An 81,773-nucleotide genomic window follows, 5' to 3' on the forward strand; every position below is an offset into this window, starting at 1 on the left:
CAATTGGTTACGGAGATATCATTCCAACAACGCCTATTGCACAAAAAGCGGTCGTTTTAATTGGTTTAATAGGTCAGTTTTATATTGTAATTATCACTTCGGTAGTTGTTGCAAAATATGTAAATGTTGCCATCATAAAAAAAAGAGATTAAAAATATTTGTCTTTTGAAAATTAGATTATTTTTGCACAAACAACACAACATGTACCAATTTCTTGTAAAACCAATTCTTTTTCTATTCGATCCAGAAAAAGTACATCACTTTACCTTTTCACTAATTCGAACACTTTGTAAAATTCCTTTAATGTCAAGCATTTTCAGAGGAATATATGCTGTAAATGATAAACGCTTAGAACGAACTGTTTTTGGTTTAAAATTTAAAAATCCTGTGGGTTTAGCTGCCGGATTTGACAAAGATGCCAAATTATACAATGAACTATCGAACTTCGGATTTGGTTTTGTAGAAATAGGAACCTTAACACCAAAACCACAAATTGGAAATCCTAAAAAGCGTTTATTTCGTTTAAAGCAAGACGAAGCAATTATCAATCGTATGGGATTCAATAATGGCGGCGTACATGAAGCTGTAGAACGCTTAAAAAAGAACAATGGTGTCTTAATTGGTGGAAACATCGGGAAAAACAAAGTAACGCCAAATGAAGAAGCTGTAGAAGATTACAAAATATGTTTCGAAGCATTATTTCCACATGTAGATTACTTTGTAGTAAATGTAAGTTCGCCAAACACGCCAGGCTTACGTGAATTGCAAGACAAAGAACCGTTAACTAAACTGTTAGCGACTTTACAAGTAATGAATAAGAAGAAAGATGCACCAAAGCCAATTCTACTAAAAATTGCTCCAGACTTAACAAACGAACAATTAGAAGACATCATTGAAATTGTAGCAGAAACAAAAATTGCAGGTGTCATTGCAACCAACACAACAATCTCGCGTGAAGGTTTACAATCAGAAGACAAAGGTGAAATGGGCGGATTAAGTGGTAAACCATTAACCAATCGTTCAACAGAAGTCATTCGTTTCTTAGCTGAAAAAAGTAACAAAGCATTTCCAATTATTGGAGTAGGAGGAATTCATTCTGCGGAAGATGCATTAGAAAAGTTAGAAGCTGGTGCAGATTTAGTACAACTTTACACAGGATTCATATACGAAGGTCCAAAACTAATCAAAGACATCAACAAGCGAATTCTACAAAAAATGTAGTTTTCTATTGCGCCTTTTTTAAAATACTTATAAAACTGAAAAAAGGAAGTTTGATAGTATTTGTCAGATAAAAGAATATAGACACACACTAATTAAAACGATATGAAATTAGTAAAAATAACAACTCCTATACTATTAATACTGTGTTGCCTTATTTCTGTTTCAGCCTATGCGCATGGTGTAGATGAAGAAACACAATCATTCTTAACATCAAACAAAGGCATTGCTTTTGGCCCTTTTCTATATATAGGCGCAAAACACATGATTACAGGGTACGACCATTTACTTTTTTTGGTGGGAGTTATCTTTTTCTTATATCGAACCAAAGAAATCATCACCTATGTAACCTACTTTACTATTGGACATAGCGCCACACTTTTATTTGGAGTAATGGCAGATATAAATGTAAATGCCTATTTAATCGATGCTATCATTGGTTTATCCATAGTTTATAAAGGTTTTGACAATCTCGGCGGATTAAAAAAAATATTCGGGAAACAACCCAATACCAAAATAGCCGTGCTAATTTTTGGATTATTTCATGGCTTTGGACTCGCAACGAAATTACAAGAATTTGAATTTGACCAAGAAGGACTTTTTGTAAATCTACTAGGCTTTAACTTGGGTGTAGAAATTGGTCAATTTTTAGCATTAGGACTTGTACTCTTACTAATTTCATTTTGGCGACAGTATGCTAGTTATATCAAATTCTCCAAAATTACGAACATATTGCTAATTGCAGCAGGATTTGTGTTGCTTGGTTATCAATTAACAGGATACTTTATTTCTTAATAACACTATAATTATGACAACAAATAATCAGCTTAACTTAAGTAAAGGTCAATTATTAAAATCACTACTCATTGCATTCATAATTGCTGTTATAGTACTACTAACTGCAGTATTACCTGCGGAATATGGTATAGATCCATTAGGAACAGGTAAATTGTTTGGTTTTTCTAAATTATATCAAGGAAATGAACAAATAGAAAATAATGAAACTTCTTCTAGTTTAAATTTCAAAAAAATAATAATGGAAAAATTAGGTTCTTCCATAGATGTGCCTAAACCGATTGAAGCTAACAATCCTCCTCCAGAAAATCAATATCCAGAAAGAGAAGATTCTATAGAAGTAATTGTACCAGCTGAAAAAGGAATAGAATATAAATTTAAAAGCCTAAAATACGGTAGCATCAAATACGAATGGACTACCGATAAAGGAATTGTTTATATAGATTTTCATGGAGAGGTAAAAGAAGAAAATCCACCAGAAAATGTGTTCTATGAAAGTTATACGCTTGCATACTCTAACAATATGGCAGGAACACTAACGGCTCCTTTTGAAGGAAAACATGGTTGGTATTTTAGAAATGAAACCAAAGAAGATATTGTCGTTACGATTAGACTAAGTGGACAATATGAGCTATTTAAATAATAGTACTATTAAATATCTAAAATTAGTACTTAGGTAAAGAGTTACAATAGCTTTATTTCTTAAATTTAGTTTTTAAACCATGTAACTAGTGTTTTACAAAAACATTAGCGGTGATTAATTCACTTAAATCTCAAAGATAAAATGGGAATATTTGATTTCTTTAAGAAAAAAAAGGTTGAACACAAACCACAAGAACAAAAACAGATAATTGAAGAAAATTATACGTTATCATACTTCGAACAGATAACGATAAACAATCTAGAAGAATATTATAGCTCTGAATTTAAGTTAAATAACAATACTATTCGAACAGATTTAAATTTTGAAAACAAAAAGATTGAAAATTACAGCATTGAACAAGTTGAATCATTTCTAAAGAACATTGAAAACTTCGATAAAAAGAATAAAGTCTACATTGAAAATGATTTTAAAGAAGGAATTGGAGAAACAGCTGCCTATATTAATTTTTATCTTGATGAGCTAGACGAAATCGAGTTAAATGGAATAATAGACACAGAGAACGTAAATACTTCTAAAAGCACACAGCTTCTAAATAAATTAAAACTGATTAGAGTTGGACTTTATCCTGATGGTAAATATGGAATAAATTACTTTGCGACATTTGATTATTCAATTGATATTGATGGAGAACCTTGTAATCAGCTTTTGGTTGTGAATACAGACGAAAATGGAAACTTAGACCACATAACGTGGGAAAGCTAAAAATGTTTCCAGAATAATATTCAACATAAAACTTACATCAACACTTTTTTGGTAATACTACCATTTTCTGATTGTAACTTAACAAAATACAATCCGCTATTTGCTGTTGGAAATGTAAGTGTTCTTATAGCTTCATTTGTCGGATTTGGATAACGTTTCACAAGGTTTCCAAATGCATTATATATTTCAATCTGTTGAATTGTTTTTTTACTCGAATTGTAAATTTGAATTGATTTAGTAGCAGAATTCGTGCTAATGTAAATTGGTGTTTTGGCACTTACTTCTTCTGTGCTCAATGAAACTAAAGAAATTGTCAAGGTGCCAACTTTCGCATTTGAAAAAGGAGCAACATTCTGTACACTATGAATCAATTCTTGCGGATCGCTCTCAGGATTAATAAATTCGTACGTATCTCCATCTTCAGTCCCTGCATCATACGGAAACAAATCCATTACAATAGAAGGAATCCAGTTTCCATTGGTATCAAGTAACGACAAGCTATTCACTTGAATCATCCAATCTGGACTTGGCGCTATCATAGAAGCCAAGGAAAGCAACGGAAAATCTTTATTAGCAACAATATCCACAGAAGCACTACTTGTTGGTGAAAACGCATCAAATGGCTGATTTATAAAAAGATGTGCACTACCAGCAGTAATTGCGCTCTGTACTTCTAGGTCAAATTCAGCACTCAAACCTCTTTCGGCAACATCTTCAATACCAGTTGTTGCTAGCGTACCTGGACTTACAAAAACAATCGTATTATTATGAGTTGCACCAACCAAATCAGACCAATGCGCATTTGTTGGGAAATTAGGATATGGATGTGTTGTATCGCTCCAAGTTCCTTGAAATGTAATTGTATAATTAGCATTATCGGTTTGAGCTATTACATTAATCGCAAAAAATAAAATAAAAATACCTGTGCTTAGATATGCTTTTATCGTTTTCATAAGTCTGAATACATATTGTTTTATATAATTGAGTCGTTTAAAGAACATACTTCATTACAAAAGCAATCTGTTAAAATAAAAAAACATATTTTTATAAGCTCAAAAAATTACTTCATTGAACATAGAAATACTCATAGGATTTATCACTGCAACATCACTCTTGGCAATTTCGCCAGGACCAGATAACATCTATGTGCTTATGCAAAGTATTGTAAACGGGCGCAAATACGGAATTGCTACGGTAGTAGGACTCATAACAGGTTGTATAATTCATACTACGGTCGTTGCATTTGGCGCTGCCACTATATTAAAAGAAAACAAAGATATTTTCTTTGTCATAAAACTACTTGGAGCTTTATATTTAGTGTACTTAGCGTATACGGTATTTAAAAGTTCTGGAGATATTGAATTGGGAAGTGATGCGGTTCCTAAAAAATCCGTTTTTCAACTCTTTAAACAAGGATTTATCATGAATGTGCTAAATCCGAAAGTAACCATTTTCTTCTTGTCATTCTTTCCAGGATTTCTCTTTAGTGATACCATGAGTGAAGTTGTACAATTTTACATTTTGGGAGGACTTTTTATGCTGGTTTCATTTATTATTTTTAGTTCATTTGCTTTACTTGCAGGAACAATTTCTGAAACCATCAAAAAAAATAAAAATATAGGAACATACATGAAATGGTTGCAAATTGTCGTTTTTGTGGGAATTGCAGTGTATATAATGCTTACAGACTAAAAAAGGCGAACCGAAATTCGCCCTTATAAAAATTTAATTAGTCTTTGTCACAACCTAACTTCGTTACGCAGATTAATACGCATGATAAAGTGGTAGGTTTTTGACAAAAAGGAATAATAGTAGTAAGATCACCTATGATAATAGTAGTTCCATCTTCTCCTGCTTTTATTTGATCAAGGTTCGCAATAGATTTTTTGTTCAGCTTCAAGTTTTTTAAATTCTTTTTTTTCATAATCTTTGTTTTAATGAAGTTAATATGACTTAAGTTCTAAAAAAATGAAATACTTTCACAATAGTACTACTCGTATTTTTATAAATACGACTTCATTTTTTAAAGAAGAAAAATGTGTTAAGTATTTTTTAGTTAGTTAATTATGAGTTTTTTTAAACTTTACTGGAAATGGTTTGGGGTGTTTTCGTTAGGATTTCTTCTTGCAACGATTATTGGCACGCAAACGCATGAATTAGGTCATATCGCTGTGGCGGAAAGTCTAGGGTACAAAAGCACGCTTAGTTATGGAAGCATGACCTATAATGTTGAAGGGTTTTATGTGGATGAAGATGTGATTACTTGGCGAAAAATGTTTGAAGAAAACAATGATTACAGTGAGTTTAGTGAAGCTGAAAAATCAAAACTATATACTTTACGTAAAAGGATAGAAGCAAAATTTCCTTTAAATGATAAGCATAGTTTGTATGTAACAATTGGCGGACCTGCACAAACAATTTTAACCTGCTTTATTGGACTATTTATTTTAACATATAGAAGTTCAAACCAACAAGAAAATTTCAAATTTATAGATTGGTTAGCGGTATTTATGTCGCTCTTTATCTTACGGGAAGTATTCAATACTGTGATGGCAACAGGAAGTTACCTAATCAATGGAACTACTAGCTTTAGTGGAGATGAGTTTGATATTTCAAGAATTCTAGGTTTCAACCAATGGACAATTCCGATCATGACAGCTATTCTTGGAGCAATCATAGCAAGTTTTGTCATTTTTATGATTGTTCCCAAAAAATATAGATTCACCTTTATTTTGGCTGGTTTCATGGGAAGTATTAGTGGGTTTGTTTTGTGGTTTTATTATTTAGGACCTTGGTTATTCCTCTAAGAAAAAACCTTGTTTTATTCGAAAAATGATTATTATAAAATGATACTGATTAAAAGAAGCGAATCGAAATTCGCCTCTTTAAAAACTTTTTTTTACTTATCGCAACCTAACTTCGTTACGCAGATTAGTACACATGATAAAGTAGTGAAACAAAAAGGAATAATCGTAGCAGATCCTGCTTCAACTTTTCCACCTTTCATTGAATCCAAGTTAGAAATTGATTCCTTGTTAAGCTTTAAATTTTTTAAATTTCTTTTTTTCATAATAAATTAAGGTTTAATGTTTATAATTATAGTGTTGAAGGTATTAATTAAACATGGGAAATGTAAACAAAGTAACTTATGATTCTTAAATCACGAGTGCTTTTAGAATGCTATATTTGTCTGTATATTGGTGCTTTATGTTTGTTTATGAAAGAATAATTACAGAACTAATTCCTTTCATGTTTTTTTGCAAAATTCAATAAAGAAAAATATTTCCTAAAACGTTTTCGTTGTGTATCTTTGACAATCTATGGAAAACATTAAAATAATAGAATGCCCACGTGATGCCATGCAAGGTATCAAGATGTTTATTCCAACAGAAAAAAAAGTACAATACATTCAGTCATTACTACGTGTTGGCTTTGATACGATCGATTTCGGAAGTTTTGTATCGCCAAAAGCCATTCCGCAAATGGTTGATACTGCCGAAGTATTATCAAAATTAGATTTGTCTACAACAGAAAGTAAACTGCTTGCAATAGTAGCAAACGTTCGTGGGGCAAACGACGCAAGCACGCATCCAGAAATTCAATACTTAGGCTATCCGTTTTCTATCTCAGAAAACTTTCAAATGCGTAATACACACAAAACCATTGCGCAGTCTATAGAAACATTGCAAGAAATCTTAAACATTGCCAATAAAACGAACAAAGAAGTTGTTGCATATCTCTCGATGGGATTTGGAAATCCGTACGGAGATCCTTGGAATGTAGAAATAGTAGGTGAGTGGACGGAAAAATTATCTAACATGGGCGTAAAAATTTTATCGCTTTCAGATACCATAGGTTCTTCTACACCAGAAGTGATAGAATATCTATACTCGAATCTCATTCCAAAATACCCAGAAATTGAGTTTGGTGCACATTTACACACAACGCCAAGTTCATGGCACGAAAAAATAGATGCTGCATACAAAGCAGGTTGCAGGCGTTTTGATGGTGCTATTCAAGGTTTTGGTGGGTGCCCAATGGCAAAAGATGAACTTACTGGGAACATGCCAACAGAAAAAATGGTGTCGTATTTCACAGCTGCAAAAGCAGACGCAAACATTCAAGCCATGAGTTTTGAATCTTCATACAACGAAGCTTCTAAAATCTTCAATTATTATCACTAGTAAATTATGAGCAATAAGTAGTGAGTATTGAGACGTTTCAAATGTCAATTTGAGCGCATTCAAGAACACTTTGATATCTTAGCGCATTCAATCATCACAATAAATTCATTAATTGACAAAAAACAAAACTTATTAGTTTAAGAGTTTTGACTTATAAATAAGTTGAGAGTAAGTGATTTAACCGATAAATTGCAACTCATAACGGTAACAAAGCGATTAAACTTAAAACATTAACAAATTGTTATCTAGTGTAACAAATGGCATTAATTGTGCAAAAAGTAGTATATTCGCGTGCAATTATACTTTAATTGCACCATGACAGCACACAACAACAAAATTCTAGGAGAAGGTTTAACTTATGACGATGTTCTATTAGTCCCAGCGTTTTCCGAAGTACTTCCAAGAGAAGTCAGTATTCAAACAAAATTTACAAGAAACATAACGATCAACGTTCCAATTATTTCGGCAGCGATGGATACGGTTACAGAATCTTCAATGGCAATTGCAATGGCTCGTGAAGGAGGAATCGGAGTTTTACATAAAAACATGACAATTGAGCGACAAGCACAAAAAGTTAGAAAAGTAAAACGTGCTGAGAGCGGAATGATTATCGATCCTGTTACCTTACCATTAACGGCAACTGTAGCCGATGCAAAAGCAAATATGAAAGAGCATAGCATTGGCGGAATTCCTATTGTAGACGAAAATGGAATGCTAAAAGGAATTGTAACAAACAGAGACTTGCGTTTTGAACATAACAATCAACGTCCAATAGTTGAGGTTATGACCAGTGAAAACCTAGTCACTTCTTCGGAAGGAACTTCGTTGAAAGATGCTGAGGCAATTCTACAAAAAAATAAAATTGAAAAGCTTTTAATTGTAGATGATAACTACAAATTAAAAGGACTAATTACATTTAGAGATATTACGAAAGTAACACAAAAACCAATTGCCAATAAAGATTCGTACGGACGTTTGCGTGTGGCAGCTGCTTTAGGAGTTACTGCTGATGCAGTAGATAGAGCAGCAGCTTTAGTAAATGCAGGTGTTGATGCTGTAGTAATTGACACAGCTCACGGACATACCAAAGGTGTTGTAAATGTACTAAAAGATGTAAAAGCAAAATTTCCAAACTTAGATGTAATTGTTGGAAACATTGCAACAGGCGCAGCAGCCAAGTATTTAGTAGAAGCTGGAGCAGATGCTGTAAAAGTAGGAATTGGTCCAGGATCAATCTGTACAACGAGAGTCGTAGCTGGTGTAGGATTTCCTCAATTTTCGGCAGTATTAGAAGTTTCTGCAGCTATAAAAGGTAGTGGAGTTCCTGTCATAGCAGATGGAGGAATTCGATATACAGGAGACATTCCAAAAGCAATTGCAGCAGGAGCAGACTCTGTAATGTTAGGTTCATTATTAGCAGGAACAAAAGAATCACCTGGAGAAACAATCATTTACGAAGGAAGAAAATTCAAATCGTATCGAGGAATGGGTTCTGTGGAAGCAATGAAACAAGGATCTAAAGATCGTTACTTTCAAGATGTAGAAGCAGATATCAAAAAATTAGTTCCAGAAGGAATTGTTGGGCGTGTACCATACAAAGGAAATCTAGACGAAAGCATTCACCAATTTATTGGCGGATTGCGTGCAGGAATGGGCTATTGTGGAGCAAAAGACATTGAAACACTAAAAGAAACAGGTCAATTTGTACGTATTACAGCAAGTGGAATCAATGAAAGTCACCCACATGATGTGGCAATTACAAAAGAAGCACCAAACTATTCAAGAAGATAAATAATAGTATATAAACACTGTAAAAAGGCTGTTAGACATTGAGCGAAGTCGAAATGCAACAGCCTTTTTTCTATACTAAGTATTTCTTAAACTGCTTTTTCAAAAAGCGAAGAAATTGTTATTTTCTTCATGATTAAAAAGTTTTAGTATTTAATTCTTTAAAATTGCGTACTAAACTTATTAGCAGTCCAAAATTTTGTTACACAGGAAGTGTTCCACTACAATTAACAGCGCATCCAATACCTTGGCTACTTATAGATCCGCCACCTTCACAAACTGTTGGGTGGTATGAAGGACATTCTATAGATCCCATACTTCCACCTTTAAGTTGATCACTTTTTAAATTTGAAATAAGTGTTTTTTCAAATTTGAGTGTTTTTACATTCTTTTTTTTCATAATTATATAGTTTTGATTTGAATTAAAGGTATCAAATTATGTACTTTAAAAGAAAAAAATATACTAAAGAAATGACAAAAGCTACCTCAAATTGAGAAATTTGACCTTGAGTTAATTCATAAAAAAAAGCCTTGCATCTATTTAAAATACAAGGCTTTCTAACTTAAAAAGTAAAAATTACTTCTTAGTTTCTATTTTAAGACCGAGTTTTGCTGCGGTTTTTAATGTAATATCGAATTGTGGATCAACATACGCCAATTCATTTCCGTCAAGTGTAAAAACTTGTGTATAATTTTCACTCTTAGAAACTGCTGCAACAGCATCACCTACTTTTTTATACAATGGACGCATCAATTCATCTTGACGTAACTGAACTAACTGTACAGCATTTTGTCTAAACTTCTGAATATCTGCTTCTAATTCGTAAATCTCTTGTTGTTTCTTCTTCTTGTTTTCTGGAGTCATTGTAGCAAAAGCTTTGTTTGCTTCTTCCACTTCCTTTCCGTATGCATCAAGTTTTGACTTCAAATCAGCTTGTAGCTCTTTTTCATACTTTTCCATTCCAGCCTTAACATTTGCAATTTCTGGTAATTTAGAAACAAGAATGTTAATATTTACTGTTCCAACTTTTGTTTGAGCAGTTGCTGTGTACGAACAAAATACAATAGCAATTGTGTAAAGTAAATGTTTAATTTTCATTAGATTAAATTTTTGTTTTTCAAAGTTGGCTAATGTAATGAAAACATCATACCAAAAAAACAAAGTTGTATAAAATTAACGTTTTTTTTGATAAAATTGGACTTAGAAAAGGTTTCACATTTTATAAAAACTACTCTTCAACACGCTGACCTCTATGTGGTTTCAGTTTTTCACGCATAAAAGGAACATCTTCTTCATTAATAATCATAATTGCGCTTGCATGCATTTCTGAAAACTCTATTACTTTAATTGATTCTCCATGAACATTTTCCATTTTAATAAAATCGTTCAAATGAATACAATGATGTTCTGCTGTGCGTTTTCCGGCTGGACCTCTAAAATCCCAAATCAATTTTACTTTTCCCATTCAACTAATTTTATGCAAAAATAATCATCTCACAGAAAAGAAAACACAAAAAAAGCGAATGAATTTCATTCGCTTTAATTAATATATGTTGTTACTAAAAATTACTTCGCTACAATCTTAAATGTTTTTGAAAATGAAGGAGAAGAAATTTTTACGATATAAATATTATTCTTTGGTAAATCTAAATATTTGCTGAATGCTCCGTTAATGACTACATTTTTTAAATCGACTACTTTACGACCAAGTAAATTATAAATCGCAATATTGGTAGTAGTATTGATTCCAGAAATTTCTAGTTTCCCACTATTATATCTTGTCTGTACTTTATTTTGATTACGATCGCCAACACTCAGTGTGGTACTTAAATTAGCATCAACTAAATCGATGTACAAGTCAACAGTTTGGTTATTACCACCGCCACCAAATTGGTTTTGAAATAATAAATTGATTCCTAAAATATTTTCACCTACTAAAGAGGTAAATAATACGGAAGGTATAAAACTAATTTCATACGTATTGCTGGGAGTTGCTGCATTACCGTCTGTTAAGTTCAATACTGGCTGCCAACTTAAATCACTAAAACTTCCAGGAACAGCCTGAAAACTTCCGCTGCTGGTTGTCAATCCTAAATACATATAAATAGAATTTTGATTTTCAGTATAAAAATTATTGATGATGTCTGAGTCTTCAAATCGAATTGTAATTTCATCATTAACAGTAGCTGTGATAGCCGTTTGCGTACTTCCTGCGCCATCATAACCTGTAAAACTTAGTACTTCTTGCGAAAAGCTTACAGTCGTTAGCAACATAAAAAAAAGTAAAAAGTAATTTTTCATCATAAGTTCCGGTTTTAATCAATACAAGTATACTTTAAAAAAAAGGAAAGTTCAAGCTGAAATCTCTTATTTTTTTTATAAAACTCCAATAATTGAGCCAAAAAGTGAAAAAGCATATAATAATAGACTTTGTAATTAGTTGTGTAATATTAACGAATTCTTATTTTTGTCTTTCTCAAAAATGACAGCATATAATTTATAATCATGGATGCTATGATTATAAGTCAAAAAATAAGACAGAAATAAAAATAAAATATAGATGAAAAAAAGTGTTCAATTACTTCTTATCCTTTTAGTAACTTTTACTGGTTTCGGACAATCTAAAAAAGACAAAGTGTTATTTACTATTGAAGGAGAGCCAACGTATGTTTCTGAATTTTCAAGGGTATACAAAAAGAATCTTGATATAATTGATAAGAAAGATCAAAAAGAAATAGAAGAATATTTTGATTTATTTCTTGAATATAAACTAAAGTTAAAAGAAGCGAGAAGTTTAAAGCTTAATGAAAAGGAAGCGTATAAAAAAGAATTGGCTGGGTATCGAAAGCAATTAGCTAGAAACTATTTAACCGACAACAATGCTACTGAGAAATTAGTAAAAGAAGCATATGACCGTTTGCACAAAGAAGTAAAAGCGAGCCATATCTTAATAAAAGTATCGCTTGATGCGGCACCACAAGATACGATTGTTGCGCACGAAAAAATAATGAAACTGCGTAAGTCAATTATGGATGGTGCTGATTTTGGAGAAGTAGCAATGAAAAATTCAGACGATCCATCTGCAAAAGGAAATAAAAACATTCCAGGTAATAAAGGAGATTTAGGATACTTTTCGGCATTCCGTATGGTATATCCTTTTGAATCGGCAGCATTCAATACGAAAGTAGGAGAAATTTCTATGCCAATTCGTACACAATTCGGATACCACATTATTAAAACAGTAGATATTCGTGACAATGTGGGAGAAGTAACAGTAGCACACATTTTATTATTAGATAAAAAAGAAGGAGAAAACAAAGAAGATCCTGCTCAAAAAATAAAAGACATTTATACACAAATTGAAGCTGGTGGCGATTTTGGAAAATTAGCAAAACGTTTTTCAGAAGACAGAAGTTCTGGAGTAAACAATGGAAAATTGCCAAAATTTGGACGTGGTCGTTTGCGTTCAAAAGTTTTTGAAGAAATGGCTTTCTCATTAAAAGAACCAAACGAAATTTCAAAACCATTCAAATCTGAATTCGGATGGCATATTGTTCAATTGGTTTCAAAACATGGAATGAAAAGTTATGAAGAAGAAAAGTCAAGCTTAGAACGTAAAATAAAAAATGACAAAAGAGCAAACGTAATCAATTCATCAATTCTCAAAAAAATAAAAAAACTATATAAAATTGAAGAAAGCGTTACTGCAAGAAAAGATTTTTATGATATAGCTGATGCAAATTTTTTCAGTAAAAACTGGAAAAAACCAACAGACGAAGTATTCCTTAACAAAACATTGTTTCAAGTAAAAGATACAAAAGTAACGTACAACGAATTTGCAACGTATTTACTAAAAACACGTGCACGTACAATGGTTAAAAACCCAGATGCAAAAGGTTTTATTAATCGTTATTATACGGAATTCATGAACGGAAGATTACTATCTTTTTATGAAAGTGATTTAGAAAACATCAATGAAGATTTTGCCGCAATTTATGGAGAATACCGTGATGGTTTATTACTTTTCGATTTAATGGAAACAGAAATTTGGGAAAAAGCAAAAACGGATACTATTGGTTTAGAAAAATTCTTCAATGCCAACAAAGAAAACTATAAATGGAAAGAACGCGTAGAAGCTGTTATTGCATCTTGTACACAAGAAGACGCCGCTAAAAAAACGCAACAACTTTTGAAAGAAGGAAAATCTTTAGATGAAATCAAAGAAGTAATAAACAAAGATAGTAAGGTAAATGTAATTTTTTCTCCAGGTGTATATGAAGAAGGGCACAGAAACTTACCGAAAGACTTCAAATTTGAAAAAGGAGTTTCTAAAATTTTCAATGATGGAAATACAGATTTTACCATTGTAAAGGTGAACGAAATCAATCCAGTGAGCTACAAAGAACTCTCTGAAATTAAAGGAAAAGTGATAAGTGACTACCAAGTATATCTTGAAAAAGAGTGGATAAAGACTTTAAAAGATACCTACAAAATAAAAATCAATAAGCGAACGCATCGTAGACTGAAGAAACTTGTAAAATAATCATATTGAAGAAAATAAGTGTTTTAATAGCAATCTTTTTATGTGTTTCGTGTGAATACTTTCAAACGACCAAAGTTAGCGATCCTATTGCCCGAGTTGGCGAAAGTTATTTGTACAAAAGTGATATAGAACCATTGCTGTCAGATAATATGACTGCTCAAGACAGTACAATTGTTGTCAACAATTATATTGATCGTTGGGCAATGCAAGAACTATTCATTCAACGTGCAAAAATCAATTTACCGCAAGAAAAGCAAGATGCTTATGAAGAATTGGTAGAAGAGTATCGCAACGATTTATACATTGAAGCTTATAAAGAAGCCATTGTAAAACAATCAATTGATACAACTGTAACAGGTTTTGATGAAGCAGCATATTATGCAACCAATAAAGAGAACTTTAAACTCAACGAAGAATTATTAAAACTTCGTTACATAAACATTGCCAAAGACAACTCAAATATTGAAGAAATAACTGAACGTTTTGAACGATTTGATACAGAAGACAAAACGGTATTAGACTCGTTGGCTATTCAATTTAATAACTACTCATTAAATGATTCTATTTGGGTAAAACAGACCCAGGTTTTCAATAAAATTCCTGTCATAACTAACGAAAACAAAGAGAAATACTTAAAAAAATCACAATTTTCTAAAATAGAAGATTCATTAGAAGTATATTTGGTGCGAATTGAAGATAAAATAGGTCGAAATGACATTGCCCCACTAGCGTATATTCGTCCTACTGTTCGACAAATCATTCTCAATAAGCGAAAGCTTGAATATATCAGAAAATTAGAAAAAGACATCACAAAAGATGCAATTAAGCAAAAACAGTTTGAAATCTATAAATAACATGAAGCGAAGTATATATGTACTTATGCTGCTTGTAGCATTTGGAATGCAAGCACAAGAAAAGGAAGATGCAACGATGGTTACTGAAACCATGATGGAAGCGAAAACGCAAGTAAATGACTCTACAAAATCAAATACACAGCGTGTAAAAATTGATGGTGTTTCTGCGGTAGTAGGTGATTTTGTCATCTTAGAATCTGATGTTGATAAATTCTTACTAGACTTAAAACAAAAAGGAGTTTCTTCTGCAGATTTAACAAAATGTGGTCTATTAGGAAAATTAATGGAAGACAAATTGTATGCACACCATGCAATTCAAGATAGTATTGAGGTTTCTCCTGGAGAAATTAGAGATCGTGTAAATCAATCCATAGAATACTTCAGCCAACAAACTGGCGGAATGAAAAACTTATTAAAGTTTTATGCTATGGAAGACGAAGCTGCACTTCGTAAGCGTTTAATGGAAATCACTAAAGTACAATTCTTAACGCAGCGCATGCAATCGAAAGTAGTACGTGATGTAGAAATTACACCAGAAGAAGTACGTCAGTTTTTTGAAGCAATTCCTGTAGATCAGCGCCCAGTAATTGGAGTTGAATTGGAAGTGTCTCAAATTATCATAGCTCCTAAGCCATCTAAAGAAGCAGTTGATAAAGTAATAAAAAAACTAAAAGACATCAAGTCAGAAGTAGAGGCTGGATCAAGTTTTGGAACCAAGGCCATTTTATATTCTAAAGATAGAGCTTCTGGTCGTCAAGGTGGTTTAATGCCTATCAACAAAAGAATGTCTTTAGCTAAAGAATTTAAAGATGTGGCTTTCTCATTGCAACAAGGAGAAATCTCTGATCCGTTTGAAACTGAATTTGGTTGGCATATTGTTATGATAGACAAAGTTCGTGGTCAAGAAAGAGATGTAAGGCATATTTTATTAATTCCTGAAGTATCATCAGATAAACTGGAAGAAGCACGTAAAGAAATAGATACCTTACGTACACGAATTCTTGCCAAAGAGCTAACGTTTGAAGAAGCAGCACGTTCATTCTCTGATGATAAAGAAACACGTAACAACGGTGGGAAATTAATCAACCCAGCTACATTTGACACACGTTTTGAATTAACAAAAATGGATCCTGAGCAATATTCGCAAATTGAACCATTAAAAGGAGATGAAATCTCAATTCCTTTAATTGATGAAACACGTACAGGTCAAAAAAGATTTAAACTACTAAGAGTAACCAATCGTTTCGAAGAACACGTAGCAGACTATTCTAAAGACTACATCAAAATCAAAAGTTTAGCACTCAAAGAAAAACAACTGAAAGAAGTTGGTGAGTGGATCAAAAAAAAGATAAAAGATACTTACATCAATGTAAATTCAGATGCTCGTAAATGTGAATTTCAAAATAATTGGTTAAAAAAATAATAACTCTATGTCAGACGTTGCTGCTATTGAAAACCTTGTAAAAAAGCACAAGGAACTCAAGAATGAAATCTCTAAAATAATTGTTGGTCAAGAAAAAGTAATAGATCAAATATTACTTTCTATATTTTCTGGAGGACATGCTTTATTGATTGGTGTTCCTGGATTAGCAAAAACGTTAATGGTAAACACCATTGCTACGACTTTAGGATTAGACTTTAAACGTATTCAGTTTACGCCAGATTTAATGCCAAGTGACATCTTGGGAAGTGAAATCTTAGATGAATCTCGAAACTTCAAATTCATCAAAGGACCAATCTTTGCAAACATTATTTTGGCAGATGAGATCAACCGTACACCACCAAAAACGCAAGCAGCTTTATTAGAAGCAATGCAAGAACGTGCTGTAACAGTTGCTGGTCACCACTACAAATTAGATTTACCATACTTTGTATTGGCAACACAAAACCCAATTGAGCAAGAAGGAACATATCCGTTACCAGAAGCACAATTAGACCGTTTTATGTTTGCTATTCATTTAACATATCCAACATTCGAAGAAGAAGTACAAGTAGTAAAAGCAACGACTACAGATGTAGAAGCTTCTGTAAAAGCATTATTCAACGCACAAGAAATCATTGCAATTCAAAAATTGATTCGTAAAATTCCTGTAGCAGATAATGTAGTTGAATATGCTGTACGATTGGTGTCTAAAACACGTCCAAAAGAAGCAAGTGCTATCGATATTGTAAAACAATATGTAGATTGGGGAGCAGGACCAAGAGCGTCACAAAACCTAATCTTAGCTGCAAAAGCACATGCAGCAATTAACGGAAAATTTTCTCCAGATATTGAAGATGTGCAAGCAGTAGCTATTGGAATCTTATCGCACAGAGTTATTAGAAATTACAAAGCTGAAGCTGAAGGAATCACGATTGAAAAAATCATTGAAAGTTTATTCTAAATAAAAATTTTAAAGAATATTTTTGTAGATAAATTCTTGTAAAAATATTAGTATCAAAAAAAATAATGCTTCAAATTATGAATTTCGTAATTTGAAGCTTTTTTTTTATTCAATTTTGAATTTAATTCAGTAAAATCGAATATTTGATAAAAATAATGAGCTCAAAATAATGTTATACTGTTGATTTTTAAAAATCAAGATAATTTCGTAATTTCGCTGGACTTTCAAAAACACTAAAAAACGAATATATGGCCTTTGATATTGACATGATAAAAAAGGTTTACGAAACAATAGTGGAACGTGTAGACAAAGCACGCGAAATTACTGGTAAACCATTAACTCTTTCAGAAAAAATACTATACTCACATTTATGGGATGGAACGGCAGACAAAGCGTTTGTTAGAGGAAAAGACTATGTAGATTTTGCTCCAGACCGTATTGCTTGTCAAGATGCAACTGCACAAATGGCATTATTGCAATTTATGCAAGCTGGAAAAAACAAAGTAGCAGTTCCTACAACAGTACACTGTGATCACTTAATTCAAGCAAAAGTTGGTGCAAGTAGCGATTTACAAGCTGCCATGAACAACAGTAGTGAAGTATTTAATTTCTTAGAGTCAGTATCAAACAAATATGGTATCGGATTCTGGAAACCAGGCGCAGGAATTATTCACCAAGTAGTATTAGAAAACTATGCCTTTCCAGGCGGAATGATGATCGGAACAGATTCACATACGGTAAACGCAGGTGGATTAGGAATGGTTGCCATTGGAGTTGGTGGAGCTGACGCTGTTGATGTAATGGCAGGAATGCCTTGGGAATTAAAATTTCCAAAACTAATAGGTGTAAAATTAACTGGAAAAGTATCTGGTTGGGCTGCACCAAAAGACGTAATCTTAAAAGTAGCTGGAATTGTTTCTGCAAAAGGAGGAACTGGAGCTATTGTTGAGTATTTCGGACCTGGAGCTGTATCAATGTCTTGTACAGGAAAAGGAACAATCTGTAACATGGGAGCTGAAATTGGAGCTACAACTTCAACTTTTGGATACGACGAATCTATGGAACGTTATTTACGCGCTACAGACAGAAGTGATGTTGCAGATGCAGCAAACGAAGTAAAAGATTATTTAACAGGAGATGCAGAAGTATATGCAAATCCAGAACAATATTTTGATCAAGTTATTGAAATTAACTTGTCAGAACTTGGCCCATTATTAAATGGACCATTTACGCCAGATTTATCTACGCCAGTTGGAACAGATATGACTGATAGAGCACAAGAAAAAGATTGGCCACTTCAAGTAGAATGGGGATTAATTGGTTCTTGTACAAACTCTTCTTATGAAGATTTATCAAGAGCATCTTCTGTTGCACAACAAGCACTAGACAAAGGATTAAAAATGAAATCTGAGTTAGGAATTAACCCAGGATCAGAACAAGTACGTTACACAGCTGAACGTGATGGAATCCTTGATATATTCGAAAAACTAGACGCAAAAATATTCACAAATGCTTGTGGACCTTGTATTGGACAATGGGCGCGTTACAGTGATCCTAAAAATGCTCCAAAAAACAGCATCGTTCACTCATTCAACAGAAACTTTGCAAAACGTGCGGATGGAAATCCAAATACACACGCATTCGTAGCTTCTCCTGAAATTACTGCAGCAATTGCAATTGCAGGACGTTTAGACTTCAATCCAATGAAAGATACATTGATCAACGAAAATGGAGAAGAAGTAATGTTAGACGAACCAACTGGATGGGAATTGCCTCCAAAAGGTTTTGATGTAAAAGACAATGGATACTTAGCACCAGAAGAAGATGGTTCTCATGTACAAATTAATGTAAGCCCAGATTCTGAGCGTTTAGAGTTACTAACTCCATTTACACCAATTGGTTCAGAAATCAACGGAGCAAAACTATTAATAAAAGCACATGGAAAATGTACAACTGACCATATTTCTATGGCTGGACCTTGGTTACGTTTCCGTGGACACTTAGACAATATCTCTAACAACTGTTTAATTGGAGCAGTAAATGCATACAACATGAAAACTAACTTTGTAAAAAGTCAGTTAGATGGTGAATATGATGCAGTTCCAAAAACAGCACGTGCGTACAAAGCAGCTGGAGTATATACAATTGTAGTTGGAGATCATAACTATGGCGAAGGTTCTTCACGTGAGCATGCAGCAATGGAGCCAAGACACTTAGGTGTTGCCGCTGTAATTGTAAAATCGTTTGCACGTATCCACGAAACAAACCTTAAAAAACAAGGAATGTTAGGGTTAACGTTTGCAACTGAAAGCGATTACGATTTAATTCAAGAAGATGATACATTCAACTTCTTAGACTTAAACGAATTTGCACCAGGAAAACCATTAACAATAGAAGCAGTTCATCCAGATGGAAGCAAAGATGTAATTGTAGCAAACCATACATACAACCAAAGTCAGATTGACTGGTATAATGAAGGTTCTGCCTTAAACTTAATTAAAAAAGAGAACAACGCTTAATTATAAAAAGCAGTTTTTTATCATACAAAAGCTCTAAACTTTAGTTTAGAGCTTTTTTTAAAAATAATTTTAAAGAAAAATATAGGTAGTCTATATACTAAATGACTTACAAGTAACGTTATTGTGTTATAGTATTGCTATTATTTCATTAGAAGAAGCCTTGAGTTGTATATATTCAAGGCTTTTTTATTTATACAGAGAATAAATCTTTTAAAGCGTTGTGTAAATGCTCAAGAATTAAGAAATTAGCAGCTTAAACTTGAATTCTTGAGAGTCACGTTAAAATTTTCCCTAGAAAGTCCACAAAACATTAAACAACAACTGTTGTTATGGAGTCAGCAATATCATGAAGTAGTCTGGCTCGATTCAAATGAGTATCAAACAAATCATAATAATTTTGATGCAATTTTAGCAGTAGACGCATTGACGCTTTTACAAACAGATGTTGTAAACGGTTTTCAAAAACTAGAGGAATATCAAAAAACAACCAACGATTGGATTTTTGGTTATCTATCTTATGATTTAAAAAATGACGTTGAGCACTTAATCTCGCAAAACCATGATGGTTTGGAATTTCCTGAACTATATTTCTTTCAACCTAAAAAAATATTCTTTCTAAAAGGAAATACCTTAGAAGTTCAATATTTACAAATGGTTGATGATGAATTACAAGAAGATGTTTGTGCGATTCTAACAACTAAAATAGATCAAGAAGTATTCACTCATGAAGGTTCAAACAAAGAACATCGTCCCAAAATAAAACTCCGAATTCACAAAGATGAATATCACGAAAAAGTAAACAAATTGCTTGCGCACATTCATCGAGGAGATATTTATGAAGCGAATTTTTGTCAAGAATTCTATGCAGAAAATGCAGAAATTGATCCACTTTCAACTTACACGCATTTAAATCACATCTCAAAACCACCTTTTGCAACCTATATGCGATTGGAAGATAAATACATTCTTTCGGCTTCGCCTGAGCGTTACATAAAAAAGAAAGGGACTAAAATCATTTCGCAGCCAATCAAAGGAACTGCAAAACGTTCTGAAGATGTTCTTGAAGATCAGCAATTAATAGAAAATCTTCAAAACGACGAAAAGGAACGTGCAGAAAATATCATGATTGTTGATTTGGTTCGAAACGATTTGTCAAAAACAGCCATCAAAGGAAGTGTGCAAGTAGAAGAACTGTGCAAAATTTATACGTTTGATCAAGTACATCAAATGATTTCCACAGTAGTTTCAGAAGTTGCAGAAGACCAAAATCCGATAGAAATACTAAAAACAACCTTTCCAATGGGAAGCATGACAGGTGCACCAAAAATTTCTGCCATGCAAATCATAGAAAACTTGGAAGAAACCAAACGCGGTATTTATTCTGGCGCCATAGGTTACTTTACACCACAAAGCGATTTTGATTTCAATGTTGTTATTCGTTCCATTCTCTACAATAGCACAAAAAAATACGTTTCCTATTCTGTTGGTGGCGCTATTACTGCAAAATCAATTCCTGAGAAAGAATATGAAGAATGTTTAATAAAGGCAAAAGCAATGCGTGAAGTGTTAGAGTAACTTCTTTTTTATTTTGCGATCTGTTTTTCTATACGTTCCAGTCGATCGTTGATCTCTTGAAGTTGGTTAAGAATAAGAATGTGAGTCTTTTTTGCGTCAATTCCTACTGGACTTTGATCACTATGAATCACTTTGGCAATTTCTTGATAGGTTGTAGGATCAATTTCTAACTTCATATTTTTTATTTTAATTAGTTGCGTGTTTAAGCACTTAATTTAGCACATAAAAACCGAATAGGAAATCTAGATGGTGACTGAATTTACCGAAGTGGAATTTTCGCAAGTAGATTGCTAGAACTAGGTAGTTATTTTTACGTATTATTGTGTGATGTCTTTTTATTTATAACTTCGGTTAGTAACATCAATACAAGAATTATTACAAGAGAGAAAATTGATGAAAATGAAAATGCGCCGGCGATATCTTCCTCAAATGGTTCTTTAAAAGACTCTAATAATGCAAATTCTCCAAATCCGTCAAAACCCCACAATGTCAATTCATAGATGAAGAATCCAGCAATTAAAGAGATCAGTTTATTTCGCAAACTGGTTATCCATTTTTTTAATAATAAAACGAGAGTGATCTCAATTCCGAAAACTATCAGTAAGACAATTCCAAGGAAAATGGGCGCCATTCCTATACTTCCGCCTGGCAATGTTGATTGACTAGTCCAAGCATTAAAAAAAATCATTGTCAAAATTGGGTAAATCAGACAATAAATTACCATTTCGTATTTTTTCAGATTGAATATTTCAAACATTGCATAACATACTACGTATAACTGGAATTCCTGTTATTTCTCTTAATAACTAAATCTTTTCTATTATTAAAAATTTAACTACTGATAAAACTATATAATTCTTACGAAAAATCAAAACCGTCAACTAGTTTAGCATCTACTTTATTCCATTTGCACGATTCAGAAAAGTCTTTTGAGGTTTAAATACTCAATTTCGACATTGAAATAATATGTAAAAAGAACATTTTTAGGTCGTTTTTATTGTTAATTCGGCTATTTAATTATCTTTGGGAACAGTAAGTATAATAAGGGTTGTACTCTGTTTAATCTATTCGTTTGCTAGGAAATATAGAAAAACATATTGCGGAGCATTTGCCATTTTTGAAGCACTCAAAAGTACTGATTGCTATTAGTGGAGGATTGGACAGTGTTGTATTAGCTAAACTGTTTCATTCGTTAGCATATTCGATTGGATTTGCGCACTGTAATTTTCAATTGCGTGGAGAAGAAAGTGATGAAGATGAAACTTTTGTAAACAACTTGGCAACCAAATTGAATGTAGAAGTATTTACAAAGAAATTTGACACAGAAAAATACGCAAACAAACAGAAACTATCCATTCAAATGGCAGCAAGAGACTTGCGTTACGAATGGTTTCAGGAAATTGCAACTACATTTCAATACGATTATATCTTAACAGCGCACCACAAAGATGATGCGTTGGAAACGTTCTTAATCAATCTATCACGTGGAACAGGAATTGAAGGTTTGACTGGAATTCCTGAACGAAACGGAATTATTGTTCGCCCATTATTACCTTTTACTAGAGATGAAATTTACGCTTTCGCGGGAACAAACAAACTGCAATGGCGAGAAGATAGTAGCAATGCTTCTACAAAGTACGTTCGCAATAAAATAAGACATGATATTGCACCGTTGTTAAAAGAATTGCATCCAACGTTTATGGACAATTTTGAACGCACGCAAGTCCATTTACGCGAAAGCAAAGACATTATTCATCAAAGCATTCAAAAACTTCGTGAAGAACTTGTAGAAACTGTTGCAAACAATCAATACAGAATTGAAATTGCAGCATTACAAAAACTAGCAAATCCGAAAGCGTATGCATACGAATTGCTCAAAGAATTTGGATTCAATGCTTGGAATGATATTTCAGACTTACTAACAGGACAAACGGGAAAACAATTGTTTTCAACAAATTACCGATTGATTAAAGACAGAGCGCATTTGTTAATTCAAAAGCGTACAAAAAAAGAAACTGCTTCCGAAGTAATTATAATTAACGATTCGGAATTGACAATAAAAACACCCATTCGATTGCAAATCGAAGAAGTAACAAGCGTAACTGATACAGGAAAAAACATCTTATATGTTGAAAAAGAGATGTTAAAGTTTCCTTTAACTGTAAGAAAATGGCAAAATGGAGACTATTTTTATCCATTTGGTATGAAAGGAAAGAAGAAGTTAAGCAAATACTTCAAAGATGAAAAGTACTCGTTGATTGATAAAGAAAATCAATGGTTGCTTTGCAACGAAAACGATATTGTATGGATTATCGGAAAACGTTCTGACAATCGATACAAATTAACTAAACCAACTAAAACTATTATTAAGCTAACAATTGCAATGAAATGAGTCATGAAAATAGGTTATAACTAACTAATACTAGATTGACAAATTTCATCTGACAATTGAAAAACAAGAATTATTACCAGATGAAAAAATTAATTACGCTCTTACTTTTATGTGTGTCCAGTTTTGCGGTACATGCACAAATAAACGATCCGGTTCAGTGGACTTCTGAGATTGAAAAAATTTCAGACACAGAATTTAATCTTATTTACAAAGCAGAAATTCAGACAAAATGGCGATTGTACTCTCAGTATTTAGGGGAAGGTAGCGGATATCCAACGGCATTTACATACGATTCTGTTCAACAAGCCAATAGCTTTAAATTGGTAGGAAAGAGTAAAGAAAGCAAAGGAATAACCAAATTTGATAAGGTTTTTCAAGCGGAACTTACTTATTTTATTGGAACAGCAACATTTACTCAAAAAGTAAAAATTACAGATCCAAATCTGACTTCTATTACTTCTGATGTACGATACCAAAGCTGTGATGATGAAAAGTGTGTGCTTGGAGATGAAATATTTACATTCAAAATTCCAGGCAGAAAAGCAACAACAGAAACTCCAGGCGATAAACAAGAAGCTGATGCAACGACTACAACTGGAAGTGCTTATCAAAACGAGCAGCCAAAGGTATTTGATCCTGTACAGTGGTCTAGTGTAATATATAAATTGCCAAATGATGAATATGAGCTTGTCATGAAAGCTACGGTTGAAGACAAATGGCACTTATATTCACAAAAAAGTTATGGAGATGATGGACCATTTCCAACCGAATTCACTTTTTTGGAAGAAGGAAAAAAATACTCAACTGTTGGAAAAGTAGAAGAATCAGAAACGAAAGAAGTATTTGATAAAGTATTCAATAAAAAAATATCTTTTTACGAAGGTAAAGCTACGTTTACACAAAAAATAAAAGTAACAGATACTGTTTTAAAAAATCTAAAAGCAGAAGTACTCTTTATGGTGTGTGACGATGAAAAATGTCTACCACCAACAGTAAAAGAGATAAGTTTTGACCTAACAAAAGCAAAAAAAGATAAACTGAATAGAAGTTTATGGTCAACATTTTTTATAGCATTTATATTAGGATTTGGAGTACTATTGACGCCATGTGTATTTCCAATGATTCCAATGACGGTAAGTTTCTTTACCAAACAAAGTAAAAACAGAGCAGCAGGAATCAAAAATGCATTACTGTACGGTTTATTCATCATTGTAATTTACACAGGATTAGGAACAGCAATGTCTGCATTATTTGGATCAAACTTTATGTATGATTTATCTACAGGAGTTACCTTTAACCTAATCATGTTTTTCGTATTGCTCATTTTTGCCTTTTCATTCATGGGAGCATTCGAAATTATGCTACCAAATTCATGGATGAACAAAGTAGATCAGCAATCGAATCGTGGAGGAATCATAGGAATCTTCTTCATGGCATTAGCATTGGCAGTAGTATCATTTTCATGTACATTTCCAATTGCAGGAACAGCATTGTTAGAAGCCGCAACAATTGGTGGAATAACACCTATTATAAGTATGCTTGGATTCTCAACAGCCATTGCAATTCCGTTTGCACTATTTGCTGTATTCCCAGGTTGGTTAAATTCGTTACCAAAATCTGGAGGTTGGTTAAACACGGTAAAAGTTGTTTTAGGATTCTTAGAATTGGCATTTGCATTCAAGTTCTTATCAATGGTAGATATTGTATTAGGTACACATTTCCTTGATAGAGAAGTATTCTTAGCAATTTGGATTGCTATCTTTGGAACACTAGCAATGTATTTATTTGGAAAAATTCAATTGCCGCATGATAGCCCATTGCAAAAAATATCAGTAGGAAGAGCTTCGTTAGGAATGCTTGTATTAGCATTTACATTATATATGTTACCAGGTTTATGGGGAGCGCCATTAAAAATAATCAGTGGTTTTCCACCGCCAATGATCGGATATAGTGAATCACCGTACGGAGTTGGTTACAAAAAGCAAGTACAAGCAAGTGTAAATTATTCGGATGCAAAACACCAAGAGCAACCAAAAATTGAACATGAAGTATCACATGAAGGACCACACGGAATTATTGCATTCTTAGATTATGAAAAAGGACTAGAATATGCTAAGAAAGTTAATAAGCCTGTTATGATTGACTTTACGGGAATAACCTGTGTCAATTGTCGTAAAATGGAAGAACAAGTGTGGACAGAAGGAAACATTCTTAGCATGATAAAAAATGATGTAGTTTTAATTTCTTTATATGCAGATGATAGAACTGAGCTCCCTAAAGAAGAACAGTATGAATCAAAAGCGACTGGAAACAGAATTAGAACCATAGGAGATAAGTGGAAGGAATTTCAACAAGTACGCTATAACACAAATGCTCAACCATTATATATCGTTCAAGATGTCAATGGAAAGGATTTAACAGAACCTGTAGCATATACGCCAGATCCTGTAGCATATGAAAAATGGTTAAAAGACGGAATTGACAAGTTCGACAAAAATAAATAAATCAATCCCAAAGATGATATGAAGAAAATCCTGAAGAGTATATTAGTTTTAGTGAGTGTAGCTGCTTTTACATCGTGTGGAAGTGTCAAACAAGTAACGCTAGAAGAATATATGAAAGCAGGATTTTCTCATGAAGGACCACATGGTATCATTGCATTTTTAGACTATGAAAAAGGATTGGAATATGCTAAACAAGTCAACAAACCTGTTATGCTTGATTTTACAGGACTAACCTGTGTTAATTGCCGTAAAATGGAAGAACAAGTGTGGACAGAAGGTAATATTCTCAACATGATAAAAAATGACGTGGTATTAATTTCTTTGTATGTTGACAACAGAAGAAATCTTCCAGCAGAAGAACAATATGTATCAACAGCAACAGGAGAAAATATTCGTACAATAGGAGATAAGTGGATAGAATTTCAACAAGTACGCTACAATGCAAACTCACAACCGTTATATGCAATACTAGATATAAATGGAAAAGATTTAACCATACCTATTAGATACACGCCAAACCCTGTGGAATATGAAAAATGGCTACAAAGTGGTATTGATGCATTCAAAAAAGAAAATAATTAACTCGAAAATTATATGAATAAAATCACGAAAAGTATATTGATATTAGTTGCCTTTGCAGCTTTTACAGCTTGTGAAAGTGAAAAAAAGGAAGTAGTAAAAACATATACAGAAGCGGAAGTTACTGAGCAATCGAAACGTTTAAATAATTGGTTTCAAGAACAATTTAAGCAAGACTTAAAAGATTCTCCAGAAATGCAAACACGTATTGGAGACAAAACTGATTATGGCAAATGGGACGATATTTCACCTGAAGCAGAAGAAAAACGATTGCAAGTAGCCAAAGATCGTGTAAAATGGCTGAATGAGAATATTGATGTTGCCGCTTTAGACGAATCTACAGCATTGAGTTTTAAGTTGTACAAGCAACAAATGGACAATCAAATAAACGATCATACCTACAGATTGTACAACTATCCATTGAATCAAATGCATGGAATGCAAGCAGAGATTCCTGCATTCTTAATCAATATGCATCAAATCAAAGACAAAGGAGATGCCAAAGCATATATTTCACGTTTAGTAGCTATGAATCATCTTTTTACGCAACTAGAAGGAAGCTTAAAAGATCGTGAAAAAGCAGGTATCATGCCACCAAAATTTGTGTTTGACCATGTAATTAGTGATTGTGAAAACATCATCAAGGGAAAACCGTTTGACAACAGTAATAAAAACAGTACACTTTGGAATGATTTCACCTCAAAAATAGCTGGTTTAGCATTAGAAGATGAAGATCGTAAAAAGCTAGAAACATTGGCTAAAGACGCAATGTTAAACTCAGTACGTCCTGCGTACGGTTCTTTAATTCTATTATTAGAAGAGCAGCGAAAACGTGCTACCGATGAAGATGGAGTTTGGAAGTTCCCTAATGGAGAAGACTTTTACAATATTGCATTAAAAAGAACGACGACAACTAACATGACCGCAGATGAAATTCACGAACTAGGATTGCAAGAAGTAGATCGTATTCATAGTGAAATGAAAAAAATCAAGAATCAGGTTGGTTTCAAAGGAAACTTAGATGAATTCTTTGTCTTCATGAAAAATGACAAACAGTTCTACTATCCAGCAACGACAGAAGGTCGTAAGGCGTATATGGACAAAGCTACGGACATGATAAACACAATGAAATCACGTTTAAATCAACTATTCATTACAAAACCAAAAGCAGACATTCAGGTAAAAGCAGTAGAGGCATTCCGTGAAAAATCGGCAGGAAAAGCATTCTATCAGCAACCAGCATTAGACGGTTCACGACCAGGAACGTACTATGCCAATATGTATACAATGGAAGCTATGCCAAGTTATCAAATGGAAGCATTGGCGTATCACGAAGGAATTCCAGGACATCACATGCAAATTGCCATTGCACAAGAACTAGAAAATGTACCAATGTTTCGAAAATTTGGTCGTTACACAGCCTATGTAGAAGGTTGGGGATTATATTCAGAGTTCATTCCAAAAGAAATGGGCTTCTATAGCGATCCGTATTCAGACTTTGGACGTTTGGCAATGGAATTATGGCGCGCATGTAGATTGGTTGTTGACACAGGAATTCACGCACGTAAATGGACACGTCAAGAAGGAATCAACTACTATACTTCAAACACGCCAAATGCGGAATCTGATGCTGTTAAAATGGTAGAGCGACACATTGTAATGCCTAGCCAAGCAACTGCATACAAAGTTGGAATGAACAAAATCATTGACCTCAGAAAAAACGCGAAAGAAAAGTTAGCAGAGAAGTTCGATATTCGCGAATTTCACGAAGTTGTACTTAGTAATGGAGCTGTACCATTAAATGTATTAAGCGATTTAGTAGACAATTGGATTGCAAGTAAAAAATAAATTCAATCTCATATAAAACATAAAAAACGAGTGCTGTAATGGTGCTCGTTTTTTTAGTGATACTCAATTTTAAATTAAAAACTTCCCAACACCCAACACCCAACATCTAATGTCTTTCCTCCACACTTTCGTGGGATTGTACACGTTTCAAATAAAAGTCAGTAATCAGAAATCAAAATAGCTAAAAGAAAAGCCATTCTCTTTGTTTTCGTAGGGTTTGAAGCAACTCAGTATTATTAAATGAAAGCAACTTGTATTTGAAAAGTTAAAAGAAAGAGAGTTAGATATAAAAAATTGCATCCTCATGACGGAATACATAGTTGTCAAGTACTTGCATTTTTCACTAATATGACTATATGTATAAGTCAAGACATAAAAAAAGCGGATACAAGTGTATCCGCTTTTAAATTTTATATAGAAATCAAGAATTACTTGATAATTAATTTCTTAGTTGTAGAAGCATCATTAGAAGATAACTTCATTAAATAAATTCCTGTAGTCAATTTTAAACTTAAATCAACATTACTAGTTACTCCATTCATCTCCTTAGAAGAAATTGTACGTCCGCTAAGATCAGTAATAGTAACATTCTGTAATGCTATACCTGAGTTACGGATTGTAATATTTCCATTAGATGGATTTGGATACACAGCAAATGAATTACTTAAAAACTCATCGTTAGATAAAGTCATTAAATTTAATTCATTAGGCATATTTGCAACAGCAGTAGTATGAGATGCGTCCAATATCTGTACTTGAAGGTAATTACTTGTATTTTGAAATGCAGCTTTTGCAGCGTTTATAGCTTCTGCTGTAGTAGCAAATCCAGAAAAATCATAAGTACCATTGTATATAACATTATCATACTCATTGTCATCACCAGTATTTTCACCTAATGCTAAACCACCTGTAGGACTAGTCAAAGTAGATGGTAATGAAGTCTCATTACTATCAGCAGGATCTCCAGCAAAAAGTGTAGATGCAGAACTTAGTATGTATAAAAAAGTTGGATTATTTCCAGCATTAGTACCTCCAGCAGGATTAGTAGAATCTTGGAACGCTACAATTTGATCTCCTCCAGTCGATAATAAAAAGTTTCCTGTTATTCTAGCATCGGTGTACGTTGCAAAATCAGCACCTCCGCCAGCATATTTTACAATATCTCCAGCATCTAAACCTCCAGCAGGAGCAGTGTATTTTCTAGCACCTTCTGTACAAGCAGGAGCTCTAAAATGATCTGTTGTGCTACTTACACCACAATCTGTAAAGAAAATTCCAGTTCCAGCTGCAATATCTACAAAAGTTACAAACGCAAAACTATCTGGATCATCTCCTTGCAATTGTATAACAACAATATCTCCAGCAGCAAGTGTTGTCTGTGCAAATGCACTAGTAGTTAATAAAAAGATTGGTAATGCAACCAATATAGAAAGTAATTTTGTTTTCATAATGTCAATGTTTAGAATTAGAGTTTTAGCAAAAGTACTAAAATTTAGTTAAGTGTTATTAGTACTAAGGGATTATAATAGTAAATTTAAGTAAAATACTTCTAAAGAAAATAGTTACATTTTACATTAGAAGTATTTATGTTTATGTTAGAATTTTTTTAACTTCTAGATGGGAAAGTACCTTGCATTGCAATAATATAATTAATTCCTAAAAATGGATTTCTTATATTAAATGCTTGGTTGTTTCCAGTTGCTCCAGTATTTCCAGTAATACCAACTGTACTTCCTTTCATTACTACATTAGGAGTTTCAGTGTTATATATTTTAACATCACCTGCACTGGCAGTAGCTAAAGCTAAACTTGCTCCAGAAGGATCATCAGTAGTACCATCATCTTCACTAGCCATCATAGAACCTTTCATAGTTCCTGCATTGTGAAAGTGATTAGGTAATTCTAGAAGAGTAAGTGTTTTAGTTTCAATACCACCTCTTTGACCTAGTTTAATGTCAGAAAGTCCTGGTCCACGACCAGCATGAATAGGAGATCTACTTCTTAAATCTGGCAAAGCAAATGAAGTTCTTCCGTCTCCACCATAGGTAGTACCTAAAAGCGAGAACAAGGCTTGATTTGCATTTATTGGCAATAATTGCCCGTCGCATAATGCCCAACCTCTTGGAGCAAAATTACCGCCGAACATTACTATTTGCGCTAAAAATGGATTCATAATATATTTTTTTAATGTTAATTAATTCGATTTTTTTAAAAACTAAAATATATTAGCTTCTTGATGGATATGTTCCAAATAGCGCTATAATATAATTAATACCTTCAAAAGGATTTCTTATGTAAAAAGATTGGTTTCCTCCTGTAGCTAGTGTATTTCCAGTAACACTAACAGTATCCGCTTTCATTGCTACATTAGGAGTTTCAGTATTATATATTTTAACATCACCAGCACTGGCAGTAGCTAAAGCTAAACCTGCTGCAGAAGGATCGTCAGTAGTACCATCATCCTCACTAGCTGTAAGACTACCTTTTAATGTAGCACCACTGTGTGAGTGATTTGGCATTTCTAATACATTTAATGTATGGTACTCAGCACCACCTCTTTGTCCTAACTTAATAGTAGAAAGTCCTGGTCCTGTTCCTGGATGAATAGCACTTCTACCACGTAAATCAGGTAAGGCAAATGTAGTTCTACCATCTCCACCGTATGTAGTTCCTAAAATAGAAAACAACGCCGAGTTTGACGAGATAGCTAATAATTGTCCGTTGCAAAAAGCCCAACTTCTTGGAGCAAAGTTTCCTCCGAACATAACAATTTCTCCGATAAATGGATCCATAATAATATAGTTTATAAGGTTAAAAGAATAAAGATAGTATTTTTATTGTTAAATACTAATATTCAAAAATATAGGCAATTTGTTAAACATTTAATGGTCAAACCACTTAAAATTAAAAACAGGTAGAAGTACGTAATTATGGATATAAAATAATTTTTTAAGTAAGAATTGTAGAAAATAGAATCATATATTTTACTATTTTTAAGCCATACTAACTACAAAATTTAAATAATTATGAATTCAAATTTCGGAGAACAAAAAAAAGGAATCGTTTACCCACCTAATGCAATTCCTTTAGCAACAGCTGCAGATTGGACAAAGGAATGGCGTAACAGAACAACACTTCAAGATATTAATGGTTTCTGGATACCCATGATAGATGTTAATGAAGCTCGTGAAGAATTGGGCGTAGAAAACATGAGAGGCTATCTAGGTATTGATGGAGATGGCGAACACCACTTGCTTCTTGTGGGAGTAAACGCAAAAGGAAATGATATGATTGATGAAGCAGCAGGTCAGTTTGTATATGATTACACGTTACCTTGCCCACAACAATGCGGTAATGGAAATGTACTAAATGGAGGGAAATAGTACATGTCGTTATTAGAAATCTTTTCACATAGTTCTACTGTTTTACTAATTGTCAATAGTATTCTATATTCAAAATATCTTAAAGCCAAAGATGCAGCATATAAATACTTTGCTGTATACTTAATCTTAATGGCAATAAATCAAACATTAGTAACTATTTATTTTGAATTAGAAATTGATAATACATTTCTTGCAAATACATATATGATTCTTCAATTTATAATGTTGAGTTTGTTTTATTTTGAAATTTTTAAACAGCAGGAACGAAGAAAAGGTATCCTAATAGCACTATTTACATTATTAATAATATTAGGAGTCCAATACATACGGACTCCTGATTTATTTTTAAATTACAATACCTTCGGAATCTTAGCAACATCTTCAGTACTTATATTTTATTCAATTGTGTATTTCTTTTATCATATTGGAGATAAGGAACTTAAGTTGTATTTAGTGAATAGTGGAATATTGATTTATCTCTTAGGAACTATATTATTATTTTCAATTGCTAAAGTTGGATTAAAACTAGCTAGAGAGATAGAAGTAGCACTTTGGATATTAAATGCTTTTATATATCTTGTATTCCAAGTGATCATTACTACGCAATGGTTTGTTGATCGAAAAAGAAAGAAAAATATAAAAAATTAGTTGTAATGGATTCACTTTTTATTGAAGATATTGGAGTCATTACAGTCGTAATTTTTGGTGTCGTTCTCTTGTTAGTAATGGGATTAACATTGATCTTGTTTTTCTATTTATCTCGAAAAAAAATCATTCAAAAAGAACTCGAAAAGAAAACACTAGAGCTTAATCACCAAAAAGAAATGCTCAAAGCCACGATTGTAGCGCAAGAAGCCGAACGCAATCGTATTGCTCAAGATTTACATGATGCTATTAGCGCCAAGCTAAATGTAGTTTCGCTAAGCGCGAATTTTCTATTAGAAGAAGAAAATGTCTCAGCACAAGAAACAGACGAAATCATCAATCACATGTTGAAAGTGACCAATAAAACGATTGAAAGTTCTCGGAAAATAGCACACAATTTATTACCGCCAATTCTAGAAAAATTTGGATTGGGAGCAGCTTTAGAGGAATTATGCGATGAATTTAGTAATAGTAAAAAAGTCCGTGTCTCCTCAAAAATTGAATATAAAACAGGAAGACTTTCAAAAGATAATGAATTGCATGTATTCAGAATTGTACAGGAACTCATGAACAATTCCATGCGTCATGGAAAAGCAAAAGAAATTGAATTAAATTTTAATCCTAAAGAAGAAGCTCTATTTTTATACTATAAAGATGATGGATTAGGTTTTGACACGGAAAAAATTGGCATTCAAAAAGGATTAGGGTTGCGAAATATAGAAAGTAGAGTATCTTTACTACAAGGGAAAATAGGCTATCATAGCGAAAAACAAAAAGGAGTAGTAGTACAAATTACCATATAAAATACAACATCATGGATACACCAATTATAAAAATAGCCATCGCAGACGATGAAGCATTGTTTAGAGCAGGAATGTCATTCATACTAACGCGCATAAAAAACTTTGAAATTATATTTGAAGCCGAAAATGGTGCCGACTTAATTGAAAAGCTAAAAGTAGCAGCAGAAAAGCCAGATGTAATATTGATGGATTTAAAAATGCCGCATCTTAATGGTGTTGAAAGCACAAAAATTCTACAAAAAGAATATCCAGAAATCAAAGTCATTGCAGTAACGAGTTACGATGGCAAATCATTCATTACAAACATGATTGATGTTGGAGCTTCTTCTTATTTACTCAAAAACACATCACCAAAAGTTGTAGTGCATACTATAAATGAAGTGTATGACAAAGGTTTTTACTATGATGAACGCGTGCTGAAAATCATTCACGAAAATCTATTATCTGCCAAAAGCAAACGTATTAAAAGCGATTTAGATAACAATCTACTCACAAAACGCGAAAAAGAAATTTTAGAACTCATCTGCAATCAATATACGACTAATGAAATAGCAGACAAACTCTTTATAAGTCCACGTACGGTGGAAGGACATAGAAATAACCTATTACTCAAAACAGAATCTAAAAACGTGGCAGGTTTAGTTATTTACGGAATCCAAAAAAAGTTGATAGAGTTATCACCTGATTTTTAAGCCTTCTTAATTGACAATTTTATGACGTATTCGTTACGATGAATTATACACTCTATAATTTTATGGAAACATGTCATTACAAATCATAAAAACTGAGCTTAGAAATTAAATTCTAGGCTTTTTAATTATCCAGAATATTATCTTTACTTTTGAAGCCTAAATCAACTATTCGTGACAAACTCACGAGGCGTTTTTAGGAAATAAATAAAAACATTTCGACACTAGCGTTGGAATATTCAAATCTTGATTATCGAGTCATAATATATGAAAAACAATATATTCATTGCCATAGAAGGTATTGATGGAAGCGGAAAAAGTACACAAGCTAAAAATATTGCCAAACGGTTAGAAGCTAACGGACACAAAGTCTATCTCACATTTGAACCAACAGACATGCGTATTGGTAAAATGATACGTTCAATTCTTGGAGGAAAAGAAAAAGCAGATGAAAAAGTAATCGCAGCTTTATTTGTTGCTGATAGATTGGATCATTTACTGCATGAAACCGAAGGAATTCTCAAAAAACTAGAAGAAGGTTATACTGTTATCACCGACCGTTACTACTTTTCTTCTTATGCATATCACGGAGCACACATGGATATGGATTGGGTCATTCAATCTAACAAAATGGCAGCAGAAATTTTAAAACCTACAGTAAACATATTTGTAGATGTTTCTCCTGAAGTTGCTATGAAACGAATCAATGCCAATCGTGAAACAATAGAAATCTATGAAACGCTAGACAATCTCAAAGCTGTGCAATCTCAATACACACGTGCGTTTGAAAAACTCAAAAAAGAAGAACATATTGTTTCAGTAAATGGAGATGAAACTCCCGAAAAAGTTACAGAAGCACTTTGGGAAGTCATTCAAAACGAAATAAAAAATTCTTAAAAAACACTTACAATACAATCATAATAAAATCTCTTCAATCGAAGGGATTTTTTTATGCTAAATAATTAGTTGGTAGTGTGTAAGTTTTTGATTTTGTAGTGGTTGAAAAGTAAAAACCGTGTTTTTCCTATAAATAAAAGTTTTTTCTCCTTAATATAAAAAGTGTTTTTCCTGTGTCAAATTAGCGAATTAACTCTACTAAATCGTCATTACTATGAATAGATTTGTTTCGTAATCAATTAGGGGAACATGATTAATAAATTCGTAGATAAACTAAACGCAGACGGACTCGTTACTTACATCAATACGTTGCAAGGAATTACGGTAAAGTTAGGAGCGCAAAATGTTGGCGACATTCAATCTGACGAAAATAATATTGAAAGCGACAATCTATTAATAACGATTGTACGCATTGAAGAAGAAAGTACATTAAAAAACTTTCCAAACCAAAGATTGGTGGAAAACGGAGGAGCGTTTAAACTAGACAAACGCTTTCCAAAAATTCATCTCAACTATTACTTACTGTTTTCTTGCACATTACAATATGACAAAGCTGTGGCGGTCATATACAAAGCCATCAAATTCTTTCAACACCAAAAGAAATTTGCCTTTACGGCAGATGAAGACGATATAGAACTCAATATGGAACTATGTTCACCAAGTTTTGAGCAACTCAATAATATTTGGGGAATGTTAGGAGGAAAACAAATACCTAGTGTACTCTACAAAGCAAGAGTATCTGCACTCGAAAGAGACATTGAAAAACTAAGCGCAGTAATCACAACGATTGGAGGAGAATTAAAGCACAATGAGTAGATTCAGTTACATATACGCACCATTAACCACGGTGAAATTAAACCATGAAAACGAGTTGGAGGCACAGAACCATGTAAAAATCTACCCGAGTAAAGCTTCTGAACTGCTCATTCAAAAATACAAACTTGTGGTAAAAAAGATTCCTGATGGTTTTGTGCTTCTTTATAAAAGACAAGAAGAATATGAGGCGCAAACGGTAGAAGAAACTTTTATGATTGGTGAAGATGAAGTTACTGATGACCGAATTGTAGGCTATACATCAACGATGCCAAATCCTACCTATTCAAATTGGTTGCCCGAAGTAATTGATTTTGATTTGGAATTCTACGCTATTGCGAATCAAAACTATAAAAACGATACCGACTGGAACAATCTGGCATTAAACGATTTTGTTGTATACAGTGCTACAGATTTAGAAGGAACAATCACAGAAGACAGTACCGTAAATGAACGAATACAACCAGATGCAATACTGCAACTCAACATAAAAGAAATAAACATAACAACACCAGTTTCAATAACATTTGAAATAGATCTTAACGCATAATTAATGGCGACGAATACAAACTGTATGACAAAACTTAACATACAGGAATAAGGAAAAAATAAGAAGATAAAATAAATACTAACAAAACTTTAAATCATAAATATTATGCCTAGTACATTAAAAACACCAGGAGTTTACGTAGAGGAAATTGTGAAATTTCCACCTTCCGTAGCACAAGTTGAAACGGCGATACCTGCATTTATTGGGTATACTGAAAAAGCAACAAATAAGCTTGCGGGTGATCTAAACAACATTCCTACACGAATTACATCACTGTTAGAATACGAACGTTTTTTCGGTGGAGCAAAAGCAGAAACAACAATCAGTGTAACGGTAACGGAAGATGCAGACGGCAATAAATCTATTGCAGTAACGCAGCCTGCGTCAAAACAACCTTTTATAATGTACTATTCAATGCAATTATACTTTGCAAATGGAGGTGGACCGTGTTACATTGTTTCAGTAGGACGTTATGGAAGTGATTTGGCAGATGCCGAAACAGCCGTAACTACCATTGCAGATGCAGTAGCATTAAAAGCAGGATTAGATGAAGTAGCAAAAGTTGATGAACCAACATTACTCGTATTTCCAGATGCTACAAGAGCAGATGGTATCGATGCGCCAACGTTTTACGGACTCTACAATGATGCATTAACTCAATGTAACAAACTACAAGACAGATTTACAATCATTGATACATTAAGTTATGATGGTTCTACTTCTGTAGATCCAAACATAGCAGCATTGCGAAATGGAATAAACTTAGGAAAAGATTTTGTTAAGTACGGAGCTTCATATTATCCACACTTAGAAACAATTTTAAACTATACAATTAGTGAAACAGGAATTTCAGTAGTTCATTCTGGTGGAACTTCTCCTGCGCCAATTGCACTAGCAAAAGCAAATACTGCTAAAGATGCATTAGAAGGATATACTACAGATGGTGTATTAGCTGACTTAGAAACGACTATGGAAGCAGCAATCACAGCAATTGGAGGTGCTTCAGACGATGCAGGAGCACTCGCATTGGTACCTGATGCAATCAATTCGATTGATGCTATTGTTGCACATTTAGGAGATGTAATTACTGAATCAGAAAGTTTAGTAGATGCAGGAAGAGATGCCGCAGATGCAACTACAGATGCAACATTAAAAGGAAATGTAACTACAGCTGTTAATGCATTAGATACGGTGATCACATCACATGTACGTAGTGGAATTGTAGGTTTAGAAACAAACAAAGACAGTTTTAACGCTGCCGCAGATAAAGCAGAAGCAGATGCTGCAGGTGTAAGCGCAAATGCAAATGTAGATGCGCTTGACATTGCAACAGAAATCGATGCAAAAATTGGAGCAATCATCACAGCAATTGATGCTATTGTTACCGCAGGCGGAAGCGCAGGAATCTTAAATGGAAAAACGTTAGAAGAGGTAGAAACACTTGACAACTCTACATATAACAAAATCAAAACAGAAATTAACAACTTACCAATGGAATTGCCGCCAAGTGCAGCAGTTGCAGGAGTATATGCAAGAGTAGATAGCACAAGAGGAGTTTGGAAAGCGCCAGCAAATGTTGGACTAAGCTATGTGGTAAAACCAACAGTTCGTATTACAAACGATATTCAAGATGGTTTAAATGTAGACACAGTAGCAGGAAAATCAGTCAATGCTATTCGTTCTTTCACAGGAAAAGGAATTTTAGTTTGGGGAGCAAGAACAATGGCAGGAAACGATAACGAATGGCGTTATGTTTCAGTAAGACGCTTCTTCAACATGGTAGAAGAATCTGTGAAAAAAGCGAGCGATCAATTTGTATTTGAATCGAATGATGCCAACACTTGGGTTCGTATCCGATCAATGATAGAAAATTTCTTAACCAATCAATGGAAAGCAGGAGCATTAGCAGGAGCTACTACAGACGATGCATACTATGTAAAAGTTGGACTCAATCAAACCATGACTGCAGACGATATTTTAAATGGTATCATGAATGTAGAAATTGGAATGGCAGTAGTACGACCAGCAGAATTCATCGTATTGAAGTTCTCTCACAAAATGCAAGAATCATAATTGATCATAAAAAGAAAAATTAAATCATTAAAAACATAAAACTATGTCATATCCATTACCAAAGTTTCACTTCCAAGTAGAATGGGGAGGAACTAAAATCGGTTTTCAAGAAGTAACAGGACTCGATATTGAACATGAAATGTTAGAATACCGAGAAGGATCAAGTCCAGAATATAGCAAACTTAACATGCCAGGAATGGTAAAATACACAGACATTGTACTCAAAAGAGGTGTATTTAAAGGCGATAACGAATTTTATGAGTGGATGAAAACAAATCAACTCAACAAAGCAGAACGTCGCGATATTACCATCAGTTTATTAGATGAAGAACACGCGCCTGTAGTCGTTTGGAAAGTATTAAATGCTTGGGCGAAAAAAATTCAATCTACTGACCTAAAAGGAGAATCGAACGAAGTCGCAATAGAAACATTGACTTTAGCACATGAACGTATAGAAATTAGCAACGAAGGATAATCCAAACTATGGCACTTTTTGACAGTTTTAAATATCCAGTTTCTGGTTTTCACTTTGTAGTGTATTTCAATGGACTTTTACCTAATCCTATTGACATAAGTTTTCAGTCAGTATCAGGTTTAAGTGTTACTGTTGAAACAGAAAGTTATGCAGAAGGTGGAGAAAATAGATTTGTTCATGAAATACCAAAAGGATTAAAATTCAGCACGCTTACGCTAAAAAGAGGACTCAAAAGTGTACCGTCATCAATAGCAAAATGGTGTGAAGATGCGTATGAAAAATTCGAATTCAAACGCTTAAATCTAATCATTGTATTGCTTAGCGAAAATCACATTCCTATCAAAACATGGAATGTTGTCGGAGCCTATCCAATCAAATATGAATTGGGAGAATTCAATGCAGAAACGCAAAGTGTACTTATAGAAACCTTAGAGTTGAAGTACGATTATTTTAAACTTTTATCAGTAGGAGATCTAATATAATGGGAATCGAAATAAAAAATTTGCGAATCAAAGTAAATGTCAATGCTCAAAAAGAGGAAGAAATGTCATTGGTAAAAGAAGAACGTGCCAATTGGACGCCTCATGAGATCATGACAGTCGTTTCAAAAATGATCACTAACAAAAAAGAACGTTAACCATGTCTATACTTGGAGAATTAGAAAAATTGCTCATTTATAAGCTCGATGACAAGGGGAATACAGTAGGTGAAGCAATCGAAGCGAAGATCAATCCTGAAGGCTACAAAGAAACATTTTCTGTTGAGTACAATCAAGATCAGGAAGCAAATTCAAGTGGTAAAAAGCCAAAATTCGTCAAAGTAAAACCAGGCGATTTCACCTTTAAGCTACTATTTGATGCCACAGGAATTTTTGACATTGTAGGACTAAATTTTGCCGACACCATAAGCAGTATTGCGGATGACATTGCAGGATTCAATCCGTTTCAAGACGATGAAGCAAGTGAAAAAAATATCGTTGAAGAAATAGATAAAATCAAAGAATTAGTTACGTATCAAGGTGAAATGCACATGCCGTACGAGCTAGAAATAGCATGGGGATCATTAAATCTAAAATGTTTCCTTATAAAACTAGATATCGATTACAAACTATTCAATACAAAAGGATATCCAATTCGTGCAGTAGCAACGCTTACCTGTAAAGACAGTACAGCAGACAAATTACGAGAAGCAGCAGTAAACAAACAATCTCCCGATTTAACACACATAAGACGTGTAAAAGAAGGCGATACGTTACCGCTAATGACTTATAGAATTTATGGCGATTCCAAATATTATTTAGAAGTAGCAAGAGCAAACAACCTGCTCAATTTTAGAAATCTAGAACCAGGAACCGAATTATTTTTTCCACCATTAAATAAAACGCAAAGCGCATGAGTTTAGTCGGAGACATATCGACAGATGAACAAAACTTAGTCACCTATACTGTACTTATTGGAGATGCAGAGGAAGAAGTAAGTGCAACGTATGGTGTAAAAACCATCACGGTAGAACGTACTTGCAACCGAATTCCAACAGCGACTCTAGTCATTGTAGATGGAGACAGCGTAACGCAAGAATTTGAAGCAAGTAATGACGTGTCATTTGCGCCAGGTGAAAAAATACATATCAAAGGAGGCTATGATTTCTCAGATAAAACGCTTTTCAAAGGAATCATCACAAAACATGCAATCAAATCAACAAACAAAACCAACTATTTGATTATCGAGTGCAAAGATGAAGCATTCAAAATGACGCAAGCACGTAAAAATAAAATCTTCTATGAAGCTACAGAAAGTGATGTAGTAGGCGATATCATCAGTGAAAATGGACTTAGCGGTTCTATGACTTCGACCTCACATACGCATCACGAAATAGTACAATACCAAGCAACAGACTGGGATTTTATTCAGTGCAGAGCACAAATCAATAACATGTTGTGTTTTACCGAAAATGGTGAAATTAAAATTGAAGCACCAACACTTAGTGGAAGTGTATTTACAGCAACATTTGGAGACAATGTATTCTCATTTGAAGCAGAAATAGATGCTCGAAATCAGTACGATGCTTTTGAAGCATCTGCATGGAACTATTCCAATCAAGAATTGGTAACTAAAACGGCAAGTAACAGTGGTTTAAACACTGCTGGAAATCTAGATTCTGGACAACTTGCAGAAGCTGCAGGTGCAAACAGTATCATGCTGACACATACAGGAGACATTCCAGACGAAATATTAACGTCTTGGGCAGAATCTAAAAGTATGTATCAACAACTTGCAAAAATCTCTGGGACGGTAAAAGTACAAGGTACCGAATTAATATTGCCAGGAACGATGATTACGCTTGCAGGAATGAGCGACCGTTTTAACGGAGATGTATTTGTATGCGGCGTTCACAACACAATTACAGATGGAAATTGGGTCACTACGGTAGAATTTGGCTTAAACCCAGAATGGTTTGCAGAAACCTATGAAGTAAGTCAATTACCTGCATCAGGAATGTTACCAGCTATAAGCGGATTGCAAATAGGCGTAGTTTCTGCCTTAGAAGGCGATCCAAAAGAAGAACACAGAATACAAGTAAAATTACCAATCATAAGTGCAGATGAAGAAGGTGTTTGGGCACGTGTATTAACCATGCACGCTGGAGAAGAATTTGGTGTGCACTTTTTACCAGAAATTGGAAATGAAGTCTTAGTTGGTTTCTTAAATGATGATCCAAATCAAGCCATTGTACTCGGCTCATTATTCAGTAATACCAATGTATCTCCAGTAGAATACTCAGATGACAATTTTGAAAAAGTCATCATGACAAAAAGTGAAATAAAAATCACAATGAACGATGAATTAAAAAGCATCACACTTGAAACACCTGGAGAAAAAGTAATAACGATAGACGATGATGAAGGAGTTATTACAATGAAAGACGAAAACAACAATATAGTCACTTTAGATCCTGATGGCATTACTATGGAATCTGGAAAAGATATCATCATGAAAGCTACAGGAGATATAAAAATGGAAGGAATTAATATAGAAGCAGTCGCTTCCGCTGAAATAAAATTAGAAGGCGCATCGGCTACTTTAGAAGGTTCTGCCACAACAACAATTAAAGGTGGAATCGTACAAATAAACTAAAAAAACAACACAATGCCAGCAGCAGCTAGAATCACAGATATGCACGTTTGTCCTATGTCAACAGGACCAGTACCACATGTAGGCGGCCCCATATTACCACCAGGCGCACCAACGGTACTCATTGGCGGATTACCAGCTGCAAAAGTAGGCGACATGTGTGTATGTGTAGGACCACCAGATACAATTGCAGCAGGTTCTGGAACAGTATTAATTGAAGGAATGCCAGCAGCAAGAATGGGCGATTCAACAGCACATGGAGGAAGCATTGTATTAGGAGAACCAACTGTAATAATAGGAGGATAGCATTATGGATTCATCAATAGCAACATACTTAGGAAAAGGATGGGATTTCCCTCCAAAATTCCTAAAAAATCAGGGAGAAGTCAAAATCATCTCCGATATAGAAGACATTGAAAAAAGCTTGCATACCATCATTACAACGCGTCGAGGAGAACGTATTATGCGACCGAAATTTGGTTGCGATCTCACAGATCAAATATTTGAAAACCTAAGCGCGACACAAATGACGATCATGAAAAATAGAATAGAAGAAGCTATCATTCTATACGAGCCGCGAATTGAAGTCATCAAGATAGCATTAGACACACAAAATTTCCTAGAAGGGAAGTTTTTAATCAAAATAGAATACATCATAAGAGCAACAAACACAAGGAGAAACATTGTATTCCCTTACTATATAACTGAAGCAACAGACATATAATCATGAGCGATTGTACAGAAAATACACTAATAAAGTCACGCGAAGGCACTACGCAGCAAGAGCGTTACCTTTCTTTGCTTGATCCTGAGAATGTAAAACTCATGGGATTTGAAGTAAAGGATTGGATGAACTTTGCGGAGGAATTTTCGAAGCACGTACAATTATACGATCAAAAAGATTTCAAAAACCCATCTGGAAATTGGGAACCGTTTCACAATGCTTCTGAGGAAATAAAAGAAGTAATTGAAACCTATATTGAAGGAGACATTACGCCACAATTAGCACTATTTATAGCGTTCTTAAAGCTATTAAACAAAAGTAAAGAACGATTCAACCAAATAACACAACGTCATCTTGATTTCTACTACAAAGAAGTATTACAACTCAAAAAAAATGACGAAAAAGCAGATCATGCCTACATTATCTTTGAGCTAGCTAAAAATGCAAATGAGCAATTTTTAAGTGATGAAACGCTCGTAGATGCAGGAAAAGATAGTAGCGGAAGTACAATCCATTACAAATTAGAAGATGAAATTGTCATTAACAAAGCTAAAATAGCATCGTTACGCAATACGTATTCATACAAAGACGATTCAAACTGGCATGCATCAAACATTGCCAACTCTGCCGATGGAGAAGGAGGTTCAACTGAAGATGGCGGAACTTCTTGGTTACCTTTTGGCGATGACGAACGTAAGTTGGCTAAAAAAGGATTCTCACTTAGCGCGCCGTCATTATTACTTTCAGAAGGAGTTCGCACAATTACAATACTAGCAACATTTACATCTGTACCAAATGGTGAAGAACTAAGATCCATCCTAAACATAGAGCATACAGGAGAAAAAGGCTGGGTAGCACTTCCGTTTACGGCAATTACCAAAGCGCAAACAACAAATGAAAATGCAGTAGAAATTATCATTGAACTTACAGAAGATGATGAAAAAATAGTAAACTACGATGCCGAAATTCACGAAGGTCATTACAATACATCACATCCAATAATACGTGTATTATTTTCACAAGATGATATTTCAGAAACTACGTATGACACATACTTATTACTTGCAAATGCAGATTTGAAGAACATTACGATTACCACAAAAGGAACGTACTCAGACAACCTAACGGTAAAAAATGATCTTGGAAAAGTAAAAACTGAAAACCCGTTTTACCCTTTTGGAATACAAGCAAAAAAACGTGCCAGTCTAAAAGTTTCATCTGATGAATGGATTGGAAAACGTATTAGTAATATAGACTTGACATTAAGTTGGAAAGATCGTCCAGATAGCTTTGAAGAGCATTACCAACAATATATTAAAGAATACATAGAATTAGGGTTAACGCAAAGATTTATAGATGTTTATAACGGAATAAAACTTGGAGGAAGTAGTACAGAATTAGTCACAGGAATCGATGGAGAAAATCGTTTTCTAGTTAATGCAAGTTATATTGGGAAAGTAAAAACACTAACAGAAAGTGTTGCAGATGAGGTGGCAAAAGATATTGATGAAGACGATGAAGAAGAAGTTGTAAGAAGAAAAAGATCAAGAGAAGACAGAAGACGCAGTAGAGATAGAAGATGGTTTGGACGAAGAGATAAAAAATCTAAAAGACATACCGAAGATGAAATGGAAGCTATGCGTCACCAACATAGTGATGACAGAGAAGTAAGTGACACTGCAGCAGCAGCGCCAGCAGCAGCGACAACTGCTAATGGACAACAAATGTTTGATGGTATTTCTAGCGTTACCTTTACTAACTTTTTACCATCAGGAAAAACATACATCCCAAAAAAGACAGACGATTATTTTATAAAATTGTCCTTACAAAACAACTTTTTACACGATGCATTTCCAAAAATATATACCTATCATGCATTAAACGAATTGGCATTGCCTAACAATGCATACACACCATTTGCGGAAAATTTATCAGTAACCGTAACAAGTGTAGAAACAATTGGAGCGAGTAAAAATGAAGTCCAATTATATCACGAATTGCCTTTCGGAATCAACAAAGTAAAACGTTCCAACTTATCACTCATGTCCTTACCAGAAGATGGTGGACAACTTTATATTGGAATTGATGAAGCTGTGGCTGATCAAAACATTCAACTATTATGTCAAATTGAAGAAGGTTCAGAAAACCCAGATGCGATTGAAACTTACGATACAGCGACTGTTGTTTGGCAATATTTACATAAAAACAGATGGAATAATTTAAAGCCATCATATTTACTCAAAGACCAAACCGACAACTTTTTAAAAGCAGGATTGGTAGCCTTTACAGTGCCAAAGCAATTTGGGGACAACACGATTTTCGCAGAAGATTATTTATGGATTCGTGCCACAATTTCCAAACCATATGATACGGTATCAAAATTTACAAACATTCATACACAAGCAGTAGAAGTTCAATTTGTAAACAATGACAATACCTTAGAACATTTGGACAAAGGAATGCCAGCCGAAACCATTTCTAAACTAGAAGGTCGTTTGGCAACTGTAAAAAAAGTAACGCAACCATATGCTTCTTTTGATGGTTTTCCAAAAGAAAGTGACTTAGATTTTTACCGAAGAGTTAGCGAACGATTACGTCATAAAAACAGAGCTATCACGCTTTGGGATTATGAACATCTCGTACTTCAAGAATTTAATTATTTACACAAAATCAAATGTCTTAATCACAGTACAAGCACTAGCTTTAAAGCACCGGGAGAAGTATTATTGGTTGCCATTCCAAACATTATCGATCAAAATGTATACGATATATACAAACCAAAATTAAGTCAAAGTAAGCTCAATGCGATTGAAACATATATAAATAAACTCAACACATTACATGTAGATGCAAAAGTAGTTTCGCCTGTATATGAACCTGTAGAAATTACGGTAAGCGCAAGATTTTATGAAGGATTAGACGCTAATTTCTATGCAAAAAAATTACAAGACGATCTAGCGCAATACTTATCTCCTTGGGCATTTGACAAAAATCAACCCATATCATTTGGAAACGCGCTCTATGGAAGTGAAGTCATCTTTTACATTGAAAATTTAGAATACGTCGATTATATAAAAGATTTCAAAATGTTGCATGATGGAGACGAAAAAGATGAAATAATCCCAACAGATCAAAAAAGTATATTAACCTCAGTAGTGCCAACATCACATACTGTAAACGCTATTACAACAATAGAATGTTAAACACCGACGAACATATCACCATACCGAGCAATGTAAGCTCCCAAAACGACTTAGATTTTCAACATCTAAGAGATACTGGGCAGCAATACATCGAAGATCTCAGTCGAAAAATCTGGACAGATTACAACATAAGTGATCCAGGAATTACGATCATGGAATTGTTATGCTACGCCATTACTGACTTAGGATTACGTATAGATCAACCAATTGAAAATTTGGTCGCTTCCGCAGAAGACAACTTCGAAAAAATGCACGAGCAATTCAAATCGGCAAAAAACATATTAACGTGCAGACCTGTAACAGCTATAGATTACAGAAAACTGTTCATTGACATCAAAGGAGTCAAAAACTGTTGGTTGGCAATTCACGCATTACCATTGCATGCAGAATGTAACGAAGAAAATCCACGCATAAGTTTTGATCCATTTGTAGGTTCAGAATACAAAACGGAAACCATCAACATCAAAGGATTATACACAATTTTAGTCGATTTTGACGATGATGAGGAATATGTAGAAGAAGACATTATTGCAGCAATCTTTACCAAATATCACGAAAACAGAAACCTGTGTGAAGACTTAGTTGAGGTAAAAAAAATAGCAAAACAATGTATTCGCGTTTGTGCGCAAGTACAATTAGAAAATGGCGCCAATGAAGAAAAAGTACACGCAACCATTCAATGGTCAGTAGGACAATACTTATCGCCAAGTGTACGCGCCAATTCGCTTACGGAAATGTTGGATATGGGACTTTCGTCAGATGAAATATTTGAAGGTCCAATCTTAGAAAACGGATTCTTAACGCCAGAAGCATTACAAAAATCAGAACTGCGTACGCAAGTGCGTCTATCTGATATCATGAACATTATCATGAAAATTGATGGTGTAAAACTAATAGAAGACATCAGTATTGACAATTGCCCGCCAAAAATAAATGGAGAAGATGGCGATTGCAATCAAAACATAACAGTAAAAAGTGATCCTTGGCTAATTTGTGTTGAACCAAACCATTTGCCAATACTTTGCGATCAAAGTACATTCAAGTACAAAAAAGGCTTCTTGCCAGTTGGATTAAACCCAGAAATGGTCGCTGAATTCACAGAAGAACTAGAAGCAGCAGAAAAAGCAAGTACAGAAAAATCATTTGATGACTTACCAATGCCATTAGGTGTTTACAGTCAAATAAAATACAATACAGTACAACATCATTTGCCAGAAAACTACGGAATCTCCAAATACGGATTATCCAATACAGTTTCAGACGAACGCAAAGTACAAGCCAAACAATTACAAGGATACTTACTCTTTTTTGATCAAGTATTAAGTACTTATTTTTCACACTTAGAGCACACAAAAACACTCTTAGCTGCTGATGAAAACTTACAGCAAACTTACTTCTTCAAAGCAGTAGAAGGTATCAATGGTATAGAAACTTTGCTTGATAACTATCCAAAATATAAAAACAATGTAGAAAACATCATTGACAAATTGGAAGATTTCAATGTACGAAGAAACGAGCTCTTAGATCACCTAATTGCACGTTTTGCAGAAGTTTTTGAAAACTATACTAACACGATGTACAAACTCTTTGGGAAAGACAAAGACAGTGTAGAAGCAAATATCATCAGCACCAAAAATAAATTCATTAAAGAATACGATAAAATCAGTTCGGAACGCGGATTGGCATTCAATTACAGATCACCAGAACAATGGGATACCCAAAATGTATCAGGTTTTCAAAAGCGAATTGCACTCTTATCTGGTTTAGATGATTATTCACGTCGTGATCTATTCAATGATCACATCAGTATAGAAACTTTAAAACGTGATACCGAAAAAGATGGAGTTCATTTTGAATACCGTTGGCTCATAAAAAGTGATAGTAAAGTATTTCTATCATCACAAAAAGACTTTGCTACAAAGCAACAAGCAATCAATGAATTACTTGATGTATTAAAATTAGCAACCAATCAAAACAATTACGTATTACGTCAAACAGAAACAAAATCACAACGCTACTACATAGCATTAATAGATGAAGAAGGCAAAATCATTGGAAGACAGTACAATCATTACTATGCTTCCCTAGAAACAGCTGAAGACAGACTAGCAGAAGCCATTGCATATATAAATAATTTACTATTTGACGAAGGTTTCTACATGATAGAAAACATTTTAACACTACCATATCATACCAAAAAAATAGACGATTTAAACGAATGTCTGCCATTATGTGTGGATGATGGATGCAATACATGCAAAAACATAGATCCATTCTCGTATCAGGTAACGATCATATTTCCAGGATATACGTCGCGCTTCTCTAATATAGATTTTCGCATTTTCATGGAAGATTTAATTCGTAGAGAATTACCAGCACACATTCAACCGCGTATTTGTTGGGTTGGACACATTGATGGCGCACTAACACGTGTAGAAAAAGTAGAAATCATAAACGATCCAACTGATGGTATCTCAAACATGGAAATTGTAGCTACACCATCAGTATCAGAAAAAGAAAATGACGAAGTAGAAGCGAAAGAAACTCCAGTATTTGAAGTAGCTAAAGAACTTACGAAAGCTGATTTATATCAAATTATTGATGATGATGAAGCGTATGATATGAAGCACATTCAAAAAGCATGGAGGCAATTTTTAGAATCCAAAAAAAGAAAACCAAACTATATGGCATCGCACAAAACAACCAAAGAATTACTATGTGCGATCAACCGAATGAACACCATTTACGCCACTGGAACACTACACGATTGTAATGATGATGATGGCGAAAATAAAAACAGGATCATACTTAACAGAAGTGCGCTAGGCTCACTTTAAGTAGTACACATTATGAGTTAACACGGAAAGAAAGTACAAATGATGAGTTAGAAACAATTAGGGAATTAGGCATTAGGTCTTAGGACTAGTCCAAAACCAAATCTAAGAGCAAAGCGATCTAAGAGATTTCTGCGTAAGCAGGAATAAGCCTAAAAGCGCAGCGGTCTAAGAACCTAAAAGCGTTCACACTGAGCGAAGTCGAAGTGAAGCGAATCTAACAAAAATCATTCAAAAAATAAATAGAGATGAAAACAATAGAAAAAAAAGAACCGTATTTGCAGACTTTGAATACTCAAGGTAATATTTATGAAGAATTTTTGCCAGATCAAGTTTTAACACACAAAAATCTAAATAAAGTTGTAAATTACTTCGAAGATCAAGATCGCTTAAGTCGAGTGTACTTAATCGGCGTTGGTGTTGGGTGTGGTTTAAATATTGTTTCATACTCAAATTCATACATAGAAATTGGCCAAGGAGTAGGAATTACTTCCGATGGCGACATAATAAAATCTGAAACACGTAGATTTCACTACTATTCGGTACTGACTGATAGATCGTCTTACGAACTTTTTGATGGACTACAGGTATATGAGATCTACGAACAAGAGGGAGCGGGACGTCTTAGCGACGAGCTTCCGCTCTCCTCTTTTACTAGTAACGAACCAGGTGCGCTCAAAGATTACATTCTTATTGCGTATGTTGAAAACTATACGGAAGATGAAGGTTTGTGTGGTGGTTCTGGTTGTGACGAAACAGGAAATAAAGTATATAGCAATATAAAGTTCCTGTTAACGCACAAAAACAACAAAAGTAAGCTCACACTAAATGATACGATCTACAACAGTCACGATGTACTATCGTACTATGATACGCTTCCAGAATTGTGTATGCCACGCTTGCTTTTAACAAAAGACAATACAACTTCAGGAATCTCCATTCACGATCAATTCACTACAAGTTTTTCGCTTAAAGCGGATTTATATGATGGAATTACTACGATTATCGATCGTTTTGACCATCGTATCAACTTTGCAAAATACGGTGTAACTGTTCCACAAATTACAACATACTTTGATGATATTTTTGTAGATCAGGAAGAACCATTTATTCAATATAAATACGACTTACTAAAAGATTTAATTGATACCTACAGAGAAATAAGAGAACTCATATTACATGTACGTTTTGAATGTGTGGCAAACTTAAACGCATTTCCAAAACACTTACTCTTAGGAACTTTGGAAGAACAAACGCGTTTACAAACACGTCATGAATTCTATCCGTCACCAACAGTTTCAGAAAATGACGAAAACTTACTAGCTATTAAAGCATTGTGTATCAAATTCTTCAATCAATTAAAAGAATATAGAATACCAAATGTAAGTTCAACGGCAATCAAAGTAACGCCATCAAAGAGTTACGAATTCAAACTAAGTGAACGTTCCATTCCATACTATTACGAAACAAAAAATTCGCTTATATCCAATTGGAATCCAATATCCATTCAACAGCGAAAGCCAAAAAATCAACTAGGATATCATGTATCCAACCTAAAAAATATTCCATGTATTCAAAAACCGTTAGAATACAGTCATTTAGATAAAGATTTCTATCGAATAGAAGGGCATTTAGGAAAAGATTTCCGTTTGGCATTGCGAAAAATAAATGCGCTAAAAGCAAAATACAACTTAGCTTTTGATGTAAAAACAGTAAGTATCGGATTTCCTGTAAACAAGGTCTCTCTTGATGATGATACATGTAATACAAAAGATTACACAATCTTACTAAAAACTTGGGAACAAGAGTTTTGCTGTATAGCAGAAGGAGCTACTGAATTCTTTTCAAAATATCAATTTGACGATTTAGGAAATAACGATACTAAAACTACAGTATATGCTGTTGCCAATCAGCAGCCACAGCAATTACTTTCATTATTAGGAAGAGAAAGCGCTGATAAAGAAACCTCAAATCCAGAAAGGATAGCAGGAAAAGCGATCAATACCAACGTGGAAGCCTTGGAATCTGGACAAAGAGTTACATCGGTAGCGTATAACAGATCTATTCAATATGCTATTGACATGGCATACTCTAATATAGGAAGTCAAAATGTTTCGGCCGCACACTTGGCAGCAATCACCTTAGCAATTGTAGATCAAGATCAAGGAAATGTTGATAGAGATAGTGATTACTACTTTTACACAGAAGTACCAGTTAAAATCATTGCCGGATTAACAGACATCAAACGCAACTTCTTAACATCACTAGATGATATATATGTTACTGAAAAATGGACAGCACTTAACAATGCTATTGAAGGTTTATGTGCAGAAGTAGATCAAGTGTTATTTGCCATCTCAGAAGCTACAGACAATACTGCTTATGGTACAAAGACGCATGATAAAATGTACGAATTCTTTATTTATGAATTGTCTAAAATCTGCTGCCTAAAAGAAAAATTAGCATGGCTTAAAGTGCAAATAGATGAAATAAGAAGCAATCTATACAGAGAAATAATTTTATCAAAACTAATAGAAAAACATCCAGGATTAGAACACATGGCTGGTGTACCAAAAGGAGGAACATTCCTTATGGTATATCTTGGCGGAACGGAAGAACTATTGGAAGATGATACCAAAAAAATAAGTAAATTCAACGGAATTGTACAGTTTGACTTTGCGTTGCCATACATGTGTTGTTCAGACTGTCCGCCAGAAACAATTGTGTACAATGTAGAACCAGAAACTACACTCACCATCGCTAAAACAAAATATTGTTTACCAGAAGATGAAGGGCAAGTTGACTTTATAACGCAATCTTCAGGAGATGGAGTTGTAACATCTCCGGAAGGTGATGCATTTATAGTAGCAACAGATTCAGGATATGCATTTGATCCTTCGGCTGTGCCAGACAATTTAATAGGAGAAGTATTAACCTTCTTGGTAGATGGAAAAGTACCAACAACTCCTGTGGAAATATGTGTGTTCAAATTTCCAACAGATATCACTGCAAACTATGAATCGCCAGTATGGAGCGATGCAGGTATTACAATAGACTTAACAGTAAGTCATGAAGATCTTTCATATTCTTATAACTACACATATACTTGGAATCGTGCAGACGGATCCGAAATTGGAACTGATAAAGATTTATCAGGAATATTCTTTGAAAGCATAGAAGATAGATTTGAAGAAACACTTACGCTTGCCATTGGTATTGAAGGAACTCCTGTGGCTTGTACGGTAATAGTAGATATTCCTGTAGATGAATCAAGAGCAATTGATATTGATGTGCCACCAATTATATGTTACAATCTACAAGAAACGTCTCCAATGTGGGTTCTTGTATCGGTTACACCAGACGGAGCATTATTATCGTCACCAGAAGATGCAACTCCAAGTTTCATAGAACAAAATGATGCAGGAGACTATTTTATTGATCCAATAAAAGTACCTCACGATTTAGCAGGAAATGAAATCACATTTGAAGTAAATGGAACAGCAATAGTTGGGAAATCTACACGTGTAGGAATGTTACCTGCATTCATCAACAGAGATGAAGGAGGAAATGAATTAGTACCGTATGAAATTGTTGAATGGAATGAAGAAGGAGCTTTAATCAATTTAAGAGCTTCACATCAATTTCAATCTGAAACATACATCGAATACAGATGGATAGACAGAGATGATACAGACCTTGTTATTGGAACTACCAGACTTGTCAATAATGTACAAGTAAGAGGAGAAGGAAATACAATAAGCGCAAGATATAGAGTTGAAATGCGTGTTATAGGGTTGGAAGATTCGTGTACTACTTTCTTTGATGTAGATATTACGCTAGAACGACCAACGCTAGACATACCAATAGGACTTTGCTCTCCAGAATCTATACTATTAGAAGTTAATCCAGATGATAGTGTAACTACATCAGCAACGAATAATCTAATTCAAAATATTTCAGATACTATAACTCTTGAATCTGGACTATTAGATAACTCAGAAGTAGGAGTTCCAATAGAAGTTTTCTTAAATGACTCTCTAGCGGCTACTACAACAATATATAAAGTTCCTTCTACAGAAAATGTAAGAGCAACAAACAATCTTGTGCGTTGGAGCGGAGAAGATGTTATTATAAATTTATCAGCTAACCCTAGAGTTCCTGGCGTAACAAATCCAGAAAACTATTTAGAAGTTAAATGGTTTGATAATGCTGGAAATCCTATACTTGAAGAAGATTTAGCAGAGTACCCAATAACTTCAGTTGAAGGAACAGTAGAAACTACGTTCTCAGTAACCGTTTGTGTAAAATCAGATTTAGGACTTGTGAATCCTTGCGAGGTAACAGTTCCTGTGCCAATTAGTTATACACGACCAACATTTGAATTAGAACGTGGATATTGTTATGATATCATTGAAACAGATGATATTATTATATCAATATCACCTGCAGACTTTGCGGTAACATCACCACAAGGAAGCAATTTTATCATACCAAATGGAGATCATCATATATTCAGGCTTTCTGAAGTTGGTCCTAGCTTAATTGGACAACGAATAGGGTTTGAAATAGACGGAACAGAAGTAACACATACACATGTGTATAGAGTACCAACTGTTGTGGCAGATTATTCAAGACCAGTAACTTGGGATGATGATGTTTTAGTGATAGATTTAACTACCACATACGATTTAGCTGGTGTTAGTAACCCAGAAAACTACTTAAAAATTGATTGGTTTGATAGAAATGGAAACCCAATATCAACCACAACAGGACACAGAATTACTGCTGCAAACGGAAATGTAGATGTAACATATTCTGTAATAGTCTCTGTAGATCCAAGTCTAATGGATACTGATCCATGTAGTTCAGAACCAATAGATGTTCCTATTGATGAAGATCGTCCAGAACCAGAACCAACATTGCCTACAGATTTAGGCTTACTAGATGGATATTGCTGGAAAGAAGGTGATCAAAATTTAAACATTACCATTCCAGTATCACCAAATGATTTTACAATAACATCTCCTCAAGTAGGAAGTACAATATTAAGAGCAAACAGCGCCTCTTATACATTCAGAGCTTCTTCAATTGCAAATACTTTAGCAGGTAATCTCATTGAATTTAGAATTGGAGCGACAACAATAGATTCTACTAGAGTATTCAAACTACCAGCAGATGCTAGTATTTTTCATGATCGTCAAAACTCAATATGGCAACCTGGAAGCTATACGTTTAAAGTAGGTCATAATTTTGCTGATGAAAGTTATTTAAGTTATGAGGTAAAACGTTCCAGTAATGGAGAATCCATTGAACAAGTAGGTGTAGGACTATTTAAAGTGCCTGTCGATAACTCCATTAATGAACGATTTGATGTAACAATATTTGTAAATGGTTTAGACTGCTCATCATTCGCTCTCATAACGGTTTCTGATATTTTAGATGGAGGCGGACCAACAGAAGAAGGACCAACAAATCCAACAACAGGCTTCAGACAACTCAACTGTAGTAATTCGTACACAAACCGAATTACGGAATTGGGAGTCAATACAGATTTAGGAAAATTAGAAACAACTTTTGAATCAGAATCATTTGGTAGCACAATTACTACGAATGTAATAACACCAATGAAAAATGTTGTCAAACTAATGGAAACATCTTCAAATGTAAATAATGATAGCATTTCTGGAATAAGTCAAATCAACAATTTGCGTGACGAATTAAATAGAAGTTTCTTAAGAAGTCCAAACTTCCGAGGCGATAAAAAACCGATCTTGGAATTAGACGAACTCTTAGAAATCATGTCGCTAGAATTACTGCGTTGTGTGGATGAAAATAATAGTGAACTTTCTACTATTTACAACGATTTAATCACAGCATCTAATGATAGAGAAACTGATTACGGAACTGATACAAGATCAAAAATAACGCAAGAATACCTTGACAGTTTTGATACCAAAGATGATACATTTAAAACGACGATTTCAAATACATTTACCAAGAGTAGTCGCTAATATACGATGCATACAATCCATAACATAGCGTTTGAAGTAGATGTAAACTATGACAATTCATTAGTTTCTTGGGAGCAATACTATGTCGATTTCTTCCAAGAAAGATTAATGCCAAGTGTGGAACGTATGTGTGATGATTGGGACAAAAAACATCCAAATAAAAGATGTGTTATTGATGCCATTGACATAAATGTTGAGGTAAACAGTTTAAACTTAGAAGCCTTACAAAAAGAAATCATCCAGCAAATCAACACTCAGTTGAATGATATTCGACCAGATGGTAGCAATAACGAAGGAACTGTTGTGGCAACAATTTCCAAAGAAGCGTCACCGTTTGATGCATTAATAAGGTATTTGTCAGATGGAATTTTACCAAGTCACATTTCAGTAAAAGTTTTTAAAGAATGGTTAGGTGCTATTGTAGATTTCACTTTGGTGGAAAAAAATGCCTTAACGTCTCTATTTTCAGCAAAAACTGAAGCTGTAGAACGCATGGTATCGCTGCTGCGGAATGATTATGAGAAGTTCTCGAAAATCATTGCAAGCAAACAACAAATCACATCGCAATTTATAACGCTTGAAGCAACGTTCTTTCAACAATTTTTGAAGGTTCTTTGTACACAATTCAAACTCACATTCAAAACGGAAGAAGCTTCAATTTGGCATAAAACACTAGGTTTTAGTAGCTCTTTGCCACAATTTTCTAAAACCTTACTACAACTCTTAACGCCAAAAGCACAAGCTGAAAATAAACGTTTGACAAAAATTGATGAAACGCAATTATCTATTGCACTCATTCAGGCCATTACACAATACGAATTAAATAAAAGCATTGCTATAAAAGCTTCAAAAATTGCAACTATTATCAAAGATGATACTGCAAAATCACAAGGAGCAAATGTGCAAACTCTCAAAAAATCAATCAAAAACACTTCCGAAGATAAGAACACAAAAGAAGCAGACAAGCAATCACAAAAAGCAGCGACTTCAAAACAGATCAAGAATAAAAATAAAGTAGAAAAAGTTGATTCTGAGAAGTTTCAAACAACAAAACAACAAAACAATAAACTATCAAAAGAAAAGGCGAAGCAATCAAAAATTAATGGTGATTCAAGTGAGAACATCTCAAAAGCAACTGTGTCAAATCTCGCGGAAGCGAACACTAAAAATAAGATAGATAATACAGTAATTACCAAGCAATCTTTAGAGAAAGACATTGACTTAACTACAGAAAAAGCAGGGTTAATTCTCTTACATCCGTTCTTAATACGATTTTTTGATGGTATCGGATTGCTTACAGAAAACAATGAAATCAACGACATTGGTAAAGCCTGTATGTTATTACACTACTTGGCAACAGAAACGGAAGATGTTACGGATGTAGAATTGACACTTGAAAAAGTACTCTTAGGAATTCCACTACACACCATTGTTAATTATCAAACTCCACTAACCAAAGCAGATAAAGAACTTTGTGAAGAATTGCTGCGAGCTGTTTTAGAACATTGGGTTGTACTCAAAAAAAGTACCATCAACACCTTGCGGGACATGTTTTTAAAACGAGATGGAGAACTTACACTAACACAAAACAGTATCAAGCTAAAAATAGAGCGTACTGCACAAGATATTTTACTTGAAAAAGTTCCGTGGAATATTAGCTTAATCCGCTTAAAATGGATGGGAAAAATGATGCATGTCGAATGGTAATATACACTCAGAATAACTAAAAAGACAAATGAATACAGCGCGTGCTCAAAAAAATACAACTGACAAATCGAAAGGAAATTCCTCTCGGTCGAGCATGTTTATTGCGCCAACTCAATTAAAAAAGAATAAAGAAAATACAAGCGCAAAAGAAGAGACAGACTTATTTATAGTTCCTACACGTCAACAAGAAACACAAGAAAGTACAGAAACGGCTAGTACTCCTTTTATGAGTTCTACTTCTCAGACAAAATCAATAATTCCAAACAATCCCGAAAACAAAGAAGAGAAAAAAGAAGAAAATGTAGAAGTAGAAGCGCAAGAAGTAACATCTGAAACTTCACAAAAATCAGAAAATGCTGCCAAAAATGCTTCCACAACTCAAGCAAAAGGTAATGCGGAAGCAAAAGGAAACGCTGAGCCAAAGCCTAAAACAAAAGGAAAGTCTAAAACTGCTCAAGGCGGAAAAGCCAATAAAGGTGGCGGAGGCGGAGGAAATCAGTTTGCAGTGCCTAGTGCTGCGCAAGCTGGTACAGCCGAAAAAGAAAAGAAAAAAGAAGACGATGCGCCATTAGTATTGCCAACAGAGAATGGAAAAGTATATGCAGACGGATTGGCAAGTCAAACACCTATAAACTTTATAAAAGGAGTAAAACAATCAAGTACTACTTTAGGAGAAGTTCAAAAAAATGAGCAAGGCACACTCACAGACTCACTTCCAGAAATAGAACAACCAACAGGAATTCAAACAAAATCTGCAGCACAAAAGCAAAAAGCAAAAGCAGCATCTGACCAAGTTGGAGCACAAATAAAAGGAGACAAATCTATACTTGGCGATTTAGCTCCAAAAGGAAAAAAGGAAGGTGAAAAAATAGCGACAGAAAGCATACAGCCTGCAAGTTCTGCGATGGCACGTATTCGTAGTTTCTTCGGATTTGGAAAAAGCGGAAGTGATGACGATCGCAAATCGGAAATCAAAAGCGGAATTAAAAACTTACCGACTTCAGAAAGCGTAAATACAAATCCTGGTGAAAAACCAGCAGTGGATTTAACAGGGCAAGGAGATCCTACTAAAAACAAAGAAAATCTAGACGAATCTACAGCGACAACGAATAAAGAACAAGAAAAAAACCTAGCAGAAAGCAAACTCTACAAAGGCGAAGATGACATCTATCCTGAAATGGAACTAGAAATGTTATCACCAACAGTGGAACTATCAGAACCACCAAAAATGACGCAACTCTCTGATGAAATGCCTGTATTATCTGCTGAGGTTCAAAGTAATTTTGATGCGAGCGCCCAAGCACAATTAGATGCAGATTTAGCACCGCATATGGAAGAACAAAATGCGGAATATGCTAAAATGCAAGCAGATCAGGAAAAAGAACGTATCAAGTCCGAAACTGATATTGATAATGAAACGAAACGCGTAAAACAAGAACAAGAAACTGCGCAAAGTACAGCAAAAGCAGATGTTGAAGGACAACGTACAGAATGGAAACAGGAAAATGAAAATGTAAAGAAAGAATACAGCGAAAAATCAGAAGCTGAAAAGAAAAAAGTTGATGGCGATATAGATGCGCAAGTAAAAGATGCAGATTCTAAAATTACAACCGAATACGACAAAGCAAAAAAAGAAGCAGACAAGGAAGTTAACAAAACTGACAAAGAAGCAGAAGCTAAAAAAGCACAAGCCAAAAAAGATTCTGAAAAGAAAAGTTGGTGGGATAGAGCTATTGACGCAGTAAGCGATTTCTTTGACAAACTAAAAGAAGGGCTCAACAAACTTTTTGATGGCTTACGTAAGCTTGTTAAAGGTTTAATTGAAGCTGCTAAAAAATTAGCAAACAAATTAATTGATCTTGCACGTGATGCTATTGTTGGAATGATTAAAGCTTTTGGAGAAGTCCTAAAAGGCTTTGTAAACATAGCATTGGCAGCTTTTCCAAAACTACGAGACAAATTTAATGCAGCAATTGATAAAGCCGTAGACGTTGCGGTTTCAGCTGTAAATGCATTAGCAGAAGGACTCAAAAAAGCAGTCAATGCCTTACTCGACTTACTTGGAGCCGCATTAGACGCAATATTAGCATTATATCAAGCCGCATTCAATCTACTATTAGATGCGATGAAATTCTTAACGGTTGGACTCATTAAAATAATGCGTGGATTGGCTAATTTAGTAAGTGCTGCAATAGAAATGCCTTCTAATTTTTGGGGACAACTATCAGAAGAATTCCTTGGAATGGATGTTACCAAACCATTACCATTTGAACGAAATACACCGTATGGAGCAATCAGTGCAATAGATACAGATACGGCAGGAGGAACAGATCCTATAGCTGCCTATGCAAGCAAAGGAGAATATGCACCTGAAGATTTTGTAGTAGAGTCTGTGCCAAATGATATGCAATTATCATCAGAACTCATGGCTCAAGTATTGTCAATTCCAGATAATGGAGAACTAGAATTTGGAGCTTCCAATGTAAATACAATGGAGCATTTAGACATGTCAAGCCAAACAGATGCAGCTTCAAGTTCAGCAACCGCAGACGAAATGAGTGGAATTACTGGAGATGCAGATGGAGCTGGTGGTGGCGGAATGGTAATGCCAGCTGAATTATATGGAAACACTACTGGGCAAATAGATTGGTTTATCAATAAGCAAAGTGCACAAGCACCACAAAAAGCACCAGATTCAGCAGAAGGTAAGCAAGCAGCAGATCAAGCTGCTATTCCGCCTGCAATGCGTGTATTAGAGCCTCTAGGCGTTGGCGATAGACTCTATTACTTAAAAACACAAATGATGACTGCCATTAAGAAAAAATGGGAGGAGAATAAAGCACTATATATAACTATTGGAACTTTAGTTGTACTAGCAATTACAGCATTAGCCATAGCTACAGGAGGAGCAGTATTCTCATTAGTTCCACCTGCACTTCAAATATTTGCAGCGTTAATGGCAGGAGCAGCATTACTGAAAGCTTCAGGATTCTTTGGAAGCTATATCACTGATGGTTGGGCAGGAAATATTGTCAAAGGTGGCGCAGCATTAGCTAGAGCCATTGGAATCTTATTGGTTGAACTGATTTTCATCCTATTATTTGATATGTCTGCATTACTTAAAGTATTAAAATCAGGTGTAAAAGGCTCATTAAAAATGGCAGTTACAGGAACAAAAAATACTTTTAAAGCTTTAGGAACAGGATTCAAAGAATCTGGAAAAGGACTTTTAAAAACAGGAACAAAAATAGTTACTGGTGTTAAAGGAATAGGTAAAGGTATTGGGAAAGGCGCTAAAACAGTAGATGATTTCGCCAAACGAATGATGAAGAAGGCTAAGTTTAAAGGCTTTAAGTTTAAGCGAAAAGGGAAATGGTTTCAAATCTATGGAAGTGTAAATCCTTGGGTATTATTGGCTAGTGGAAAGCTAGAAGAAGTTAAAACAAAAGGAGGTAAAAACGTCGGTGAACAAGGAAAGTTTGTTACAAAAAATGGAGATGAAGTAGATGGAATATTAGTAGGTATAGGGAAAGAGAGTCCTACAAGTAGTTTTGCGACGGGATTAAAAGAAACAAGTGATGCTTCTAAAGGACTTAAAAATGCAGATGTCATTGAAGAAGCTTTAAAACCAAATAAAAAAATCTACGACGATTTATTAGAGGAAATAATCGCTTCTCCAGATAAAATAGCTAAAATAAATAATGGAGCTGTTAAAATTGATTATGTAGCATTAGGTAAAGTAATCGGAGAAGATGCAGCACTAGCCGTAAAACAAAGAAGTCATCTTAGAAAAGCTCTCTTAAAAGCTATGGAAGATAGTGGTAAAGTGTTTGATACAAGCTTATTTGAAGCACACCATTTATTGCCTGTTGCTCTTTTAAAAACAAGTAAAATATTACAAAAAGCAACCAAAGGAGGTTTTAAATTTAATGATTTGATTAATGCACGTTGGGCTAAAAAATTTAGTAGTAGCTTAGACGGCTTAGCAGACGGAATTCATGCCAGTCATCCAAAATATACTATAAATGTTGGAAAGTTTATGGACGATCAGTTGAAAGTATTTATGAAAAATAATAGAATTAAAGATATCGCCAAAATGACAGATGAACAGGCAAAAATATTTATGGATGCCTTTGCAGCAAAAGTAGGTAGCAAAGTTGATGAATTAATCGAAGCTAACAAATTACTACCAGCTGATAAAAAAGTAAGACTTAATGATATGGTTTTTTAGTACATTAGAGTCCAATAAATCAACACCGCCAAATATATCTTTATGGAAAAGTTAAAATATTATCGATTAAATAATAGTACCGATGAAAATGAAATAGGCTTCATTTATGCGCAAGATGTTATTTATCAGATTAATGATTTTATTGACGCTGAAAATAATACAGAAAAACGTTTTGAGGCGTACAGTGACTTTTTTGGTAGCATTAATGAAGAATTAGATTTAACCAAGTTCAAAGCTTTGGATCAAGCAAATATGACTGACTTGATGTATTCACGCTTTTTTTGGCATGAATGTTTTTACAGTCAAAAATTTACGGAATTATATAAAAATTTTATTGTTGAAAATTCGAAATTGATTCCTTGTAAAGTCCATCATAAAAAAAATATCCACGATTACTTTTTGATGCATATTGAAGAAACAAATGTAATGGTTGATTTTGAAAAATCTGAATTTGCAATATTTGATGATTTGAAAGAGTCGTTTAAGCATGTATATGAAGAAAAAGTAACCGAAGATTCTTTTTGGGATATTTCAAGAAAAATAATAGCAGATTCTGAAAATAAGCTAGCCATTAAACCATGGAAAATTGTATTAAATAAACCTTCAGACTTATTCAATCTTGAATTAAATGGAAGGTTTTATATTTCTAACCGTTTTAAAGAAGCAATCGAAAAAGAAAAACTCACAGGGTTTGAATTCAGTGAAGAACCATTAAAAGTAGAGTTTTACGGAAATCGGTAAATTAAATAAGTACTACTCTAAAAGCTTTCATTAAAAAAGAGTACGAAACCACAACTATTCTTTTATATCTCTATATTCCAAATTTTGTAATAGAAAAATTAGATACCTTATCTAAAAAAGGAAATAAAAACTATTTTTCCAGACTTTAATTATTGATGATTATCCTTGAGACTATATTGTTTATTTAATCAATATGAAGGTCTTACAAGCATAAAATTAAAGCTTTACGAATTCATTCAAACACTTTTTTGAAATAAAAATAATCGCAATGCGTATATTGTACCAATGTAAAACTGAAAAATTTGCGAGTAGAACCCTGCTATTATGCATACACATAGCAGTTTCCTTTACTATATAGATGATTTGTTTTACGGTTTAATTAAATAGAATCTTGTTACGATTAAATAAAAATGAATGCAGAACAATTATACGAAACCAGAATTTAAAAAGCTATTACACAAACTTCAAGAAGAAAGTTGGCAGCTAGAGTTACTAATCTCTGGTTTTGCAATTTTTGGTTTATTTACAGCCATTCCAACGATTACAGATAACCTGTTGGAAGCCGAAAATAATCGCAGAATATATACGTTTATTATTTCTCTTGTAGCAACAATATCGTGTTATATATTAATTTTTAATCTATTGTTTCATGTATTATTGCGCGGATTGTGGATAGGTGCTTTAGGCTTGCGCTATGTATCGGGAGATATTGATTATGATAGTTTAAAATACAGTCAGAAATTCACGAAACACTTAAAGAAAAGAGTTGGCTCATTCGATAAGTACATTGGAACATTAGAAAACTATTGTAGCGTAATATTTGCAATTTCTTTTTTGCTCATCTTTTATGTTTTGGCAATAACGTTCACCATACTCGCCATTGCTTTAATTGGAAATCTATTAATAGGCAATGATGATTTACCTAGCTGGCTATCTGAAGGTGTTGGTATAACACTTATTGTGTTTATCGTTTTAGGAATGCTTCTCACATTAATTGACTTTTTAACGCTAGGTTTTCTTAAAAAGAAAAAATGGCTATCTATCATTTATTTCCCTATATATAGAGTCTTTGGATTTATTACCTTGTCTTTTTTGTATAGACCATTGGTTTATAACTTTCTAGACAATAAGTTTGGAAAGCGATTAAGTTTTGCATTGGTACCATTTTATATCTTAATAGCATTAACAACAACGCTTAAATACAATGTTTCAAATGTTTTAGGGAACGACATGACTTCAAATGAATATGTTGCTAACAATAATAACTATGAAGATTTATTATATAAAAGTGATGGATTTATTGATCACGTAGCAATTCAATCAAAAGTGATCTCTGATAATTATGTCAAAGTATTTATTTTATTTTCTGAAAGTGTAGAAGACAGGATATTTAACTTTAACCCAAAATTAAAGCCAGATGAAGATATTCGTGGATTAACATCGGTTGTTACATTTGGTAACAATGTTAGCATAAAAAGAGGAAAAAGAGATAGTATAAGACGCGCTTACTTAAAAACATTTAATGATATGTATTCAGTAAAAATAGATACCACTAAATATGATACTGATTTTATTATAGCTAAGAGTAAAAAAGGGAATTTAGGTTTTGAAACCTACGTTAGCACTAAAAATTTAAAAGAAGGCAAACACATCTTAAAAATTAACCGTTTAAGAATCCGAAAAGGCGATACAACAAATTGGAATATATCTAAAGTTCCTTTTTGGTACTATAAAGACTAATAACCTAATTATAAAAATTCGATTCTGTGTTAATCCAAAAGTTAGTGTCTTAATAATAGTAATGAATTAGATACTTAATCGAACAATCAACTATACATACAAAGTTGGTATACAAAACAAAAGTAAATCTACAGCTTAAAAAGCTCAAAACTAAAAATAAAAAAGGGGAAAAACACCCTTAAAAAAAGTGTTTCAACGGTTTCATAAAACAACAACTATTCTTTTATTTATATGTTAAAATATAGCAGGTAAAAAGAGTTGTTTTACTACACATAAATCCTTGAAAACCATGACTACAGAACTCATAGATTATATAAAGCAAGCCGTACGATTTCGATTGGTAGAAATTTCTGGAAGTGAAGATGAAGTTGCATTTCCTACTTTCGACTTTGCCAATGACGATTCGGAGTTTTCGAAATTTGTAACAGAAAATAACTTTCAAATCTATGAAATACTCATACTGCTGCTTTCCATGTTACCATACATAGCACCAGGTTTTTTAACCAGTATACTTTCTGAATATTTTCCTGATGGAAGTGACTTTCCAGAATTTGGAGGTGTAAAAGGAACGCAATATCGCGGTATTTTACCAACAGGTGAAACAGCTATATTTATTGTGGTTGGAACGAATTACAGAGCGCGAAACTTTATCATATCTATATTCAATGAAGAACATGCATTTGCCAAAAAATCGATTCTAAGATTAGGAAATGTGCCTATGGGCGAACCAAAAATTAGTGGAACTTTATTGTTAGATTTTGAATATGTAGAATTGTTCGTATATGGTTCGGTTTCAAAACCAAAACTAAGTCAAAATTTCCCAGCCGAATTGTTAGAAACAGAAATGGAATGGGAAGATTTAGTCCTAAACCAAAAAACGCTCGATGAAGTCAATAACGTACTCGTTTGGATGGAACACAACGAAACCTTACTGAACGATTTCAATATGAAAGATAAAATCAAGCCAGGTTACAAAGTTATGTTCTTTGGTTCACCAGGAGTCGGAAAAACGCTCACGGCAAGTTTGATGGGAAAACACACAGGAAAAGATGTCTATCGAATCGATTTATCTTTAGTAATATCTAAATATATTGGAGAAACCGAAAAAAACCTTTCCAGTCTCTTCAACAAGGCCAAAAATAAAGATTGGATTCTCTTCTTTGACGAAGCTGATGCTATCTTCGGAAAACGTACAGGTGTGCGTGATGCACATGACAAATATGCAAATCAAGAAGTATCGTATTTGCTACAACGAATTGAATCGCACTCAGGTTTGGTCATTTTAGCATCTAACTATCGCAGTAACATTGATAAAGCTTTTACACGAAGATTTCAATCCATTATTGATTTTGAAAGCCCAGGAATTCCTGAGCGTTTAGAACTCTGGCAAAAATACATTCCAGATGCTTTTATGAGTGATGAAATTGATTTAGAAACCATTTCTGAAGAACATGAAGTTACAGGAGCAAACATTGTAAATATTGTACAATACGCATGCTTACAAGTCTTGGCAGATGGCGGAACACAACTCACTAATGAAATCTTAATCGACGCTATTCAAAGAGAATTTATTAAAGAAGGGAGAATGGTGTAAATATTTTATATAAAATATATTCGTGTAAAAAATCTTAAAAACGATCATCGTACTCATCAACACCAATCTTATTTCCATAGCGATCAAGTATAAAAGCATTATGCTCAGCATCAAAAGCTTTTGCAAAACCATCCTTTTTAGAAAGAAATTCAAAATCGTCTACATCTGTATATAATAGCGGAATAACTTCTTTTCCAGTAACGACATCTATAAATCCTTGTAAACCATTCAAAGAAACCTTTAACAAACCATTGTGGGTTCTATCTCCAATTCCATTATATTTTAAAGGAATAATAACACGATTCGTTTTGGTTACAATACTAACTTTGTTATTCAATACTATTCTATATTGTTCATTATCAATTGAATAATAACGAGATATACTTTCATATTGAATAGGCATTAAAACAGTTCCTTTTTTATCAAGCAAACCCCATTTGGAACCTAAGCGTACAGCATAAGTATCGTATAACATTCTGATTTCTTTATATATAAAAGGAATAATTGTTTTACCACGTTTATTGATGACGCCCCATTTTGAATCTTTTCGGAGTGGAGAATTTTTTGCTATTCTATGGCTTACACTATCGTATATCATAGGAATTTTAAGTTTCCCTTTTCTGTTAATATATCCGTGTTTTCCTGTTTCTTTATCTACAATCGGCGCAAGTCCGTTTACAAAGGGACCAATTAGCCTGTATTGCGCTAATACTTCTTTGCCAGATCTTGCATCTACAGCTTTAACTTCATCATTAAATTGTCCAATAAATATGCCTTCTCCGTGATAATACAACGAAAAATCGTATCTAGTTGGAATAATGATTTTCCCTTTAAAATTCATAACTCCCCAACAATCTCCATCGCGAATTGACAAATATTCATTCGTTAATTGTTCAATTCTGGTATATTTTTTTGAAGTTATTTTTTTTCCTTTTTGATTAAAAGCAAAATAACCTTCCTCTGTTTTTACAACAAGCATTTTTGAATTCATATTTGCTTGCCTTGACATATTATGATCTTGAAAGTTAGAAGTGGCATTCATAAACGAAGTCAATTGTTTTCCTGTGTCAAAATCAATTAACACAAATTCTTCACCAACATAGCCCATGAAAAATCCGTTATAAGTGGCAAATCGATCATAGATAAAATCGGTACTTGGTTCTCCTTTAGAATTCAAATAACTCCATTTTTTATCTTTAGATACAATTGTATATGGGCGATACTGTTCTATTTTGTCATATTCAAAAGGCACAACAATTTCTCCTTTCCGACTGATCATTCCTGCTTTCCCATTCTTCATTGCTACCGTAGTATCAAAATAAAAAGGGGAAATATAGTCATACGTGTTAATTGTATTTCCATCAACATCTATAAGTTCATACTTATAATGAACAGTATAATTACTAGTTCCGCATCTATCAATAACTCCTATACTTTTATATGTAACTGATGAAACTACAGCAGCACCATTTTTAAAATCACTAGCGGTTGCGTACTTCACTGGAATGACTTCATTTCCGTACGAATCTATAAAACCCCATTGATCATATTTTAAAACTTTCGCATAATAGGTTTTCGATCGTTTTTTGACTTTTGAAAAGTTTCCCACCAATTCATACCCTTTTTCTTTAATCAGTTCATGAAATTGAGGATTTGAAATATATCCGTATGCATCTACCTCAAATGCTTTTTGTCCCAACATTGTAGAAGTATAAAAAGTGGTAAAGAATAGAATAATATAATATTTCAAAGACATGCACAATTTCTTTTTGATGTAATCAAATATACAGTATAAATAATGTATGCAAAATGATAAAAAGGTGAACAAACCTTTTGAATGAGTAAAGTGCCTCATTTCTTCTCTTAAATAGAAAACAAGCCTAGTGTTAAAGAACTCTCGCGTGTTTTTAGTGCTTCAAAAACCATCTTCATAAACCAAAATATCACATAAACAGGTGAGGCAAAAATCACCTTTCCATGTGTTTTGCCGCCTGTATCTCCTAGCTACTTTTGGAGGGTACAATTAAATGATCATTTAGGCACGGAGGTATCTGAAAATCCTAAACAGAGTAAGAATCAAACTATAAAACAAAAGTGTTATGTCATTTCATACTACAATAATAAAAGCTGAAAATGGTGCTGTCTACGAGGGCTATAATGTCCGTTATGTGGAAAAAAACGCACCAGAAAAATATAAGTTTCAACCAAGTGTCAGATTTACCGCAGATGGAAGTGGAACGGTAGTTTTAGAAGTAATTGCCAAAACAGCCAAAGAGAATTATGCAAAAGTTTTTACACTGAATTCTAATACAAGCTTTGTATTTGCTCCTATTAAAAATATAACAATTGAAATTAAGATTACAGATTTCAAAAAAACCGATAAGCATATAGAATTCAATTTTTTCATAAAAGGTTGTGGTGAAGTTCCACTACTAGGTAAACAATGTGTTGAAAGAACATTCCCTGTAAAATTGCCCATGCCACTTGCATTAGCTGAAGAAGGACAAGACTACAATATGAGTTCGGGCGATTTGGCATTACTTCTCATTGCTGAACAATACCAAAAATGTAATTGCAATCATTAATCAACTTTAAAATTTTTATCATGGAAAATGTATATGAAACTGCTGTAAAATTTATAGAGCAGAACAAAAAAGATGACCCAAGAGTATGGAATCACCTAAAAATTGCCGGATCATCCAATGAAATTCAAAATGTATTCTGGTGGAACAACACGATTCGCTTGTATGACATTCCGTTGGAAAACAAAAAAACAATGGAGCGTGCAGGATATTTGTTAGTATCAGAATCCAAAGAGTTGCCGCCAATTGTAGAATATGCTACAGAAGGTGTATCACTCAAAGAACAAATTGATCAAATGTTGCAGCCAGCATTGTCAATTTCTCACATAAATGCAACACCAAGAAAATACCATTTTGTCTCTTCTACAGAGTTATATGTATCCTTAGAAGATGTAAGTAGTAAAGAAGAAGTACTCCTCAACATTCCAAACTTTTTTATCCTAACCAAAGATGTTAGAGAAGAATTAAACAGACAGCCATCAGAGGTCTTTTCTACAGAAATGGTTGCAAGATATTGGGAAGAACTAAATGAGGTTCGTACAGAAAGTTTGCCAAGTAAAACCTTAAATGCAAAACCAACTCAATACCAACAAAACTGTAGTTCCTACACGTTTGGAGAAGTGTGTACTATTGATAGAAGTTCTAACAATTCACCATGTCACCCAAGAAAAATTTCAGGTTGCGTACCTGTAGCTTGGGCGATGTTATTATCAGCATTGAAACGAACAAACATTTCTGGTCACAATAAAATTTGGAGAGGAAATACTTGTTGGACAATTAATTGGCCTAGTCATTTCAGTACCAGCAATCCGAGTCAGTGTAACGTTGTAGAGCAAACAATATGGAAGTTGCATACGCTTATGGAAACAACAGATAACGGAAGTACTAAGGACAGCAATACAATCAAAGGGAAAGAAATCTTAAAAGACTTCGGACTTACGTGGAAAATGCTACATAAAGATGGTGAGAACTTCGCCTTTTTGCAAAAAATAATTGATGGAAATGAACCTTTTCTCTTTGATGGTCATGGAAAATGGGGCGATGATAAAGCGGGACATGGAGTTGTTGTGTATGGATACAAACAAGAAGGAAATATGATGAAAGTTTCCTTAGGATGGGGAAAAGCTTTCCCTGACAAGTGGATGAATTTTGATCAATTTTCAAGCAAAGGATTTACGTATCGAGAAAACTCAAAAACTCAAGCATAAATTTTATAAAATGGCGGTATCCGAAAAGCCATAAAAGAGTAGGAACAAAAATCAAAACTATATATTATGTCTACATTCAAATTACAAATTGCTTTTTCAGATGACGAATTACGTGCCATCTACGATTCAGGAACCAGTGTTATTATTGCAAAACCATCTATTGGCGGAGACGATCCAAATGTGGCTTGGCAAGTATTCAAACCTTTTCAAGCAAATACACTTTCGTGGAAAGAAGAATATGGAATTTACGCTTCTACGAGCGAAGTCAAAAATGGTGCGCAACTAAGTCAATTATCAAGCGTTCCTGTTGGGGCTTCAATGAACAAACTATATGTCTTAGAAGACAATGCAACCGTTTCTGGACCTTTGAGTGGAGGAGAAGCAAACTCGTATGCACTTACAAATAGTTATTCTGGTGGAATCATTCCAGGAACCGACAATCCAAATAAGCGAATTATGACTGTTGGTTTGTTTCAAGATGCTAATGTAAATGGTACAGATATCAGAGGAAACGCAGTATCTGCCGCACCAGTATTATTAGCAAGTACAGCAATAATGACGCCGTATACAACTGTGTATATCTGGTTACAATCGCAAGTAAAAAGTAATTCGGTGGTAACTACAGTGACATCTAAGAAAACTGCTTTAAAATTTGGAGCAGGTATCAACGAACTTTCTGTTACCTACGATGCGCCTTCAGGGAAATTTCTTCCAGCATAAATGAAACGAGAAAAACAACAGAGTAATAAAAATACATATTACTCTGTTTTTTTATTTTAATAATAAGTAGCTTATTATATTCTTTTGATGAAAGAATTTTTAACTAAATTCATGGTGTATTAATCACTAACCGTATAGACCATGAAAACTGACGACAATCCAATAAAATCATTAAAATTAGTAAAAGTCGCAAAAGAAAAAGATGCAAAATCTACCAATAAAATTCATGTAGAAGTAGCGATAGAAACCATATTGGAAAATTTTATGATAGCAAAATTTTCCTCAGAAGACATAAAAAATCTTACAACTAAAGGAGAAGAACCGCTAAATATTGTTCGCCTTTTTGTGAACTTAATTCCTAAAGGAGAACCTGTAGTGGCTGAAAAACCAGTAGATACTCTTGAAGGCAAGTTAATAATAGATAAAGTCAAAAATGAAAACACTAAGTTTGATTTTGACGAGGATGAAAACTCCATATTAGTGGTAGAAGTCAAAATCAATGGAGTTAAACCTGATGGAACAAAACGGAAAGTAATTACGTATGACGATTGTGATGAAATTGATGAAGGATTAGAATAAACAATTACGAATTAATTACGCGGATGTTATGTTAAAAATATTTCGAAATGTATGTATTACATACTTAATTTTGTGCTGTACATTGATACATATTCGTTGCCAAAAACAGCATTCAACAGAAAAAGTAAATTATCAAAGGCATATTGATAGTCTAAATAAAAAGGCATTTTCTTTTATGAGAAATCAGCGTTGGGAAACTGTTTTTTTAACAGCCAAAAAGGCAGATTCATTAGCTACAGTAAACAATTATACAAAAGGTATTGCCAAAAGTTTACGCATTCAGTCGTATTATTGGAATTATAAAAATAACCTAGACAGTGCTTTTCATGTATTACAAAAATCAGAAAAGTTAGAACATAAAATAAAAAATTATATAGGTCTATTGGCTGTTTACAATACAAAGGCATTACTATACAAACGGAATGAATTGTTTGATGAAGCATTAGAAGTGTATCAAAAGGCATTGACAATTCAGGATAGTAGTATTACCAATAAACAGTTGAGCAAGACACATTCTAATTTGGCCAATGTATATGCCAAAAAAAGTGTATACGATAGTGCTGTATATCATTACAATCAATCGTTATTGCTAAACAAAAAAGATACATTGACAAAACTAACGATGCGAACGTATATCAACTTAGCAAATGTATATAGTTTATCATCTGATTATAATCTGGCAGAATTCTATTATAAAAAAGCATTTAAATACCATCAATCTGTTGGAAATGAAGTAGAAATTGCCAAATTATATAATAATTTAGGCGCATTATTTTATGAAAAAGGCGAAGATGAACTTTCTTTAGATTATTTAGAAAAAAGCATTCAACTCAGAGAAAAACTACTAGACTCTTCACGATTGGTTGAAAGTTATATTAATGTAGCTGAATTATTGTCTGTACGAAATCCGGAAACTGCTTTTGAATATTTAGACAAAGCATTGCAGTATATAACACCAGATATGAAGACTTCTTTATTGGCTAAAATTCATTTATCGAAAGCTTCTATGTATCGCGAAGCGAATCAAAATGCAAAAGCAAAAGCTGAATTTGAGCGCGCTATTAAACTTTCTGAAGATCAAGAAAAACTTACCTTTGAGAAGTATTTGACCAAAATGAAAGCCGAAATTGCGTACGACGAAAGAAACTTTCAAAAAGCCTATCAATATCGAATTGCATATGAAAAATTAAGCGACTCTGTATTCAATGAAGAGAAACTTTGGGATTTGTCAGCATTACAAAAATCGTATCAGGCAAAAGCGAAAAAAGCAGAAGTATCTTTGTTAGAAAAAGACAATGCTTTGGCAGAAGAAAAAGCGCTTCGAAAGCAGCAAGAAAATGAAAAACTATATGCTTTTTTAATCGCGTTTGGCGTGGTAGTTCTTTTAGTATCTATCATTGCATTCTATTTTTATAAATTGAAAAAAACGACGAGTCAACTCGCCAGACAACAAGAATTATTACTGGAAGAACGGATTCATAACTTAGTAAACGATCAAGAAATTCAAATCATCAATGCAAGTTTGGAAGCACGAGAAAAAGAAAAAGCATCTATCTCAAAAGAATTACACAACAACATTGGAAGTTTGCTTACATCGGTGAATTTTCACTTTCAAGCCTTTGATGAAAAAGTGATGACAGCGCACAAAGGCACTAAAAAACTATATGACAAAACGCTTCAAATTATTCAAACCATTACGCATGAAATAAGAAGTATTTCGCATCGTTTTGATCAAGATCCAATACCAGAATTCAATCTGAAAACGGCGATTACAAATTTTTCGGATAAAGTCGCCAATGAACAACTCAAAGTGCATACGGCAATTCATGGTTTAGAGAATTTTAAAAACTCACAAACTAGTATTTTTATTTTTAGAATCTTGCAAGAATTGGTCAATAATACCATTAAGCACGCAAATGCGAAGACCTTAACCATTTACATTACTAAAAATATAGAAGCAATAAATATCATGGTAGAAGACGATGGAAAAGGGTTTGATGCTACGCAATTGGCAAACGGAATTGGGTTAAAAAATCTACGTAAAGAAATACAAATCAGGAATGGAAACTGCGATATTGATTCAAATTCAACTCGTGGTACAACTGTAAACATAGATATACCGATATGAAAAAGCTACAATTACTTATTTGTGACGATCACAATTTAGTGTCTGAAGGCATAGCGATTATGCTACAAAGTGAAGATCTGTATGAAATTCATATTGTGACTTCTGGAAAACAAGCGTTGCAATACATACGCGCTCATAAAATAGACGTTTTAATATTAGATATTTCTATGCCCGAAATGAATGGGTTGGATGTTTTGGATGCCTTAACAGCAGCGGGGATTCCACAAAATGTTTTGATGCTAACTATGCACGATCAGGTAAAATTCATCAAAGATGCAATTGCTAAAGGCGCGAAAGGGTATGTTTTAAAAAGTACCAGCAAAACTATGTTGATAGAAGCAATTCAAAAAGTAGCTGATGGAGAAAACTTCTATGATCCGCGATTGACAGCAATTTTGCTCAACGATCCGCAAGAAGCCTCACAAAAAAAGCAAGCAGAACTCGTAAAACTCACGCCGAGAGAAATAGACATTCTAAAACTCATCGCACAAAACAAAAAAACAAAGGAAATTGCAGAACTACTTTTTATCTCAGTGAACACGGTACAATCGCACAAAAAAAACTTATACAGCAAGCTCAACATTCATTCCGTTTCGGAGTTGGTAACCTATGCGTTTCAGCATGGTTTTGTGGAAATTTAGTGGTAAAAATTATTTATTTGAAACAGAACTCACATAGATTTTGCACTTAGTTTATGAGTCTTTTCTTTTAGAAAACCTCTTTACTATTTGACCTCTATTTTTCATAGCAAAACCAAGAACTAAGGTTGTGAAAAAAGAAAAAATAGCAAAAACCAATGCAGGTTGCGCCATAATTTCATTTTTAACAATGGTGGTACTTACAAGCAATGCTAATCCCGTATTTTGCAAACCTACTTCGATTCCAATGGTAGTTGATTGTAGATTATTCAAATTTAACTTTAGCGATAAAAAATAACTGCCCAACATTGAAATCAAATGAAGTAATAGGCAAGAAGGAAGTAAAATGTAAATTATTTCTGTATTTATACCACTTCCTCCATTAGTTTCAGATGCAAAAAACTTTACACCAAAAACAAACGCCAACAAAATAATGTTGAAATACTTTAGATAGTTTTGTATTTTTTGAATTACTTTAGAATACATTTCATTCAAAAAGAGTCCAATTAAAACTGGAAAAATTAAAGTCAAGAAAACTTGTGTAATCGTATTTATAAGACTAAAATTATCATTACTGTTTTCCAATTCAAAATAGTCCAATCCCAAAAAAACTAAAGTTGGAATGGTAAATAAGATTATAAAAGAATTGACAACGGTTAATGAAATTGATAAAGCCACATCTGTTTTCAATAAATAACTTATGAAATTGGATGTAGTTCCTCCAGGGCAGATAGATACTATAAAAACTCCCATTTTCCACTCAGGACTCAAATTTGTAAAGGAAACAATAATTAAAGCCAATATAGGTAACGCTATAATTTGTAATAGTAAGCCTATGGTTAGGCTTTTTGGGCTTTTAAATACATTTTTGAAATCCCTTATTCTTAAAGAAGAACCTATGCCAAACATTATGAGCCCTAAGGCAAGGGAAATTAGAAAGTCTATATTCATATTTAATCTCTATACCGCCAAGATATGCAATTATATTTTTTATAGAAAGAAGTTGTGAATGGATTGACGTTTGCAAATCCAATAAAAGTTCTTACTTTTAAATAAAACCGAATACAAACAACCAATTCAATTAGTACACAATGTTAAAAGTAACACACATATTCTGTATCCTATTTTTAACATGTACGTTCTCAAATGCACAACAAATTACTGCGGAAGAATTGGTGAAACAGATAAAATCTGCATCATCTGAAAATATAGAAGGCTTTCTCAATCAGTTTCTCGACATTGATACAAAAGATGATGATTGGGTAATACATGCGCTCGACTTAGCGTATTATTTCTACAAAAAAGAACAATACGGAAAAAGCTTAACGCTTACGGAAGCTAGCATTGAAATCAGTAAAAAAAATCAAAAGGCCACTCATCTTTCGAAAGCATATCTGAGAAAAGGAAATATATACATGCAACAAGGTGAAAATGAAAATGCCTTAACTGCCTATTATTCGCTTTTACAAGTTGCAGAAAAAGAAGCGAATGCAAACTATCAGTTTTTTGCAAGAATGAATATTGCAGTCATTCACAGAATGATGCGTCAGTATAAAAAAGCATTGGAAAAATGTACAGAAGCACTACAAATCATTGATGAAACTGATTATAAAAACAAGCGAAATCATGTAAACTTACTTACCATTTTAGGCGAAACCTATTTGGATATGGAGCAATTGGATACTGCTTTAAATCATATAGAAAACGGACTCGTTATCAGTGAAAAGCTAAACTATTCACATGGAAAAGTAGATTTACTTATCAAAAAAGGAATCATTTCATATAAAAAAGAAAAGTATAAGGATGCGCTCAATCATTTACACCAAGCTGAAGATATTTTAGAAGAGGATACGTTAACAAATGATTTCTATCAAAAAACCTATACAAACTACTTTCTAGCAGCGAGTTTCTTCAAACAAGAAAAGTATCAACAGACTGTCGATCAACTTCTAAAAACGATCAAACTATTGGAAAATGATTCCAAGAGAGATGTATATATATTAGACACATATTTACTATTGGCAAAAAGTTATAACAAACTTCAAAATACTGAGCAAACCTTGTTTTGGCATGATGAGTATTTAAAACTGAATGCAATCTTAGAGAAAGATAAAAATAAGGTGCAAACCAAAATATACGAAGAGGAAACACAACTTTTCAAAAATCAAATCGCGGTTCTAAAAAAAGAAAAGGAGGAAAGCAATACAATTATATGGTATGCAGTAGCTTGTGCTGCTATTTTTATCATAATTTGGATTGTTACATTGTCTAGATCGGTGAAAAAAGAACGATCAAACAAAGTTGTATTTAACAAACTGACTTCCAAAATAGAATCGTTAAACACGCAATACCATAATATTACGAACAGGAAAAGTGCGCAAAAATTGTTTGACATTGAAGATGAAAAAGTCGCTGCTATCTTGAAAGGAATTGACAAACTAGAAGCTGCAAACTACTTTTTAAGCTTAGATTGTAGTTTAAGCGCGATGGCAAAAAAGCTAAAAACCAATAGAAGCTACTTATCACAAATTATAAGAACGCACAAAAAGAAGAAATTCAACGAATATATCAATGAGCTTCGCATTACGTATACAATCAATAGATTACAAACTGACACAAAATTCTGTAAATTTTCAATCGCTTCAATTGCAAAAGAAGTTGGTTACAAAAGTGATTATTCCTTTGTAAAACACTTTAAGGAAAGAACCAACGTAAAACCATCTGACTACATCAAAAAAATACTTGAAAAAACACCCGATTAGCACCACATTTTGTTCAAAATTAGGAACTGTATTTTTTAAAGAACTCGCTTATTTACTATCATTGAAGAGAATATTTTACCAAATTCATATTGGAAAAATAAGCTACATATATTAATTTTTTAAAAACATTCACATTATGAAATCAAAAACGAACAAAAAAATCGAGTTAAAAAAACGTACAATTGCAACAGCAATTATGGTGAAATTAGTAGCAGGTCAATGCGTCATAGGCGACGATACAGAGCCGATTCACATTGATAGACCTACGGATGGAGAAATCTGTAATCATTAAAAAAGTAATTCCAAATTCATAACGAAAAAGCGTCTTTATTTTGTTCAAAATAAGGATGCTTTGTTTTTTTTCGGAGCGATACCAACCTAACTTTCGGTCATATTAATGCATTAATTAAGGCGAAACCGAAAACCTTTAAATAGAGTAGGTATCATTCATAAAAACGATTATTATGAAAAAATCAAAATTAAAAATTACAAAACTTAAAAAAGAAACAATCAGTAACTTTCAAGTGAATAAAGTAAAAGGTGGAATTACGATGAGAGAAAATTGTGAGTTAGAGACTACACCACCAGGAGCATGTCATTCATTTGGACCAGCTTGCGATCAAACGATTGGATTTGCATGTAATTCATTGATTGTGTGGTGTGCATAAATACTTTTGCAAACAAGCTTGAATATTCTTCAAGCTTGTTTATTTTTTTCTTCTTCCTACATAAAAAATCAACGCTCACACAAAAAAATCTACGCTTACGAACTAATTTACGGTCTGTATGAGATAAAAAGATAGTTTTATATAAAACCTATCTAAAAATGCTCAAAAAATCTATAGAAGTGCCGTTTTTTGGTATTGAAACCACTACAATTATTGCTGAAGTAAATATCGCTAAAAGAATTGGCTATCATTTGGTCGGTTTGTCCAATAATGCCATTCGTGAACGTAACTACAGAATTGCTTCAGCTTTACATAATAAGAGCTATAAAATTTCAGAAAAGAAAATTAGAATATGTATGGTGCCACCCAATGTATGTAAAGAAGGCAATGTATAACTTAGCATTAGAAACTTTGGCTGTTGTATGCGAAAGACTAAATAAAGGCTTAAAATAGTTACAGTTGACTAAAATGTTGAATGTTAATCGAATTTATCTATGAATTAAAATTTGGTGAAAGAAAATCTACTATATTTAGATAGCACAAAACATTTCTATTCCTAAAGACTTTAAATATAAAGTATATTAATTAGAATTGAAAAAGGAAAAGATGTAAAAGAAAAAACAAAATTTAAGATTACCGATTAAAAAAAGTTACCTATGAAAGAAAAATTACTACTCCTGTTTGCAATAACAATAACTCAGTTTGGATTTGGACAAATTGGATTTGAAGAAAATGCGATAACGAATTATATAAATGCTCCTAATGATGTCCATTCTGTTGACATTGATAACGATGGCGATATGGATTTGCTCGCTTTTTCTCCTAGTTTAGTAGTTTGGTTTGAAAATGCAGATGGACAAGGCTCATTTACGGCTCATAAAATTATTTCTACGTTAGCAAATAATGTAAAATCTGTGTATGCTGCAGATATAGATGGTGATGGTGATATGGATGTGCTTTCTGCTTCAGCGAATGATGATAAAATTGCTTGGTATGAAAACACAGATGGTCAAGGTTCCTTTGGTGCGCAACAAATCATTACAACATTAGCAGCTGATGCACAATCAGTTTTTGCAGTAGATTTAGATGGAGATGGTGATGTAGACGTCCTTTCTGCATCGGATTCGGATAATAAAATAGCATGGTACGAAAACACAGATGGGCAAGGCACTTTTGGAGTACAACAAATCATTTCCATAAGTGCAAATAGAGCAACTTCAGTATATGCAAGTGATTTAGATGGGGATGGAGATATGGATGTAGTTTCTGGATCGCTTTCTCATAAGAAAATAGCTTGGTACGAAAACACAGATGGTCAAGGTACTTTTGGAACGGAACAAATCATCACGACTGGTGCAATTTTCATTAGCCAATTATATGTTCTTGATGTAGATGGGGATGGAGATATGGACATAATGTCTGACTATTCGCAATCAATAGTTTGGTTTGAAAATACGGATGGGCAAGGCACTTTTGTAGGTCCGCAAATTATTGGGTATACATTTAGTGCCAGTTCAGGAAAATTCTATCCAACAGATTTTGATAGTGATGGCGATATAGATGTGCTTTCAGTTTCTCCTTTAGATCCTAATAAAAAAATAATTTGGTTTGAGCATACAGATGGTCAAGGTACTTTTGCTGATGATCAGGTTGTTTCAACACTTGAAATTTCTCCAAACTATGTTCATGCTACAGATTTAGATGGTGATGGTGACTCAGAAGTTATTTTCTCATCTTATTGGGGAGATCGAATTGCTTGGTACGAAAACACTGATGGTCAAGGTACAGTAGGAGCTCAACAAGCTGTATCTCCATTGACACGATCACCGGGTTCGGTGTATTCAAGTGATTTAGATGGCGATGGCGATATGGATGTACTTTCCACATCGTTTCCTGATAAAATCGCTTGGTATGAAAATACAGATGGTCAAGGAACTTTTAAAGATCAGAAAATCATTTCAAATGGAGATGGAGGAGGCTCAATTCATGCAGCAGATTTAGATGGCGATGGCGATAAAGATGTACTATCAGCATCAAGTGGTGTCAATAAAATAATCTGGTATGAAAACACAGATGGTCAAGGTACTTTTGGGACCCAACAAGGCATTACAACATCTGCAGATGGTGTTATCTCAATTTTTGTGAGTGATCTAGATGATGATGGTGATATGGATGTTTTATCGGCCTCAGTAAATGATGATAAAATAGCCTGGTATGAAAATACAGATGGTCAGGGTACTTTTGGCCTCCAACAAATTATCACTACTAACGCAGATTATCCAACAGATGTTTATGCAGTAGATATAGATGGTGATGGTGATATGGATGTATTGTCTGCATCTTATTTTGATAATAAAATAGCTTGGTACGAAAATACAGATGGTCAAGGCAGTTTTGGTCCCCAACAAATTATCACAACATCAGTAAATGAACCAAGATCAGTTTATGCGAGTGATTTAGATAATGATGGTGATATGGATGTTTTATCGGCTTCAGTAAATGATAATAAAATAGCCTGGTACGAAAACACAGATGGTCAAGGTACTTTTGGAGCTCAACAGACTATTACCACAATGGCAAATGGTGCGCGCTCAGTTTATGCGAGTGATTTAGATAATGATGGCGATATAGATGTATTGTCTTCTTCTCGTAATAATGATACAGTAGCCTGGTACGAAAACACAGATGGTCAAGGTACTTTTGGAGTACAACAGGTTATTACAACATCGGCAGATGGTGCAACCTCAATTTTTGCTAGTGATCTAAATGGTGATGGAGCTATGGATGTGCTTTCTACATCAGTTTTTGATGATAAAATTGCTTGGTTTAAAAATTTAGGAACTATTGCTAATGAAATAAATGGAGAGATTACAATTGATATGAATTCTAATGGCTGTGATGATACTGATTTACCGATTGGGAACTTATTAATAGAAACTACAGACGGAGCTTCTAGCTTATCTACTTTTTCTCTCAACAATGGAATCTATCAATTATTCCCAGGATCAGGTGATTTTACGACTTCCGTAGTAACACCATTGCCTGATTATTACACTGTAACTCCTGCTTCGGCAACATCAAATTTTACAGGAGTAGGGAATACGGATACTGTAGATTTTTGTTTGCAAACAACAGGAACCTATAACGATGTAAATATCACAGTTTATCCTAATATAGACGATCCGCGCCCAGGTTTTAATACTTCGTATCAAATTGTATATAATAATATTGGTACTACACAACTTAGTGGTGATATTACTTTTGAGTTTAATGACTCTAAAATGCAGTTTTTAAATGCTAGTCAAATCGTTGCTTCACAAACAAGTAATACACTTACATTTAACTATGCGGATTTAAACCCATTTGAAACCAGAACTATAGACTTAGTGTTTAATGTTTTCCCACCACCAACCACTAATATAGATGATATACTGTCGTCCTCAGCTACCATAAACCCAATACCTGGTGACGAAACTCCAAATGATAATGTATTCAACTTACGACAAATTGTTATCGGGTCTTACGATCCTAATGACATTCGTGTACTAGAAGGTGATGAAATTTTAATAGAAGACATAGACAAGTACTTGCATTACATCATTCGTTTTCAAAATACAGGAACAGCAAGTGCCATAAATGTAAGAGTACAACACATATTGGACAACAAATTGGATTGGACTACCTTGCAATTGCAAACCATGAGTCATGCAGGTCGTGTAGAAATAACAGATGGTAACAACATCAAATTTATTTTTGATGACATCAACTTGGCTGACAGTACTAATGATGAACCCAACTCGCATGGACATATTGCCTTCAAAATAAAGCCGAAAAGTAATGTAGTTATTGGAGATATTATCAATGGTGTGGCTGACATTTTTTTCGATTTCAATCCACCAATTACAACCAATATTGCAAGTACCGAAATTGTAGATCGTTTATCGGTTGTTGAATTTGGTGAAAACACGATCGCAATGTTTCCAAATCCAGCAAAAGACAAATTAATAATTCAAGCAAAATTTCCAATACATCAAATTACTGTATTAGACATTAATGGTAAATTGCTAAAATCACCTGTACTATCTAATTCAAAAAAAGAATTTGAACTAAATGTAAGCGATCTATCACAAGGAATGTACTTCGTGAAAATCCAAACAGAATTTGGCATTCAAACACAAAAAATCATCAAAAAATAGATCAAAAAGTTATACGATATAAAAAACCTCATTTCTTTTGAAAATGAGGTTTTTTACTTTAAAAAGTCACGCTCACACAAAAAAATCAACGCTTACGAACTAATTTACGGTCTGTATGAGATAAAAAGATAGTTTTATATAAAACCTATCTAAAAATGCTCAAAAAAGTCTATGGAAGTGCCGTTTTTGGTATTGAAGCTACTACGATAACTGTCGAAGTTAATATTGCGAAAGGAATTGGTTATCATTTGGTTGGTTTGCCCGATAATGCCATTCGTGAAAGTAATTACCGAATTGCTTCAGCTTTGCAAAATAATGGTTATAAAATCCCTGGAAAGAAAATTACAATCAATATGGCTCCTGCCGATTTACGAAAAGAAGGCAGCGCGTACGATTTAACCTTAGCATTGGGAATTTTGGCTGCATCGAATCAGATTCAATCTGAAAATTTGGACAACTATCTCATTATGGGCGAATTGTCTTTAGATGGAAGTCTACAACCCATAAATGGCGTATTACCAATTGCCATCAAAGCACGTGAAGAAGGTTTTAAAGGGTTTATCTTACCAGAACAAAACGCCAAAGAAGCAGCCGTTGTCAATAATTTGGAAGTTTATGGTGTACAAAACATCAGACAGGTTATTAATTTTTTTGATGCTGACGAACCGCTAGAGCAAACCATTATTGATACACGCGAAGAATTCTTAAAAAATCTAGCCTTTCCAGAATTCGATTTCTCTGATGTAAAAGGGCAAGAAAGCATTAAACGTTGCATGGAAATTGCAGCAGCTGGCGGACATAATATTATTCTTATTGGTCCACCAGGATCAGGAAAAACAATGCTAGCCAAACGCTTGCCATCCATTTTACCGCCATTAACCTTACATGAAGCCTTAGAAACGACCAAAATTCATTCGGTTGTTGGTAATATAAAAGACAAATCAGGACTCATTGCAGAGCGACCGTTTCGGAATCCGCATCATACAATTTCTGACGTCGCTTTAGTTGGCGGCGGAAGTTATCCGCAACCAGGAGAAATCTCATTGGCGCACAATGGCGTATTATTCTTAGATGAATTACCAGAATTCAAACGAAGTGTTTTAGAAGTCATGCGACAACCGTTGGAAGACCGAGAAGTCACGATTTCTCGTGCACGATTTACCATAACCTATCCAAGTAGTTTTATGTTGGTAGCCAGTATGAATCCGAGTCCCAGCGGATTTTTCAACGATCCAAACTCGCCAATGGCAGCGTCTCCGATGGAAATGCATCGCTATATGGGGAAAATTTCTGGACCTTTATTGGACAGAATTGATATTCATATAGAAGTCACGCCAGTTCCGTTTGAAAAGTTATCGAAAGAACGAAAAGGTGAAACAAGCGCAGCAATTCGTGAACGTGTCATAAAAGCGAGAGAAGTACAAACGGAACGTTTCAAAGACTCTGAAATTCTACATTACAATGCACAAATGAATACGAAGCAAATTCGAAAGCATTG

The 81,773-nt window shown here is 33.9% G+C and carries 68 protein-coding genes (1 of these 68 only partly in view); 54 read left to right on the forward strand and 14 right to left on the reverse strand.

Annotated elements, in window-relative coordinates:
- The 5 genes from ACRBBL_RS01820 to ACRBBL_RS01840 form a co-directional block, all read left to right on the forward strand.
- Window positions 1-152, forward strand: the end of a protein-coding gene (locus tag ACRBBL_RS01820) for an ion channel (protein WP_431367326.1). The gene continues 535 nt to the left of window position 1, outside the view; the window shows 152 of its 687 coding nt (coding positions 536-687); its start codon lies beyond the left edge, outside the window; its stop codon occupies window positions 150-152.
- A gap of 49 nt (window positions 153-201) precedes the next feature.
- Window positions 202-1,221, forward strand: coding sequence for a quinone-dependent dihydroorotate dehydrogenase (locus ACRBBL_RS01825; protein WP_431367327.1), 1,020 nt, complete (start codon window positions 202-204; stop codon window positions 1,219-1,221).
- A gap of 102 nt (window positions 1,222-1,323) precedes the next feature.
- Entirely contained in the window at window positions 1,324-2,013 is a 690-nt protein-coding gene (locus ACRBBL_RS01830) for a HupE/UreJ family protein (RefSeq protein ID WP_431367328.1), read from the forward strand.
- Window positions 2,014-2,026: 13 nt separating this feature from the next.
- Entirely contained in the window at window positions 2,027-2,656 is a 630-nt protein-coding gene (locus ACRBBL_RS01835) for a hypothetical protein (RefSeq protein ID WP_431367329.1), read from the forward strand.
- A 141-nt stretch (window positions 2,657-2,797) separates the two neighbouring features.
- Window positions 2,798-3,379 carry a DUF2004 domain-containing protein gene (locus ACRBBL_RS01840; RefSeq protein WP_431367330.1) on the forward strand — a complete coding sequence of 194 codons (582 nt, stop codon included), beginning with the start codon at window positions 2,798-2,800 and terminating at the stop codon, window positions 3,377-3,379.
- Window positions 3,380-3,411: 32 nt separating this feature from the next.
- On the opposite strand, the gene ACRBBL_RS01845 is transcribed toward ACRBBL_RS01840, so the two are convergent.
- Window positions 3,412-4,332 (reverse strand): spondin domain-containing protein, encoded by a 921-nt coding sequence (locus ACRBBL_RS01845; RefSeq protein WP_431367331.1) that lies wholly within the window; start codon window positions 4,330-4,332, stop codon window positions 3,412-3,414.
- 115 nt (window positions 4,333-4,447) lie between these two features.
- Here ACRBBL_RS01845 and ACRBBL_RS01850 point away from each other — a divergent pair, with 115 nt between their 5' ends.
- Window positions 4,448-5,071 (forward strand): LysE family translocator, encoded by a 624-nt coding sequence (locus ACRBBL_RS01850; RefSeq protein WP_431367332.1) that lies wholly within the window; start codon window positions 4,448-4,450, stop codon window positions 5,069-5,071.
- A gap of 37 nt (window positions 5,072-5,108) precedes the next feature.
- On the opposite strand, the gene ACRBBL_RS01855 is transcribed toward ACRBBL_RS01850, so the two are convergent.
- Complete coding sequence (locus tag ACRBBL_RS01855; RefSeq protein ID WP_431367333.1) at window positions 5,109-5,303, reverse strand: hypothetical protein; 195 nt, start codon at window positions 5,301-5,303, stop codon at window positions 5,109-5,111.
- A 142-nt stretch (window positions 5,304-5,445) separates the two neighbouring features.
- Here ACRBBL_RS01855 and ACRBBL_RS01860 point away from each other — a divergent pair, with 142 nt between their 5' ends.
- A complete protein-coding gene (locus ACRBBL_RS01860; protein ID WP_431367334.1) occupies window positions 5,446-6,186 on the forward strand; it encodes a hypothetical protein in 741 nt (246 codons plus the stop codon).
- A gap of 92 nt (window positions 6,187-6,278) precedes the next feature.
- Here the strand turns inward: ACRBBL_RS01860 and ACRBBL_RS01865 are convergent, their stop codons facing one another.
- The gene (locus ACRBBL_RS01865; protein ID WP_431367335.1) at window positions 6,279-6,449 is read right to left on the reverse strand and encodes a hypothetical protein; all 171 of its coding nucleotides are present in this window, start codon (window positions 6,447-6,449) and stop codon (window positions 6,279-6,281) included.
- Window positions 6,450-6,699: 250 nt separating this feature from the next.
- Here ACRBBL_RS01865 and ACRBBL_RS01870 point away from each other — a divergent pair, with 250 nt between their 5' ends.
- Both ACRBBL_RS01870 and guaB read left to right on the forward strand, forming a co-directional pair.
- The gene (locus ACRBBL_RS01870; RefSeq protein WP_431367336.1) at window positions 6,700-7,563 is read left to right on the forward strand and encodes a hydroxymethylglutaryl-CoA lyase; all 864 of its coding nucleotides are present in this window, start codon (window positions 6,700-6,702) and stop codon (window positions 7,561-7,563) included.
- 315 nt (window positions 7,564-7,878) lie between these two features.
- On the forward strand, window positions 7,879-9,354 hold the full coding sequence (guaB, locus tag ACRBBL_RS01875; RefSeq protein ID WP_431367337.1) for an IMP dehydrogenase: 1,476 nt from the start codon (window positions 7,879-7,881) through the stop codon (window positions 9,352-9,354).
- 199 nt (window positions 9,355-9,553) lie between these two features.
- On the opposite strand, the gene ACRBBL_RS01880 is transcribed toward guaB, so the two are convergent.
- From ACRBBL_RS01880 to ACRBBL_RS01895, 4 genes are all read right to left on the reverse strand, one after another.
- Complete coding sequence (locus ACRBBL_RS01880; RefSeq protein WP_431367338.1) at window positions 9,554-9,751, reverse strand: hypothetical protein; 198 nt, start codon at window positions 9,749-9,751, stop codon at window positions 9,554-9,556.
- Between the two features lie 177 nt (window positions 9,752-9,928).
- Window positions 9,929-10,450, reverse strand: a complete 522-nt coding sequence (locus ACRBBL_RS01885; protein WP_431367339.1) for an OmpH family outer membrane protein — start codon at window positions 10,448-10,450, stop codon at window positions 9,929-9,931.
- Window positions 10,451-10,580: 130 nt separating this feature from the next.
- On the reverse strand, window positions 10,581-10,817 hold the full coding sequence (locus tag ACRBBL_RS01890; protein ID WP_431367340.1) for a hypothetical protein: 237 nt from the start codon (window positions 10,815-10,817) through the stop codon (window positions 10,581-10,583).
- A 101-nt stretch (window positions 10,818-10,918) separates the two neighbouring features.
- A complete protein-coding gene (locus ACRBBL_RS01895; protein WP_431367341.1) occupies window positions 10,919-11,656 on the reverse strand; it encodes a T9SS type A sorting domain-containing protein in 738 nt (245 codons plus the stop codon).
- Between the two features lie 256 nt (window positions 11,657-11,912).
- Between ACRBBL_RS01895 and ACRBBL_RS01900 the strand changes: the two genes are divergently transcribed.
- The 6 genes from ACRBBL_RS01900 to pabB all read left to right on the forward strand — a co-directional run bounded on the left by ACRBBL_RS01900 (window position 11,913) and on the right by pabB (window position 21,227).
- Entirely contained in the window at window positions 11,913-13,895 is a 1,983-nt protein-coding gene (locus tag ACRBBL_RS01900) for a peptidylprolyl isomerase (protein WP_431367342.1), read from the forward strand.
- Window positions 13,896-13,900: 5 nt separating this feature from the next.
- The gene (locus ACRBBL_RS01905; protein WP_431367343.1) at window positions 13,901-14,749 is read left to right on the forward strand and encodes a peptidyl-prolyl cis-trans isomerase; all 849 of its coding nucleotides are present in this window, start codon (window positions 13,901-13,903) and stop codon (window positions 14,747-14,749) included.
- 1 nt (window position 14,750) lies between these two features.
- Window positions 14,751-16,172, forward strand: a complete 1,422-nt coding sequence (locus tag ACRBBL_RS01910) for a peptidylprolyl isomerase (RefSeq protein WP_431367344.1) — start codon at window positions 14,751-14,753, stop codon at window positions 16,170-16,172.
- A 7-nt stretch (window positions 16,173-16,179) separates the two neighbouring features.
- On the forward strand, window positions 16,180-17,133 hold the full coding sequence (locus ACRBBL_RS01915; RefSeq protein WP_431367345.1) for an AAA family ATPase: 954 nt from the start codon (window positions 16,180-16,182) through the stop codon (window positions 17,131-17,133).
- Window positions 17,134-17,381: 248 nt separating this feature from the next.
- Complete coding sequence (locus ACRBBL_RS01920) at window positions 17,382-19,652, forward strand: aconitate hydratase (RefSeq protein WP_431367346.1); 2,271 nt, start codon at window positions 17,382-17,384, stop codon at window positions 19,650-19,652.
- A gap of 267 nt (window positions 19,653-19,919) precedes the next feature.
- The gene (pabB, locus tag ACRBBL_RS01925) at window positions 19,920-21,227 is read left to right on the forward strand and encodes an aminodeoxychorismate synthase component I (RefSeq protein WP_431367347.1); all 1,308 of its coding nucleotides are present in this window, start codon (window positions 19,920-19,922) and stop codon (window positions 21,225-21,227) included.
- 8 nt (window positions 21,228-21,235) lie between these two features.
- Here pabB and ACRBBL_RS01930 read toward each other — a convergent pair whose 3' ends face one another.
- Window positions 21,236-21,403 (reverse strand): hypothetical protein, encoded by a 168-nt coding sequence (locus ACRBBL_RS01930; protein ID WP_431367348.1) that lies wholly within the window; start codon window positions 21,401-21,403, stop codon window positions 21,236-21,238.
- Window positions 21,404-21,537: 134 nt separating this feature from the next.
- The gene (locus tag ACRBBL_RS01935) at window positions 21,538-21,951 is read right to left on the reverse strand and encodes a hypothetical protein (protein ID WP_431367349.1); all 414 of its coding nucleotides are present in this window, start codon (window positions 21,949-21,951) and stop codon (window positions 21,538-21,540) included.
- A gap of 348 nt (window positions 21,952-22,299) precedes the next feature.
- On the opposite strand from ACRBBL_RS01935, the gene tilS reads away from it, so the two are divergent.
- From tilS to ACRBBL_RS01955, 4 genes are all read left to right on the forward strand, one after another.
- Window positions 22,300-23,619 (forward strand): tRNA lysidine(34) synthetase TilS, encoded by a 1,320-nt coding sequence (gene tilS / locus ACRBBL_RS01940; RefSeq protein ID WP_431367350.1) that lies wholly within the window; start codon window positions 22,300-22,302, stop codon window positions 23,617-23,619.
- Between the two features lie 80 nt (window positions 23,620-23,699).
- Window positions 23,700-26,123: a protein-disulfide reductase DsbD domain-containing protein gene (locus tag ACRBBL_RS01945; protein ID WP_431367351.1), complete on the forward strand. Its 2,424-nt coding sequence runs from the start codon at window positions 23,700-23,702 to the stop codon at window positions 26,121-26,123.
- Window positions 26,124-26,141: 18 nt separating this feature from the next.
- Window positions 26,142-26,705: a thioredoxin family protein gene (locus ACRBBL_RS01950; RefSeq protein WP_431367352.1), complete on the forward strand. Its 564-nt coding sequence runs from the start codon at window positions 26,142-26,144 to the stop codon at window positions 26,703-26,705.
- Window positions 26,706-26,717: 12 nt separating this feature from the next.
- Entirely contained in the window at window positions 26,718-28,550 is a 1,833-nt protein-coding gene (locus tag ACRBBL_RS01955; RefSeq protein ID WP_431367353.1) for a DUF885 domain-containing protein, read from the forward strand.
- 428 nt (window positions 28,551-28,978) lie between these two features.
- Here ACRBBL_RS01955 and ACRBBL_RS01960 read toward each other — a convergent pair whose 3' ends face one another.
- The 3 genes from ACRBBL_RS01960 to ACRBBL_RS01970 all read right to left on the reverse strand — a co-directional run bounded on the left by ACRBBL_RS01960 (window position 28,979) and on the right by ACRBBL_RS01970 (window position 31,342).
- Window positions 28,979-29,998, reverse strand: a complete 1,020-nt coding sequence (locus tag ACRBBL_RS01960; RefSeq protein ID WP_431367354.1) for a T9SS type A sorting domain-containing protein — start codon at window positions 29,996-29,998, stop codon at window positions 28,979-28,981.
- A gap of 158 nt (window positions 29,999-30,156) precedes the next feature.
- On the reverse strand, window positions 30,157-30,723 hold the full coding sequence (locus tag ACRBBL_RS01965) for a phage tail protein (protein WP_431367355.1): 567 nt from the start codon (window positions 30,721-30,723) through the stop codon (window positions 30,157-30,159).
- A gap of 52 nt (window positions 30,724-30,775) precedes the next feature.
- Window positions 30,776-31,342: a phage tail protein gene (locus tag ACRBBL_RS01970; RefSeq protein WP_431367356.1), complete on the reverse strand. Its 567-nt coding sequence runs from the start codon at window positions 31,340-31,342 to the stop codon at window positions 30,776-30,778.
- A 234-nt stretch (window positions 31,343-31,576) separates the two neighbouring features.
- Between ACRBBL_RS01970 and ACRBBL_RS01975 the strand changes: the two genes are divergently transcribed.
- From ACRBBL_RS01975 to ACRBBL_RS02085, 23 genes are all read left to right on the forward strand, one after another.
- On the forward strand, window positions 31,577-31,933 hold the full coding sequence (locus ACRBBL_RS01975; RefSeq protein WP_431367357.1) for a hypothetical protein: 357 nt from the start codon (window positions 31,577-31,579) through the stop codon (window positions 31,931-31,933).
- Window positions 31,934-31,936: 3 nt separating this feature from the next.
- Entirely contained in the window at window positions 31,937-32,581 is a 645-nt protein-coding gene (locus tag ACRBBL_RS01980) for a hypothetical protein (protein ID WP_431367358.1), read from the forward strand.
- 5 nt (window positions 32,582-32,586) lie between these two features.
- Window positions 32,587-33,381 (forward strand): sensor histidine kinase, encoded by a 795-nt coding sequence (locus ACRBBL_RS01985; RefSeq protein ID WP_431367359.1) that lies wholly within the window; start codon window positions 32,587-32,589, stop codon window positions 33,379-33,381.
- An 11-nt stretch (window positions 33,382-33,392) separates the two neighbouring features.
- Window positions 33,393-34,073, forward strand: a complete 681-nt coding sequence (locus ACRBBL_RS01990) for a response regulator (protein ID WP_431367360.1) — start codon at window positions 33,393-33,395, stop codon at window positions 34,071-34,073.
- Between the two features lie 264 nt (window positions 34,074-34,337).
- Window positions 34,338-34,967 (forward strand): dTMP kinase, encoded by a 630-nt coding sequence (tmk, locus tag ACRBBL_RS01995; RefSeq protein ID WP_431367361.1) that lies wholly within the window; start codon window positions 34,338-34,340, stop codon window positions 34,965-34,967.
- Window positions 34,968-35,216: 249 nt separating this feature from the next.
- On the forward strand, window positions 35,217-35,783 hold the full coding sequence (locus tag ACRBBL_RS02000; protein WP_431367362.1) for a DUF4255 domain-containing protein: 567 nt from the start codon (window positions 35,217-35,219) through the stop codon (window positions 35,781-35,783).
- Entirely contained in the window at window positions 35,776-36,330 is a 555-nt protein-coding gene (locus tag ACRBBL_RS02005) for a hypothetical protein (RefSeq protein ID WP_431367363.1), read from the forward strand. Before ACRBBL_RS02000 ends, ACRBBL_RS02005 begins: the two co-directional genes overlap by 8 nt.
- 105 nt (window positions 36,331-36,435) lie before the next feature.
- Complete coding sequence (locus ACRBBL_RS02010; protein WP_431367364.1) at window positions 36,436-38,403, forward strand: phage tail sheath family protein; 1,968 nt, start codon at window positions 36,436-36,438, stop codon at window positions 38,401-38,403.
- Window positions 38,404-38,446: 43 nt separating this feature from the next.
- Complete coding sequence (locus ACRBBL_RS02015; RefSeq protein ID WP_431367365.1) at window positions 38,447-38,878, forward strand: phage tail protein; 432 nt, start codon at window positions 38,447-38,449, stop codon at window positions 38,876-38,878.
- A gap of 8 nt (window positions 38,879-38,886) precedes the next feature.
- Entirely contained in the window at window positions 38,887-39,360 is a 474-nt protein-coding gene (locus tag ACRBBL_RS02020) for a phage tail protein (protein WP_431367366.1), read from the forward strand.
- Entirely contained in the window at window positions 39,360-39,515 is a 156-nt protein-coding gene (locus tag ACRBBL_RS02025) for a hypothetical protein (protein ID WP_431367367.1), read from the forward strand. The genes ACRBBL_RS02020 and ACRBBL_RS02025 overlap by 1 nt, the downstream gene beginning before the upstream one ends.
- A gap of 2 nt (window positions 39,516-39,517) precedes the next feature.
- A complete protein-coding gene (locus tag ACRBBL_RS02030; protein ID WP_431367368.1) occupies window positions 39,518-40,273 on the forward strand; it encodes a CIS tube protein in 756 nt (251 codons plus the stop codon).
- Window positions 40,270-42,012 carry a type VI secretion system tip protein VgrG gene (gene vgrG / locus ACRBBL_RS02035; RefSeq protein WP_431367369.1) on the forward strand — a complete coding sequence of 581 codons (1,743 nt, stop codon included), beginning with the start codon at window positions 40,270-40,272 and terminating at the stop codon, window positions 42,010-42,012. The genes ACRBBL_RS02030 and vgrG overlap by 4 nt, the downstream gene beginning before the upstream one ends.
- 12 nt (window positions 42,013-42,024) lie before the next feature.
- Window positions 42,025-42,315 (forward strand): PAAR domain-containing protein, encoded by a 291-nt coding sequence (locus tag ACRBBL_RS02040; RefSeq protein WP_431367370.1) that lies wholly within the window; start codon window positions 42,025-42,027, stop codon window positions 42,313-42,315.
- 4 nt (window positions 42,316-42,319) lie between these two features.
- The gene (locus ACRBBL_RS02045) at window positions 42,320-42,733 is read left to right on the forward strand and encodes a GPW/gp25 family protein (protein ID WP_431367371.1); all 414 of its coding nucleotides are present in this window, start codon (window positions 42,320-42,322) and stop codon (window positions 42,731-42,733) included.
- Between the two features lie 2 nt (window positions 42,734-42,735).
- Window positions 42,736-45,936 carry a hypothetical protein gene (locus ACRBBL_RS02050; protein WP_431367372.1) on the forward strand — a complete coding sequence of 1,067 codons (3,201 nt, stop codon included), beginning with the start codon at window positions 42,736-42,738 and terminating at the stop codon, window positions 45,934-45,936.
- On the forward strand, window positions 45,930-48,773 hold the full coding sequence (locus ACRBBL_RS02055) for a hypothetical protein (RefSeq protein ID WP_431367373.1): 2,844 nt from the start codon (window positions 45,930-45,932) through the stop codon (window positions 48,771-48,773). Before ACRBBL_RS02050 ends, ACRBBL_RS02055 begins: the two co-directional genes overlap by 7 nt.
- A 245-nt stretch (window positions 48,774-49,018) precedes the next feature.
- Window positions 49,019-54,781 carry a hypothetical protein gene (locus ACRBBL_RS02060; RefSeq protein ID WP_431367374.1) on the forward strand — a complete coding sequence of 1,921 codons (5,763 nt, stop codon included), beginning with the start codon at window positions 49,019-49,021 and terminating at the stop codon, window positions 54,779-54,781.
- A 6-nt stretch (window positions 54,782-54,787) separates the two neighbouring features.
- Complete coding sequence (locus tag ACRBBL_RS02065; RefSeq protein ID WP_431367375.1) at window positions 54,788-56,488, forward strand: contractile injection system tape measure protein; 1,701 nt, start codon at window positions 54,788-54,790, stop codon at window positions 56,486-56,488.
- 28 nt (window positions 56,489-56,516) lie between these two features.
- Entirely contained in the window at window positions 56,517-60,719 is a 4,203-nt protein-coding gene (locus tag ACRBBL_RS02070; protein WP_431367376.1) for a hypothetical protein, read from the forward strand.
- Between the two features lie 42 nt (window positions 60,720-60,761).
- Window positions 60,762-61,460: a hypothetical protein gene (locus ACRBBL_RS02075; RefSeq protein WP_431367377.1), complete on the forward strand. Its 699-nt coding sequence runs from the start codon at window positions 60,762-60,764 to the stop codon at window positions 61,458-61,460.
- 414 nt (window positions 61,461-61,874) lie between these two features.
- Complete coding sequence (locus ACRBBL_RS02080) at window positions 61,875-63,200, forward strand: hypothetical protein (RefSeq protein ID WP_431367378.1); 1,326 nt, start codon at window positions 61,875-61,877, stop codon at window positions 63,198-63,200.
- Between the two features lie 289 nt (window positions 63,201-63,489).
- The gene (locus ACRBBL_RS02085; RefSeq protein WP_431367379.1) at window positions 63,490-64,794 is read left to right on the forward strand and encodes an ATP-binding protein; all 1,305 of its coding nucleotides are present in this window, start codon (window positions 63,490-63,492) and stop codon (window positions 64,792-64,794) included.
- A 34-nt stretch (window positions 64,795-64,828) separates the two neighbouring features.
- On the opposite strand, the gene ACRBBL_RS02090 is transcribed toward ACRBBL_RS02085, so the two are convergent.
- A complete protein-coding gene (locus tag ACRBBL_RS02090) occupies window positions 64,829-66,550 on the reverse strand; it encodes a WG repeat-containing protein (protein ID WP_431367380.1) in 1,722 nt (573 codons plus the stop codon).
- A gap of 343 nt (window positions 66,551-66,893) precedes the next feature.
- Here ACRBBL_RS02090 and ACRBBL_RS02095 point away from each other — a divergent pair, with 343 nt between their 5' ends.
- The 6 genes from ACRBBL_RS02095 to ACRBBL_RS02120 all read left to right on the forward strand — a co-directional run bounded on the left by ACRBBL_RS02095 (window position 66,894) and on the right by ACRBBL_RS02120 (window position 72,652).
- Complete coding sequence (locus ACRBBL_RS02095) at window positions 66,894-67,379, forward strand: hypothetical protein (protein WP_431367381.1); 486 nt, start codon at window positions 66,894-66,896, stop codon at window positions 67,377-67,379.
- A 20-nt stretch (window positions 67,380-67,399) separates the two neighbouring features.
- On the forward strand, window positions 67,400-68,584 hold the full coding sequence (locus ACRBBL_RS02100; protein WP_431367382.1) for a hypothetical protein: 1,185 nt from the start codon (window positions 67,400-67,402) through the stop codon (window positions 68,582-68,584).
- Between the two features lie 66 nt (window positions 68,585-68,650).
- Complete coding sequence (locus ACRBBL_RS02105; protein ID WP_431367383.1) at window positions 68,651-69,304, forward strand: hypothetical protein; 654 nt, start codon at window positions 68,651-68,653, stop codon at window positions 69,302-69,304.
- Window positions 69,305-69,445: 141 nt separating this feature from the next.
- On the forward strand, window positions 69,446-69,883 hold the full coding sequence (locus ACRBBL_RS02110) for a hypothetical protein (RefSeq protein WP_431367384.1): 438 nt from the start codon (window positions 69,446-69,448) through the stop codon (window positions 69,881-69,883).
- Between the two features lie 175 nt (window positions 69,884-70,058).
- Window positions 70,059-72,011 (forward strand): tetratricopeptide repeat-containing sensor histidine kinase, encoded by a 1,953-nt coding sequence (locus ACRBBL_RS02115; RefSeq protein WP_431367385.1) that lies wholly within the window; start codon window positions 70,059-70,061, stop codon window positions 72,009-72,011.
- Complete coding sequence (locus tag ACRBBL_RS02120) at window positions 72,008-72,652, forward strand: response regulator (RefSeq protein ID WP_431367386.1); 645 nt, start codon at window positions 72,008-72,010, stop codon at window positions 72,650-72,652. Before ACRBBL_RS02115 ends, ACRBBL_RS02120 begins: the two co-directional genes overlap by 4 nt.
- A 51-nt stretch (window positions 72,653-72,703) precedes the next feature.
- Here ACRBBL_RS02120 and ACRBBL_RS02125 read toward each other — a convergent pair whose 3' ends face one another.
- Window positions 72,704-73,600 (reverse strand): bile acid:sodium symporter family protein, encoded by an 897-nt coding sequence (locus tag ACRBBL_RS02125; RefSeq protein WP_431367387.1) that lies wholly within the window; start codon window positions 73,598-73,600, stop codon window positions 72,704-72,706.
- A gap of 140 nt (window positions 73,601-73,740) precedes the next feature.
- Between ACRBBL_RS02125 and ACRBBL_RS02130 the strand changes: the two genes are divergently transcribed.
- From ACRBBL_RS02130 to ACRBBL_RS02155, 6 genes are all read left to right on the forward strand, one after another.
- On the forward strand, window positions 73,741-75,411 hold the full coding sequence (locus ACRBBL_RS02130) for a helix-turn-helix domain-containing protein (protein ID WP_431367388.1): 1,671 nt from the start codon (window positions 73,741-73,743) through the stop codon (window positions 75,409-75,411).
- Between the two features lie 136 nt (window positions 75,412-75,547).
- Window positions 75,548-75,703: a hypothetical protein gene (locus ACRBBL_RS02135; protein WP_431367389.1), complete on the forward strand. Its 156-nt coding sequence runs from the start codon at window positions 75,548-75,550 to the stop codon at window positions 75,701-75,703.
- Window positions 75,704-75,875: 172 nt separating this feature from the next.
- The gene (locus ACRBBL_RS02140) at window positions 75,876-76,079 is read left to right on the forward strand and encodes a hypothetical protein (protein ID WP_431367390.1); all 204 of its coding nucleotides are present in this window, start codon (window positions 75,876-75,878) and stop codon (window positions 76,077-76,079) included.
- Window positions 76,080-76,237: 158 nt separating this feature from the next.
- Window positions 76,238-76,474 (forward strand): magnesium chelatase domain-containing protein, encoded by a 237-nt coding sequence (locus tag ACRBBL_RS02145; protein WP_431367391.1) that lies wholly within the window; start codon window positions 76,238-76,240, stop codon window positions 76,472-76,474.
- A gap of 261 nt (window positions 76,475-76,735) precedes the next feature.
- Window positions 76,736-80,275: a T9SS type A sorting domain-containing protein gene (locus ACRBBL_RS02150; RefSeq protein WP_431367392.1), complete on the forward strand. Its 3,540-nt coding sequence runs from the start codon at window positions 76,736-76,738 to the stop codon at window positions 80,273-80,275.
- A gap of 155 nt (window positions 80,276-80,430) precedes the next feature.
- On the forward strand, window positions 80,431-81,773 hold a 1,343-nt coding region (locus ACRBBL_RS02155), incomplete at its 3' end, for a YifB family Mg chelatase-like AAA ATPase (RefSeq protein WP_431367393.1).

It is taken from the genome of Kordia sp. (assembly GCF_050633145.1).
Lineage (GTDB): Bacteria > Bacteroidota > Bacteroidia > Flavobacteriales > Flavobacteriaceae > Kordia.

Excerpts from the sequence above, each read along its gene's own strand:
- ACRBBL_RS01975 (WP_431367357.1), top strand. The coding sequence starts at position 31,577 with ATGAATTCAAATTTCGGAGAACAAAAAAAAGGAATCGTTTACCCACCT.
- ACRBBL_RS01885 (WP_431367339.1), bottom strand. The coding sequence starts at position 10,450 with ATGAAAATTAAACATTTACTTTACACAATTGCTATTGTATTTTGTTCG.
- ACRBBL_RS02070 (WP_431367376.1), top strand. The coding sequence starts at position 56,517 with ATGAATACAGCGCGTGCTCAAAAAAATACAACTGACAAATCGAAAGGA.
- vgrG (WP_431367369.1), top strand. The coding sequence starts at position 40,270 with ATGAGTTTAGTCGGAGACATATCGACAGATGAACAAAACTTAGTCACC.
- ACRBBL_RS02140 (WP_431367390.1), top strand. The coding sequence starts at position 75,876 with ATGAAAAAATCAAAATTAAAAATTACAAAACTTAAAAAAGAAACAATC.
- ACRBBL_RS01980 (WP_431367358.1), top strand. The coding sequence starts at position 31,937 with ATGTCGTTATTAGAAATCTTTTCACATAGTTCTACTGTTTTACTAATT.
- tmk (WP_431367361.1), top strand. The coding sequence starts at position 34,338 with ATGAAAAACAATATATTCATTGCCATAGAAGGTATTGATGGAAGCGGA.
- ACRBBL_RS01950 (WP_431367352.1), top strand. The coding sequence starts at position 26,142 with ATGAAGAAAATCCTGAAGAGTATATTAGTTTTAGTGAGTGTAGCTGCT.
- ACRBBL_RS02000 (WP_431367362.1), top strand. The coding sequence starts at position 35,217 with ATGATTAATAAATTCGTAGATAAACTAAACGCAGACGGACTCGTTACT.
- ACRBBL_RS02150 (WP_431367392.1), top strand. The coding sequence starts at position 76,736 with ATGAAAGAAAAATTACTACTCCTGTTTGCAATAACAATAACTCAGTTT.
- ACRBBL_RS02045 (WP_431367371.1), top strand. The coding sequence starts at position 42,320 with ATGGATTCATCAATAGCAACATACTTAGGAAAAGGATGGGATTTCCCT.
- ACRBBL_RS02055 (WP_431367373.1), top strand. The coding sequence starts at position 45,930 with ATGTTAAACACCGACGAACATATCACCATACCGAGCAATGTAAGCTCC.
- ACRBBL_RS01965 (WP_431367355.1), bottom strand. The coding sequence starts at position 30,723 with ATGAATCCATTTTTAGCGCAAATAGTAATGTTCGGCGGTAATTTTGCT.
- ACRBBL_RS02125 (WP_431367387.1), bottom strand. The coding sequence starts at position 73,600 with ATGAATATAGACTTTCTAATTTCCCTTGCCTTAGGGCTCATAATGTTT.
- ACRBBL_RS01985 (WP_431367359.1), top strand. The coding sequence starts at position 32,587 with ATGGATTCACTTTTTATTGAAGATATTGGAGTCATTACAGTCGTAATT.
- ACRBBL_RS02005 (WP_431367363.1), top strand. The coding sequence starts at position 35,776 with ATGAGTAGATTCAGTTACATATACGCACCATTAACCACGGTGAAATTA.
- ACRBBL_RS02085 (WP_431367379.1), top strand. The coding sequence starts at position 63,490 with ATGACTACAGAACTCATAGATTATATAAAGCAAGCCGTACGATTTCGA.
- ACRBBL_RS02115 (WP_431367385.1), top strand. The coding sequence starts at position 70,059 with ATGAGAAATCAGCGTTGGGAAACTGTTTTTTTAACAGCCAAAAAGGCA.
- ACRBBL_RS02010 (WP_431367364.1), top strand. The coding sequence starts at position 36,436 with ATGCCTAGTACATTAAAAACACCAGGAGTTTACGTAGAGGAAATTGTG.
- ACRBBL_RS02110 (WP_431367384.1), top strand. The coding sequence starts at position 69,446 with ATGAAAACTGACGACAATCCAATAAAATCATTAAAATTAGTAAAAGTC.
- ACRBBL_RS02105 (WP_431367383.1), top strand. The coding sequence starts at position 68,651 with ATGTCTACATTCAAATTACAAATTGCTTTTTCAGATGACGAATTACGT.
- ACRBBL_RS02095 (WP_431367381.1), top strand. The coding sequence starts at position 66,894 with ATGTCATTTCATACTACAATAATAAAAGCTGAAAATGGTGCTGTCTAC.
- ACRBBL_RS01855 (WP_431367333.1), bottom strand. The coding sequence starts at position 5,303 with ATGAAAAAAAAGAATTTAAAAAACTTGAAGCTGAACAAAAAATCTATT.
- ACRBBL_RS01845 (WP_431367331.1), bottom strand. The coding sequence starts at position 4,332 with ATGAAAACGATAAAAGCATATCTAAGCACAGGTATTTTTATTTTATTT.
- ACRBBL_RS02015 (WP_431367365.1), top strand. The coding sequence starts at position 38,447 with ATGTCATATCCATTACCAAAGTTTCACTTCCAAGTAGAATGGGGAGGA.
- ACRBBL_RS01955 (WP_431367353.1), top strand. The coding sequence starts at position 26,718 with ATGAATAAAATCACGAAAAGTATATTGATATTAGTTGCCTTTGCAGCT.
- ACRBBL_RS01990 (WP_431367360.1), top strand. The coding sequence starts at position 33,393 with ATGGATACACCAATTATAAAAATAGCCATCGCAGACGATGAAGCATTG.
- ACRBBL_RS02145 (WP_431367391.1), top strand. The coding sequence starts at position 76,238 with ATGCTCAAAAAATCTATAGAAGTGCCGTTTTTTGGTATTGAAACCACT.
- ACRBBL_RS02065 (WP_431367375.1), top strand. The coding sequence starts at position 54,788 with ATGCATACAATCCATAACATAGCGTTTGAAGTAGATGTAAACTATGAC.
- ACRBBL_RS02090 (WP_431367380.1), bottom strand. The coding sequence starts at position 66,550 with ATGTCTTTGAAATATTATATTATTCTATTCTTTACCACTTTTTATACT.
- ACRBBL_RS02030 (WP_431367368.1), top strand. The coding sequence starts at position 39,518 with ATGTCTATACTTGGAGAATTAGAAAAATTGCTCATTTATAAGCTCGAT.
- ACRBBL_RS02020 (WP_431367366.1), top strand. The coding sequence starts at position 38,887 with ATGGCACTTTTTGACAGTTTTAAATATCCAGTTTCTGGTTTTCACTTT.
- ACRBBL_RS01900 (WP_431367342.1), top strand. The coding sequence starts at position 11,913 with ATGAAAAAAAGTGTTCAATTACTTCTTATCCTTTTAGTAACTTTTACT.
- ACRBBL_RS02060 (WP_431367374.1), top strand. The coding sequence starts at position 49,019 with ATGAAAACAATAGAAAAAAAAGAACCGTATTTGCAGACTTTGAATACT.
- ACRBBL_RS02130 (WP_431367388.1), top strand. The coding sequence starts at position 73,741 with ATGTTAAAAGTAACACACATATTCTGTATCCTATTTTTAACATGTACG.
- ACRBBL_RS01835 (WP_431367329.1), top strand. The coding sequence starts at position 2,027 with ATGACAACAAATAATCAGCTTAACTTAAGTAAAGGTCAATTATTAAAA.
- ACRBBL_RS02075 (WP_431367377.1), top strand. The coding sequence starts at position 60,762 with ATGGAAAAGTTAAAATATTATCGATTAAATAATAGTACCGATGAAAAT.
- ACRBBL_RS02120 (WP_431367386.1), top strand. The coding sequence starts at position 72,008 with ATGAAAAAGCTACAATTACTTATTTGTGACGATCACAATTTAGTGTCT.
- ACRBBL_RS02050 (WP_431367372.1), top strand. The coding sequence starts at position 42,736 with ATGAGCGATTGTACAGAAAATACACTAATAAAGTCACGCGAAGGCACT.
- ACRBBL_RS01970 (WP_431367356.1), bottom strand. The coding sequence starts at position 31,342 with ATGGATCCATTTATCGGAGAAATTGTTATGTTCGGAGGAAACTTTGCT.
- ACRBBL_RS01870 (WP_431367336.1), top strand. The coding sequence starts at position 6,700 with ATGGAAAACATTAAAATAATAGAATGCCCACGTGATGCCATGCAAGGT.
- ACRBBL_RS01920 (WP_431367346.1), top strand. The coding sequence starts at position 17,382 with ATGGCCTTTGATATTGACATGATAAAAAAGGTTTACGAAACAATAGTG.
- ACRBBL_RS02080 (WP_431367378.1), top strand. The coding sequence starts at position 61,875 with ATGCAGAACAATTATACGAAACCAGAATTTAAAAAGCTATTACACAAA.
- ACRBBL_RS01945 (WP_431367351.1), top strand. The coding sequence starts at position 23,700 with ATGAAAAAATTAATTACGCTCTTACTTTTATGTGTGTCCAGTTTTGCG.
- guaB (WP_431367337.1), top strand. The coding sequence starts at position 7,879 with ATGACAGCACACAACAACAAAATTCTAGGAGAAGGTTTAACTTATGAC.
- ACRBBL_RS01880 (WP_431367338.1), bottom strand. The coding sequence starts at position 9,751 with ATGAAAAAAAAGAATGTAAAAACACTCAAATTTGAAAAAACACTTATT.
- ACRBBL_RS01915 (WP_431367345.1), top strand. The coding sequence starts at position 16,180 with ATGTCAGACGTTGCTGCTATTGAAAACCTTGTAAAAAAGCACAAGGAA.
- ACRBBL_RS02040 (WP_431367370.1), top strand. The coding sequence starts at position 42,025 with ATGCCAGCAGCAGCTAGAATCACAGATATGCACGTTTGTCCTATGTCA.
- ACRBBL_RS01910 (WP_431367344.1), top strand. The coding sequence starts at position 14,751 with ATGAAGCGAAGTATATATGTACTTATGCTGCTTGTAGCATTTGGAATG.
- ACRBBL_RS01935 (WP_431367349.1), bottom strand. The coding sequence starts at position 21,951 with ATGGTAATTTATTGTCTGATTTACCCAATTTTGACAATGATTTTTTTT.
- ACRBBL_RS01825 (WP_431367327.1), top strand. The coding sequence starts at position 202 with ATGTACCAATTTCTTGTAAAACCAATTCTTTTTCTATTCGATCCAGAA.
- ACRBBL_RS01895 (WP_431367341.1), bottom strand. The coding sequence starts at position 11,656 with ATGATGAAAAATTACTTTTTACTTTTTTTTATGTTGCTAACGACTGTA.
- ACRBBL_RS01860 (WP_431367334.1), top strand. The coding sequence starts at position 5,446 with ATGAGTTTTTTTAAACTTTACTGGAAATGGTTTGGGGTGTTTTCGTTA.
- ACRBBL_RS01865 (WP_431367335.1), bottom strand. The coding sequence starts at position 6,449 with ATGAAAAAAAGAAATTTAAAAAATTTAAAGCTTAACAAGGAATCAATT.
- ACRBBL_RS01960 (WP_431367354.1), bottom strand. The coding sequence starts at position 29,998 with ATGAAAACAAAATTACTTTCTATATTGGTTGCATTACCAATCTTTTTA.
- ACRBBL_RS01830 (WP_431367328.1), top strand. The coding sequence starts at position 1,324 with ATGAAATTAGTAAAAATAACAACTCCTATACTATTAATACTGTGTTGC.
- ACRBBL_RS01840 (WP_431367330.1), top strand. The coding sequence starts at position 2,798 with ATGGGAATATTTGATTTCTTTAAGAAAAAAAAGGTTGAACACAAACCA.
- ACRBBL_RS02100 (WP_431367382.1), top strand. The coding sequence starts at position 67,400 with ATGGAAAATGTATATGAAACTGCTGTAAAATTTATAGAGCAGAACAAA.
- ACRBBL_RS01930 (WP_431367348.1), bottom strand. The coding sequence starts at position 21,403 with ATGAAGTTAGAAATTGATCCTACAACCTATCAAGAAATTGCCAAAGTG.
- ACRBBL_RS02025 (WP_431367367.1), top strand. The coding sequence starts at position 39,360 with ATGGGAATCGAAATAAAAAATTTGCGAATCAAAGTAAATGTCAATGCT.
- ACRBBL_RS01890 (WP_431367340.1), bottom strand. The coding sequence starts at position 10,817 with ATGGGAAAAGTAAAATTGATTTGGGATTTTAGAGGTCCAGCCGGAAAA.
- ACRBBL_RS02135 (WP_431367389.1), top strand. The coding sequence starts at position 75,548 with ATGAAATCAAAAACGAACAAAAAAATCGAGTTAAAAAAACGTACAATT.